The organism is Tardiphaga sp. 709, assembly GCF_032401055.1.
Taxonomy (GTDB): Bacteria; Pseudomonadota; Alphaproteobacteria; order Rhizobiales; family Xanthobacteraceae; genus Tardiphaga.
In genome coordinates this window covers 3,311,932-3,426,590 of sequence record NZ_CP135529.1, presented here as the reverse complement: position 1 = coordinate 3,426,590, position 114,659 = coordinate 3,311,932, and the positions used below count along the sequence as shown (strand labels likewise).

Here is a 114,659-nt window from a genome sequence, read left to right as displayed (position 1 = left end):
CGTTTTCGTGGTAGCTGTCGTTCCACCACATCGCGACTTCGACACTGATGCCGCTCTGTTCGGCGCGCATTACGATCGGCGTCGGCACCATCGCCTTCTTGTTGCGGTCGAGATATTTGACGAATTCCTCGACGCCGCCCTCATACATCATGTTCTCGGTCTTCTCGACCGGATGACGCAGATCCGACAATCTGATGTTGACGCCGGAATTCAGGAAGGCGAGTTCGCGCAGACGATGTTCGAGTGTCGCGAAATCATATTCGAGTGTCGTGAAGGTTTCCGCCGAGGCATAGAACGTCACTTCGGTGCCGCGCCTGCCATTGGCATCGCCGACCACCGAGAGCGGCGCCACCGCGTCGCCATGGGCGAATTCGATGCGGTGCTCTTTGTCGTTGCGCCAGACGCGAAGGATCAGCTTGCTCGACAGCGCGTTGACGACGGACACGCCGACGCCATGCAGACCGCCGGACACCTTGTAGGAGTTCTGGTCGAATTTTCCGCCGGCATGGAGCTGGGTCATGATGACCTCGGCTGCCGAGATGCCTTCGCCCTTGTGGATGTCGACGGGAATGCCGCGACCATCGTCGCGCACCGTCACCGAACCATCGGCATTCAGAATGACTTCGACGGCGCTGGCGTGACCGGCCAACGCTTCGTCGATCGCGTTGTCGACGACTTCGTAGACCATGTGATGCAGGCCGGAACCGTCATCCGTGTCGCCGATATACATGCCCGGGCGCTTGCGGACGGCGTCGAGTCCCTTCAGGACCCGGATCGATTCCGCACCGTATTCGATGGGAATGGCATGCTCAGTGTCGGCGATAGGTTGCCGGGCTGGTTCAGTCATGTAGGGGCCTTCGAAGGTGTGCCGAATCAGCGCGGAAAACGGCGCCTGAATCGCTCTATTTGTGCCATGAAAGGCGCATTGCGCCTAGCGCAAAGTAACGCGCAGCAAGTTATTGAATAAATAGGTTTTTTTGGCGCCGTTTCAAGCCGATTTGAGGCCGTTTTCGTAGCCTGATTTCGCGCCTGTTCCGGGCGTCGAAATGCCCGGCTTGCGTGCATCCGAGAGGCTATTTTTCGGCCAATCCCACAGCCGGTTTGGCGGGGGTCCCCTTCAGGCCGCGCCGGGCGATTAAATGCACGGCCAGCACGACCGGCTCCAGCAACACCATCCCGAACAGAATGCCAAACAGGCGGTCATAGCCGGGCTCCAGGGCGGCATTGGCGTAGTTGTCAGGCACCAGCACCACGAGGAAGGCCAAAGTGAATTGCAGACCCGCATAACTCATGGAGGGCGGGCCATTTTCGATGTGACGGCCGATCATGACGCCGAGCGCAAGTCCAATGGTCATCACGACGGGCGAATGTTGGCTGACCAGCAGGATTGCGCTGGCCAGCAGGCCGCCCGCGAGACAGCCGACCAGCCGGTTCATCATGCGCGAGGAAACCGGGCTGAGCATGCCGTCCGCTAACGATGCCGCCGGCACCAGCATGACCGCGAAGATCGTGATGCTGGATTGGCTGAGCGAGGGGATGCCGAGCCACTGCCAGGTCCACGGGATCAGCGCCAATGCAATGCCGCCGACCAAGGCGTGACGCGCCACCGTGGTGTGCCATTGCCGCGTCGGCTGGTCGACCGGCTTGGCGCGCAGATTGTTGTCCGGATTCGGTAGCGCGCGCCGCACTGTCCAGGTCGAGATCGCACTGACGATGACGCAGGCGGTGGTACCGGCCAGCACTTCGAGCACACGCGTCGAGGCAAAGCGCAGGATCGGCTCTCGCGCATGCTCCATGCCTTCGATCAGCACCATCAGGAAAGTGAGGCCGGTGAACAGCCAGGCATAGGCGCGGCGGCCGACGATGGCGAAATAAAGGGTGATGCCGCCACCGATCAGAAGACCGAGACTCAGCAGCACCGGCTGGCGCAGCAGCAAAGGCGCAGCGACAAGCGCGAGTCCTGCGCCAGCAAGCGTCCCAATCACGCGGAGGATGCCGCGCGTAAAACTTTCGGCGACATGCGAGCGCATTACCATGTATCCGGAGAACGCGGCCCAGCCGACATTCTCCGCGCCGATGGCGTGCGACAAGACGATTGCCAGCAGCACCGAACAGATGCATTCGGCCTCGTCGATCATGCGCGGTCCGGGAATCGGAAGCGAACGCATTTCGGTTCCGAACGCGCGCGCGATCCGCGACAGATGAATGGCCAAAAATACCAGCATGGCCAGATATTTATGCTGTCGAACGTGGTCTACAACAGACGATTCTTCATGGCCCAATGCAGTGGCGGACGCGCGCGCTGGCGCGCTTGCAAGCTTTGTCCTCAGTAGAGCTGCAGCGGGAGGATATCCCGACCGTCAGGGCCAACCATCAGGCCCCAGCTATCGTTGGCCACCACCTTGATCGTACTGTCATGTGCGGGCTTGCCCGCGGCCTTGATCGTGACCTTGTAGGCGCCGGGCGGCAGTTCCATCGTCGGCCCGTTCGGATTTTGCGGTCCGCCCACGCCGGGCGCGACCTTGATTGTCTTGTTATTGACGCTGACCGACACTTCCGCGTCACCCATATTGCCGAAGAGCAGCCGAACCTTGCCCAGTGCAGGCAGGATACCCGCCCTCGTCGCTTCTGCGGGATGGCGCACCACCAGACTAACCGTGGTCTCGTCGTTGCGACGTTCCAGCTTCAGCATGGCCGGCCCATCGGGGGCCTTGAAGGCGAGCGTGGCGCTGTCCGGCTTGATGACAGCGCTCTTCGTGTCTTCCTGCCACTGTCGCTGCGTGAGTTCGCGTCGGTAGAACGCCAGAACCGAGTCCAGTCCCGAAGGCACAGATGCACTCAACTCATGTCTGAACGGCGCGCCGCCTGGCAGCCCTGAAGTACCCAGCGATCGCAACGTCCGCTGCTTCGGTGTGGGATAATCGGTGTCGCCATCGGACTCGAGAACCTGTTCGGCGCTCTTGGCGTTGCCCGTGGTGGTGGTGTTGGCAACGGCCGCGACCGGCACGCCCTTCAGGCCCGAGCCTGTCGCCGTGACATTGACCTTCGGGCCCATCTGCATCGCCGTCATTGAGATGCTCTGCTTGGCCTTGCTGAAATTCAACACCACCATATTGGGATTGTTGATGACTGACGGCGTGCTCTTCCAGCCGAGCGTCTTCATTCCGCTGCGGTAAAAATCCGCCAGCGCGCTGACGCTTGATGAGCTGGTGAATGCGAGCCTGCCATCGGCGCCGTCGAAGTCGATCTCGCTGGCGGTGTCGGGGACGGGAATCGGTGTGCTCGAACCGTCCATCGCGCGCAACGCAGTTTCCGGCCCACGCGCGGCTTGTGCCGCGGCGCGCTTCGCATCCGCTTCGGCAATAGCTGCTTGCCCGAACGCGAGTGCATCCTTGATAAAGCGGTCGTCGGCATCCTTTTTGGCCTTCGCGCGCGCTGCGATCACAGATGGCAGAATTTGTACGTCGATCTGCACGGTGGTCAGATCGTATTTGCGACCGATCTGCAGCGTTGCCGTCTCTTCCGGCGAGGTGAATGCGAGCGAGGCGCGATCGGCGGTGACGACGGTGTCCTTGCTCTGTTCGATCCAGCCCTTCTTGCCGAGTTCGCGGCGATAGAAGGCGAGCACGGGGCCGAGCTCGGCCGGGATCAGCGCATGTGCTTCGCGCTTGACGGAATCTGCGCTGCCGGTGGTTCCGGCAGATTTGATGCGTTCCGGCCGCGGCAGACCTGCGGATTCAGGACCCGCAGCGAGATCTTGCGGAAGCGCGAAGGGCGCGACGCGAATTTCGACGCTGGTCCTGCTGTCGGTGCCTCGCTGCAATGTCAGCATCACCGGCAACTGTCGCGTGTTACCGTCGCGGGTAAAATAGACACGCACGCCATTCGTGCTCGTCTCGTCGATCTTCGCGTCCGGCCAGCGGGTCTCCGCAGCGCTCACGGCCAGCGGCGACCAGCCCAACGCAGCGAGTTCTTTCTGAAAGAAAGCCAGCGTTGCGTCGATCGTTTCGGTGGTCATGCATCCAAGATACGGTCGCCGCTCGTCATAGACGATGTCGGTTGCACGTTCAGGGAAGGGCAGGTTCACTTCCAGGCGCTGTGAGCTGTAGCTGACACCCGACCGGTCCGTTCGGCTGCCGTCGGTCATGAAGGATGCCAACACGCCCTGCGCGCCCTTCTTGTACCAGCGACTGCGATTCGAGGCTTCGAATGGCGGTGTGTAGGCGATCCAGCCGTCGGCGGCGAGTAGTCTGCCGGTACTCGCAATGGTGTCCGCGACAGTGCCCGCGCCAAAATAGCTGGCGCTGAGGTTGGGATATTTGGTGGCTTCCGGCCGGGCCGTAGCGCCTTCGATGTATGGCAGCGTTCTCACATCCACCAAGCCGTCTTCGGCGCGGCAGGCCAGCGAGCCGCCGGCGATGGCGGTGCTGACGAGCAGGGCCAACAGGCAGCGTCTGGCCGGGAGCTGCATCCCGCGTTTGCTTGAAAACATTACAGAAAGCCTCCGGCGTTTGCTTGCGTGCATGCAAAAGCGCTGCCCACAAGGGCAGCGACATTATTTGCGCGGGGCACTTAGAGTGAGTTGTAGGAGGTGTTGCTTTGGTTCAACCGGTCGGCTGGCGCCGCGCGATACGCCCATTGGCGACGTCGAAAATCTCGCCGGATGGGCCGATATCTGCGAAAGCAACAGGATCGGCGCCGGTCATCCAGACCTGGGCGCCCAATTTCGAGAGTTCGCCGAACAGCGACTTGCGTCGATCAGGGTCGAGATGGGCGACGACTTCGTCAAGTAACAGGAGCGGCGTGATGCCGGTCATCTCCGCGACCAGCGTGGCGTGGGCGAGGATGAGCCCGATCAACAGGGCCTTCTGTTCGCCGGTGGAGGCATCGCGCGCCGGCATGTTTTTCGGCGCATAGATCACCTGCAGATCGGTGAGATGCGGGCCGTCGAGCGTGCGGCCGGCGGCGGCATCACGCGGGCGACCATCGCGCAAGATCTGGCGATAGCGATCTTCGACCGCTGTGGCCGGTTCATTGACCAGCGCATTTTCCATCCAGCCGTCGAGCATGATGAGTGCGGATGGAAAGGCCGAGGCTTCGCCGCGCACGCGCAGCATCTCTGCGAGCCGCATCGCCGTCTGGCCGCGCGTCGCGGCGACGGCGACCGCGAGTTCGGCGGTCTCGCGCTCGATGGCATCGAGCCAGTGGGCGTCGCTGTTCCGGTCTTCGAGCAAGCGGTTGCGCGAACGCAGGCTTCGCTCGAGCGCGGAGACGCGACCGGAGTGATCCTTGTCGATGGCCAGCACGAGGCGGTCGAAGAAGCGCCGGCGTTCGGAGGCGGCGCCCATGAACAACTGGTCCATCGCGGGCGTCAGCCACACCATGCGCAGGTGATCGCCGAATGCCGCGGCAGAACCGACAGGCTCCCGGTCGATACGACAGCGACGGCTGGTGGACGCACCTTCTGCCGCGGGGGCATCGATGCCGGTGCCGAGTGTGGCGAGACCAACCTCACCCTCGACAGTCGCCGACACGGCCCAGGAGCCGTCGCCTTCGTTATTCGCAACGTCTTCGAGCGTCGCGCGGCGCAGGCCGCGGCCTGGCGACAGAAACGAGATCGCTTCGATGCAATTTGTTTTGCCGGCGCCGTTCGGGCCGACGAGGGCGACCATGTCCGCCGACGCCTCCAGCGACGCCGCGCGATAGCTGCGGAAATTGGTGAGCGACAGGCGATGGATGCGGGAGGCGGTCATTCGTGAATATGGGACTCAGCTAAAGTCGTCGCAACGGGCCGCGCCAATCTCCGTTGTCATCCCGCCTAGTGCGCCGAAGGCGCATGCGGGGCGGGGATCCATAACCACGGCCCGGCACAATCAAAACGGCAGAGTCGTGGCTACCTAGCTGCAACTAGTTCTTCGGCGGCTATGGGTCCCCGCTCCGCGCGCGCCTTTGGCGCGCTAGGCGGGGGCGATACCTGAAGGAACTCACACCCGCATCGGCATCAGCACATACAGGGCGCCCTTGGCGTCCTTGTCCTGCACCAGCGTCGGCGAGCCGGGATCGGCAAGGCGCAGCACGGCAACTTCGCCTTCGATCTGGGCGGCGATGTCGAGCAGATAGCGCGAGTTGAAGCCGATATCGAGCGCGTCGGAGGCGTATTCGACCTCGAGCTCTTCCGTCGCGCTGCCGGAATCCGGATTTGTCACCGACAGCACGAGCTTGCCCGCCGACAGCGCGAGTTTCACGGCGCGGCCGCGTTCGCTGGAAATCGTCGAGACGCGGTCGACTGCGTTCTCGAAATCCTTCTTGTCGATCACCAGTTCCTTGTCGTTGTTCTGCGGGATCACGCGGCCATAGTCGGGGAAGGTGCCGTCGATCAGTTTCGAGGTCAGAACCACATTGCCGAGCGTGAAGCGGATCTTGCCCTGCGACAGTTCGATGGTGATCTCGGCTTCGAGGTCCTCGATCAGACGCTGCACTTCACCGACCGTCTTGCGCGGCACGATGACGCCCGGCATGCCGTCGGCGCCCTTGGGCAGCTTGAGGTCAATCTGTGCCAGACGATGACCGTCGGTGGCGACGGCGCGCAAGGTTGCCGCAGTCGCAGTGCCGGCGGCGTGGAGATAGATGCCGTTGAGATAATAGCGGGTCTCTTCGGTGGAGATCGCAAACTGCGTGCGGTCGATCAGGCGCTTCACGTCGGAGGCGGGCAGCGCAAACGAGTGCGTCATTTCGCCGGCGGCGAGATCCGGGAAATCATTCTCCGGCAGCGTCTGCAGCGTGAAGCGCGACCGGCCGGCGCGGATCGCCATCACCGAGCGGTCGCCATCGGCTTCGAGCACGATCTGGGAGCCGTCCGGCAGTTTGCGGACGATGTCGTAGAACATATGGGCAGGCACGGTGGTGGAACCGGCGGTGCCGACTTCGGCGGCCAGGGTTTCCGTGACTTCAAGGTCCAGGTCGGTGGCCTTTAGCGACAGCCGGGCATTTTCGGCGCGGATCAGCACGTTGCCCAGGATCGGAATCGTGTTGCGGCGCTCGACCACGCGATGCACGTGGCTCAGCGACTTCAGGAGTTGCGCGCGTTCGACGGTGACCTTCATAACAAAACCCGCCCGATTCAATCCGGTGTCGTGTGGAAATGCCTGGCGGCCCGAACGGGCGCCGCGGCGATGACACCCGCGAGCTCGATCAGTGGATTTTGCTCAATCCCGCGGGGGACCGCAAGGTGGCGTGGATGGCCGGGAAGCGCAAGAGAGATGCGCTTCCGGCCCCCAATGTTTTGACGGTTAACACCCTCGTCCTGCCCCGGCGCACGCTTTGGCGCACCGGGGGTGGGGACGCTTTACTCCTGGAGTTGGCGCTTCAGCGTTTCGACCTCATCCTGCAGGGCCACGTCCTTGCCGACCAGCGCCTCGATCTTGCGTACGGCATGCAGAACCGTGGTGTGATCGCGGCCACCGAAGCGGCGGCCGATTTCCGGCAGCGAGCGTAGCGTCAGGGTCTTGGCCAGATACATCGCAACCTGACGGGGGCGCACGACATTGGCGGTGCGGCGCGACGACAGGAGGTCGGACCGGCTGACATTGTACTGACGCGCGACGACACGCTGGATGTCCTCGATCTTGATGCGCTTCGGCTCCTGCGGGCGGATCAGGTCGCGCACTTCGCGCTCGGCCATTTCCAGCGTGACCGGCGTGGCGTTCAGCTTCGAATGCGCCAGCAGGCGGTTGATTGCGCCTTCGAGGTCGCGGCCGTTATGGGTGATGGTGCGGGCCAGATAGTCCAGCACCGGCTCCGGCACCTCGAACGAGGCGTGATGTGCACGCGCGGCGGCAACGCGCGATTTCAGGATGCCCAGGCGCAGCTCTTCGCCGAGCGAGCTCATTTCGACGACGAGACCGCCGGCGAGGCGCGAACGCACGCGTTCGTCGAGGCTTTCCAGATCCGACGGCGGGCGATCGGCTGCGATCACCACCTGGCGGCCGGCATCGATCAGCGCATTCAGTGTGTGACAGAATTCAGCCTGCGTGGTCTTGCCCTGCAGGAACTGCATGTCGTCGATCACCAGCACGTCGATGCCGCGTAGCGCTTCCTTGAAGGCGAGCGCCGTCTGCGTCTTCAGCGCAGCGACGAAGCCGTACATGAACTTCTCGGCGGTGAGATACAGCACCTTGCGGTCGGGGCCGGAATTGCCGGCCCAGGTTACGGCCTGCAACAGATGGGTTTTGCCGAGGCCGACGCCGGCATGGATGTAAAGCGGGTTGAACATCACCGGATCGCCGCGGCGACCTTCGGCGACCTGACGCGCGGCAGCATGGGCCAGCGTGTTGGCGCGGCCGAGCACGAAGCTCGCAAAAGTCAGGCGCGGATCGAGCGGCGAGCCGCCGAGTGCTTCATGGCTGGCGGACACCGGCGCGGTGGCTGTGGCGCGGAGTTCGGGCGCGTGACGGTTGTTGGACGTCTCGGTGCGGCGCGCTTCGGCTGGTGCGGCGGCTTCCTTGTTGGCGGGCGCCACGTTGCGCATTGCCGAACGCACGGTGAGATCGACGCGATGAACTTGCGGCATCTCGGCCTGCCAGGCGTTCAGCACGCGCTCGGCATAGTGGGCCTGGATCCAGCTCTTCAGGAATCGGGTGGGTACCGAAAGATGGACGCTGTCGTCCTGCACGCTTTCGAGATCCATCCGCGCGAACCAGCTGGAGTAAACGTCTTCACCAACGGTCGACCGCAGCCGACCTTTCACGCGAGACCAGTGATCCTGTTCCATATTAGCCATTGTCAGAGAACTTTTCAGATAGAGTGAGTGTCCGGCACAACGCTGCCGATGAATGTCCGCGTATGGAGACGCGGTGCGACCTCGTGTGACGCGTCGTCTTCGGGCACAGCTCCGCCAACGGCCATCTGGCCGAGGTCAGATCAGTGATGTCGAAGAGGACCTCGTCGCGAGGTCAGCGCGTACTGGAGGGTCTGTCGGGAGCGTGGGCGGAGGTCCGGGTCGCCGCATGTGCTGCCATATCTGAATGAAACGCAGATCGCAGTCGCAGGAATGCTGTCGTGGTCGATTTGCGCATAAGTCCTCCCCGCTCGCCGCGGTCGCTCGCGGCAAGATGTCAGTTCACATGTGGTTCAAAGTTAGTCCGCAACGCTGAACATCGAAACTCGTTCAGTCGCATTCCCGTATCGTCGTCTTGCCCGCTCGCCTGCCCGCTTACTTCCGCACCGTCCGCTTTGCTGGTTGCGATTGGCCGGTGCGCATTTCTTTTCAAAGCATCCGAATGGATACCCGAGAAATTTCGACACAGAACAACCCTTCCCATATTGCTATGGGCTGCGATCCGATCAAAGCTTGGAAGGTGTCGCTAACCTGAAGACCGTCGCTGATCCTAAGGTCCGTCCTGGTTCTTAAATCGCTCTGATCTAAAGAACCGCGGGCGCCGCGAGTGATTAAAGAAATACAGCACGCCCGGTTTCTCGCAACGGAATCATTTTTCAGGTGCCCCGCAAAAGCCTCACTTGGGCAGCCCGGAACACGTCGTGATTTTTTTGACGATGCGTCAACGTTTTGAATCAACGCGCTGAATCGTAATGTGACAGTGCCGTTGCAGATTCGATCCAGCGAAAAAAGAAATTCATAATTCATTTACGAATGAAGGGGCGGAGTCCGCGTTTTCAAACTGGTCCGCTTCGCTATGCCGATAAGTGATTAGAGCCGCGCGTTTTTTTCTGTGCGTTGAGTCAGGGTAACCCTAGACATCGGACTCGCGCTGGCGGCGTGGCGCTGTTGCTTTTTCAGAATCACGCTGACGCAAGCGATAACGCGGATTGGCACTCGGTGTGATGTGTTGTGCGTTCCGGCTGTGCCGTTGAAGAGACATGACGAGACGCGCATCGCGCAAGCGCGCGGCGGTCTTTGCGCTTCATCAGAATTTGTGACGCGATAGCGCGAACGCATTGCGGCATAAAAAAGCCCGGCGTGAAGCCGGGCTTTTTGGAAAGAATGTTGTCGTCAGATTACTGCGCGAGCTTCGCGATCTGATGGACGAGACGCGAGACCTTGCGGCTTGCGAGATTCTTGTGAACGAGGTTGCGCTGAGCGGCCTTCATCAGTTCGGGCTCGGCGAGCTTCATCGCCTTTAGCGCCGCTTCGCGGTCGCCGCTCTTGATCGCCGCCTCGACGGTGCGGACGGCACCGCGCATCTGGGTGCGGCGGGACTTGTTGACGATGGTGCGGCGGGCAATCTTGCGCGTCGCCTTCTTGGCGGAGGTCGTATTGGCCATATCTCACTATCCTTCAGCAGCGTCCCGTCTCGGGCGCCGGGCTGATTGACGTCTGCCGCTCGACTGCGGCCAACGCTGATCTGTTTCCGGGGTGTTCCTGAAAATGCTATCCCCGGAGCGGCAAAGCTCACGCGTTTCGAAACTCACGGGGCGCGCCGCTCAAAGAACAGCGGCGGCGGGATTGCGCCCACCGCCATTGGCGCTCCTTATAGAGTGCCCGATTTCCACCGTCAACGCCTTCCGGCTGTGCCTTTAGACGAAAAACAGCCGCAGGCTGGCGGTTAAGTTGCTGATGAGGTTGAATTTCTCGGGTTTGCCCGGTATTGCCGGGGGGAGAGCGATGAGGGGATTCGGATGATCCGCGGGTTTTTCCGCCTGATAGGGCTGTTACTGCTGGCCGGTGGGTTCGTGTTCCTGGTCTATGATGGGGCGCGCTCGATTGCCGATCAGGCGCTGCGGCTGACCCGGCTCGGGGAGTTCTGGAACGACATCAACCAGGCCAGCCAGCGTTCCTTCCAGGCGATGGTCGATGCCAATGCGCCGTTCCTCAGCGGGCTTCTCAAACTGCTGCTCAACCAGCCGGCCTGGGCCGTCATGGGCGTGCTCGGCATCGTGCTGATGCTGTTGTTTCGGCCAAGCAAGCCGTTGATCGGCTATTCGCGGAATTGAACGGTGCTCGGCGACGTAACACACCTGCCGTTTCCCTCGTAGATACCTATATTGCCACCTGAGATACGCCGCGCGGCAGGAGTGAATCCGGTTCTGCCTCGCGGGTGCTGTTGGCCCCCAAATCTGCGCATTCGTCCAGCGAACCGGAGTCCACTTCGTTCGCGAGCGCGCCGGGAGATGACTCATGCTATTCATGCGCAAGACTGCTGCATTGCCGACCGCGGCCGAAGCGCTGCCCGGTCGCGATACGCCGATCCCAACTACCAAGCATCACTTCGTCAATGGCAGCAACATCCAGCCGCCCTATCCGGAAGGAGTTGAGCAGGCGGTGTTCGGGCTTGGCTGTTTCTGGGGCGCAGAGCGCAAGTTCTGGGAGCTCGGCGACGGCATCTATACGACCGCGGTCGGTTACGCCGGCGGCCTCACGCCGAACCCGACCTATGAAGAGACCTGCTCGGGCCGCACCGGTCACACCGAAGCGGTGCTGGTGGTGTTCGATCCGAAGAAGATTTCGTACGAGCAGTTGCTGAAGACGTTCTGGGAGAGCCACGATCCGACCCAGGGCATGCGTCAGGGCAACGACATCGGCTCGCAATATCGCTCGGCAATCTACACCTTCAGCGATGCACAGCGCGATGCCGTCGCAGCGTCGAAGGCGGCGTATCAGAAGGCACTGTCCGCGAAGGGCCTCGGCACCATCACCACCGAGATTGCGCCGGCCGGGAAGTTCTACTTCGCCGAGGACTATCACCAGCAGTATCTGGCAAAGAATCCCGGCGGCTATTGCGGTCTCGGCGGCACCGGTGTGTCGTGCCCGATCGGGGTCGGCGTCACGGCCTGAGCTGACTACGGCTAAGTGTAGATAAACAACGTCAAAAGCCCGCTTTCGGAGCTCCCGAAGGCGGGCTTTTTGCTGTCTGATGGAAGGCCATGACAACGGAATTTTAACCATAAGAGGCCAAAACCGAGGCTGCCTCTATGAGGGATATGTCCAGTGTCGTCTGCCCGCGCGTTTCGTCTGCCCATGATTGTCGCGGTTGCCGCGCTGGCTTTGTCCGGCTGCATGCGGAGACCGGGTCCTGTTGCAGTGGTTGCGCCGGCTGCTGATCTCGACACGCTAGCTTATGGTCGCCCGGGTTACGGCCCGGCAGCAATGCCGGTCGCTTATGCTCCCCCCGTCTCGACCTACGATGCGCAGTACAAGCTCGATGCCGGCGACAAGCTGCGCGTCGTGGTCTACGGCCAGGAAGGTCTCACCAATTCCTACGCCATCGATGCCGGTGGCGCGATCACCATGCCGCTGATCGGCCGCGTGCCCGCGCGTGGCATGACGCCCGCTGCCCTGGCTGCGAGCATCACCGGCCGCCTGCGCAATGGCTTCATTCGCGAGCCGTCGGTGGCTGTCGAAATCGAAGCCTACCGTCCGTTCTTCATTCTCGGTGAAGTTGCCGCTCCCGGACAGTATCCCTACGTGCCCAATATGAGCGTCGAAAGCGCGATCGCCATTGCCGGTGGTTTTTCGCCGCGCGCCAAGCGTGATGAAGTCACGCTGACCCACACCACCATCGAGGGCTCGTATCGCGCCGTAGTGCCGTTGGGTACGCCGATCAATCCCGGCGATACGGTGTTGGTCAGCGAACGCTGGTTCTGATCGCGCGCATCAAGCGCCGTCGTCGCCCCAAGCGTGATTTTCTCCGCTTTGCGGAAATAGAACGGCGTACTCCCGATAATTAAAGGCTGCGATGTATGGGCGCATCGGCGTCAGGACGCGCGTTGCGCTGTATCAGAATCGTCTTTCGCACTGTAAGCAATGGTCAAGCGAGGCCAACTCGTCGAAGCGCCGCTATGTCGGTGCAACCAGATTTCAGGGGGGAATAGATGAAGACGAGTCCGTCGATCAAGGCCATGCGCGGTGTCACTCTGGCAGTCATGGTGGCGTTGGGAGCGGTGTCGTCGCGAGCATCCGCGCAGACGGCGCAATCCTATCCCGATCGGCGCATCACCTTTGTCGTGCCCTATGCGCCCGGTGGTGCCACTGACGTCGCCGCGCGCCTGCTGGCGCAGAGGCTGCAGGAATCCTGGAAGCAGACCGTCACCGTGGAGAACAAGCCGGGCGCCGGTGGCGTGATCGGCAACGATTTCGCTGCCAAGGCTCCGGGCGATGGCTACACGGTGCTGATCGCAATCACGCAGATCATCCAGGCGCCGAGCCTGATGTCGAAATTGCCCTACGATGCGTTCAAGGATCTCACGCCCGTCACGCAGGTCGCGATCTCGCCGATCGTGCTCGTCGTGCCCGAAGCGCAGCCGATGAAGTCCGTGAAGGAACTGGTCGATCTTGCCAAATCCAGTCCCGGAAAATATCCGTACGGCACTTTCGGCAATGCCACCACGTCGCATCTTTATGGCGAGCTTCTGAAGAAGAACACCGGCATTGATATGACCCATGTGCCGTATCGTGGCGCCGCGCCGTTGCTGAACGATCTGCTCGGCAATCAGGTTACTGCGGCCTTCCTCGACTTCACCACCGCCGGTCCGCAGCTCGAAGCCGGCAAGATCCGTCCGCTCGCAGTGGGCGGCGAGAAACGCAAGCCCAAGCTGCCGAACGTGCAGACCATGGCTGAACTCGGCTATCCCGGTTTCGAGGCTGAAGGCTGGGTCGGCGTGTTCGTACCGGCGGCGACGCCGAAGGACATTGTGAACAAGCTGTCGGCCGAGCTCGGCCGCATCATCAATTCACCGGAAGGGACCGCCGGCCTGCAGGCGGTCAATCTCGTTCCGGTCGGTGATAGCCCCGAATCTTTCGAGAAAAGCCTGCGTCGCGACTTTGAGCGCTGGGCAACGGTGGCAAAGACAGCGGGCGTGAAGGGCGAGTGATGTTCCAATCTCTCCCGATTGGCAGGGAAAGATCGAGGCTGCTCCCTCTCAGTCGTCATACCCGGGCTTGACCCGGGTATCCAGCTTTGCCCAAGCGCTTGTTGGTGCCGCAAAGGTGGATTGCCGGGTCAAGCCCGGCAATGCGTGGAGAGGGCGGCGGCTTACTTCAGATGCTTCGCGAGGAACGCGAGGCTCCGTTCTCTCGCAACATCCGCGCTGGCCTTGTTATAGCTGGCGCGCTGATCGCAATTGAAACCGTGCTCGGCTCCGTCGTAGACGAAAATCTCCACATCCGGCCGCTTAGCGCGAATGGTCTCGACGTCCGAGAGCGGAATGCCGTGATCCTTTTCGCCAAAATGCAGCTGTGTCGGCACGGTCGGCTTGTCGTCGGCAAAGCGCACCACGGCGCCGCCGTAATAGCCGATGGCGGCGCTGAGGCCCGTCAATTTCGTGGCGGCGGCAAAGGCGACGCTGCCGCCAAGGCAAAAGCCGATGATGCCGACATTGCCGATATCCCCAACGGAATCGATCGCGGCCTGGGTATCGCGCAGCATCGCGGGCCAATCCGGACTAGTAACGAACTTGCGCGCGATGGCGATTTCCTCGGGCGAATAACCGGACTGGAAATTGGGCTCGGTGCGATCGAAGATCGACGGCGCCACCGCCACATAGCCTTGCACGGCGAAGCGATCGCAGACCGTGCGGATGTGGTCGTTTACGCCGAAGATCTCCTGGATCACAACCACGGCGCCCTTGGGCTTGCCCTCAGGCTGGGTGCGGTAGGCGCCGAGCTTGAAGCCGTCAGATGCGGTCAGCGTGATGTCTTGTCCCACGAGGTATTCCATATCGTTGTTGAAGGGTGAGGTCTGTTTGGCGCGGACGGCAGCAGTGGTCTACTCACAAAGCGGCTACTGCCACATCCAGTTTCGGCTCCAGTCGCCCTTCCAGCCGGTCAGGCGTCCCTTGCGAAACTGGAGATAGAGGCGGTCGCGGCGGTCGAAGAAGCCGCTCCCGCCGAAGGTGCGGATCGCCAGATAGATCTCATGCCCCGCCCGGCGGCTGATATAGGTCAGTGGCGTACCCAAAGCGCGGGCGGCATCATCCGTTGCCATGCCGAAGGCCAGCGGCGTGGCGTTCGAAAGGGTTGCCGTGAATGGCAGATCGGGCGTCGTTCCGGCGGGCTGCCCGTGGGCTGGAACCGTGATGGCGAGGGCGCTCGCGACGCCGAGGATGAACCTGATGGTCTTCATAGCGCGATTGTTTTCCGGATCGGATACCGGTGCAAGGCGGGATTGCTTAAAGTTTTCCCGAAGTCCCTAACCAGCCGATAGTGCTATCCGCCGGAATGAAACCTTCCGCGGGCCGATCAGGAAGCATTAACAATACCCATTAAGCTTCAGGAACCCTGTTCCAAGGTATGTATGTCCTGCTTGCGGCCCGTTCGCCGCAATAGATCGAGGGCATATGACCGCTTCAGTCAAACAATCGCCGGCGCGCCGCCGACTGCTTCTGGCATCGGACCGCAGCGATAGCAGCAGCGAACTCGTCGACATCCTGCAGAAGGTCGGCGAAGTGGATGTTGTCCCAACGTCAGACATTCCGGAGACGCCGCCCAGCGAGCTGTCGGGTATCGTGGTCGATATCAATCTGCGCTCGGCAGAGGCCGTGCAGCGCGTGCGCAACAAACTGCGCCACAAATCCTATGAAGCGATACCGCGCCTGTTCGTGCTAGCCGACTCGCTGCATCACGGATCCATGCAGGCCTGGGCGCTCGGCGCCACCGATACGATCGCGCGGCCGTTCGATGCACGTGGCATCATGCAGCGCATTCGCGCGGCATTTCCAAACCCGCATGACGAGGACTTCTCCGCGCGCGGCAAGGCGCTGAATCGCGGCGTCGAGGCGGCGCATGCGGTGATGGTCAAGATCTTCGAGAAGCTGCCCGCCGGCGTTCCGCTCACTTTCAACGACGTGATGCAGGCCGAGAACCAGATTCTGAAGGCCATCAAGCGCACGTCACTGCGCGAATGGCTGGCCGCCGTCGGCCGTCATCATAATCACAGCTATCGTCACTGCCTGTTCGTGACGGGGTTCGCGGTGGCCTTTGCGCAGCATCTGGGCATGCGCGACGAAGATCAGCGCCGCCTCACGCGCGCAGCCCTCGTCCATGATGTGGGCAAGGCCTTCATCCCGGTCTCGATCCTGGACAAGCCGGGCAAGCTCACCGAGGACGAGACGCTCGAGATGCGCAAACATCCACGTCTCGGCTTCGAAGCACTGGTGGCGCAGGGCAGTTTTCCGCGCGAGATGCTCGACGTGGTGCTGCATCACCACGAATTCCTAGATGGCAGCGGCTACCCCGATGCGCTGGCCGGCGACCAGATCAGCGACATCGTTCGCTTGATGACCATCGTCGACATCCACGCAGCTCTGGTGGAGCGGCGTGCCTATCGCATGGCCTTCACGCATGCCAAGGCGTTCGAAATCATGGAGCAGATGGGCGACAAGATCGACCAGCAACTGCTACAGGTGTTCCGCCCGGTGGCGCTCGGCGCGTAAGCGCCGTTCGCCTCAGGCCAGCAGCTTGCGCAATTCCGCCTTGGCCACTTTTTCAAGCGTCGAACGCGGCATCTCGTCCACGAAGTGGATTTCGTGCGGCACCTTGAAATCCGCCAGCCCGCTCTTGCAAGCCGCCATGACATTGTCATGCAGCGCCGGTGGCGTCTGCGCCACGCCGGCATGGGGGATAATGAAAACCACCGGCACTTCATCCAGCATCGGATGCTTCTTGCCGACGACGGCCGCCTCGCGAACGCCGGGCACGGTGATGACCACCTGCTCGATCTCGGACGCTGCCACGTTCTCGCCGCCGACCTTCAGCATGTCCTTGGCGCGATCACCGAACTTGATATGGCCGCGCTCCAGCAGCGTGACGCGGTCGCCGGTGATGAAGAAGCCGTTCGCGTCGAAGCTGTCTGAAGTCGCGGCCTCGTTGTGCAGATACTCCTTGAACAGCGACAGGCCGGGAATGCCCTTGATCGTGAGATTGCCAGTCTCACCCACGGCGGTCGGCGTGCCGTCGTCATTGGTGACGCGGATGCCATATTCGGTTGCGGCGCGGCCGATGGCCATCGGCGTGTTAGGCTGATCGACCTCGCCGATGATGCCGTGAGTAATGGTTTCGGTCATGCCCCACCAGCCGATGATCTTGACGCCGAATTTGGCGAAGGCCGGCGGATCGCAGAACGACGCACCCCACAGCCGGAAATGATGCTTCGGTACGTCGTGCTCGAGCAGCGCCTTCATGCAGAATGGGATCGTCGAAAGCCAGGTGGCGCGATGTTCGAGCGCCACGTCCCAGAACCGGCGCGCGGAAAAACGCGGCTGAAGCACTAGGGAGGCACCGACCCACAACGTCGCCAGCATCGAATAGGCCAGCGCATTGGTATGAAACAGCGGCAGATAAGTCATATGCGTATCGAACGCATGCAGGTCTTGATGCGCGGCGTTCACCTTGCCGCCCCATAAGGCATTGGCGTGGGTCCACAGTACGGCTTTGGGCCGCGACGTAGTGCCCGACGTATATTGCACGCTGCAATGTGCCCAAGGATCGACAGGGCGGCGCGGACGGTCGGCGCTGTCGGCGAACAGGGATTCGAACCGCTCAGCCTTGCCGATCGCATGGCCGTCGGCCGATGCGCCGGCATTGTGCGAGGTCACAGCGATCCAGCGCAGCTTCCGGCAATTGGCGGCGACGAGCTCGGCATAGGATGGTTGCGTGATCGCCGCGACCGCGCCGCAGTGATCCGCGAAATATTCGATCTCGCTGGCCGACGAACGGGTATTCGTGGTGACCGCGATGGCGCCGAGTTCGACACAGGCGAACCAGGCCAGCAGCATCTCGACGCAGTTATCGAGATGGATCAGCACATAGTCGCCCTGAACGATGCCGCGTCTGGCGAGGCCTGCGGAAAGTGCCCCGACGCGCTCGTGAAACTCGCCATAAGTCCATGGCCGCGCTGGCGCATCGAATGGCGACCAGATGATGAAAGGGTGATCGCGACGCGTCTCGGCGCGCATGCGCAGCAGCCACGGCACGTCCATGCCGTCGAACGGGCCGATCGAGCCGGGAATCATGGCGGGATTCGTCGCGGGGTAGGGCATGCATCCTCCGTCGAAAGCCGCCGGAGCGACCGCTTACGCGGGGGCGGCTTTCTTATTCTTGTTTTTAGGGAGGATGTTGTGCCATCGGCGACCGCGCGGTGCAAACCGCTCCGGCATGTAGGATCAGCCTATTTCGTAAGACGAAATTTCAATCAGGCTGCCATCGGGATCCCGACAATAGACTGAGCGCAAGGTGCCCCGCGCGCCCTGTTTGGCCACCGGGCCTTCCTCGATGGCGACGCCGCAAGCGCCGAGATGCGCGACCACGGCATCGGGCGGCGATGCCGTGAGAAAACAGAGGTCGTCGCTGCCGGCCATCTCATGATCCGCCGTGAACCACTCGATCTTATCGGCGCCGATCGGCCGCAGATTGATCTTTTGCGCGCCAAAACTCACCGATGTGCGCGGCAACTTGCCCGGACCGGGATCGAACACCTTCACCTCCATGCCCAGGACGCGTTGATACCAGGTGGCGGAGCGCTGGACGTCAGTGACATTCAGGACGAGATGATCAAGGGCCGTGACGGTGAGGGACATGAAATGGTCCTTGGCGTTTCTTTGGGCTGGTGCCGCAGTAGTGTCGCACTGGTCGATAGTTGAATTGTTTGGTAGATACGGCCGTTGTCAATTCAACACACGCTGACCGCGCGCAAAGTTGCGGCAGCCGGAGGGAATAAAATATGACGTCACGTCGTGCCGCGATCGGTCTGATTGCGCTTGGCTTTTCTGCTTTTACTGCAACCGCTCTCGTTCCCGTCAGCTCGGCGCTGGCCGTGGACTATCCGACGCGGCCGGTTCGCTTTGTCGTCGGCTATCCTGCTGGTGGTGCAACCGATATTCTGGCCCGCCTGATCGGGCAAAAGCTATCCGAGCGAACTGGTCAGCAATTCGTCGTCGAGAACAAGCCGGGCGCCGGCAACAATATCGGCACCGAATCTGTCGTGAATGCGGAACCCGATGGCTACACCATCCTGTTGGTCAATCCGGCGAACTACATCAACGCGACGCTTTATGGGAAGCTAAGCTTCAATTTCGTGCGTGATATCGCGCCTGTCGCCGCCTTCCATCGCACTGCCAATGTGATGACCGTCAACAAGGACATCACGGCGAAGACCGTCGGTGAATTCATCGCCTATGTGAAGGCTAATCCGGGCAAGGTGAACATGGCGTCGTCGGGCAACGGCACCTCGGTGCATCTGTCCGGCGAGATGTTCATGATGCTGTCAGGCGCCAAGATGCAGCATGTGCCCTATCGCGGTGCCGCGCCAGCGATCACTGATATGCTCGGCGGTCAGGTCCAGGTGATCTTCGACAACATGCCGTCAATCATCCAGCATATCCGCTCGGGCAGCCTTCGTGCGCTGGCGGTGACGACCACCGAGAAGTCGTCGCTGTTGCCCGATGTGCCGACCGTCGCGGAAACCGTGCCGGGTTATGAGGCCAGCGCCTTGTTCGGCATGGGCGCGCCGAAGAAGACGCCGCCGGAGATTATCGCCAAGCTCAACGCGGACGTAAATGCGGTGCTGGCCGATCCGGCCGTCAAGGCCAAGCTGATCGATCTCGGCGGCGAACCGCTGATCGGACCGCCGGAAGCCTTCGGCAAGATGATCGTCGCCGAGACCGAGAAGTGGGAGAAAGTGGTCAAGGCCGCAGGCCTTAAGGTCGAATGAACCCATGCGGCACTATGGTGTCTAATCCTCGTGATTGCGCCAGTGTTAACGCGTGATCACGAGACCGGGATGTACCGGAGCCTGCGGGAACGTTCATCCGCGGGCTCCGTTGCTTTTTGGGGAGTCACAGGACCGCTGCCGCGGAGGAGAAGACATGATGCGTAATCTGATGCTGGCCGTGCTGGCTGTTGGTGGTGTTTCGGCCATGGCTTCCAGCCCTGCAGCTGCCGCCCCGACCTATCCCTATTGTATCCAGTCGCAGGCTTTCGGGACCGATTGCTCCTATCCGAGCTATGAAGCGTGCCAAGCCACTGCGTCGGGTCGCGGCGTCGACTGCATCGTCAATCCGCGTCTGGCGTTCAGCCCGCAGCCCTATGCCGAACCGCGCCGCAGTCGGCGTTCGGTTGCCTATTAAGGCCCATCTTCATGGCGGCGACGGCTATGTTTTTGGCTTCGTCGCCAGCCAGATGACGTGACGGGCGCCGCCGCGTGTGCCGGTGGCGCGGATCTTGATTTCCTCGGCGTTGAAGCCTGCCTTGCCGAGGAGCGCCGTGAATTTGTCATATGGAAATGACGACCAGACGGCCAGTACGCCGCCCGGACTGAGCGCGGCCTGGGCCGCGCGCAACCCTTTCAGGTCATAGAGCGCATCATTCGATTTTCGCGTCAGGCCTTCGGGTCCGTTGTCGACATCGAGCAGGATCGCATCATATTTGCCGCGTGCACCAGCGATGGCTTTAACGACATCGCCTTCGACAATCTCCACACGCGGATCACTCAGGCTGTCGCCAGACAGCTCAGCCATTGGGCCACGCGCCCAGGCGACGATTGCGGGCACCAGTTCGACCACGGTGATCTTCGCCTTTGGGCCGAGCACCTTTAGCGCAGCGCGCAATGTAAAGCCCATGCCATAGCCGCCGATCAAAAGCCGCGGCGCCTTCATGTCCTTGAGGCGAAAGCAGGTGAGCGTCGCCAGCGCTTCCTCGGAGCCGAACAGCCGACTGCTCATCAATTCGTTCTGGCCGAGCTTGATGGTGAATTCGTGCCCGCGCTGCATCAGGCGCAGCGGCACGCCGCCGCCGGGGACTTCGGTCGTATCGATCAGTTTCCAGGGAAGCACGGGTGTCTTTCATCAAGCGATTGCACGGCGGCCGGTGGTAGCGCGAGAACCGAGCCCCACGCAACTCGGCTCATGCAAAGGCCTTACAGCAACTGAAGCCGCTCGTGTCGCAGCACTTCGATCGCAGCGGGATCAGATGCGGGGTTCCAGTCTCTGGAATAGCTCCAACACGTCGCTGCATCTTTGTTTAAGGGAACTACACTGATGAAGTACTTCGCGCGGCAGCTCCGTTCGCCGTCTTAACGGGCGGATAACTAACCGAACGGGTTGTGCCGGTGCATTGATAGAACGGAATTGCAAACGGTATCTGGTGCCTCTAAGCAGAATGGAGACCAACGCATCTTCGGGTTGCGCATCGCGCGGCAAGGCGAAGACGCTTTCGTCGGGGCCGAGTGATCTTCAACTCATCGAGAGGAATAGAATGACCAAAATTCTGCACCTGATGGCGGCATGTCTCGTCGCCATGTTTATCGTCTCGACGCAGGCAAGCGCTGCGCCGATGATGGGCCAGAGCATCGCTGTCGAAGCGCACGTGATCCCGGTTGCGGGTGGCTGCGGTCCGAACGGCTGGCGCGGTCCCTATGGTGGCTGCCGCTATACACCTTATTACGGCCCACTCCCGGGCGGCTACTATCAGGAAGCTCCCGTAATGGGGAACGGCTGCCCTCCCGGTTACTGGCGCGGTCCGTGGGGCCACTGCCGCAACACGCCCTATCACGGCAATCTGCCGGGCGGCGGCTGGAAGCCATAAGCCAAACGTGACGCTGCGTCGCAGCGCACGGTCTGACTGTCGATCAGCTGAAAGGCCAGCCGCAAGGCTGGCCTTTTTGTTGCACGCAAACATTGAAGCGCAGCGTTGGATGTGTTGCCTTGGGCCATCTACGGGATGGCTTGGAGTTACTTTTATGACGATGCGGTTCACACCGGGTGCGGTGACGCTGGCAGACTGGCGGTCGATCTATCGAGGGGCAGTACCCGTTCTCGATGAGAGCTGTATTCCCCGCATCAATGCCAGTGTTGCGGCAGTTGCCCGGATCGTCGCCAAGGGCGAACCTGTCTATGGCATCAATACAGGCTTCGGAAAGCTTGCTCATGTCGGCATAGAAGCCGAAAGCATCACGGCCCTGCAGAAAAACATCGTGCTGTCGCATTGTGTGGGCGTCGGCGACCCGGCGCCGGCGCCGGTGGTGCGGCTGATGATGTGTCTCAAGCTAGCGAGCCTGGCACAGGGTTTCTCCGGCGTCCGCATGGAGACGGTCCAGTTGCTCAGCGCCATGATTGCGCATGACATTACGCCCATCGTGCCCGCGCAGGGATCGGTCGGCGCTTCCGGCGATCTGGCCCCGCTCGCGCATATGGCGTCGGTCATGATCGGCGTCGGCGAGGCGCTGACGACGTCCGGGCAGTTGCCGGCGACGGAGGCGCTTGCCAGCGCGGGTCTGCAGCCGATCGAGCTGCAGGCCAAGGAAGGACTGGCGCTGCTGAACGGCACGCAGTTCTCGACGGCCTATGCACTTGCGGGATTGTTCGAGGTTGAAATTCTTTTCAAGACCGCACTCGTCAGTGGTGCCTTGTCCACCGATGCCGCGCGTGGCTCGGATACGCCGTTCGATCCGCGCATCCATCAACTGCGCAAGCATGAAGGGCAGATCGTATCGGCCCAGGCATTGAAGGAACTTCTCGCCGGCAGCGCGATTCGCGAGTCGCACCGCACTGGCGACGTCCGCGTTCAGGATCCTTATTGCCTCCGCTGTCAGCCTCAGGTGATGGGCGCTGCGCTGGACGTTTTGCGGCAGGCGGCCACCACACTTCTCACCGAAGCGAATGGCGTCTCTGACAATCCTCTGGTTTTTGCCGAGGACGATATCGCGATCTCCGGCGGCAATTTCCATGCGGCGCCGGTTGCCTTTGCGGCGGATATGATGGCGCTTGCGATCTGTGAGATCGGATCGATCTCTGAGCGCCGGATCGCCATGCTGGTGGATCCGGTGCTATCCGGTGTGCCCGCGTTCCTGACACCGAAGCCGGGGCTTAATTCCGGCTTCATGATCGCGCAAGTGACGGCCGCGGCGCTGGTATCTGAGAACAAGCAGCGGGCTTATCCGGCCAGCGTCGATTCGATTCCGACATCGGCCAATCAGGAAGATCATGTCTCGATGGCTGCCCATGCGGCGCGTCGGCTATTGCCGATGATCGAGAATGCGATGGCCGTCATTGCCATCGAGCTGCTGGCGGGCGCACAAGGCTGTGATTTCCATGCGCCGCTCAGGTCCAGCGATCATCTGGAAAGCGTTCGCCAACGTATTCGGGCCGAGGTGGCTCATCTCGACGACGATCGATATTTTCACGACGACATCCAGAAATCGCTTCGTCTCGTGCGTTCCGGCGCGATCGTCGCGGCAGCGAGTCTCGACGCGATCCCGGGTGTCTAGAGCGCGGGAGCGCAGTTACCCGATTGCCGTCTTGATCACGCTGAGCAACTCCTGGAACGGCTCGGCGCAGGACGGGTCGGTCGGGTGCTGTTGCAGCACGTCGTAGATCTTGGGCACGAGCTGGACGGCCTGATCGAGTTCGCTGTCGCGGCCGGGCTGATAGCCGCCCATCAGGCGAAGGTCGCGGGTGTCCTCGAAACGCGCGATCATGGCACGCAGCTTGCGCACCAGATTGGCTTCCTCCGGTGACCACACATGCTGGCCGAGGCGCGAGACCGATGACAGCACGTTGACGGCCGGATAGCGGCCCTGATCGGCAACGTCACGATCCAGCATGATGTGTCCGTCCAGCGTACCGCGTACCGTATCTGCCACGGGCTCGTTGTGGTCGTCGCCGTCCACGAGCACGGCAAAGACACCGGTGATGCAGCCCTGGCCTTCGAGGCCCGGTCCTGAACGCTCCAGCAGTCGTGGGAGTTCGCTAAAGACACTCGGCGCGTAGCCCCGTGCGATCGCCGGCTCGCCGGTGGCGAGCGCGACCTCGCGCGATGCATGGGCGAAGCGCGTCACCGAATCGACGATTAGCAGCACCGATTCGCCGCGATCACGGAAATATTCGGCGATGGTCATGGCCGTCTTCGGTGCCAGCCGCCGCATCATCGGGCTTTCGTCGCTGGTCGAGACGACCGTGATGGCGCGGGACTTGTGATGCACCAGCGCTTCTTCGAGGAATTCACGCACTTCGCGGCCGCGTTCGCCGACCAGCGCAGTGACAACCGTGTCGAAGCCGGAGCCGCGTGCCAGCATCGAAAGAAGGGTGGTCTTGCCCACGCCGGAACCGGCGAAAACACCGATGCGCTGGCCGATGCAGAGCGGTGTGAAGAGATCCACGACCCGGACACCGGTGCGGAGCGGCTTGCTGACGCGCGAGCGGCTCATCGCTGGCGGGGGATTTGCATCCGTCTGCATCTCGCGCTCGCCGACGGGCATGTCGCCGGCGCCATCCAGTGGTTCTCCGAGGGCATTGATGACGCGACCTTTCCAGGCCGGATGTGGGGACAGTGTCTTGGGAGGCATTCGGAAGGCGGGAACGCCGAGGCCGGCAGCAAAGTGGGAATCGAACGGCTTGGCCGTCACGCCGTCATTATCGATCCTCACGACCTCACCGAGATGAACCTGCTTGTCGATCTCCAGTCCGATCAATTCGCCGAGCCTGACATAGCGCGACAGGCCGGAGACGCGAAAAAGCGTTGGCGTCACCTCGGACACCATGCCGCCGACACGAACCGTGGGCACGTCACGGCGCAGGGTTGCGATGGTCGATTCGAGTTTTTCAAGCGCGTTCATCGAACTCTCCCGCCGGTCATATCAGGCATCAGGCTTTTGGATCGCCCAGCGTGCGAATGGCGCTCTGCATGGTGCTTTCGGAATTGTCTATCAAAGAGCTGACGCTCTGGAAGGTGCGCTGTGCGGTCATCATCTGTGTGAGTTCTGTCAGAGGATCGACATTCGATCCTTCCACATAGCCCTGCTGAAAGCCGACCGTGACAAAGTCGAGCGCCGTGGTCGCCGGCTTGCTCGGAATCACACCTGACGTTCCGAATCGTTCCAGCTTTGCGTCCGGGGCGATATCGAACAGGCCGAGCTGACCGACCTGGATTCGGCCCTGCGAAATGGTGCCGTCGCGCACGATCGTCAGCGGGCCAGCATCGGGATCGACGATGATCGGCGTGCCGCCTGAATCGAGAATTGGATAGCCGGTGAGGGTCTGAAGCTGCCCGTTGATGTCGATCTGCATGCGGCCATCGCGCGTATAGACGGGGCCGTTCGGGCCGGCAAACGCCATCCACGTCGTGTTGCCGGGATCGGGGCCGCCGGGATAGGCAGCCATGCTATTCCCGGTGACCGCCACGTCCAGGGTGTTGCCGGTTTGGGTGATAGCGCCTTCCTTGCGCGAGATGAAGTTCTCGCCGGGCGAGGAGAACGCGACCGCCTGCGTTGCTGCGCGCGACATTGCAGTCTCGAACTTCACCGCGTCGGCACGGAACGCGGCGGTTTTCATATTGGCCATGTTGTTGGCAATGGTTTCGAGTCGCTTCTCAAGCGAGACCTGGGCCGAGAGACTGACATAGAGCGCTGATTGCATTTTATCGTCCGATTTTCAGGTTCTGTAGGGTGGTCAGCACATCCGTGCTGAGGCCCATTTCGAGCGGCTGCGTGATGAGGGTGCTTGAAGCCGACTGGGCGGTGGACGTTCCGTTCTCCATCTCCCACATCACCGAAAAACGCTGCAGGAACTTCTGCAGTTTTTCGGGGGTCTGGAAATCCGCGATGTCGACTTTCGCGCTGAGCATATTCGCCTGTTTGTCGACATCCGCCATCGAGGTTATCGGTGAGATGCCAAGCGCGATCTGGGCGACCTTGATCAACGCCGGATCAGCGAGAATCTGATAGATGCTGGTGATCTTGGGCGCCTTGCGCTCGAAATAGAGTGCCAGACGAACGCCTTCATTTTGCGATCCGGCGTCTTCCTCGAGTTGCTGCCGGACGTATTTCTCGACGGTGCCGACCTGCGCGGCGGTCGTGCTCGTCGCCTGGTCACCCAGCTTCGCGAAGTCGAATGCGGTGGCGAATTCGCGGTAGCGGGCGTCGGAAAGCTTGTTGGCGAACGTGGTCGAGCTGGCAACGCCTTCCGTAAGAACCTTGCGCATGAACGCCTTGGCATAGGTCATGTCGCTCAACCCGTAAGCCTTCATGGCATAGCTGAACAACCGATAGTCGCCGATGAATTCGTCGATCGTCTTCACATCGCGGATGTGTGACAGGTAGTATTCCGTGTCCTTCGACACGTCCGGCTTCTCCATCGTCTGCTGCAACGATTTGACGATATTCTTGGAGATCCGCTGGTAGCTTGCGATTGTCGAGACCATCGGCAGTGGGTTCCCAGTCTGCGGGCGCATGCGGCGAGACTGGCCTCAAACTCCCCGCACAAGCTTGCGCGGGGCTGGCCGCCGCAGGCCGATGTCAGCCTCGTGCAAGCATCGTTGCCTAAGTGAATCGTATCCTCAATTTGGAGCGGTGCGCTTGAGCATTCTCTTTGGTGTCATTATCACACTCGCCAGTCTGATCGGCGGCTTCACCGCGATGGGTGGGCATCTCAGCGTGATATGGCAGCCCTGGGAGTTCGTCATCATCATGGGGATGTCGCTGGGCACCTATGTCATTGCGAATCCCTGGAAAACCGTGGTCGACACCGGCCGCGCCACCGTGCAGGCATTGACGGTCGCGGTGCCGAAGCAACGCCATTACCTCGATCTGCTCGGGCTTCTGCATTCGCTGATGCGCGAGGTACGAAACAAGGGTCGCAACGAGGTGGAAGCTCATATCGACGATCCATCATCGTCAGAAATATTCACTGCCTTCCCGACCGTTCTCGCCAATGAGCCGCTTCTGCACTTCATCTGCGACTACTTCCGCCTGATCATCATGGGCAGCGCGCGGCCGCATGAGATCGAAGCGCTGATGGACGAGGAAATCGAAACCATCATTCGCAGCAAGATGAAGCCATATGGCTCGTTGATGATGGTCGCCGAAGGACTGCCGGCGCTCGGTATCGTCGCCGCGGTACTCGGCGTCATCAAGGCGATGGGCGCTCTCGACCAATCCCCGAAATTGCTCGGCGGCTTCATCGGCGCGGCTTTGGTCGGCACATTCGCCGGCATCTTCTTGTCCTACGGTCTTGTCGCGCCGCTGGCCCACAAGATCAAGCTGGTGCGCGAGCAGCGCGCGCGGATGTATGTGATCGTCAAGCAGTCCCTGCTCGCCTTCATGAACGGGGCCCTGCCGCAGATCGCGATCGAACACGGCCGCAAGATGATCGGCCCGGGTGAACGCCCGTCGATCGATGTCGTCGAAAGCGAAACCATCTCCGGCGGGCCTGCAAAAGCAGCACCCGCTGAACCCTCGGCGAAAGCGGGAGCACGGGCCTGATGTCAGAAGTAAAGTCAGGCCGCGCAGATCAAGGATCAGATCAACTTCTAGGGGCTGCCGGAATCTCCGTCGAACGCATGCCGATGCTGCATGTGATTTTCGACCAGATGACGAATCTTTGCGCCGAAAGCCTGCGATCCATGTCGCCTTCGCAGTCGTATTTCTCGCTAAGCAGCGTGGGCAGTGATCGCCTCTCCGATATCCTCGATCGCTATGAGGGCGAAGCCATTGCCGCGGTCTTCTATGCGCAAGCATGGGACGCCCGTATCCTGATCGGGTTTGATCGCGATTTCGTCTATACGATGATCGAACTCCTGTTCGGTGCTGATGGTGCGGAGCCGCCGCTGGATATGCCGCGGGTATTCTCGAACGTGGAGCTGCACGTCGCGCAATCGCTGTTCGAGCGCTTCGGCAAGGCTTTGCAGGCGTCATTTGATCGCGCCTCGGACGTTACGTTCAACCTGGAACGCGTCGAGACGCGCATGGACTATCTTGCGATCGGCCGCCTCAACAACATGGCCGTGTGTGCGAAGATCCTGCTGCAGGGTCTCGATCGCGGCGGCGAGATGTTCATCGTCATTCCGCACGCAGCGCTCAATCCGATTCGGCAGGCGTTGTCGCAGATCGTATCCGGTGAGTCGGCATCCACCGATCCGAACTGGAGCCGTCAGTTGCACAGCGAGATCAAGCGGACCGAAGTCGTTCTGAAGGCGGTCCTCGAAGAGCGACAGTTTACCCTCGGCGAGGTCGCGAAATTTCACGTCGGCCAGGTGCTCAAGCTCAATGCCACGCCGGACACGATGGTTCGCCTCGAATGCAATGACCAACGCCTGTTCTGGTGTCAGCTCGGCCAGATGAACGGCGTCTATTCATTGCAGGTCAAGGAATCGGCCGACCAAAAACGGGAATTTATCGATGGTATCCTCGCTCGTTGACATCATCCTTTTTGCAGCCCTGCTCTTCACGAGCATCCGCGTCACCAAGATGCATCGTGAACTCGTCAAGTTGCGTGCGCATCAGGGGGAGTTCACTGCGGTGGTCGGCAAGACCAATGAGACGGTGGACGACATGGTATTGATGGTACGCGAGTTCAGTTCGGACGGACGGCAAATGGTTCAGGCGCTTGGCGACAAAATAGATGAGGCACGCAAGGCTATCGCGGAAATCGATACTCGCACTGCGGCACAAAATCCGGCTTAGGCCAAGATCTGAGTTTTCAAGAAGGCAGGGGATATGAAGCAACCATTCGATATCGATCCAGTAAGCGCAGCGACCGCTACAGCTAGCGACCCGCTCAAGGCTGACGGCGCGTCGTTCGGCAAACTGGCAGATCTCGCGGCTCGCGCTGCCGAGGAAACCAGCCGGCTGACAAATCTCGAGCCGATCCTGCGCATCCCGGTCACAGTGCAGGTGCTGCTTGGTTCAGCGACCATGCCGGTCGCCGATCTGATGAAGCTTGGCCGTGGCGCAGTGATCCCGCTCGATCACCGTGTGGGCGAACCTGTCGAAGTCGTCGTCAACGGACGCATCGTTGCACGCGGTGCAGTCGTGGTCGTGGAAGATGAGAATTCGCGTTTCGGTGTATCGCTGACGGAAATCGTCGGAGGAGCGGCCGGGGATCCGGACGCTTAAAGAGATTTTCCCATGGCCTTCAATGCACCTGCTAAGCGCGCCGGCACCAGCGTCAAACCGCTGGGTGGTACCGAGAAAGCGGCAGCTCTTCTGCTAGCCATGGGGCGTGAGCTCTCGGGCGGCCTGCTTCGGGAGTTCGATCCCGAAGAGATCAAACTGGTCACGCGCGCTGCGGCTGAGCTCAAGCCCATCTCGGGGCCTGAGCTCGAGGCAATCATCGAGGAATTCGCTCAGAATTTCTCGGAAGGTCCGAATATCTTCGGCACCGTCGGCGAGCTGGAGAAGCTGCTGAACGGCGTGCTGCCGCCGGACCAGATTACTGACATCATTTCCGAAGTTCTGGGCAACAAGACCAAGTCAGTTTGGGAGCGCATCTCTCTCGTCTCGGAAAGCCTGCTCGCCAACTATCTGCTCAAGGAGCATCCGCAAACCGCTGCACTCATTCTCTCGCGGGTGAAGCCGGCGTGTGCTGCCCGCGTGATGAGTCATCTTCCGCCGGATATCCGGCACGACCTGATGCGGCGCATGCTCAGCCTCAAGCCTGTTGTCGAGGATGCCATGGGCATTATCGAGAAAACGATGCACGAAGACTTCATGATCAATTTCGCTCGAAACCTGGCGTCCGACACCTATCCGCGCATGGCTGACATCATCAACAAGATGGAGCGGACGCAGATGGAGGAATCGCTGAAGAACCTCACCGAATCGCGACCGAAGTCCGCCGAAATTCTGAAGGGCATGCTGTTTACCTTCGACGATATCGTCAACCTCACGGCCAAGGCACGCATGCTGATCTTCGATCAGGTGCCGACCGACCGCGTGGTGATGGCGCTCAAGGGATCGGATACAACGTTCCGCGAGCTCATTCTGTCGTCGCTCGCCTCGCGGACCCGTCGTCTGGTGGACCACGAACTGGCAAACGGTATTCCTGCGAATCAGCGCGAGATCCTGGACGCGCGGCGCGCCATTACCGACCTTGCGCTCGATATGGCTGGACGCGGCGAAATCGAACTCAATCCCGATCAAGAAGATCAGCCAGTATTCACCTGAAGATAGAGCATTGTGTCTGACGAACCCGATAAGGACAGTAAAACCGAAGAGGCGACAGAGAAGAAGGTTCGTGATTCCGTAGAGAAGGGCCAAATCCCGGTCTCGCGCGAAGCGCCGATTTTCGCCTCTATGCTCGCGCTATTGATTATTCAGAGCTTTCTAACCACCGACAACGTGAGAAAGCTGACAATCACTTTAGCCCGATTGATCGACGATCCGTCGGGCATCCGCATCCGTAATGGAACGGATGCTATCGAGTTGCTCTCCGCGGTCGGTATGAGTGCGGCGGGACTGGTTATTCCGATTGTTATTGTCCTGATGCTGGCGGGGCTGGCGTCATCGTTCCTGCAGAACGCACCGCGAATTGTGTTCGATCGCATCCAGCCGGAAGCCTCGCGCATCTCAATAGCGAAAGGTTGGGGCAGAATCTTCGGTGCGCAGGGACGTGTGGAATTCGGAAAGTCGGTCTTCAAGTTCGCCGCTATCAGTCTGGTCGTGATGATCGTCCTGCGGGCTGAGGAGGCCGTGGCCGTGAATGCATTGTTTAGCGATCCGGCGGCCGTTCCGGAATTGGTGTTGACTACCGCAATGCGGCTCGTCTCCGCCATCAGCATTGCGACCATCGTCCTGGTATCGCTCGATCTCGTCTGGGCACGCTTCCATTGGCGCCGCGAACTGCGCATGACGAAGCAGGAGATCAAGGACGAGTTCAAGCAGGCCGAAGGCGATCCGATCGTCAAATCGCGGTTGCGTTCGTTGGCGCGCGATCGCGCCCGCAAGTCGATGCTGGCGGCCGTGCCGCGCGCCACGCTGGTGATCGCGAATCCCACGCATTACGCGATTGCGCTGAAGTACAAGCAGGGCGAAGACGCTGCGCCGACGGTGCTTGCAAAGGGGCAGGACCTGATCGCGCTGAAGATCAGGGAAATCGCCGAGAAGAATGGTGTTCCGGTGGTGGAAGACAAGATGCTGGCGCGCTCGATGTACGATGTCGCATACATCGACAAGATGATTCCGTCGGAGTTCTTCCGCCCTGTCGCAGAAATCATCTACTTCCTGCATTCGCGAAAGCAGAAGACGAACGTATAGGCGCTCGGCGCATGTCGTGATGCGCATCTCCAGCCTCGGACAAGTTTCCATTTGTAAACCATGATGAAGGAATCATGTTTGCCTGGGGGATAAGTGGGACCCGTCTATCTCTTCGACGTCGCCTCATCGCATGAGCGATGGCTGTCGCTGCGGCAGTCCGCAATCTCGGCGAATGTCGCCAACGCGAACACGCCGGGCTATCGCGCGCAGGATATCGAGCCGTTCAACAAGATCATTGAATCGAAGGTCGTGCCCGTGACGGTGACGTCACCGGCGCACATCACGACCGGTTCTTCAGTTGAAGCCCAGGGCATGCGCAAGGAGAAGAGCTGGGAAACCGTGCACTCCGGCAACTCTGTCAGCCTCGAGCAGGAAATGCTGAAGGCCGGCGATATCAATCGCGACTACTCACTGAATACGGCGATCGTCAAATCGTTTCATCGCATGTTCATGACAAGCATGAAGACCTGAGGGAGATGACGATGATTGATCCGTTGCAAGCATCTGTTCAGATCGCAAGTTCCGGCCTCGAAGCGCAGTCGACCCGCTTGCGGGTCGTGTCGGAGAACCTTGCTAACGCCAATTCGACGGGCCGCACGCCAGGCTCGGATCCGTATCGCCGCAAGACCACGACCTTCACGGCCGAGATGGACCGTGCCGCCGGCGTGCGCATGGTCAAGGTGAAGGATGTCGGAACCGATCAGGCGCCGTTCCGTGTGGACTATGAACCAGGCCATCCGGCTGCCGATTCAACCGGCTATGTAAAGCTGCCCAATGTGAACTCGTTGATTGAAATGGGCGACATGCGGGAAACCAACCGGTCCTTCGAGGCCAACCTACAGGTCATCAAACAGGTGAGATCCATGGTGTCGATGACCATCGATCTCTTGAGGAGCTAACCATGCTTGAAGCGGTATCCTCAGTCATCAGCAGTGCTGGTGAGCTCGCCAAAACCAGCGAAGTCATCAATTCCGCGACACCCGCGGTGCAGCCCGGTGCGGCCACCGTCGGTTTCAACAACGTCCTCGAACAGGTGGCAGCCGATGCCATCGGTTCGATCAAGGCCGGCGAAGCCGCGTCAATCCAGTCCATTCACGGCAAGCTCTCTGCACAGAAGGTGGTCGAGGCGGTCATGTCTGCCGAACGGTCATTGCAGATGGCTGTCGCCGTCCGCGACAAGGTCGTTCAGGCGTATCAAGAAGTCAGCCGAATGGCGATTTGAGGTTTAATCATGAGAGCTCTGGCCATTGCTGCCACCGGTATGGGCGCGCAGCAGCTTAATGTCGAAGTGATCGCGAATAATATCGCGAATATCAACACGACCTCGTACAAGCGATCCCGCGCGGAATTCACCGATCTGTTCTATCAGATCGACCGTGCGCAGGGTGTGCCCAATCGAAGCGGTGAGGGCGCGGTACCGGAAGGCGCCAAGCTCGGTCTCGGCGTGCGTTCGGCTGCCGTGCGCAAGCTGCATCTGCAGGGCGCAATGGCGCAGACTGGCAACACTTATGACATGGCCATCAATGGCCGCGGCTGGTTCCAGATTGCCGGTCCCAATGGTGAGACACTCTACACACGTGCCGGTGCATTCAACTTGAATGAAAACCGCCAGCTCGTGACGCCGGACGGCTATCTGGTGACGCCTGCGATCATCGTCCCGCAGAATGCTGTGGATGTCACTGTCAACGAGTCCGGTCAGGTCTTTGCGAAGGTCGACGGGACCGTTGCGCCAGTTCAGCTCGGGCAACTCTCGCTCGCGAACTTCTCAAATGAAGCTGGTTTGGACCCACTCGGCGGAAATCTCTATCGCGAGACGGTTTCATCCGGCGTGCCCGTTGTTGGCTTCGCAGGTGATATTGGCTACGGCAAGCTGCATCAACACTATCTTGAGAGTTCGAACGTCGATCCGGTGAAGGAAATCACCGAGCTGATCTCGGCGCAGCGTTCCTATGAAATGAATTCAAAAGTCATCCAGGCGGCTGACGAGATGGCCTCAACCATCTCGAAGGGTATGCGGTAAATCCACAGAACGGGATCTCGGCCTGATGCGCGCAGTCACCATTGTCACCCGCTGGGTCGCGAGCTTCGTGCTCGCGGCCGGCATCGCAGGCGTCGCGGATGCGGCGGAAGAGGCCGTTCGCTATCCCGTGCCAGCCACCGCGATCTATCCTGGTGACGTCATCAGAGATGAAATGATCATGGATCGCAACTTTGCGCCCAATATTCAGGGTGCAAGTGCCTTTATCAACGACCGTGCGTCGCTCGTTGGCCGCATCGCGCGTCGCACTCTGTTGGCAGGGCACCTGATTCCGATCAACGGGCTCGAGGATCTCAAGGCCGTCACCCGCGGCGCTGTGGTGAAGGTGCTCGTCGAGGATGACGGGCTCATTATCGTCACCTATGCAACGTCCCTGCAGTCGGGCAGCGCTGGCATGATGGTGCAGCTTCGCAACCTCGATACCGGGGTCACCATTCGGGGCATCGTCCAGCAAGACGGATCAGTGCGGATTCAAAACGGATGATGCTGCGTCTCCTTTGCGGTCTCCTGCTTTCGCTTTCGTTTTCGACAGCAGATGCCGCTGTGCGCGTGAAAGACATCGCCAATCTCAAGGGCGTGCGCGAGAATCAGATTCTCGGCTATGGCCTAGTGATCGGCCTCAAGGGCACCGGTGACACGTTGCGCAACGCGCCGTTCACCGAACAGTCGTTGCAATCGATGCTCGACAATATGGGCATCAATATCCGTGGCACTTCGTTGCGTACGCGCAACGTGGCAGCGGTCGTCGTAACGGCCGATCTGCCGCCGTTCGTCGCAGGTGGTTCGCGAATCGACGTCGCGATCTCGTCGCTGGGCGACGCATCATCCCTGCTTGGCGGAACGTTGGTGATGACGCAGTTACGCGGCGCCGACGGTGAAACCTATGCTGTCGCGCAAGGCGCTATCGCCGTAGGCGGTTACAACGTCGAAGGCGCTGCACAAACGCTCAGCCAGGGTGTGGCCACGGCTGGCCGCATCCCAAATGGCGCGCTGATCGAACGTGAGGTCAAGGGGCGTTTCAGCGAGATGGAATCGCTCATTCTTGAGCTAAAGAATCCGGATTTCGTCACCGCAACGCGCATCATGGATGCGATCAATGCGCATGGCAGTGGCCGTTACCAAAAGGCCGTAGCCTTCGAACGCGATTATCGTACTATCGTACTGTCCCGGCCGCGTGGCACCTCGCCGGTGCGTTTTATCGCCGAGATCGAGGAACTGCTGGTCGAGCCGGATACGCCGGCGCGGGTCGTGGTCGACGAACGTACGGGAACAGTGGTCATCGGCCGGAATGTACAGATTTCGACGGTGGCGGTGACCCATGGCAATCTGTCCGTGAGAATCACCGAGGCGCCTATCGTATCGCAGCCGTCACCGTTTGCGCGGCGCGGTGAGACCGTGGTGGTGCCGCAGACCTTCATCGAAGCGAATGAGCCCGGCGCCAAAATCGCCATTCTGCGCGGGGCAGATTTGCAGCGCCTGGTGCGTGGTCTCAATCAGATCGGGCTGAAGCCGCAGGGGATCATCGCGATCTTACAGGCGATCAAGGCGGCCGGTGCGCTTCAGGCGGAACTCGTCATCCAGTAAGGCGCGGGTCAGCGTCACGCAAGCCAAAGCGTGCAACGCTCGCTCAGCTGAATCACGAGAACACGAATGGCGCGCGTCGCAAATCGATCGATCAAATTCCTCATGCTGGTCGGTATGGTGCTGTCCACACAGGCATCGGCCGAACCCGAGCAGAAGCTCTCAAAGCCGCTGAACCTCGGTGAATTTGCAAAGACGCCGCAAGTCGCGCGCCCCCGTCCAGCTGCAAACAAGCAGGACCCGGTGGTGCGTCCGCCTGCCGATTCGGCGCTGATCACGGGCGCAATCGACAAAAAGGATAGCGCAGCCGCGAACTCCCAGGAATCCGACGTCGCGCGCTTTTGCAGCAACATTGCAGACCAGGCACTCGATGCCCGTGTGGCGTGGCAGCAGAAAGAGCTGGAAGCGACGGAATCCAAGCTGAAGCTGCGCATTGCGGAACTTGAGGCCAAGCGTGCCGAATATGAGGAATGGCTGAAGTTGCGCGAAGAATTCCTCAAAAAGGCAGAAGATAACGTCGTCGAAATCTACTCGCGCATGAATCCGGAAGCCGCGGCGCAGCAGATTGCCAGCATGGCTGATGACACGGCAGCTGCTGTTCTCGCCAAGCTGCGCGTTCGCGTGGCCAGCGCGATCCTCAATGAAATGGAGCCGGCACGTGGCGCACACCTCGCCGACACGCTTGCCGGGATGCGTCGCACCGACGACGGGAAAGCCAAGAAATGATGTGGTTAAGAGTGATTCTGATTCCGGTCGCACTGTCGTGCCTGACCGGTTGCGCCAGCAATCTCGCCGAGGTTGGCCAGGCACCCTACATGTCGCCGATTGGCAACGGCATGCAGGTCGATGCGCGCGCAATCCCGATCGAGAGGCGTGCCTATCGTAGCGCAGGCCCTCACTCGATCTGGAATGACCGCAAGGACCTCTACCGCGATTCGCGGGCCACGCGGGTCGGCGATCTTCTGACCGTGAATATTCTGATGAACGACAAGGCGATCCTCGACAACAAGACGGATCGGTCGCGTGACTCGCAGATCAAGGTTGAGTCCGACTATTCGGCCAATATTGCCAAATGGCTCTCGGCGGGAAATTTCGACACCAACGTCAAGTCCCAGTCGTCGAACAAGGGCGCTGGCAAGATTGACCGGAACGAAGAAGTACGTTTCTCGGTGGCTGCAGTCGTTGTCGACGTACTCCCGAACGGCAATCTCCTGGTCAGCGGTTCGCAGGAGATGCGCGTCAATTACGAAATGCGCATCGTCAATGTCGGCGGCATCGTGCGTCCGATCGATATCAGCCGCAACAACACGATCGCCTATGAGAAGATCGCCGAAGCCCGCATTTCGTATGGCGGGCGCGGCCGGTCCATGGAAGTGCAGCAGCCGAACTGGGGCCAGCAGGTCTACGACCAGGTCGCGCCGTTCTGATGGGGATCGCTCATGGCCGATGACACCGCGAATGAAGGCCAGCGCCCGGGGGTCATGCAGTGGTTTGGCGCCCTGCTGCTCGTCACTGCGCTCTCGGTGGGCGCAGGAGCGCTGGCAAGCCTGCATTTGATGTCGACGTTCCAACGCATCAGTGAAAGCCAGAAGGAAGTTCCGGAGAAGCCGATCTCCTCGGCCTTCAATCCCAATGATCGTCTGCGCAAGATCACACCGGTCGTGACCAATCTGGCGGCGCCGCCAAATGCCTGGATCCGCATGGAGGCGTCGATCGTGACCGACAAGTTGACCGAGGAGGAGGCGAGTATCGTGGTCGCCCGCATCGGCGAAGATGTTGCAGCCTATCTGCGCACGCTCACACCCGCGCAGATCGAGGGTGCCCGCGGCCTGCAATATTTGCGCGAAGACCTGAATGAGCGCGCGCTTACGCGTTCGAGCGGCAGGGTTCGTGAGTTGATTATCGAGACGCTGGTGGTGCAATGAAGCGTATCATTCCGATCCTGCTCCTGGCGCTTCTGCCGACAGCTGCCATGGCGCAGGTTCCGGATCTGTCGACCTTGCTTCCGCCGGGCGAGGGTAGTGCCAGCGGCCGAATCATCCAGATGGTCGCGCTGCTGACGGTGCTGTCACTGGCGCCGGGCTTGCTCATCATGGTGACGAGCTTCACGCGATTCGTCGTCGCGCTCTCATTCCTGCGCACAGGGCTTGGCCTGCAGACTACGCCAGCGAACATCGTGATGATCAGCCTCGCGTTGTTTCTCACATTCTATGTGATGGCGCCGACTTTCGATCGCGCTTGGGTAAACGGCCTTCAGCCCCTGATGAAGAATGAAATCACCGAACAGGAAGCCTATTCGCGGGTCACAGATCCGTTCCGGGATTTCATGTTGCAGCACGTGCGCGAAAAGGATCTGCAAACCTTCGAGAACCTCGCAGCCGAGAGTATGAAGGTCAAACTCGACGGGCAACGGGTCGATTTGCGAATTATCATCCCGGCTTTCATGGTGTCGGAACTTCGCCGCGCATTCGAGATCGGCTTTCTTGTCGTCATGCCGTTCCTGGTGATCGACATGATCGTCGCAACACTGACGATGTCGATGGGCATGATGATGATGCCGCCCACGGTATTCGCGCTACCATTCAAGGTACTATTCTTCGTGTTGATCGACGGCTGGAATTTGCTCGCAGTTGGTCTTGTGAAGTCGTTTCTCTAGATCATTTGATTCATCACAAGGTAAGTGACGAATCAAATGATCGCTGTTAACTATACGAGCCGCCGCTCCCTTCAGCTTTGGGTAAGGTTTGGCGGCTAGCTTGCAGTTCACGACAGGTTGGGTCGATCAGATATCGACATTCCAAAGGCATGATGCCGCCCTCTCGTACCGGTGAAAGTCCGGTATGTCCCCAGCAAATCAATCAAATTAAAGGGACATACGATGTCTAGCTTGATGACCAACTCCCAGGCAATGACCGCGCTGCAGACCCTGCGCTCGGTCGATGCCAACCTCTCCACCACGATGAACCGTATTTCGACCGGCTATCGCGTGGCGACCGCGTCGGACAACGCCGCTTACTGGTCGATCGCTACCACGATGCGTTCGGACGTTCAGGCTCTGGGCGCCGTGCAGGACGCTCTCGGTCTCGGCGCTGCGACCATCGACACGATGTATACTGGCCTCGAAGGCACGGTCGACGTCGTCTCGTCGATCAAGGAAAAACTGGTTGCTGCTCGTACCCCGGGTGTCGACCGCGCCAAGATCCAGAGCGAAATCACCGAACTTCAGAAGCAGCTGAAGAATACTGCCGACTCGGCCGTGTTCAACGGTGAAAACTGGATCTCGGTCGACTCACAGGACCCCACCTACAACTCGACGAAGTCGGTCGTGTCGTCCTTCTCCCGCGCCGGCGGTGTCGTTTCGGTGGACACGCTCACCATCGACCTCGACGCCATCAAGCTCTACGATACGACGCTCGACGCCGCCTACATCACGGCTCACGCTGCCGCCACGACGACGACCCTCGTTTTCGATCCGGCCACCGTCGGTGCGGCTGGTCCGCCCGCCACGACCACGGGCACGATTGCTTTCGCCGTCACGCCACTTGGTGGAACTGCCACGACGACCACGATCAACGTGTCGCAGAGCTCCACGGTTCAGGACATCGCCAAGGCACTTAACGGTCTGGGCATTCAGGGCCTTACTGTTGGTGTCAATGCCGATGGCAAGACGCTCGAGATCAAGAACGCCAGCACGACCGCGATCGCTACCACCAGCACCAATGGTGGCGCGACCGGCGGTACCGTTGCGTTGCAGCCAGCGGCTACCGCCAACGTGGCGACCCAAAAAGGCGTTCTCGACCAGACCTACGACGTCTACAAGAATGGTGGCTGGACCACCTTCAGCGTAGCTAATCTGGACATCTCGAAGTTCACCGATAGCGCCTCCGATCTGACTGCGCTCGAGACCTACATCTCGGGTACAGACAAAGCGCTGAGCAAGATCACCGATGCCGCCACCAACCTCGGCGCCATCAAGAACCGCATCGGTCTGCAGCAGGACTTCGTCAAGACCCTGACTGACTCGCTCGATCGCGGTATCGGCCAGCTCGTCGACGCAGACATGAACGCCGAATCGACCCGCCTCCAGGCTTTGCAGACGCAGCAGCAGCTGGGCATTCAGGCGCTGTCGATCGCCAATGCCGGCAGCCAGAGCATCCTGTCGCTGTTCCGCGGCTAATCGCTCTCACATCGTGAATGGGAATGGCCGCGACCGTCATAGGTCGCGGCCATTTCGCTTTCCAGCTCTCCGTAACCCTCGGACAAGCTTCACAATCGATGATCGATTCGGAAGTGGGCAGGGGTATTTATGGTCAATCGCGAGCACGCGCAGAAGCTCTGGAACAATCTGCTTGAGCTGGGTACGAAGCGTCTCATTCTGCTCGCGGTGGTTGGCCTCGCTGTGTTTGGCGGTGTTGGCGGCGGCGCGTACTACATAAGCCGGCCGGAATACAATGTTCTCTATTCGGGTCTTAGCCGCGAGGACGTGACGCGTGTCAGCTCGGTGCTGCGCGACGCGAATATCGCTTTCGATCTGAATACGGCGGGCGATACCGTCTATGTTCGTCCCGGACAGACCGCCCAGGCGCGTACACTACTCGCCGACAAGGGCCTGCCTAGCACCACCGGCGGCGGTTATGAGCTGTTCGACAAGATCGGCTCGCTCGGCCTGACCTCGTTCATGCAGGAAATCACGCGCGTGCGTGCGCTCGAGGGCGAGATTGCGCGAACGATCCAGGTTCTCAAAGGCGTCAAGGCAGCCCGCGTTCATATCGTGATGCCTGCGCGTGGTTCATTCCGGCGTGAGCAGTCGCCGCCATCGGCTTCGGTCGTACTGCGAACGGATGGCCCGGCGGATGCACGCACGGCGCGTTCGGTGCGCCATCTCGTAGCTGCGGCCGTGCCGGGAATGACCGCGGACAAGGTCACCGTGCTCGACAGTGACGGTTCGCTGCTTTCGGACGATGACGGCAGCGGCAGCCTCGGGGCAACGCCGACCACGATGGCCAATTTGCAGAAGGTCGTCAGCCGCTCGATCCAGGAGAATGTGAGCCGGGCACTGACACCCTATCTGGGGCTCGATAACTTCGAGGTCAGCGTTGCGACCCAGCTGTCGACCGATAAGAAACAGACCAACGAGACGGTCTACGATCCAGATTCGCGGGTGCAGCGCTCTGTGCGCGCTGTACGAGAGAAGGAAACATCGCAGAGCCTCGATCGACAGCAGCCGACAACCGTTCAGCAGAACCTGCCAGATCAGCAGGTCAATGCGACCGGTGCCAAGAATCAGAATGATGAGAAGCAGCGCCGCGAAGACATCACCAATTACGAAGTGTCGTCGAAGACGGTGACGACCACGAGCGATGGTTTTGTGGTGAACAAGATGTTCCTCGCCGTTCTGGTCAACCGGCCGCGTCTCATCGCGAGCCTCGGCGACAAGGTGAGCGATGCTGCGATCGAAGCCAAGGTCGCGGAGATCTCGCAGATTGCTGCGACCGCAGCTGGCATCGATCGCCCGCGTGGCGACCAGATTCAGGTTTCGGCAGTCGAATTCATGGAAGGTGCGCGCGATCTCACGCCGGTGCCGTCGATCACCTTCACAGAAGTGATGATGCGTCAGGCGGGCAGTCTCGTGAGTGCCATCACCATCCTGGCCGTGGCCGGCATGCTGATCTGGTTCGGTCTGCGCCCAGCGATCAATACGATCCTGGCCAGTGCGAAGACGGACGAGACAATGCAGTTCCAGGCGGAGACGAATGCGCTTCTCGGTGGCGGCAGCACGATGGCGACCGCGGCTCTGACAGGAGGCGAGGCTCCGCCCAATCTTATCCAGGATGTCTCGAGCAGTATGCAGAATACGCCGCAGAGGCGGTTGGAACAGATCATCCAGCTCGATGAGAAGCAGGCGGCGGCGATTCTGAAACAATGGATCAGACAAGAGGAAGCGGTATGAGCGCAGAGCAAGTCGCACGTCTGATCGCCGATTTCGATCGACCGGAGCCGCCAAAAACACGCAGCCGCGTCGTTCCGTTCGACCATCTGCATCACTCCAGCGTGCAGTCGCAGCATCAGCCACTTCTGCAGAAGGCAAAGCAGCAGCCGTCGTTTCAACCCCAGCCGCAGATGCAGCCAAAGCCGCCTGTCGTGCAGGAGGATGATGGCTATGAGCGTGGTCGCGCCGAAGGCTATGCGAGCGCACTCGCCGAGTTCGAACGGCGCTTGGAGCAGGAGAAGCAGGCACTTGCAGCGCAGGCCGCCGAAGAACGGCAGCAACTGCTCAACGAGACTGCGGCCAAGCTCGCCGGCGATATCGCCGAAATGGGCGACCAGTTGCAGGGAAGGATCGCCGGCGTAGTCGCTCGACTCCTCGAGCCGCTCATCAGTAACGCCGTGCAGAAACAGGCAGTTACGTCATTCATCGAGCATCTGTCGTCGATTACAACCGATAGCCGCCGCCCGGTCCTGCGTATCACAGGCCCATCGGAGCTGCTCGAACTGATCCGCAGCAAGCTCGGCGTCCGCGCCATCGCATCGGAATTGCGTGCCGGCCCCGAAGCGGAAGCGTCTATTGTCGTTGATCAGATCGTGCTCGAGACTCAGCTCAAGGTCTGGACCGAACGACTGAAGATGGCGGTCCAGAGCTGAGATGGCCGATCCGCTTCCGCCAGAAATAGTGATCATCCGCCGTCGCAGTTCGCTTGAGAGCGGCGAGACGAAGAACAGTGTCTGGAAAATCGCCTATGCCGACTTCATGACGGCGATGATGGCATTCTTTCTGGTGATGTGGCTGATCAATGCCACCAATCAGGAAACGCGTGAGAGCGTTGCCACCTATTTCAATCCGATCAAGCTGACCGACTCAACACCGGATCGCAAGGGCATCAACGACGCCCGGAGGGTTGACCCCGGCAAGGCCGTGGAAGGCGAGAGCAAGTGGCCGCATCCGGAGCCAGGTCAGCCGACCGATGCGCTTGCGCGTCCGCAGCCTCCACAACCGCGCTATGGCGAGGCGACGTTGTTTCGCGATCCTTATGCGGTGCTGTCGGAGATTGCCGGCGGTCCTCCGCGTCCGGGACAGACCAGCGCGGCGCTCGACCCGAATCGTAAGGAAGGGCTGAAGGGCGGAGAGGCCTATCGGGACCCCTTCGATCCGATCAACTGGCCGATGGCGTCGATCTCGTCGCTCGAGAAGAAGCTGTCGGGACGCAAGGACGCCGGCAGCCTTCCATTCGGCGAGGATGTTGCTGCTGCGGCGAGCGAGGGCCAGGAGCCGCGCCCGCTCGATGCCAAGCCTGATGCCACCGGCACCCCGGGTCAGGAGATGTCGGGATCGAATTCAACTCCCGCGAAATCCGACAAGCAGGAGGCACCGAAGCCCGCCGGGTTGTTTGCCGACGATGGCGACAAGTCCAATCCGGCAGCGGGTCGCCCGCAACCGGCTCAGGCTGACAAGACCGCAGCACCGGCTGATAAATCCCAGGCGCAGCCTGACAAGGCGCCCGCCCAGGCTGAAAAGGCCCAGCCGATGGACGCCGCCAAGCTCCAGGCCGCGATCTCGGCGGCATTGGTCACCATTGGACCGGCGCGTCCGGTTGCCGAAGTGAGGGAGACTCCCGAAGGACTGCTGATCAATCTGACGGACGACGTGAATTACGGAATGTTTGCCAACGGCTCGGCCGAGCCCACGCCCGGTCTCGTTCGCGCGCTCGACAAGATCACGCCGATGATCGCGCAGAACCGTGGCCAGGTCATCGTGCGCGGTCACACCGATAGCCGCGTCTATCGCACATCGGAATATGACAATTGGCGGCTTTCGACCGCGCGTGCGCATATGGCGTATCACATGCTGGTGCGCGGCGGCCTCGACGCCGCGCGGGTCGAGCGCATCGAGGGCTATGCAGACCGCCGGCCGAAAATTCAGAACGACCCGCTTGCCGCGCAGAACCGGCGGATCGAGCTTCTGATCCGTGCTCCCGTGCTATGACCAGCGCCAGGATCATTGCAGCAACGCTTCTAGCCTGTCTTGGCAGCGCACATGCGCAGCCGGCCGACGACCAAATGCGCGAACCGTATCAGATGGTTCGTTCATTGCAGATGCTGCAAGATCAGATCGCGCGCGGCGATCTCGATGCTCACAATTCCCAACCCGCCCTGCTGAAGCGCCTGGGTGAGAATTTCCTGAAAGCCGATGCCGCCGTCTGGAAGGAGCCGCGCAATTCGCGCGCAGCTGTCACCTTCCTCCTGAGTGGCGGGTCGCCGCAAGTGGTCGCGAGCCTCCGTTCCCGCAACGTGCTGAATATTGACGAGGCCATTGTCGATGGCGCTATCGCCTACGTCGAAGGGCGTACGGACGAAGCGAAGTCGAAGCTCGCGAATATCAAGCCACGTAGTCTGCCTGCGGCGCTCGGTGCGGAGATTGCGCTGGTGCAATCGGCACTGGTTGCGCAGGACGACCTGAAGGTCGCGATCGCATTGCTTGACGAGGTGCGGCTGATGATGCCGGGCACGCTGGTCGAGGAAGCGGCACTGCGTAGGGAGATTTTCATCGTCGGACAGGACGACGACTTCGACAAGTTCGAAGCCCTCGCGGTGCGTTACTTTCGCAGATATCGGCATTCCATCTATGCGGGGAATTTCCGCCAGCGCTTTGCGCTCTCTGTGGCACGCTTCAGCTTCGTGCAGCGACCTGATCGTTTCCCGCGTCTTGTCGCCGTGCTCGATCATCTCGATCGGGCGAGCCAGCGTGCGCTCTATCTTCTAATTGCAAGAACGGCATTGGTTCGCGGCAAGACTGAAATGACAGTGCTTGCCGCCGACCGTGTATTTGCATTGTCCGATGATGACAGCGCCGAGCGCGTGCGCGCGCGCCTGTACCGTGCCGCGGCACGCGTTGCCACATCGGCACACAGTACGGCAATCGCCGAGCTTGAGCAGATCGACAAGGCAAAACTGTCCGAACGTGATGTCGAACTGCAAACCGCGGCGCTTGCCATTGGATTGAATGTTCGAAAAGCGCTGCCGGAGGCAAAGGCCAAAAGCGACGGAAGCAGCGAAGTGAAGACGGCGATGCGGCCGCGCATTGATTTCAGCCGCTCTCTTGCCGCCGTTGATCGCGCGCAAAAGCTGCTCGATGCGTCGCAGGAGCAATTAAAGGAGAAAACCCGATGAACAATGCCGATCTCCTGATGGCAGCCCTTCGCCAGACAGCGGCCGGAAAGGCTGGAGCGAAAGGCGGATTCAACGGCGGTGCCCATGCCAAGGACGGCAAGGAGAAGGCCGATCATTTTCGCGAGCAGCTCCGGCTGGTCTCAAAAGAGAGCAAAACAGTCACGCCGCATGTTCCCAAGACAGCTGATGACGCGAAAATCGTTGATGCAAAGCCGGTGCTCGACGCGGCATCCGTTCTTGCGGAATTGACGGGTGAAGTCGCGCAAAAGCCAAACGTCAGCGATGATCAAGCCGATGATGACGATGCAAAGGCCACGGAGGGCGACGAGGGGGCGACAAAATCTGCCCCCTGGCGCGGACCGGACCCCGCGCTCAGCGCGGTAATGGCCAAGCTCGATCACGCACACTCACCTTTGCCAAGCGACGGCAAGGCGGCGTCTCGCATCTCGGTACCGGACGTGAAGACCGATGATGTTCCGCGCGATCCCGCGAAGCTCATTCAGGCCACAACGGCCGACGTGCCTGACGCCGATGCGGCTACTACGCAACGTTTCACGCTGACGGTCGAGACGACGGATACCAAGCCGCTTCCAGCCGCCAAGGCGGTCGTTCGTGAACAAGAGACGCATTTCGAACCGGTGCAACAGGTGACGACGTTGCAAAAGATCGTCGATCGGATGGCGACTGATCTGTCGGCCGTCGCATCGCCTGAAGGGGCTCGCGCGGCCGACGCGCCGGGGCTCGAAGCGCACAAAGCTGCGGATAGCCGGCCGGTGCGTATGATGACGCTCGAACTCGATCCGCCCAATCTCGGTTCTGTCACCGTGAAGATGCGGCTTGCCGGCGATTCCGTGGAGATTCATCTCACTGCGGATCGCTACGAAACCACCCAAATGCTGCGGCAGGAACGCGGCGCGCTCACCGACGCCATGCAGTCGGCTGGCTACACGTTCGACATCGCGGCGATCGATCATACCCGCACCCCCGACGCAAATCTGAACAACGGGCAGCAGCAACAGCAACAACAAGCGCCGTCCGATCAACGTTCTTCGCTGCCGTCGTCAGGCGGATCGCAGGCGGACGGTGGTTCTTCGGGGCGGTCGTCCGGTGATGCGCAGAGCGGCGCACGGCATAACAGGCAGGATCATGAGCAATCGCCAAGGCCGTCAGAACGGCAGCAGGACCAGAATAGCAATCGGGTTCGCAGCAGCACTGTTTATATCTAGCGCTGTAACGGACGCACGCGCCGAGGGGCCGTGCGAACGGGAGATGGCGCGCGCGGCACGCCGTCACAACGTGCCACTCGGCGTTCTCTTTGCGGTCGGTCTCAGCGAGACCGGGCGCAAGGGCGTGCTGAATCCCTATGCGCTCAATGTTGATGGCAGGACGGTGCTGGCCACCGATCTGCGCAATGCCGTTGCGCGCTTCGCCGAGGAGAAAAGCAAGGGCGCCAAATTAGTCGACCTCGGCTGCATGCAGATCAATCACCGCTATCACGGCGAGAAATTTCCCAGTGTGGAAGCGATGTTCGATCCGGCACGCAATGTCGACTACGCCGCACGATTTCTGAAAGATTTGCGTGAGCGCGAGGGCAACTGGACGATGGCCGTCGCGCGCTACAATGCCGGGCCGACCAATATTGTCGGCCAGAAACGCTACATCTGCAGCGTTATCGGCAGTCTTGTCGCGAGCGGATTCGGGTCATGGACAAGCAAGGCACGCGACTTCTGCGCGGAACGCACTGCGTCACGATGACCCTGTGGATAACCGCCAGCCTCACACAAGCAACTTCAATTCTAATACTTCACACGTGAAACGGAGGATAATCGATGAGTCTGTATGGGGTGATGCGCACAGGCGGCTCCGGCATGAACGCGCAATCGAACAAGCTGGCAACGGTCGCTGACAATATCGCGAACGTGAATACCACGGGCTACAAGCGCGCCTCGACGGAATTCTCCTCCCTTATCCTTCGCAGCGGAACCGGAAACTACAATTCCGGCAGCGTCGAGACGCAGGTTCGTTATGCGATCTCTGATCCCGGAACGATGAACTACACGACGTCCGCAACCGATTTGGCGATCCAGGGCAACGGATTTTTCGTCGTCAGCGACGCAGGAGGCACGCCTTACCTCACGCGCGCTGGCTCTTTCGTTCCGGATGGCCAGGGCAATCTCTACAATACCGGTGGCTACTATCTGATGGGCTACAACATCAAGAATGGCGCCCAGCCGAACGTCGTTGCCAACGGCCTCGGCAATCTCGAGGTCGTGAACATCGCGCAGCAGTCCTTGCTTGGAAATCCGACGACCCAGGCGGGCATCAGTAGCGCCAACCTGGATTCCAATGCTGCGATCAGCGCCGGACCGCCGAACTTTACGTCGAAAACGTCGGTCATCACCTACGATAATATTGGAAATGCGGTGAAACTTGACATGTACATGTTCAAGACAGCCGCCAATACATGGGATGTGCAGATCTACAACAGCGCAGGCGCGGCAGCAGGCGGCGGCTTCCCCTATGCAGCCGGGTCGCAGCTAGGCGCCACCACGACATTTACCTTCGACGTCAGCGCCACCGGCAAGGGTCGTCTCGCTGCCGCGAGCCCGACTTCTATGAACTTCACAATCCCGGGCGGCTCGCCGGTCACTTTCGATATGTCGAGTATGACGCAGGTCGCGGACGAATTCCAGTTCAAGGCCACGACCAACGGCAACGCGCCGAGCGCGCTCGACCGTGTCGAAGTCAGCTCGGACGGCACCATGTATTCGATCTTCGACGATGGCACGCGAATCGCGAGCTACAAGATCCCGCTGGCGACGGTGCCAAGCCCCGACAATCTCTCGCCCGAAGTCGGGAACGTCTATTCGATCAGCACCAATTCCGGCAACATCCAGGTCGATTTCGCGGGCAATAGCGGCCTCGGCACCATCAAGCCGGAGGCGCTCGAAGCATCCAACGTCGATCTGGCCAACGAGCTCACGGCGATGATCGAGTCGCAGCGTGGCTACACCGCGAATTCCAAGGTGTTCCAGACCGGCGCTGACCTGCTCGACGTACTCGTCAACCTGAAGCGCTAGCGCACAGCGCGGATCACTGACGGGAGTTCCCAATGTCACTTACGGTCGCACTCAATTCGGCCCGCTCGTCGCTTATGGCGTCGGGCGTCCAGTCTTCCGTCATCTCGCGCAACGTCGCCGGCCTGCATCAGGACGGCTACTCCCGCAAGAATGCTCTGATCGTTTCCCAGCCGGGCAGCGGTGTCTATGTCAGTGGTATTCAGCGGGCCGCCAGCGCCGGCTTGTTCAACAATGTCGTCAAGGCGGTATCAAACACCGCACAGCAGGATGCTCTTTATAACGGTCTGCAGAAGGTTGCGGCCGTCACCATCGACGACCCCGAGCTCGATCAGTCTGCCGCGGCGCAACTGGCCAAGCTGAAAAGCGCCCTGCAGCAATATGCATCGGCGCCGGATAACGTGACGTTCGCGAATTCCGCCGTCACGGCAGCCAAAAATGTTGCAGCATCGCTAAACGATTCGACCAACACCGTGCAGACTGTTCGCGCGGATGCCGACGCCGAAATGGCGACGTCGGTCGGGAATATCAATCAGCTTCTGGCACAATTCGAGACGGTCAATACGGCGATCATCAAGGGAACGATCTCCGGCTCCGACGTCACCGACTACCTCGATACGCGCGATAGTATTCTGTCGAAGCTGTCCCAGGAGGTCGGGATCACGTTTGCCACCCGCGCAAACAATGACATGGTTGTCTATACGGATTCGGGGGTCACGTTGTTCGAGCGTACCGCTCGCTCCGTAACCTTTGCTCCGACAAATTCCTACACGGCCGCCACAACGGGTAACGCTGTGGTCATCGATGGCGTTCCCGTTACCGGCGCTAACGCGATCATGCCGATCGGCTCCGGCAAGCTCGCTGGTCTCGCGACGCTTCGCGACGACAAGATGGTGACCTATCAGAATCAGCTCGACGAAGTTGCGCGCGCCGTGATCGAGATTTTTTCCGAGAAGGATCAGAGCGCTGCCGTTGGACCAGACCAAACCGGCCTCTTCACCTATGCCGGTGGACCCGGAATGCCAACCGCGGGCGTGATCAACGTCGGGCTCGCCGGCACGATCAAGGTCACCAATCTGGTCGATCAGGCGCTGGGTGGCAATCCGAGCCTGATTCGCGACGGTGGCATCAATGGCGCCAACTACGTTTACAATGCCGGAGGCCAAGCAGGCTTCTTCGCTCGCATTCAGGGCCTCGTCGATGGCATGGCGGCATCCCGAGCCTATGATCCGGCCGCGCTCGGCAAGCCTAGCGGCAGCCTCATCGACTTTGCCGGCTCCTCGGTGAGCTGGCTGGAATCGCAGCGCAAGAGCGTGGGCGACGACGCCACCTATAGCCAGACGCTCCTGGAGCGCAGCGCCGATGCGTTGTCGAACGTCAATGGCGTCAACATGGATGATGAGATGACCTTCATGTTGCAGGTCGAACGCACTTTCTCGGCATCGTCGAAGCTGATCTCAACGATTGACGACATGCTGAAAGAACTTCTGATGGCGGTGGGGTAATCGATATGGCTACAAATTTCATTTCATCGAACTCGATCTCGACCACCCTGCGCATCTCCGCGTCGAAAAGCCAGGTGGCGATCTCAAAGGCCACCAAGGAGGCGACGACAGGAAGGCTCGCTGACGTCGGGGGGAGCCTGGGTGCACTCACGGGTCGCGACGTGACCCTGCGTGCGGAGCTTCTCGATATGGAGAAGATCGTCGATACCAATGCGCTCGTGAGTGCCCGCCTGGACGTCACGCAGGAGCGTGTTTCGCAATTGATCGAGACGGCACAGTCCTTCCAGAAAGATCTGCTGGCGGCGCGCAATTCGGCAAATGGCGGCGTCATCATCGCGCAGCCAGCAGCGTCGAACCTCCAGTCGCTTCTCACGACGCTCAATGTGTCGATGGACGGACAGTATCTGTTCGCCGGCATCAATACGGCACAACAGCCGATGACGCCTTATCAGACCGGTTCGGCCAGCAAGACGGCGATCGATGCGGCTTTTACTGCCGCTTTTGGTTTTCCGCCCGGTGACGTGGCTGCCGTAAATATCACCCCCGCCGCCATGAATAACTTCCTCGACAATGCGTTTGCGACCGAATTCGACGATCCGGCCTGGGGAACGAACTGGTCTTCGGCATCCGATCAGGTCATGCGCAGTCGCATCTCTACGACACAAACCGTCGATTCCTCCGCCAGCGCCAATGACAAGGCATTCCGCAACCTGGCGATGGCCTACACGATGCTCAGCGGGCTTGGTCTGGAAACTCTGAATCAGAGCGCGTTCCAGGCCGTTACAGACAAGGCGCTGCTGCTCGTCGGCGGTTCGGTGTCCGACCTTGCGAGTGTCGGTGCACGCCTCGGCACCGCGCAGGAACAGACAACAAATGCAACCAGTCGTCTCAAGGTGCAGACCGACATCGTCAACAAGCAGATCAACGCGATGGAAGTGGTCGATCCGGAAGAGGCATCCGTCCGGGTCAACTCTCTGAAAAATCAGTTGGAGATGTCGCATGCGCTGACCGCGCAAATTCAGAACCTCAGCATCCTCAATTATCTCTGATAGGTGGGCTGATCTATGAAGCAACAGGTTATCGATTGAAATGACACTGGCAGGTTACGACGCGGAAATCGAGGATAGCGGCCGCGAGGCGCGATCCAGGGAACAACAAGCGCTGAATCACGGAATTAAACTACTTCAGAAAATCCAGAGCGGTGCGCTTGCTTCATCCGAAGAAACAGACGCCTTACTCTATATCCGTAATCTCTGGACTTTCTTCATACAGGATCTGTCGAATCCGCGAAACGGCCTGCCCGAGCAGTTGCGAGCGCAGCTGATTTCGATTGGTCTCTGGGTCATCAAGGAGGCCGAGCGCCTCCGGGAAGGGCAGTTGTCGGACGTGAGCGATCTCGTTGCGATCAATATCGTCATCCGGGATTCTGCTGGCATGAAGAAGCCAATGTGCATATCGCTGCGATCGGGCGAGAAAATCTACATTAACGGCGCAGTTTTGCGGGTCGACCGCAAGGTGACGCTGGAACTGATCAACGACGTGACTTTCCTGCTGGAAAGCCAGGTCATGCAGGTCGCCGATGCGACAACGCCGCTTCGGCAGCTCTATTTCGTTGTGCAACTGATGTTGATGAGCCCGGGCGATATCGAACAGGCGCGCGCGGTGTTTGGGCATCAGCGCTGCGCGATCTACGCGGCGGCCGACAACAAGGAATTGTTGCAGGGCCTCGATGCGATCGAGGAGCTCGTCGAGGCTAAACGTTACTACGAGGCGTTGCGGAAGATCCGGGCTCTGTTCGAAGTCGAACAGGCGATCCTGAGCGGCGCCGACATGCTGCTGCCGGTCGTGGCCTAACCCAGGGAGAGCGAGATGATCGTCAACGGCGTAGATACCGCGAAATCCACCACAAGCACGACGACGACGCCGACGTCGTCGACCAACATGATCGACTACAACGGCTTCCTGCAGCTTCTGATCGCGCAGATGCGCAACCAGGATCCCACCAATCCGACCGATTCAACCGAATATATGAGTCAGCTTGCGCAGCTGTCGTCCGTCGAGCAGGCGGTTCAGACCAATACAAAGCTCGATACGCTGCTGTCGACCAGCGCGATCACCCAAGCAGAAGGGTTGATCGGCCGCACCGCTTCGTTCACGGATGAAAGCGGAACGAGCACGACCGGCAAGATCAAGGAAGTCTATATCATCCAGGGCGGTGCGGTTGCCACGCTCGAAAACGGCACGAAGGTCCAGCTCGGGCCCGGCATTACCATTAGCTGAGCCATGAACGAGCGCGACGCCCTCGATATCGCCCAGCAGGCGATCTGGACCATCATCGTTGCCGCCGGCCCGGCGGTCGGCGCCGCGATGTTCGTTGGCATCGCTATTGCCCTCCTGCAAGCACTGACCCAGGTGCAGGAAATGACGTTGACCTTCATCCCCAAGATCGTGGTGATGTTGATCGTGGTCGCCGTGACCGGCTCTTTCATGGGAGCCCATATCTTCGCCTTCACCGAAGTGCTCTACGGCCGGATCGAACGCGGCTTCTAGCCGCCATCGTCTCCACCATCTTCACGCAAGGTCGGCGCTGCACAGTGCGGCCATGATATTCGTGCGAGAATTGCCATGGCCGACGTAATGATTTCAGCCCTGCCGGCCGAACGGCGGGCCGGTACGGACGTCGCCTTTGCATTCGGCATCGTCACCATTCTGGTGATGCTGGTTCTGCCGGTTCCGACGATCCTGATCGACCTCGGCCTGGCCTTCTCGATCGCGTTGTCCGCGTTGATCCTGATGGTGTCGCTGTGGATTCAGCGGCCACTGGATTTCTCGGCATTTCCCACCGTGCTGCTGATCGCCACCATCCTGCGATTGGCGCTGAACGTGGCGACCACGCGCGTGATCTTGTCGCATGGCGGTGAGGGAGAGCACGCCGCGGGCTACGTCGTCGCCGGTTTCGCCAAATTCGTGATGGGTGGCGACTTCGTCATCGGCCTCATCATCTTTGCGATTCTCGTCACCGTGAATTTCGTGGTGATCACCAAAGGTGCGACGCGTATCGCCGAAGTCGGCGCCCGATTTTCGCTTGACGCCATTCCCGGCAAGCAGATGGCGATCGACGCCGACCTGTCGGCTGGTCTGATCGATGACAAGGAAGCGCAGCGTCGGCGCCACGAGCTGGAGGAAGAGAGCTCGTTCTTCGGTGCCATGGACGGCGCCTCGAAATTCGTGCGCGGTGACGCCATCGCCGGCCTGATTATCACTGCCATCAACATCTTTGGCGGCATCATCATCGGCGTCACTCATCATGGCATGGAGCTGTCACGCGCCGCTGACGTCTTCACCAAGCTTTCGGTTGGTGACGGTCTGGTTTCGCAGATCCCCGCGCTGATCGTGTCGCTCTCGGCCGGCCTGCTCGTCTCCAAGGGCGGCACGCGCGGCTCTGCCGAGCAGATGGTGCTGAAACAGCTCGGCAAGTATCCGCGCGCCCAGTCAGTTGCCGCGATGATGATGTTCGCGCTCGGTCTGCTTCCCGGCCTGCCATTCCTGCCCTTCGCGCTGCTTGGCAGCGCCATGGCCTTCATGAGCTTTACGCTGCCGCGCCAGCAGGCTGCCCGCGCGAAGGTCGAGCAGGCGCGTATCGCGCAGGTTCAGGAAAAAGCGCAGATCGAGAACAGGGATTCCGTCAAGGAATTGCTCAAGACCTCCGATGTCGAGCTCTGCGTTGGCAGTCAGTTGGCGATCCAGATGCTGAATGCCCACGGTGAACTTGCGCATCGCGTCGCCAAGGTTCGGCGGCGTTTCGCTGCCCAATATGGCTTCGTCATTCCCGAGATCAAGCTGACCGACGACCTCTCCATCGGACCGAAGTCATATCGTATCAAGATCTACGGCACCGTCGTGGCCCATCACGAATTACGTATTGGCGAGTCCCTTGTGTTGTTTGACGGCGACCGGAAGCCCGATGTTCCGGGTGACGAGACGATCGAGCCCGCTTTCGGCATGAAGGCGATGTGGGTTCCCGAGACGTTTATCGACGAGGTCAAACAGGATGGCTTCAAGATCGCGGACAACATCTCGGTGCTGCTCACGCATCTCAGCGAGGTCGTCCGCAACAATCTGGCCCAGCTTCTTACCTATAAGGACACCCGCGCACTGATCGAACGGCTCGATCCCGAATACAAGCGGCTGATCGAGGATATGGTGCCATCGCAGATTTCCTATTCAGGACTGCAGGCGGTGTTCAAGCTTCTGCTGGCAGAGCGTATCTCGATCCGCAATCTGCATCTCATTCTGGAAGCCATCGCCGAGATCGCGCCGCATGTGCGTCGGTCCGAGCATGTGGCCGAGCATGTACGGATGCGCATTGCGCAGCAGATCTGCGGCGATTTCGCCGACAACGGCGTGCTCAAGGTGCTCCGCCTCGGCAATCGCTGGGATCTCGCCTTCCATCAGAGCATCAAGCGCGACGGTAAGGGCGAGATCGTGGAATTCGACGCCGATCCGCGGCTGGTCGAGCAATTCGCGGATGACGTGTCGGTTGCGGTCCGCAAGGCGGCTGCCAATGGCGACACTGCGGTGTTGGTGGCGCCGCCCGATGTCCGCCCCTATGTGCGCATGATCACCGAACGTATGTTCCCCACGCTGCCGGTGCTGTCGCATGTGGAGATCGCGCGGGGGGCCGAGGTGATGTCGCTCGGAGCTGTATCTTGATCGCAAGCAGCTCCGTCTCCATCCTGGCCACGTTCCTGATCTTTTGCCGCATCGGGACTTGCATGATGGTGGCGCCGGGTTATTCCCGCGTGAATATCCCGACGCAGATCCGGTTGTTTCTCGCCATCAGCGTCACCCTGATGCTCACACCTCTGCTCGAGTCCACGGTCCGGCCGGCCGTGGAGGTGGCGACAGCGCCGGATCTCCTCCGCCTGATCATGTCCGAACTGATGGTCGGCCTGGTCATTGGGCTCACCGCGCGGATGTTCTTCGCGGCTCTGGAAACGATGGCCACATTCGTCGCGTCGGGGATCGGTCTGACCCTCCCGGGTGTCGCCGACGACGGCGAGCATGTCCCGGCGCTGGTGCCGCTGATCACGCTGACTGCGACGGTGGTCTTCTTTGTAACCGACCAGCACTGGGAATTGTTGCGCGGTCTGGTCGGCTCCTACCATATCTGGCTGCCCGCGACCGGGATCAGCGCCGAGGGCGGGTTGACGCAGCTCGTCGATCACCTTTCCCAGGCTTTTACGCTGGCGCTTCGGGTCGCCAGTCCGTTCGTCATCTATGCCGTCATCGTCAATTTCGCGGTCGGCCTTGCCAACAAGCTGACGCCGAGCATTCCCGTCTACTTTATCTCGATGCCCTTTGTGCTCACCGGGGGGCTATTGCTGCTTTATTTCACGGGGCGCGAAATGGTGCTGCAATTCAGCATCGCCTTCTCGTCCTGGCTGTCGGGGTGACGAGCAGTGCAGAAGCGCGACCGCAAGATTCGTCGTATCGCCGCCGTGCAGGCCAGGCTGCATCGGATTGCCGAGTGGCAGCTGATGGAATGTCAGGCGCGGGAAAACCAGCTCGAGGAAAAGCAGCGCGTCATTCTCGAAGGTTTCAATGACGAGAGCAAGCTTCCGGACCTCGCCGTGCAGACGGCGAGCCAGAGTTTGCGCGCCGCCAGCATCGAGCAAGGCGTCGTAGCCAAGGCCAGGGAAAGACTGGCGGCGCATGCGCGCGACGAAGGCCGCAAGCTGAAACATGCGCTGAAAATGGTGAAGTCGGCGGTCGGACGCACGGTTCGGGCCGACGAAAAGCGGGTTCTGGACGACGAAATCGACAAGGCCGTACGGCGGTCGATCGAGGGAGCATAGGCCGATGGGAATTCTGACAGTTGCGCAGGGTGTGTCATGACAGTTGCCCCGGTATCGAACGATCTGATCGCGGATGTCATGAAGGCGGCGGATCCGGCCGCTCAACGTGTCGCGGCAACGAGGCTTGAGCGTATGGCGCCGGCGAGCGAGGCGAACTTCGCATCTGCGGTCGCCGACGAGTTTGCTGCAGGGCAGGCCGCCCAGAGCGCGAAGTCTGCCCCCGTCAGCGGCGGAGAGATCGCGTCAACGCCGATCATCCGGAAGGCTGAGGGAAGCAATCCGACTTATCGCAAGTTCGAAGCTTTCGTGCTGCAGATGTTCGTGGAAACGATGCTGCCGAAGGATGCGGAGGACGTATTCGGCAAGGGTACCGCGGGCAATATCTGGCGTTCGATGCTCGCCGAGCAGATCGGCAATGAAATGGCCAAGGGCAACGGCGTCGGCATCGCCAAGCAACTGGCAAAATCGCGCCCGACATCGGCTCCCACTTCCGAAGGCTAACGGCCGATTCCGGCCATGACAGTAGAGATCGACATGGAACAGATCGAACAGCAGACCTCAATCATCATCGTCGAGGCGCAGGCTCTGGCTTTGCCTGAGAATGACCTTCCGGAATCGGCTGCGCAGGAAACCCCGATTTTCGGCGAGGCGGACGATGTGCCTGGCCAATGGCTCGGCACCCAAAGCAGCGCGCTGACCGCGATCGATCGGCTGAAAGCGACCATCGACGAGGAGACGGAGAAGCTTGAGGTTCGCGCGGTAGTGGATTTCGACGGCTTCAGCCAGCGCAAGAACCGTGGTCTGCTCGAGCTGACTCGGGCAATGCGGCTGACTCAGGACATCAAGAATGATCCGCGCGTCACGCCGCAACTCACGCTGTTGCGCGCCAGCCTGATCCGTAATCAAGCTGCGTTGCAGATCCATCTCGATGCAGTGCGTGAGGTCTCGGCCATCATCGCGCGTTCGATCCAGGAGGTTGAATCGGACGGCACCTACTCACTGGCGATCGCAGGCAAGCGCAAATGATGAAGCTGCTGATCACGGGCATTTGGGCCTGCCTCGTCACTGTGGGTACCAGTTTCGGGATCTCCTACTGGAAGGAGACTGCGGCCGCATTGCCCGCGAAGCAGGACCAACCTGAAGGGCTGGTTTATGAAAAGGTCAAGGTGATCAATGTGCCGATGATCGCCGACGGTAGCGTTCAGGGCTATATTGTCACCCAGCTCGTCTTCACTGCTAACGCCAAAGTCCTGCGTCAGCTGCCGGTGCCGCCGGAGCCGTTCGTCGTCGATGAAGCATTCCGTATGATCTATGGCGACCAGAAGCTCGATTTCAAGAATCTTGGTCGTTACGACCTCACACAATTCGCGCAGACGGTGCGCGCACAGGTCAACAAGCGTCTGCAGACGGAGGCGCTGCAGGAAGTTCTGGTGCAGGATTTCAACTATGTGTCGAAGGATCAGATTCGCCGCTGAGACTACAGCGAGTGGTCATCGCTGTGGTACGGTGATACTCGATGATCTGGCGTGGTGGATGTGTGGTACTTCTTGTTGCGCGAGAAGCTCTGTGTCTTGCACAGCAATTCGAGGAGGCGGTGGACGCCAACGCCGTGGTCGGCGTCCTCTTGCGCGTAAGGCGTGAGCCTTAGTTCGCCTTTGAAACAGGCGCTTCGTTAGCGGGACGAGACTTCAGATCGTCCAACCGGTAACCCATGTAACGCTTCGATTCGATCGGGTCGAAGCCGAGATGATCACGTAGCTTCTTGCGCAGCTTGCTCACATGGCTTTCGATCACATTCTCATCGAAGCTGGCATCGAACAGACCGTAGATGGCGTTGAAGAGCTGGGTCTTCGTCAGCCATTTGCCTTGATGCCCGACCAGGTGTTCGAGAATGCGTAGTTCGCGTCGTGGCAGAATCAAAGTGCGACCGGCGACCTCCGGGTCGCGGCCATCGAGAAAGACACGAATCACGCTCGTTTGTGCCGGTTCATGCTGATCGATGGTACGGCGGCGAATAACTGCCGTTCGTGCCATGATCTCGCGGACGTGAACCGGTGCGTGAACGACGTCATCCACGCCAGCTTCGAATAACTCAATAGTCTGCTTGAGGTGCTTCAGGCTGTTGAGCGCAATGATCGGCGCCCGTGACCTGTTGCGGATACTGGATGGGATACTCGTCCGATCAGGACAATCGCCCAGCAGAAAGGCCCGAATGACAGTTAAATCATTACCAACGGCACATTCCAGCCAATCGCGAAAGTCTGTAGAAGTGAAGCCAATCGATACAACCCCTTCGCGATCAAACCCGGCCGCATAGCCTTGTGTGACGCCCTCTCGGTCATCGATTACAACAAACATTTTAATCCCCTGCGTGTTTCGCCTTGATATCGTTATGGGGTCGAATTAGGCGCACTCGCCCCATTTTTGTCTTGAAGACGCAACACAACAGTTACTTGAGCGGATGGATGGGCCTTTGAGCGGTGTGCTGACTTGCAATGGGGAGCCCGGTCGCTTTTACGGGATACCCAGTGCAGTGATGCGGTCAGCTCATGTTCTCCGGCTTGCATTCATCCGTAGTTTCAGAGAGCTCCCTCTCGCTATGTGAACACGACATGACATCTCATGGTCGTGCACGGTCGGTGGCAGAACCGAACCAGCGCTAGTGTCAAAACGGGGGAAGTGGCCGAGCGCGTGCCGTATCGTCGATATCTGGCGCTTTGATCGGCTGGACTTGCCCGAGTTGTCACACACGCGAATCGGCATACTGATCATCAAGATGATACCGCATCATCAAGTAGTCGAGGTGCACAAATTTGCAAAGAGTCGTGCTTGCAAACCATGCAGTTGAAGCAAACTAACAAGTGGATAATTCATAAGGTGCGACGATTTTGTCGGACCCTTTTTGCACCCAACTATCTCACAGCGTGCCGGCATAGATGCAATCGCGACTGCGCTGGTTTGAACCAGTGCAGTACCACACGGCAAAACGCGTTGATTGTCGTGCGCGGGCATATGGAGCGAAAGTCTTTTCGTCATGTGCGGGGCAGCAACATGCGATTACGTAGGCCCGATATCAGCCGGCATCGGCCAATACTGATATCCACTCTCAAGAGCGTGCCATATAGGGCACTCGGATCGCTCGATGCGAATCCGAAGCTGCCGATCTTGTCGGCGTCGTCCTGGGTAGTCATCCAGCGTGTCACGAGCATCCTGCCTGTGCGTGGCCGTTAGTATCAATCAGTCAGATCGAGGCATCAATTCAGCGACCTGAAAGGATGACGCCTCTGCTGGTCAGAACCTGCCAGCGGTTGTTTTCGTTCTTGATTTCCTGGATTCGCCCGAGAGCAGGGACATCCTGCCCCGGCACGACCTCAATCACACCGGTCTTTCCCTCAAGCACCGCGACGCCATCATAGGCGCGGCGCACGTGCCAACCGGGAATAACTTCGCGTGACGTACTTGCCGGCCGTTGCGCCTGAGACTGCACCGTGCCGGTGATATCGGGAGTATTCGCCAGAGTGGCCGCGACCTGTATCGCTTGCGTTTTCTCGTCAGCAATGCGTGCAAATTTCGCAGCCAGGGCCGCCTGTTCACGCTCGGCGCGATCTTGTGCGCGGCTTGCCTGTTCGGCGGCCTGCGTACGGGCAGCTTCAACGGCAGCGCGACTGCTAGCCACGTCGCCGGTAATCTCCGCAACTTGCCGTCGCAGCTGCGTGACGGAATCGCGAATGCTGCGAAGATCTGCATCAGATACGGCTGAAGATGTCATCGGCCGCAGGAACAGATAGGCAATCGCGCCAGCGGAAACGAGCGTTGACAGGCCGACGACCATTGCCAGGGAGAAGAACGGAGCTTTCCATGCCGGCGATTGTAACGGTCTTGCGACAATACGGGCCGGCGGCACAGTGAAGCGCACCTTTGCCTTGATTGGCTCTTCGCGGGTGGAAATGCGAGCGCGTTGCATATTTGCGCGCGCTTCGCTGGCGAGAAGCTCGTCGATCGCGGCGGCAGCAGCAATATGAGGTCTTGGCGTGGAGTGTGAATTCGGTGATTGCTCACGAAACAGGCTGCCGTTTTCCACAGCGCTTGACCGTGAATCCGACGGTATCTTGGACATCGTCATGCTGATCTTTGCATTGGTCATGACTGTCTGCAGTGGCAATCAAATCGTACGAGCGGCGTAACAAGCGAAGCTTGCGCGAAGCCGTCGAGATAGATGTGTGCGCTAACGATCAACCGACGGTCGATCTCCATCGCGCGACGATGCAGATCGTTTGAACGATGATCGGGTGCTGTCCGCGCCGATATATCGTGCACAAGAGCGCATAGTGGTTGTGTAGTTATTGGTGTGGTCTTCGTGTGGTCACCAACTGCTAGCCGGTCATCTCTCGACCGTCACGGGGCGGCGATTTGATCGAAGAATGGAAAATGGCGCAGGCACGATCAACGAGATGCGAGACAATCAAATCAAAGTCGACCCAAAGAATATTGAAATTGATTCGTAAAAATATAAATGATTCGAGCTGCCTCACTCCAAAGTCTATCAGATCAAATCGGTAAATCCGCGCATTGAGTTAAATGCCGTAAATCTTGATAATAGATCGATAGGGGCTATTCATCGGTTGATGAAGTGGCGTTTTAAGAAACCGACACTATTGCCGTGGCCATGGATATCGATCTCAAAAGCCTTCGCGATTACGTGAAATTGTTGAAAGCCGAGCGGCAGGATTCGCCGATCGGCAAGATCAAATCTGGCGCGACTGAAATTATTCGAAAGAACCTTCGGGAATTGGAACGGATGCACCGTGAAGACGGCGCGACGTGGACCGAGATTGCTGCGGGTCTTGCTGCGCAGGGCGTTACCCAGGGTGATGGCCAACCCATCACTGGCCGTCGCCTTACAGCTCTGATGCATAATATCAGGGTGCAGGAAGAACGGAGTCTCGCCCGGGGAAAGGCGCTTGGTGATGCGTCTGATCAGGAGCCGCCCGAGCCACAAGGCACTGCCGACTGAGTCACGTTGCGAATTGTCAAATTCGATCCATTCAAAATGAGTCCCTTGTTGACGACTTTCTGTCACCAAGGTCGTTGGGATCGATTTGAAAGAGGACCGGCATGGTGCTCCCGCCGCATTGCGGTATGGGCTCTGTTCTTTGGCATTCGCTCGACGTTGATTGTCTTGCCCGGCGCACGTCCTTCGGCGCCGACCGTTCGGTTATCTGACGTGCTGACGCTCGGCCTTGTCCACCTGATACGTGATCAGCTTCATGACCAGCCAGGTCTGGATCCAGTCCGCCGCGCGCTCAGGATGTTATGCTTCATCCTGTCCTGTAGAGGATGTGGCTACAGCGCGTGGTGCACCCGGTTGACGACATGGAATATGGGTGGTGGCGCGGGGGTCGCTCATCGACTGATCCTGCAGCGTCAACGGTCGCCGGGCGCGGAAAGTGAAAATTGGAATGCCCGGCGATCTTCAACAGGTTGAAGGGCGGTCCACGCCGAATGTCGTAGAAACTGCAGCCAGTGCAGCAAGCGGACAGCCGGTGTCTGATCGCAGACGGCTCTGGGAGAGGCTAAAAGGCGCCTTGGGCCAACTCGCCAGAAACGCTTATAAACGGGCATGTTGCAGCCCTCTTCGCCCTCGTCAGGCGCGCTTTTTTGTTGCATTCATGTCGTGTCGCGCATCAATCCATGATGGTGATATCCGTTCTACTGCAACTCCAGTGAGCTGGCCTCGTCTGTTAAGGAATTCCATCGGTGAGTGCGACGGCAGAAAGCCCAAATAGGACCAGACCGAGAATCCTCGAATTGGGCTCCTGGCACTATTGCAAGGATATCTATCCGGAAGAGACGGATGTGCTCTGGACGGGGGAACGTCCGATCCCTCGCGGGCGAGCGGCGAAAGGCTTCGCCGACTGCACGCCCTGGCGATTCATTAAGGCGATGCGTGAGGCGCGACGCGGGACATACGACCTGATCATCGTCTATATGCCACTACGCCCGGCATGGCATCCGCGCTACTGGCTGCGCGCTTTCTTCCGGCAGCCGCTTCGTCCGCTGTCCGCGATGACAAGAGTCTTCGGCGTCTCCTGGCTAAGATTCGTGAAGCTTCCCGTGCCGATCGCCGTTCTGGATATGAACGACGCCTTCATCGTCGGCTCGCATAATTTCTTTCTGCTCGACAAGGCTACCGCGGCTTTCAAACGCGAGCTTCCCGTCGATCGGTGGCATATTCTCTGCCACTCGGCCCATCCGGCACTTCCGACGCGACGCATAAGGCGCAATCGGCGCTGGAACGAACGTCTGGCGAAGATACGCCCCATTTCGCTTCCCGCAGCGAGGATCGATACCGATGGCGAATCTCCGGAAAAGACGTCTGACGTGTTTTTCGTGGGCGAAGTCGCGGAAAATTCGTGGGTGCGCCGTGTCGGTCTGTCAGAACTCGAGGCGTTGAGAAGCAAAGGCCTCAAGATCGATATTCCGCACGAAAGACTACCGCATGACGAATTCCTGCGGCGGCTTTCGAGCGCATGGCTGGCGTGGTCACCGTCGGGCTATAGCTGGGAGTGCTATCGAACTGCCGAGGCGGCGCAATGCCTGACCGTGCCGGTTCTCAACTATCCGACGGTCGAGCGTCACGCGCCCGTTCGAGAACACGAGCATGTCCTGTTGTACGACGTAACCCCGGGCAGTCTGTCGTCCGTGATTGAGCGCGGACTGAGCGACAAGCCGCTTCTACGCCAGATGGCATTGGATCTGCGCGAGCATGTTCGCAAATATCATCTGCAGGACGCGATGGTCGATTATGTCATCGACGAGACGCTGCGGGCCGCTGATCGAACGGCTTAACGGAAGGGGCTGCGACTATCACGACGGGGATTAGCCCCGCCACGATGACGAAGGCGCTATAAAGGTGCTCTTTTGACACGGCAGCTCCCCAAGATGTGGGAGCATTTATAGGCCCGCGTCCGGGAAAGTCCTGTGCACTTCGTGCCAAAAAACCAAATCAGGCCACTGCCGCCGGAAACAGGGTCAGTGCCCAATTTCCGCGCGGCGCACTCCGCCATCATTTAAATGGATGAAGACCTCGCCAAACGTCTTCCCGTAGCTCCTCCGATCTACAACTTTCCCGACGATGCCGGCAGCGTTCATGAAGCTGAGCGACGCTGCGCGTCAACCGGCTCGCTTCCAGGGCGCTCGCAGTCGACGTCAGAAGGCCAGCTCACGGCCGCCGATGCGGGAAACGTCGACGCTCCCGATGAAACCAGCGATTAAGCCGCTTCACAGTTCGCCTGCGATCGCGCACGGAGAAAGGTACTCGCTTATTCCAACCCTAACGGCCTTAGAGGAAACGCAGTCGCCGCTTGAGGTATGTCGACAACCGGACATAGCGAGCGTACACTTGCGCCATCACCGGCCGGACCTTGGCAGCTATCGGTGACTGAGAGTGTTGCGCTCCCGCCTTATACGCAGGAAAGGAGCGCGCCATGAGGCGCCCTTGCTCGCATTCCTATAGATACGACAGCAGACTGAACGCTGAGAAAGCTCGCATTCACGCGCGGCTGGAATGCGAGAACCGCGGACAACAGCGCGATGTCCTTGAGCGCGAGTTGCGTCAGGTCGAAATCGCGCTTCATATTGACAACTGGATTTCATCGCCGGGGTTGCAGCCGCCCAAATCGATTTCGGGCTAAGTCGCCATGGCCCGGCGAATAACCAGCGAGTCTGTGCTTCTGGCGGCATCGACCACATGGACCGCCGTGCTGGCATGTGCGCTGCTCTATATATTTTGCATTACCACTTTTTAGGACCGCATCAGAGGGGCGAGGATCGCAAGCGCTGGAGCGGCTGCGTATGGGGTGCTGGCAAAGGGGTGTGAAGTAAAACGGCCGGCTGTCGTGCGGACGAGTCCGGCCAGAGTAGTGAATTCAGTCATAGTGACGATGGTCGATGCCAGTATATCTAACTCCGCTCCGTCGCATGATCAGAGCTGGTCATAAGTTGAGCACGACCTTAGGCGCATCGTTCCAAGAAACGACCTGCTCGCGATCTTGAGGAGTACGATACTAAGATCCACCGCTTGGCAGAACGGCGGATTGATCGGACGAGCGTCAAAAGCTACGCAGCAAGTATCGTCTTCTTGATATCCGCTATCGAATGACCGGTCAGGTCCTTGGCGATTTCGCCGACCAGAGCCTCATCGAGCTTTTTGTGGTAATGTTTGCGCATCTCACCAAGCGTCTTCGGCGCAGCGATGATCACGAGATTGCTGAATTTATTCGTTAGCACCTGAGCATTCAGCATTTCGATGATCCCGGACGCAAAACCGTCCTCATCCGCCCGACTTTGATCGGGGTTGGCCGAGCTGCTGTTCTGTCCACCACTGCCGCTGACCGGCTCGACATCGTCACCGGGAGCAACGACCAAGCTCATTTCGGTTTCGGTGCCGACGTTGCGGAAAAGATTCAGCTTTTCACCGTCGGCAACAGCAACGATGGTATCCGTTGGGAGGATCATTTCATTTCCTGACATGTTGTGAGTGGCGCCGTTGCCCAAGCTGGCCGCAAGCCATAGAGCAACACATCCGCTTCCGCGAAGTTCCGCCTAACCAAATGCTCAATGATTCCTTGGGAGCGCGCGCCGGACTGCGAAGCGGCTGTTTCCAGTCTAAGCTCCTAAAGATCACGGTCTTGGGCATTAGCGATCCGGTTTATCTAGACAAATAACGGTTTAGCTCTCGCAAGTCGTTCTCGTCCGGAACAACCTGCAATCCTATCGCTTGAACCGGCAACAAAAGGACCAACATGCTCAGATTATTCACCGCGGCTCTGACAACCATTATTATCTTCTCAGGACAAGCTTTGGCGCAGCAGGGAGGAACCGAACAGGAGCGGCAAGCCTGTGCTCCTGACGTGAAGAAATACTGCGCTTCCGTTATCGATCAGGGCGACCTCGTGGTCCTCAGTTGCCTCCAACAGAACCGCTCGAAACTCTCACAGAGTTGCAACCGCGTCCTGGTTGATCACGGTCAATAGCATCTTCGCGCACTTCCTAAGGGGGCGCTGGTGAAATCAAAGATAAAATCACTTGGCGAACGACATCCGGTCAGCACTGTGCCAGTTTTGGTAAAGATGTCCTCTGCCGAAATGGCAGCGGTGGACCGTTGGACGCTATCCCGCCCGGATTCAAAGCCAACGAGACCGGAAGCTATTCGCCAACTCGTCGAGCTCGGCCTGAGTGTCAAAGGCGTCCGGAAGAACAGTGCGTCACAACGCACCCGTGCAAGTGAGATGGCTGCCACAGAACTTGATTTTCAAGCAGACGAGAATGCCACCTCTGATGATCAAGCGACCCGAAAGCGGCGACTGCTCAAAGGCCCCGAAGAGTTTCAACATGTCCGCGTCGACCGAAAAGCACGAAAATCTTAGGCTATTCTGCCCCGTTTTCATTTGTCGAACGGTTCTTCGCGGCTATCGCTGCATGTCCGCTAGTTCGTTCACCAAAACACGAACATTCTCGCTGTAGTCCACCGGCACCATCACGAGGTGGAGGCCACCGGCCGCGAAGGCTCTCTCCAGTGTCGGTGCCAGACCGCCCGCCTCGGTCACGCGATGACCCTGGGCACCGTAAGACTGCGCGTAGGCGACGAAATCCGGATTGCCGAAAGTCATCCCGGCGTCGGCGAAACCGTCGACGGCCTGCTTCCATCTGATCATCCCGTAGGCGTGATCCTCGATTACGAGCACGACGAGATTTAGCTTCAGACGCTGCGCGGTCTCCAGTTCCTGCGAATTCATCATAAAACCGCCGTCGCCGGCGACAACGAGCACACGGCGCGTCGGATTTAGCAGTGCCGCCATCATGCCCGACGGAAGCCCCGCTCCCATCGTTGCAAGTGCATTGTCGAGCAGCAGCGTGTTGGCGACGTCCGTGCGGTAGTTGCGCGCGAACCATATCTTGTACATCCCGTTGTCCAACGCGACGATGCCGTCGGGTGGCATGACCTGGCGGACGTCGTGGACGATCCGCTGCGGCGTCAGTGGAAAGCGGTCTTCGTTAGCGCGGTCGCCGATATGGCGCAGGATGTCCGCGCGCACGCCGTCCCACTGCGTGGTCTGCTTGAGCTTCCCTTCGAGCTCGGCCGCCAGCATGTCGAGACCTTTCGCGATATCGCCGATAAGTTCTGCTTGCGGGTAGTACACCTCCTCGACCGTCGCCGGCGTAAAGCCAATGTGGAGCACCTGATGGCGGCCACGCCCCATAATAAATGGCGGCTTTTCGATGGTGTCGTGGCCGATGGTGATGATCAGGTCGGCGCAATCGATCGCGCGATGGACGTAGTCGCGTTCGCTGAGCGCCGCCGTGCCGCAATAGTAGTCGGACGCCCCGCCGACGGCACCCTTCCCCATCTGCGTGTTGAAGAATGGGATCTTCACCCCGCGGACGAATTCGGAGAGCGCGGGTGCGAGCCTGGGCCTGCTGGCACCGGCACCGAACATGAGCAGCGGGTATTCCGCCGAAAGGATGAGCTCGGCGACCTTCCGGACGGCGTCCGCCGAAGGCGCCGGGAGATCGGTGGGGTGGACCGGGACGACCGAAACGCCGGAAACCTTCTCCGCCGCGACATCTTCCGGAAGCTCCAGGTGCACGGGTCCGGGACGCTCCTCCATCGCAATCCGGAAAGCGTTCCGGACGACGGTCGCGATGGAAGACGCACTTACGATCTGCTGCGACAGTTTCGTGAGCGGCTTCATGCTCGCGACGACATCCACGATCTGGAAGTGGGCCTGCCGGCTGGCGTGGATCGCCTTCTGGCCAGTGATCAGGACCATCGGCATACCGCCCAGGAGCCCATAGGCAGCCCCCGTAGAGAGATTCAGGGCTCCGGGTCCCAAAGTGCTGAGCGCGACACCTGGCCTCCCTGTGAGGCGCCCATGGGTCGCAGCCATGAAGGCGGCGGGCTGCTCGTGACGAGTGACGACCAGTTCGATGGAAGACTTGCGCAAGCTCTCGACGACGTCCAGGTTCTCCTCGCCAGGCACGCCAAAGATGCGGTCGACGCCCTCGTTTTCGAGAGCCGCCACTAGCAGATCGGAGCCTTTCATTTCACGGTCCTCGTTGTTCATCGTCGAGCTCCTCCGTTTGCCCAGTACCGTATCAGACAAACAGGTCCATTTAATGTAACGTTTGGTGGGCTAGGCGCCTCAGGCGCACCTTGAGGAAGCAGCCTCATCCTCTGTGGGGTGATGGCCCTGTTAGCAACCCGAGCGGGTCTATATCCGTCGGTCGTCAGTCTGCGTCCCGTTGCGTCGTTCCAAAAGGATAATAACGGAAGCGCTTGGCAACTCGCCGGATCGCCAAAACTCAACGGTGATAACCAGCCTATGGCTTAAGAATATTGTCTTTGCGATTGTCTATGGAGACTTGCGCGTTTCGCTCGGGCCGGCGACGTACGCTCTGACCAGCCAGAATTTCCCTCCCGGTCAAATCAAGACGGCTTTTGCGCCAGCCTCCGATCCATTGATCCAGACTCGCTGTGTCGATCGCGCACTATCTCGTGCCCGAGCCATTGCGATGGCACTATGACTGTCTGCTGGAAATAAAGCCTGGCGACGGTGCTCCGCTCGCATTGCGAGGAGGAATGCCAGTGAATCTTAGGCACCTGAAATCACTGGCGCACCCGACACGATTCGAACGTGTGACCTTTGCCTTCGGAGGGCAACGCTCTATCCAGCTGAGCTACGGGTGCTTAGGGTCCATTTAGCCGATTGGCCGGGCGGCGGCAACGGCTGGCCGGGGCGGGATTCGGCGAAAATGACCCGGCTGGAGGGCGCGGCGCCCTCTTTCAGGCGACGGTTACACGTTCGAAGCGTGCCGGGATGCGCAGAAGCGCTCGCGCCGCAGACGTGACGGGTATTTCGCGCGGGCAAGGGATCAGGTTGCGCCCGTGATTGTCCCGGAACCTCGCCCATTTGCTCAATCACGCTGTGTTTGGCAGCGAGACATCGTCCGATCGCGAATGCTGAACCTAGAACAGGAGCCGAGTGACATAACTCCGGCTACCCCGGCGCCGTTCTGCGAACCGACCCAGGCGCCGGCCGTTCCCATGTCGAACATTGGAGGATGTCCTATGAATCCCAACCAGGCTCTTTGGGAGAAAGGCGATTTCACCCGTATCGCGGAGACGATGCGCGCCAGCGGCGAGGCGCTCGTCGCGTCGATCGGGATCACCCGCGGAAGTGATGTGCTCGATCTTGGATGTGGGGACGGCACGACAGCGCTTCCAGCAGCAAGAGCCGGGGCAAACGTCACGGGTGTCGATATTGCACGCAATCTGGTGGAGGCCGGCAACAGGCGCGCGATGGCGGAAGGGCTTACGTGTCGTTTTCAGGAAGGCGACGCGTCAAATCTGAAAGATATCAAGGACGGCAGTTTCGATTTTGTCATCAGCATCTTCGGCGCGATGTTCGCGCCCAGGCCATCGGATGTTGCCAGGGAAATGGTTCGCGTCACGCGGCCAGGCGGCCGGATTGTGATGGGAAACTGGATCCCGAACGATCCCACTCTGGTGGCGCAGATCCTCAAGATCAGCTCGTCCTATTCGCCTCCTCCGCCGGAAGGGTTCGTAAGTCCCATGACCTGGGGTCTCGAGGACAATGTTGTCGAGCGCTTCACGTCGGCCGGCATTCCCAAGCCAAATATCTCATTCGCGCGTGACTCCTACGAATTCAACTTTGCTGGACCGCCGGCAAAGTTCGTCGATCAGTTCAGGGCCTATTACGGTCCGACCATGAATGCCTTCGATGCGGCTGAAAAAGACGGTCGCGCCGACACCTTGAAGGGCGAGCTTGTAAAGCTGTTCGAGAGTCAGAACAGAAGCTCTGACCCTTCGACAACATCGGTGAAGGCGACGTTCCTGCGCGTGACCGTTCGCAAACCGTGACGCGCGAGCGAGCTGCTGCACAGCCAATTTAAACAGCCAATTTAACGTGGGGCTGTGCAGCAGGCGGGCAATGCCCACCGTGTTTGCTTTGCAGCATGTGGAAGTACACTTGACATGCATCGCGAAACGATCACGTTGGCCTCAATCAAGTGAACGCCGGCCCAAAATGGCGTCGCGACATCAGGGAGGAACTAATGTTCACAAGACGCGGTGTTCTGCTCTCTTCAATCGCGGGAGCGGTGGTGCTCAGCAACAGATTTGCGGTTGGCAAGGCCGCGCAGCCGGCGACGCCGGTGAATTTCCAGGTGCCTGCAGACGCTTGCGACTGTCATACCCATATTCATGGCGATCCCGAAAAATTTCCGTTCTTTGCGGGCCGCGTCTACACGCCGGAACTGGCGTCGCCGGAGGAAATGGCGGTGCTGCACAAGGCACTCGGCGTCAAACGCGTGGTGATCGTCACGCCCAGCATCTACGGCACGGATAATTCGGCGACCCTGTTCGGCATGAAGGCGCGCGGCAACGATGCGCGCGGCGTTGCGGTCATCGATGACAAGACATCGGAGAGCGAGCTCGACGCCATGAAGACCGCCGGCATTCGCGGCATGCGGATCAATCTTGCGACCAGCGGCGTGCGCGATCCCGCCATCGGCAAGCAGCGTCTTCTGGGCGCGATCGAGCGCATGAAGATGCGTGGCTGGCACATCCAGATGTTCACCAATCTGCCATTGGTATCCGCGATCAAGGATGTCGTTGCCAGTGCGCCGATGCCGCTGGTATTCGATCATTTCGGCGGTGCGGAAGCCAGGCTCGGGCTGGATCAGCCAGGCTTTGCGGACCTGCTCGACCTCGTCAAATCCGGCAAGGCCTATGTGAAGATTTCCGGCGCCTATCGCGCTTCGACGCAAGGGCCGGATTTCCCCGACGTTGCACCTCTGGCGAAGGCGCTGATCGCAGCCAATCCGGAACGGATCATCTGGGGCACCGACTGGCCGCATCCGGATTCGGTGACACCGCCCGGCAGGAAGCCGACCGATGTCACGCCGCTCTATCAGATCGACGATGGCCGCCTGCTGAACCAGCTTGCGGTGTGGGCGCCCGACGCGGCACTTCGCAAGACAATCCTGGTCGACAATCCCGCGCGGCTCTACGGCTTCTGACCGCTGGCGTCACCTCGCCGCCTTCTTTGTCCCGCAAGAGTTCCGGATCGGCGGAACTCTCGTCTCTGCCAGAGGTTTGCCCTCGACCGCGACGGGCGGTCGAGGGACCCCCCATGCTGTCAAATCTGCAGGTGTTACGCGGCATAGCTGCCCTTGGCGTTGTGTTCTTCCACACCGGCTACAAGTTCGCGGGCGATTGGCACACCGAATTCTTCGGGGTCTCCACCTTCTTTGTCATCTCCGGCTTCATCATGTGTTTCATCACCCGGAAGGGGGATGACGATTTTCTCACCAAGCGCCTGGAGCGGATCGCACCGCTCTATTGGCTGTGCACAGCCGTGCTTCTTGTCGTGATGTTCGGGTCTGCGTTGCTTGAGGCAGCGACATGGGCAAAGCCGCTGGATGGCCGCTCGTCCGAGCCGCTCTGGGCCTATGTCGGCCGCAGCCTGATGTTCGCGCCGATCGGCGACAAGTATCCGATCCTGAATGTCGGGTGGTCGCTGAATTACGAGGTGTATTTTTATCTGATCTTCGCAGCAGCGCTTGCGATCAGCCGCCGTCTGGCGCCGCTGATCGTTGTCGGAGGCCTGGTGGCGTTGAACTATGCCGCGGCCATCGTCTGCACGGCGGCCGCCTGCCACTATCTGTCCTTCGACTATACAAAGTTCTTCATCGCCGGGATCGCGATCTTCTATGCACTGCAGGTTTTTGCTCCCGCTGCACCACAACGCTTCATTGTCTGGATCGGCGCCACGCTCGTCACACTCTGCTATGGGTCGCAATTCGTGGGGCCGCTATGGGCAAACAGCGTCACGCCGTCGGTTTATATGGCGCTCGCCGCAGCTGCGCCGGTCGTGATCGTGGCGAGTGCGCTGTTTGCTGAATATGCCGGCGGTGCCATAACCTGGCAGCCGCTGATTCTGATCGGCAATGCGTCCTACGCCATCTATCTCACGCATCCGATCGTTTTCGACGTCATGAAAACAGGTAATGAGCGATGGCTTCAGCTGCCGACGCCCGAAGCATCCACAATGATGATGCTGTGTTATGTCGCCATAGCCGGCGGCGCAGGCATCATCGTGCATCTCGCCATTGAAAACCCGCTGCTTCGCGTGATCAGGCGCAGGCGGCAGCCGGGCATCAAGACGCTCGCATCAGGCTGTGGGCTTGATGCCGTGGGTCGACAGCATCAAGCCGCATAGGTCCTGCGTCAGCTCCGGATCATATTGATCGAGACGTCGCGGATCTGACCCTTGGAGCTGATAGAGACCAGCTGCTTGTTGCCCTTGGTCGTCAGCGTCAGGTTGGCGGCGAAGCCGGCGGCCTCGACGAAGACATCGATCTGGCCACCGCCGGCGCTGCCCTGCAGATTGCCGAAGATATTGCGGCTGGCCTCGCCCCAGGTGCCGGTGACCTGATTGCCCTGGCTCTTCACGTCGCTGCTGAGCTCGAACTTGTAGCTGTCACTGGCGCAACGCAGGGATTGTTTCAGCGCGGTGCCGCCGACAACGTTGTAGGTGGCGCGGCAACGGATCTGCTCCGAGGAGCCATCCGACAGCGACACGGTGCCGCTGCCGCTCCACGATCCGTCAAAGCCGGCAAAAGGGCTCGCCGACTGGGCCTGGCTCGCTGTCGCCGACAGCATCAGGATGGCGCCGACAGTGGCGGCCTTGAGCGTGTGTCCGATCAGATTTGCGCTGAATGAGGTCATGGTGATGGCTTTCTGTGTCTGGGGATGTCGGAGGGGAGGGGTGCGATCAGGCACGACGCGTGAGCGTCAGATAGGCGAATTTCGCCGTCGCCGTATCAGAGGCGATCTGCGCGCCGTTGTAGGAAAAGGTGCCGATGCCCGGCAGGTCGTTCATCGCGGTGCCGGAGAATGACGGGCCGGCAAAGGCGAACGAGAAGGCGACGATGAAACCGATGATGCGCATGTGACTGTCCCTGTTGGGCGGCGCTGTGTGCCGCTTCGTTGGACAGATGGATAACCAAGCCCGGTTTCAGGCGGTCTGCGTCGAGGTGGATAATGGTTTCGTCGGGGGATCGTTTTGTTTCGCCGCGCGCCTTGCCACGAAACACAAAAAGGCCGGGGCAGCGGTGCCGCCCCGGCCTCGATTGGGTTCAACTCGAGTGAATCAGGCGCTAGTCGACCGTCTGGATCACGTTGGAAATCGGGCGGGCGTTGCTGGTTTTCACCGGCTGCAGCTCGGCGGCGATGGCGGCGTCGTAGCTTGCGATCGTCGGCAGGGTGTCCTTGGCGCGGATATGCACGACCTTGTAACCGCCGGCCTTGAGCTGGGCGAGCAGGTCCGGCACGGCAGCCGCAGACCACTTGTGCAGGTCATGCATCAGGATGATGCCTTTGCCCTTCTTCTTCAGCTTTTCCATCACCGAGGCGACCAGCTTGCCGGCATTGTGGATGCGGAAGTCCTCGGAATCGATGTCGATGGAGAAGGCGGCGATATTGCGCTCGGCGAGATAGGCCTTCAGTTCCGCATTCTGGCGCAATTGCGGGAAGCGGAAGAAGGGCGACAGCGGCTGGCCGGCCATCAGAGTGATGGCGCTGATGCCGCGCTCGATCTCGTCCTTGGCTTCCTGCGGGGTCTTGGTCGCCAGATTCTGGTGCGACCAGGTATGGGTGCCAACCGAATGACCGGCTGCAATCACCTGCTTCAACACCGCGGGATGCCAGGTGGCATGCTTGCCGATCGGGAAGAACACGGCCTGCACGCATTGCGCGCTGAGCGCAGCCAGCACGGCAGGCGTCGTCACCGGCCACGGGCCGTCATCGAAGGTCAGCACGACTTCACCGGGCTGCAGGAAGTCATAATCGCGATATTGCGACATGCCGAGGCCGGGGCCGCCGGTGGTGTCGATCTGTACGGTGCGGGACACGCCGAGCGCGTTCGGATTGTTGCAGACCGGCTTGGCGATGGTTGGGCGCTTCTCCACGGCCGGAGCGGCGGGCATCGGCGCGGCAGCCGGTGCGGCTGCGACAGCCTGCACGCGCGGCGGCGGTTCGGTCGGTGCGGTCGAATTCGATTTCGGCGCGCGCGTGTCGATCGAGGCGGTGGTGAGCTCGCTTTTATCCGCTTTCGCGCTGGTCTGAGCGCCGGCGGGCCCGAAGAAATGCCAGGCGCCAGCACCTGCAGCGACGACCGCCGTGAAAGAACCTGCAACGATCAAAAAAGGAAGTTTACGCATAATCACTCCGGCGCCCGAGGCCCACCTCGTTTCACCATTGAGCGAAATAGTTAATCACGCGTATGCGCGGCGCACTCTCAACGAGAAAATTTGAATTTGTTCAACGCAATGCGCGTTAGGCCGGTACGATGACCTTGCCGATCGGCCAGAGCGCGATGCCGGCGAGCTTCAGATGTGCCCAGGCAAAGGGAATGCCGACGATGGTGATGGCCAGTGCCAGTGCAGCGAGCAGATGGCCGATCGCCAGCCACCAGCCGGCCAGCACCAGCCAGATGATATTGCCGATCAGGCCGAACACGCCCGTGCCGATGTCGCCGCGGCCGGTGACAGCCTCGCGGTCAACGGCGCGCTGGCCGAAGGGCAGCAGCGTATAGGCGGCGATATTGAAGGCGGCGCGGGCCCAGGGCAGGCCGATGATGGTGATGGCCATGACAACGGCTGCGATCAGCCAGCCGACCGCCATTCCCAATCCGCCGAACACGATCCAGAGGATATTCAGAAACAGCGGGACGACGGGCATGGGGGCTCCCTGGTGATGCGTAGCTGCCACCGTCATATAGATAGCCTGCATAACAAGCGGAAGATGGCGGTCAGTTCGCCCAGCCGTGATGCCCTCGCTGGCGGTTGTATGAAAGCTCCGTCATGGCCGGGCTTGTCCCGGCCATCCACGCCTTCCTTCATTTACAGCCAAGACGTGGATGCCCGGGACAAGCCCGGGCATGACGAAAGTTGGGTGTCTAGGAGCCCCGTCCACCGGAGCGGGAATAGGCCGGGCGGGCATCTGCTGCCGGGCGAGCCGATGGTGCGCTGCGCACGTCGCTACTGGTGCGCGCCTGGGGCTGCAGTTCTTCCAGAAAAATCGGCTTGGAGAAATAATAGCCCTGCGCATAGCGGATCTTGGTTGCGGCCTGAAGATAGGCCAGTTCCTCGAAGGTCTCGACGCCTTCGGCGATCACCGTCATGCCCAGCGCTTCGCTGAGCGACTCGATGGCGCGGAGGATGCCCCGGCTGCGCGGGCGCTTGTGAATGTCCGTAATGAAGGAGCGGTCGATCTTGATTTCGTCGGCGGTGATATCCGCCAGCGCCGACAGCGACGAATAGCCGACGCCGAAATCGTCGATAGAGATGCCGACGCCGAGCGCGCGGAACATCGGCAGGATGTCGTCCTGGAAATGCGTCTTGGCGACGAATGCGTCTTCGGTCACTTCGACCATGAAGCGCGTCGGGCAGCCTGTCTCCTCGATCGCCCTCGCAAAGGCGCGCATGAATTCCGGATTGCCAGCCTGTTTGGCGGCAACATTGATGCTGATACTGGCCGTGGCGCCGAAGGTCTCGTCGATCAGGTCGATCGACTTCATGATCTCGGCGAGCACCAGATGGGTGAGCTCGTCAATCAGGCCGAGTTCGACGGCCAGATTGATGAAGGTGCTGGGCGCCTGGATCACGCCATCGTCGTTACGCAGCCGCACCAGGGCCTCGATACCCTTGATCTCCAGGCTGCGGATATCGACCTTCGGCTGAAACGCGCAGCAGAACCGCTTGTCGAGAATCGCCAGCCGCAATGACTGTTCGGTGGCCATGCGGGTCAGCGCCTCGCTCTCCATGCTGGAGTCGAAGAACACCGCAGCGCCCTTGGTCTCATTCTTCACGCGATACATCGCGATATCGGCGTTTTGATGCAGCGCGTCGTAGTTGCGGCCGTGTTCGGGATAGAGGCTGACACCGATCGAGGCGGAGGCGAATACTTCGGATCCGTCGATGAAGAACGGCGCGCGCAGCCGCTGTACTAGCAGTTCCAGATATTCGGCGACCTCCTGCTGGCTCTGGATCGGGTTCAGCAGCAGCAGGAATTCATCACCGGAGATGCGCGACAGCATGTCGGTGCCGCGCAGGTCGAGCGCCAGCCGCTTGGCGAACTGCACCAGCAGCGCATCACCGACGCTGTGACCGTAATAGTCGTTGATGTGCTTGAAATTGTCGATGTCGAGGAAGGCCAGCGCGAAATGTGATGTCTCGCCGGAATGGCCAATGATGTCGCCGACATGTTTCTCGATCACGCGCCGCGTCGGCAGATCGGTCAATTCGTCGTAATAAGCGCGGCGAAACAGCTCTTCTTCCATCTCCTTCTGCCGGCTCACGTCGGTGGCGCTGGACAGTATCACGCTGCGGTCACCGATTCGCGCCGGGCGATGTGTGGTCAGGAATACCCGCCTGTCGCGTTCGGAATTGACGCGTTCCTCGAACACCGCGGAGCGGCCGGATTGCAGCAGGTCGAGTGCAGTCGCGCGTCGATGCGCCAGTGCCTGCACCAGAAAATCCGATTGCGGATCGGGTCTGTTGAACTGGTCTGCCGATGCATTGAACTGGATTGCCGCGGCATCGTTCACCAGCAGAAAGTCGCCCTGATCGTCTTGCACAGTGACGGAGGCCGGTAGCATGCGTACGATCTCGCGCAACATCTCCAATTCGTGCGCGGCGTCGCTATCCGCGAATCCGGTAGCAGCCTCGGTGGAAGAGGTTGCGGTCGGGCGGTCACTGTCCATTGGAGAGGCCGACGAGCCTGGGGCGGATGCGTTCTGCATGGTGGCCGAGCCTCGCAAAACGCCTTGTCGATTTGGTTAAATCGGTTCGCAAAACGCGGGTAGTTGTGTAAATGCCGCACGATTTGGAGCGGTAGCGGTGCTGACGTCATTAACAAAGCGTCAACGACGGCGGCGAAAGCGCCAGATTGCTCAATGACGGCCTGCACGATCATTCTCATGATGAGCCTTTGAGCAAAACAATCTGAATGTCATACACCGCGATCTCAGCATAAAATTCTCCACTCGGTCGCACTGATCGCCGGTCGGGCCCTTGCATTCCGACCCACGCGGTTGTGATCGCTGCGGGATGCAAGATTGGCGGAGAAAAATGCGCTGCATATGCCCGGAAGTTTGAAAGGAACGCCTCGTCATTGACGTAAGTCACAGTGCGCGCGTCGCTATTTTCCCGGGCCACTCGACAGACTTATGTCATGACACCATCCTCTCGCGGTGCCGCAATGGTCGCCCGATGCGAGAGAGACGTCACCGATGAGCAATCCATCAAAAGCCAATGTTCTCTGGTTCCTGCCGACCCACGGCGATGGACGCTATTTGGCATCGACCCATGGTGCGCGCGAGATCGACTTCAAATATCTCCGTCAGATCGCGCAGGCCGCCGATCAGCTGGGCTATTTCGGCGTGCTGCTGCCGACCGGGCGAAGCTGCGAAGACTCCTGGGTCGTCGCATCCGCTGTGGCTCCGTGGACCGAACAGCTTCGCTATCTCGTCGCCGTCCGACCGGGCCTGCAATCGCCGAGCGTCGCCGCACGCATGACCGCAACCCTGGACCGCGTCACCAACGGTCGTCTCCTGATCAATGTCGTGACCGGCGGCGATCCCGTCGAGAACAAGGGCGACGGCATCTTCCTGCCGCATGACGAGCGCTATGCCGTCACCCGCGAATTCCTCAACGTCTATAACGACCTGTTGGCCGGCAAGACCGTCAATGTCCAGGGCAAGCACATCCAGATCGAGGACGGTCGCCTGATTTTCCCGCCGGTGCAGTCGCCGCGCCCGCCGCTGTATTTCGGCGGCTCGTCGGATGCCGGCATCGATGTCGCGGTGGACACCGTCGACAAATATCTCACCTGGGGCGAGCCGCCGGCGCTGGTCGCCGAGAAGGTTGCGCGCGTCAAGGCTGCTGCCGAGAAGCGCGGCCGCAAGCTGTCTTTCGGCATCCGTCTTCATGTGGTCGTGCGCGAGACCAATGAGGCGGCATGGAAGGCTGCCGACGAACTCATTCAATATGTCACCGACGACGTCATCGCCAACGCGCAGAAGACATTGGCGCGGCAGGACTCGGTCGGCCAGCAGCGCATGATGCAGCTGCATGGCGGACGTCGCGACAAGCTCGAGATCAGCCCGAATCTCTGGGCCGGCGTTGGCCTCGTGCGTGGCGGAGCCGGTACGGCGCTGGTCGGCGATGCGCAGACGGTGGCGGCGCGCATCAAGGAATATCAGGACGTCGGCGTCGATACCTTCATCATGTCCGGCTATCCGCATCTCGAGGAAGCCTATCGCTTCGCCGAGCTGGTCTTCCCGCTGCTGTCGCTGCAACAGCACGACAACGTCACATCGCTACGTTCGCGCACTGGCCCGATCGGCGAAATCGTCGCCAATGAGCATCGCGCGCAGAGCGCCTCGTAATTCCGACAGGCACCCATCATGAGCATCGTTGAAATCCTTCCCCGCGTTCGCAGCTTTCGTTTGCCGCGCATCGATGGCCTGACCCAATGGATCGTGCCACTGGTCATCTTGCTCGTCTGGCAGGCCGCGTGCGTCACCGGCTACGTGCCGGCGCGGGTGATGCCGGCACCGACCGATGTTGCCTTGGCCGGGTGGAAGCTGCTGGTCTCGGGCGAACTCGCCCAGAATATCTGGGTGTCGTTCTGGCGTGCATCCGTCGGCTTCCTGATCGGCGGCACCATCGGCTTTGCCTTCGGTCTGGCCAACGGTCTGTCCCAGCTCAGCAGCAAGCTCACCGACACGACGCTGCAGATGGTGCGCAACGTGCCGCATCTGGCGCTGATCCCGCTGGTGATCCTGTGGTTCGGCATCGATGAATCGGCCAAGCTGTTCCTAGTCGCGCTTGGCGTATTCTTCCCGATCTATCTCAACACGCTGCACGGCATTCGCACGGTTGATCCGCAGCTGATCGAGATGGGCCGCATCTATGGCATGCGCAACAGCGAACTGTTCCGCCGGGTGATCTTCCCGGGCGCGCTGCCGTCGATCTTCGTCGGCGTGCGCTTTGCGCTCGGCATTATGTGGCTGACGCTCATCGTGGCCGAAACCATCGCGGCCTCGTCGGGCCTTGGCTACATGGCGATGCAGGCGCGCGAATTCATGCAGATCGACGTCGTGGTGCTGAGCATCCTGATCTATGCCCTGCTGGGCAAGGTCGCCGACAGCGCCTCGCGCGCGCTGGAACGGCTGACATTGTCCTGGCATCCGGCCTTTCAGAAACACTGAGCGAAATTCGGAAGCGAGAATTTGAAATGACAGTGCAACAGTCTCTTCGCCTCAGCCATGCCGATGCTCAGGTCATCGATGCGCCCGTCGATTTCGAACAGGCCCTTGCCACGCAGGCGCGGCGTCCGTCCGAGCAGAAGTCGCGCGGTCTGTCGCTCACCATCCGCGGTCTCCGCAAATCCTTCGGCAGCAATGAAGTGCTGCGCGGCGTCGATCTGCATATTCCTGACGGCCAGTTCGTGGCCATCGTCGGGCAGAGTGGCTGCGGCAAGAGCACGCTGCTCCGCCTGATCGCAGGCCTCGACGCGCCGACCGCCGGCACGATCAGCTTTGGTGAGGAAACCCGCGCGGAGGACATCCGGGTGATGTTCCAGGAACCGCGCCTGTTGCCATGGGCCAGCGTGCTCTCGAATGTGGAAGTTGGCCTGGGTACCGACCGGACATCGGCCGATGCCAAGGCGCGCGCTGAAAGTGCATTGACGGAAGTCGGCCTCGCCGAGAAGCGCGATCAATGGCCGTCCGTTCTGTCTGGTGGCCAGAAGCAGCGTGTCGCGCTGGCTCGCGCACTTGTTAGTCATCCGCGCGTGCTGGCGCTCGACGAGCCGCTCGGTGCACTCGATGCGCTGACGCGTATTTCGATGCAGCAGTTGCTCGGCCGCGTGTGGCACGACCAGACCTTCACCTCGATTCTGGTGACGCATGACGTGTCCGAGGCCGTGGCGCTGGCGGATCGCGTGCTGGTGATTGAAGATGGCCGTATCGCACACGATATCAATGTCGATATCGCCCGGCCGCGGCAGCGCGGCTCGGCAGATCTTGCGGCGCTGGAAGGTTCGATCCTGCGCAATCTGCTCGGCCCGGGAGCCGACGCCACTGGCTTGTGAGACCATTGTGACCTGCGAGGCTGCCATGAATTCCGTCGTTCGTAACATCGTTGTCGATCGTGAGGTTTCCTCTGGTCGTGAGGTCTCTTCGCAGGAATTCCGCGGCGCCATGCGGGTGCTGGCTGGCGGCGTCAGCGTGATCACCGTAGGGCGCGGCAAGGATATCACCGGCATGACGGTGACGTCGGTCTCGTCGCTGTCGGTCGATCCGCCGACGCTGATTGTCAGCGTCAACCGGGAGTCGTCGTCCTGGCCGCTGCTACAGCGCTACGGCGCCTTCGGTGTCAATATTCTGTCGGCCGATCAGCTCGACGTGGCTGAGCGGTTTTCGGGCAAGGGCGGATTGAAGGGTGCAGAACGTTTCGTCGGCGCGCAGTGGGTGACCCGGGCAACCGGCGTGCCGCTGCTGACCGGCAGCCTTACGGCGATCGATTGCGACGTCGAGGAAGTCATCGAGCGCCACTCCCACGCCATCGTCATAGGCCGCGTCCGTGATGTCATCACCTCCGTCCCGCATACCGCGCTGACCTATTGGGACGGGCAATATGTGGCGATCGACCAGAACGAAGACAATCTGAAGCTGGCCGAAGTCAGCGTGCCCAGCATGCGGGCGCTCCGGGAGATCTGACGCGCCGCCGTTGTCCCGTTTCGTCGTTCTCAAACACTCTGAGTGGGGGAGCGGGGAAGCCTGACATGTTCATCCCCATCGTCATTCCGGGGCGCGTCGCCGGCGAAGCCGGCAGAGCGCGAACCCTGAGTTTCCACTGTCATTCCGGGGCACACGAAAGCGGCGAAGCCGCTGAAGTGTGAACCCGGAATCCGGGAGTGTTCAGCGCAAAACAGGTCGGGATTCCGGGTTCGCGATACGCCGCCTTCGGCGTCTCCTCGCGCCCCGGAATGACGGGTGTGGCCGAGGTTGCGTCAAACATTTTTTCCTATCCCCCGTTGACAGCATCTCCATCAGGTTTATATTCCCCTTTGTCCTGCCCCACCGAGAGGGGCGATCGCGATCGTCACGTTCGCGGGGCAGGGTGCGGTGGACGCCGGAGATGCGGCGTTACGCGGTTCATGGGTGACGTCTGTCTTCGGGCAGGACGGATCTGCGCCAGCACTGCCACTGGCAAGGAGACGGCCGACCTTGGGATGGAAAGACCCCTGGACAGTGTGACGGACGACCAAATTGAAATGCGTCCGGCTTTCTCGCTTGAGGCACCTTGTCCCTTCGCCTTGGGACTGTAATTTTGGTGATCGGATCGTTCGCCATGGCAACGCGCAAGCAACCGAAAAAACACCGTATGCGGAACGTCGGGCACTTGCTCGGCGCCTCCGAAAGTCCTGATGCATTACCCCTGCGGAAGACCGCATGGCATCAGGCCCAAGGGTGCAACGGGCACCCGGCGTTCCGCACGCCCTCTCAACAGGGGGTGGGAATGCAAGACACGACGGCGCCCCCGCGCCGCAAACAACAGGGGCGATGTCGCATGTCTGAAGCGCGTGGCTGCCTGAAGTTCAAACGATTACTGAGCCAGGGGTCGCGTTCCGAAATGACGGCTCACTTCGTCAGCAATGCAAACGAGCCGTTCCAGTCCGCTGGTGGCGGGGTCTCCTGATAGGCGCGGATGCGTTTCTCATAGAGCTCGTAGAGCTTCTCGAGCGCATTCGCGACATCGGAATTGCGACCGCGCTCGATGGCGTACAACGCGTCGTCCCAGTCGCGACTACGATAGCAGGCCAGCATCTCGATGGTCAGGTTGCGCAGCGTCTGGAAGCGTTCCGAATGCGTCACGTCCTCACGTCCGGCGATGGCGTAGATCACTTCCGGTTCTTTCTTCCCCTTCACCATGATGAAATCGAGTTCGAGAATGGCGAACCTGTCCCTGACGGCGAGTGCGGTCTTCGAGCCCACGATGATCGGAAAGCCGTATTCCTTTGACTGGCCTTCGAGACGCGAGGCCAGATTGACGCTGTCGCCGAGCACCGAATAGTCGAAACGAAGGTCCGATCCCATATTGCCGACGACGCAAATGCCGGTATTGAGGCCGATGCCGACATTGATCGGGATGTAGACATGGCCGCCATTCTCGGCCTCGGTCTGGCGCAGCTTGTTCAGCGCGTCGATGCGCTCCAGCATGTCGAGGGCGGCGTGGCAGGCATTGATCTGGTGCTGACCGTCGTCGAGCGGCGCATTCCAGAACGCCATGATGGCGTCGCCCATATATTTGTCGATGGTGCCCTTGCGATCGAGGATCGCATTGGTCAGCGGCGTGAGGAAGCGGTTCATCAGCGTGGTCAGGCCATGCGGATCGTGCTTGTAGGACTCGGAGATGGTCGTGAAGCCGCGTACGTCCGAGAACATGATGGTCATCTCGCGTTCCTCGCCGCCAAGCACCAGTTTCTCCGGCGACTGGGCGAGCTGAGCCACCAGCGCCGGCGACAGATACTGACTGAAAGCGGATCGGATGCGGCGGCGCTGCGCCTGCTCGCGCACGAAATTGCTGAAGATGAGCGTGAGATAGATCAGCGTGGTCGAGAACAGGGGATAGGTGAAGTCGATCAGCAGGCGATGTTTCGTGTAGAAGTACCAGGATGTGCCGGCGAGTAGTGCGGCAAAAACCGACCCCATGAGGACCAGCGTCACAGGACCGAACATGGGTGCCAGCGAGATCACCACGACACCAAGCAGCAACGCGACGCCGAGCTCGACGGCGATTGCATAGTTCGGCTGCGACAGCACCTGCCGTGTCAACGCGCTTTCCAGCACCTGCGCGTGCACTTCGACGCCCGGCAGCACCGGATCAATCGGGGTTGTCTTGACGTCCAGCAATCCCACCGACGATGTCCCGATCAACACCAGCTTGCCTGCAATGGCACCGGGCGGGAAGCTGCCGTCGAGTACGTCGGACGCCGGAATATATATCGACGGATCGTGCTTCGCGAAATGCACCCAGAACTGCCCGTTGCGATCGGTTGGAATTTGCAGGCCCTTGACCGCGATGCTGCGAATACCTGCCTCGTCCGATCTGGTCAGAATGGTATCTGTACCTGTGGCGACGCGCAGCATTTCGAAACTCAGCGATGGCAGCGTCATGCCCTGAGCTTGCATCAGCATCGGCACGCGCCGAACGATCGCGTCACGCTCGGTACGAATGGTCAGCAGACCGCGGCCGGCTGCAGCGGATTCCAGCGTCGATACGTTGCGGAGCAGCCCCGGAAAATTGATCATGTATGGGGCAGGATCGCCGCCCAGCATGGCGAGTCCCGTCAGCGGCAGCGAATTGTCCAGCGTCTTGACCGGGTTGGGCAGCCCCGATTCACCCAATACGACGCGCGACTGCTTTATCGCCTGTGCCAGTATCGCGTCATTGCTCGGAAGCGCGCGGAGCTTGGCCCGTGTCTCTTCATCCAGTCCCTGGAAGAAATCTGCAGCAATCGCAGGCGTCATTCGGTCCGGCTCGGGAAACACGATATCGAACGCGATCACCACCGCACCGGCGCGTGTCAGCTTGGTGACGAGTTCGGCAACGCGGGTGCGCGGCCACGGCCATTGACCGTCCTTTGCGAGACTCTTTTCGTCGATATCGACGATCACGACAGGTCTTGCCGTTTTCACCCGCGGCTCGATCACCTGATAGGTGTCGAAAGTCCGCATGCGCAATTCCTCGATCGCCGAAGGATCTGCGATGCGCAGCAATGCGAGGCCCAGGAGCAACACGACGCAAAACGCCCGCGCCCGTCCAAACTTCTGCGCCAGCCGTCTTACTCGCCGCATGCGCTTCATGGGTGCCGGGTCATTTCTCGCGGAAGGCGCGCATCAATTGATCGCTCAGCGGCTTGGCGAGATAGGACAGCATGGTGCGGTCGCCGGTTTGCACGAAGGCTTCGACAGGCATGCCGGGGATCAGCCGTACATCGCCGAGCTTGGCGACTTCCGATGCCGGCATCGAAATCCGGATCGTGTAATAGCTCTGCCCTGTGCGTTGATCCGTCGTCGTATCCGGCGAGACGCGGCTGACGGCGCCGTTGAGCTCCGGCGTGGTGCGCTGGTTGAAGGCGGAGAGGCGCAGCAGCGTCTTCTGGCCGATCTGCAGCTTGTCGATATCCTGCGGATTGACCCGGGCTTCCACCGACAGATTGTCGGTCTGCGGCACGATCAGCATGATGGCATCGCCTGCGGTGATGACGCCGCCGATCGTATGCACAGTGGACTGCAGCACCATGCCGTCCTGCGGCGCGCGAATGTCGATGCGGCGCAGCTGGTCCTCGGCTGTGACCTTGCGCTCGACGAATTCGCCGATCTTGTCATTGGTCTCGCGCAGATCCTTGGAGACTTCGCTGACGAGGTCCTTGTCGATCTGGAAAATCTGCAGCTCGATTTCGGTGATCTTGCCCTTGGCCTGGGCGCGGGCGGCGATGAACTGTGCGCGTTCGCCGGCGAGGCGCGCGGCGTCGCGTTCCAGAATGGTCAGGCGCGAGATCTGCACCAGCTGTTGATCGAACAATCCGCGGACGCCGACCAGCTCCTTTTCCACGAGCGCGATTTCGCGCGTCTTGGCAGTTTCCTGCGCGGTGAGGCCGGCGATCTCCTCGTTGAGCTGCGCGATGCGTTCGCGAAGCTGCTGCTTCTGGCCGACGCGGCCGGTCGAGCGCACATTGAACAGCTTCGTTTCGCTGGCGATGACATTCTTCACGTCGTCATCCGCGATCTGCTCGATAAGCTGCGGTGGAAACGTAATACGATCGACGCCGCGCTGCTCGGCTTCCAGCCGCGCTGCGCGCGCCCACAATCCGTTGAGGTTCTTGGTGACGATGGCGAGGCCGGCCTTGGTGACCGTGTCGTCGAGACGCACGACGACATCGCCGGCTTTCACCACGTCGCCGTCGCGGGCGCGCACTTCGCCGACGACGCCACCGGTCGGGTGCTGGACTTTCTTGACGTTGGAATCCACGACCACCGAACCGGGTGCGATCAGGGCGCCGGAGATCTGCGCCGTCGACGCCCAGCCGCCCAAACCGCCTGCGAGCACGAGCACAACGACGAGGCCGATAATGAGGTGGATTCGGATCGAGCGGCGCGATCCTGTCAGCGGCGTAGTCATGGCTTGGCTACTCCACCGTCGGCGACGATCTTGATCGGCTGTGCTGCCGGGCGCTGCAGCACCTGACCCAGCACGGTCTCCTTCGGCCCAAAGGCCTGCATGCGACCATCCTTTAGCACTAGCAGCATGTCGACGCCTTCGATGCCGATCGGCCGGTGTGCAACCACGATGACGATGGCGCCGCGCGTACGGGCTGCGCGCACGGCCTTGGTCAGCGCTTCATCGCCTTCGGTGTCGAGATTGGAATTCGGCTCGTCGAGGACGATCAGGAACGGATCGCCGTAAAGCGCGCGTGCTAGCGCGATGCGTTGCGCCTGGCCGGCGGATAGAACGCCGCCGTGATCGCCGACCTGCGTATCATAGCCCTCGCGCATGCCGACGATGAGGTCATGGACGCCGGCCTGCCTTGCCGCGGTGATGATGTCGTCATCCTTCGCATCGGGATCGAAACGGCAGATATTGTCGGCAATGGAGCCTGCGAACAATTCGACATCTTGAGGCAAATAGCCGATATGGCGGCCGAGATCGTCCGGTGCCCATTGGTCGAGCGCCGCGGCGTCGAGCCGGACATGACCGCGCACCGGCTTCCAGACGCCGACCAGCGCGCGCAGCAGCGATGACTTGCCGGAGCCCGACGGTCCGATGATGCCGAGGCCGTTGCCGGCCGCGAGTGCAAAAGTGATGTCGCTGACCGTGATCTTCTGCTCACCCGGCGGTGCGATGCTGACGCCTTCGATGGTCAGTTTCTGCGACGGGTTCTGCAGCTGAGTAACAGCTGCCTGATCCGGCAGAGCGTATAGCAGCCCGTTGAGCCGATGCCAGCTCTGCCGGGCGGTGACAAAGCCCTTCCAGTGCGCGATCGCCAGGTCGACCGGCGCCAGCGCGCGGGCGCTGAGGATCGAGCCGGCGATGATGATGCCGGCGGTGGCCTCCTGATTGATCACGAGATAGGCGCCGACGCCGAGCACTGCTGATTGCAGGATCATGCGCATGACCTTGGCGATGGCGCCGAGACCGCCGGCCACGTCGCTGGTGCGCTGGTTCCCGGCGAGATAGGTCTCGTTGGCCTCGCGCCAGCGCTGCGTCAGACGCCCCGCCATGCCCATCGCGACGACGACTTCGGCATTGCGCCGGCTGGCTGAGGCAATCCCGCTGCGGCGTGCCGCAAGACCGTTGGCCTCGCGCGCAGGTTCGCGGGTCATGATTTCCGTGAGGATCGTCAGGCCCACCAGCAGAACTGCGCCGACCAGCGCGGTAACGCCGATCATCGGATGGAAGGCAAAGCAGATCGCCAGATAGAGCGGCAGCCAGGGCAGGTCGAACAGTGCGCTCGGCCCCATGCCGGAGAGGAACGAGCGAACATTATCGAGGTCGCGCAGCGGCTGCAGGCCTTCGTTGTGTCCGCCGGCGAGGAGGGGCAGTCGCACCACGGTTTGGAACACGCGAGGGCTCAGCGCCTCGTCGAGCGAACTGCCGATCCGTACCAGAATGCGACCGCGCAGCAGGTCGAGAATACCTTGGGCCACGTAGAGTCCGCCGGCCAGTATGATGAGACCGACGAGGGTCGGCACGCTGCGGCTCGGCAGCACGCGGTCATAGACCTCGAGCATGAAGAACGAGCCGGTCAGATACAGGATATTGATCATGCAGCTCATCAGCCCGACGCCCAGAAAGGCGCCGCGGCAGGCCCGCAAGGCATCGCCGAGCTCGTTCCGCGCCGGCAGGCTGGAGGTTCGTGACAGTCCACGCTGCATCGTCAAACCTTTTGCGGATCGCATGGATCGATGGTCGTCAGGTGCTGCATACCACCCGAGCCCTGATCTAACGGTCATTATGCCATCATCGGGACGATTTGTGCAGGTGGTCCATTAGGGACAGTTAATGGACCAGTCGGCCAGTGCCGAAATCCCTCCGCACGGGATCAGGCATGCAGAATGAAGTCGTTTGCAGTGAGATGGCTTTTGACCACGTCCTGAAGCAAAATCGTGTTGGTCTGCACCACCGCGTCGGGCGCATCGAGATGGATCAGCGTATCATTACCGACCTGGGTGGCGTGCGCATCGAGCCAGGCCGTCAGAGTATTGCCAGTCGTCGGCGCATTCGGCATGTGGAGATCGATCCGGTCTTCGCCCTGCGTGAAGTCGGTGATCGAATGCTGACCTTGGTTGCTAGTGAAGACGAACTGGTCCTTGCCGGCGCCGCCGGTCATGGTGTCGCTCGCGTCGGTCGCGAGGATCACGTCCTTGCCGGCTGTTCCCTTGAGCGCGACCGGAGCTGTGTCCGACAGCGCAAAGATGAAATTCACTGAATCGGATGCGCCGGCATTATCGGTGACCATTACCGTCACCGTCTCGGTGGTTGGATGCGCCGAGTTGCCGGGCGCATAGGTGATGCCCTGTGTGAGGCCCGCGTTGATAGCGGCAAAGTCCTGTGCGCCGCCTCCTGCGGGCGTCGCATGGCCCCACCCGTCAGCGGTGGTCACCGTGAAATTGCCGCTCGTGGAATCGATATCCGTGACGGAAATCCCCTTGAGCGTGACCTGCCCGGACGGGCTTTCCGACACCGAAAGGTTTTCCGTCGAGATCGTTGGCGCGTCATTGACCGGTGCAACGTCGAAGCTGACGGTGCCGGTTGCGGTCGCAACGCCATCGAACAGCGTATAGGTGAAACTGTCGGCGCCGTTAAAATTCGCAGCCGGGTGATAGGTGATGATATTGCCGTCGAGCGTCACCGTTCCGCCGTGGGTGCTCGTCGCGCTGACCGCGGTTATCGAAAGCGAGCTTGGGTTCAGGGCAGTGTCGTTCTGCAGCAGCTGTCGCGTCGTCAACGTCGTCCCGGTATCTTCGCGGAATGCGACCTGTCCGGGCAACCCGCCAACTTCCTCGATAAAGACGCGTCCGTTGTCGAAGCCCGGTTCGTCGTTCCATCCCAGATTTTGGCGGTCGGCGACGCCCTCGATATGGATGTATTGCGTATTCGCACCGCCGCCGCCGTTTGGCTCGTGTGTGGCCCAGTGCGTGTAGCTAACAGGCTCGCCCGCCTCCGGACCGGTCACCCAGTAGAAATGTCCGGAGCCGTGCGCATCATCATTGCTCACGCCGCCAAGCCATGCGCGATAGCCGGCGGCGAGCGGTCCGACAAAATCCTGTTCGGATTGGCTGGTAATCGTTGCGAGATAGGCGCCGTCAGCCTGGGCCGCCATCTTTGCAACGCCCCAGCTCATCGCCGTCGTCACCAGCCGATAGTAATGGCCATTGTCGGTATCGAGATGCCAGCCGTCGCCGGCGGGCAGCGCCGCATTGACGATGTGATCCTCGTTCGCGACTGGCGCCGGATGCGTGAGCAGACTGCTGCCGCCGAATGGAGCGCTTGTGCTATTGAACGATGAGCCGTCGTCCGCCTTGATCGTAAAGCTCGGCGTCGTCGTGCTGCCGTCCTGCGCGAAACGAACATGGTTGGCGTTCAGCTCAGCCGTCGTGAAGCTCGTATCGGTCGTCCACGACCACCGTCCGTGGCTGTAATTGTAAGTCTCGAAATGGCCGCCTTTGACATTGGAGACGGTGAATTTGAAGCTGCTGCTGTCAGGATCGCAGATGCCGAAATTCGATACGTGGAGCAGGACGCTGCCGCCCTGATCCACGCTGAAGTACGCGCTTTCGATCTTCGGCGCGTCGTTGACCGGGATGAAGACCACGGTGCTGTCGACCGGATCGCTCAGGTGATTGGGTGTATCGGTGTGGTTGTCGTCGGCCGTGACGCTATATGACGGCGGAATTCCGCCGCCATCATGCGTGAAGATAACCCGGCCGGTCTTCAGGTCTGCGGTGGTGAAGTGATCGGTCTCGACCCAGCTGTTTCCCTGCTTGATCTTGAACACGCCGTGTTCGACGTCGGAGACCGTGAAGGTGAAGCTGTTGTCGTCGGGATCGCTGACGAGAAAATTCAGGACGGTCAGGACGACTGTGCCGCCTTCGGCAATCAGCAGCGGCGCTGCAAGCATCTTCGGCGCGTCATTGACGTGCTCGATCTCGATGGTGCTGCGGAACGTGTTGCTGACATTATGCTCGCTCTGGCCGTCATCGGCCTTGATCGAGAAGCTCGCATCGTACTCACTGCGGTCATGCACGAACCGGACGCGGCCCGAGTCGAGATCGTCCGAGGTGAATGTGGAAGTATCTCGCCAGCCGGTGCCGGTCAGGATCTGGAATTTACCGTGGCTGACCTGCGACACGCTGAAGGTGAAGTCTTGGCTGTCTGGATCGCTCACGCCGATGTTGCTGGCAGACAGGATCGTGATTCCACCTTCAGTCAGGGCAAAGGAAGCGGACTTGATCACCGGCCGGTCATTGGTGCCGGTGATGGTGATGGTTTCGGTCTGGGGGGTCTTGCCGCCCTGCCCATCTAAGATGTCGTAATTGACAGTCACCACCATCTTCTCGCCGGCGGCGAGATGATCGAAAGCCTTGTTGGCCGGATCGTAGGTCAGCGACGCGCCGTTGAGCGAAAATCCGACCGGAAGCGCCGTCGAATCGTTCTTGCCGACCGTGTAATGGACGTTGTCGATCGACAGCGTGCCACCGTCCGGGTCGCGGGCGCACTCCAGGAGATTAACCGTGACCGCGCAGTCACCCTCGTTTGCAGCAGAGGTCAGCGGACCTTTGACAACCGGTGCCAGATCGGAGAATGCGACAGTCTGGAGTTCAACAGGGCTCTGGCTATTCGACGTCCCGCTGCCGTCGTCAACCTGAAGGTTGAAGGATGGCGGACCGCTGCCGTCGCTGATGAAGTGGACGCGCCCGGCGATCAGGTCGGCCATGGTGAAGGTGATCGTCTGACCGCCGCCCTCATCGAAAGCCGCAACGCGGAACAGACGAAAATTATTCGAATCAACCACAAACGTGCCGCCGCTCACATTGCTGACGGTAAATGTGAAGTCTGAGCCGACATCCGGGTCACTGATGGTGAAGCTCGTTGCGCCGAGCGTGACTTCTCCGCCCTGAGGCACTGTGAAGTTCGTCGATACGATTGTCGGCTGGTCGTTCACGCCCGTAACCGTAATCGTCTCGGTTTGCGCGACGGTCGCCCCATGAGCGTCGATGACGTTGTAGGTGACAGTGATGGTCGCGATCTGGCCTTGGCCGAGATAGGCAAAGGCGCTCGGATCGACATGCAGCGTCGTGCCGGTCAACGTCACGCCGGTCGGCGCAGCGTTCTGTGCGGTGCCACCGTTGAGCGCGAACTTGACGTTGCCGACAGTCAGAGTCGCGGTTTCGCCGAGATCAGCGTCCGAGGCGCCGGCCAGCAGGTTGAAACTCTGGACACCATCATCCTGGCTCGCTGCAGCGGTCAGCGGCGACACCACGACCGGCACGTCGTTGGTGCCATCGACCGTGAAGGTCAGCGTCTCATGGGTCGTGTCCGGTCCCGACTGGCTGTCGAAGCCGATGGTGTAGACGGCCTGCTGTCCTGCGCCAAGGAACGCGAAAGCGGCGGGATCATAGGAGACATGGCCGGTTGCCGGATCGACTACGATGAGCGTCTTGAGATCGAGTGCGGCCGGCGTGCCGCTTGGCCCGCTCGCCGAAATGACGCGCGCGGTGCCCGGCACATAGGGCGTTGCCACGTCACCGATGTCTGGATCGTTGATCCGGACCTGGTCCCTGATATCGAAACTGTTCTGGTTGACCGGCAGCGTGACGACGACGGGCGTCACCGTGATGATCGGTGCGGTATTGAAGCGCGTGAAGGTGACGTCGATCGGCGACGTGTTGGAGCCGTCGCCCTGCAGCTTGATCGGGACGGTGTAGGGCTGGTTCGGCAGAAAATCCGGAATAATGAATTTCAAGGGATCCGGACTGGTGCCGGAATTGGGATCGCCCGGAGATGAACCGCCGCCGGGTCCGCTGCGCGGATTGGCATTCGGAACGTAGTTCGGAAAATAGGTCTGCAGCGTCTGCTCAATGATCGCCCGTGCGATCGGCGTCAGCGGATCGGCGACACCTGTGGACGTATCGCCATTGCCGAGCACGCTGGTGACCTGACCGGCCGCATTGACGGTGCCGATCGCCTGGCCGCCCGTCTTGCTATACAGCACATAAGAGCCGGTCACGCCGTTGGGCTCGACCAGAACCTGGAATTTCACCGGCGGTGCGCCGCCCTGTCCGGGCACTTCGAAACCGATCTCGACCAGCACCGCAGTGCCGCGGATGCCCATCGTGGCAACCGGCGTATCGACGCGCATGTTGCCATGCTTGGCAGTTTCACCGGCAACGAAGGTGATCGTGCCCTGCACGAGGCTGAGCAGAGATGAATTCGACGATCCCTGGGGATCGTAAACCATCTCGTTCAGCACCATGCGTGCGTTGGCCGAGAGGCCGAACACGGTGCCGTCAATGAAAGTCATGGTCAGCGATGAGTCCCCGCCGGCCTGGACAACGTCGCCCTTCTGCACCTGATCGCCGACATTGAGCATCACGGAGACGCCATTGCGGATCGCAGTTGCGCTGCCGGCTAGCTTGCTGACGGTGCCAATGACTTGCGCGGCAGCATTGGCGCCGCCGCCGAGCTGGGCGACCTGCACTTCGCCGACGAGGGCAGTAACGAGGTCGCCGGACAGCTGCGCGCCATCGGGCGACGACAGTGCTGCGCGCAGCGAACCCTTGAAATAGTCGGAGACGACGTGTTCGTGCCCGTCCTTGGACAGCACGAGATCGACGCCGGAGCGCTTGTAGTCGCCGGAGAACAGCAGGTTGGCATCCTGCACGACAATCGCGGAACCGGCCGTATGAGCGGAAAACGTATGGCCAATACTGCCGCCACCAGCCGTTGGTTCGGCCGGAGCATCGCCAGATTGCGAAAATTCGAATGGACCCGCGTAGTTCAATGTCTACCGCGCATGGTTATGGTTATTAATTAGCTAATTTGCGAGCCATGCATACCACCGCGGGGTGCAATGCGATAGTGGACGTCTGCGCATCATTTTTCAAGCTATCGGCTGCTTTGTGAAATCATCTGGATGCCCTTGATCCATATAGTAAATTTTCATTAACGATGTTCCGAGTTCAATCTGTGCTCCCGTTTAGGGAACTCAACGCGCGGGAACAAACGCATGAGGTAATATAATCCTCTAATTTGGCGATTTCGATAAAATTGTAGCCAAGCCGGTTAGTCCCCTTTCAGCCTGTCCGCGAACTTCGTCGACCCGGCTAACCCCTTTTAATCCCGTCGAAAATCCCCCGCCTCAAGATGGCCCCACAAATGATCCGGTCACGTGCGAGCAGCCCAGCTTGCCGATGCCCGGACAGACGGGGCGTCTATGATGTGGACTTCTGCTTTTGCGCGGGTGCGCTGCGCGTCTGTGCTGGCCTTGGGGCTGGCGATTTTCGCGGCACCCACGGATCTCACGGCCGGAACGGCCTTCCCTGACCAGGCGATCAGCGCTGTCGACCGGCCTGCGGAGCCGTTTGGCCTCTCCACATCGGCGCTGCCGGAAGGCGAGCTCAAAGCCAAGTGGCGCGGGGTGGAACGCGAGCAGGACGACGAGCAGCTTGCCCTCGAGCTTTGTGCCGAGACGCCCGTCCGCTGTTCGCCCGAGGCAGCAAAGTTTCTGGATATCGTTGGCGATGCCAGCGCGCGCGACGGTCGCGCCCGTATGGGTGAGGTCAATCGCGCGATCAATCTGGCGGTTCGGCCCGGCGATGATCTTGTGCTCTATGGCGCAACGGATGTCTGGCGTTCGCCGCTGGCACTGTTCGCCACGGGCGCCGGCGATTGCGAGGACTACGCCATCGCCAAATTCACCGCATTACGTGCCGCCGGCGTTGCGGCCGAGGATCTGCGGGTCGTGATCCTGCGCGACACGCTGCGCCAGGAGGATCACGCCGTTGCGGCCGCTCGTCTCGATGGCCGCTGGTTCATGCTCGACAACCGTCGCATGGCGATGGTCGAGGACGTCAACATGAAGAACACCCGGCCGCTCTTCGTGATGGATCAGAACGGTATCCGGCAATATGTCGATGCGCCGCTGCTGGCAGCTACGCAGCGTTCCGTTGCGGATGAAGCAGCTCTGACCACGCTGGCATCCAGCGCCAAAAAGACATCGGGCCGCCCCGCGCTGTAAGCGGAACGGCCCGTATCCGATCGAAGCATCGGTCCGTCGCCTGATTTAGGCCACGCGAACCTTGGTCAGGAAGTCCGTCACCGCCGATTGCAGCATGCTGGCCTGTCCGTCGAGCTCGCGCGCACCGTTGAGCACCTGGCCGGCCGCCTGTCCCGTGGCGGTGGCTGCCGCGTTGACGCTGCCGATATTGGAAGCGATTTCGCTGGAGCCGGTGGCTGCCGCCTGAATGTTGCGGGCGATTTCGCGGGTCGCGGCGCCTTGTTCCTCGACGGCCGATGAGATCGCCATCGAAATCTCGCTCATCTTCTCGATGGTCGCACTGATATTGCCGATCGCCGAGACGGCATCGCCGGTTGTCGACTGCATGCTGGCAACCTGCGCCGAGATTTCCTCCGTCGCCTTGGCTGTCTGGGTTGCCAGGGCCTTTACCTCCGAGGCGACGACCGCGAAACCGCGTCCCGCTTCGCCCGCACGGGCGGCCTCAATGGTGGCATTGAGCGCCAGGAGGTTGGTCTGCGCTGCAATCGTGTCGATCAACTGCACCACAACGCCGATCTTCTCGGCTGCGCCGGACAGGAGCTGAACCGTTGCGTTGGTTCGGTCTGCTTCGCCGACGGCCTGCCGCGCGATCTCGGTCGATTGCGCAACCTGCCGCGAGATTTCCTCGACGGAGGCGGTCAGTTCTTCCGCTGCGGCGGCAACGGTCTGCACGTTGTTCAGCGCCTTCTCGGACGCCATGCTGACGCTGGCAACGCGATCGGTGGTTTCGCTTGCGGTGTTGGTCATGGACGATGCGGTAGCCTGCATTCCAGCCGCGGACGTGGCAACCGATTTCACGACGCCGTTGACGCTTTGCTCGAAGCCATCGGCAAGGCTGTTCATCGCTGACTTGCGTTCGGCGGCGACGCGCTGCTGGACGGCGACCTCTTCCTGCTCGAGGCCATGCATGCGGATCGCATTATCCTTGAACACCTGCACCGTCGTAGCCATCGCACCGATCTCGTCGTGACGGCCGGCGCCGGGGATCTCGGCTTCCAGCTTACCGTCAGCGAGATCCCGCATGCGGGTGCCGAGCTGGCTCAGCGGCCTCGTGATGCTGCGGGCGATGAACCACGCGATCAGGCCGGCGACAACAGCGATACCGAGGATCGCTGTCGCCAGCGACCAGATGATCGGCGTCAGCTTCGCATCGAGATCGTCGAGATAGGCGCCGGTGCCGACGAACAGATTCCAGTCGGGCACGGCAACCGCATAGGAGAACTTGCGGATCAATTCGGTCGTACCCGGCTTCATGTATTCGTAATACAGCGTGACATCGCCCTTGGCGGCGACGCCGTCGCGCAACTCGCGAGTCAGCGCACGGCCATTGGTCGGGACGTCCAGCCGGTTGGTACCGAACTGTTTCGGATCCGGCGTCACCAGCGCGATGCCGTTCATGTCATAGGAGAAGACGTAACCGTTGCCCTTGTCATAAGTCATCGTGCGGGCGCGCTTGACGAATTCCTGGATCGCGGCATCCTTCGTCAACTCGCCGGCTGTCACCTGCTTCTGCAGACCGAGCGCCATGTTGCGCGCCGTTTCGACGATGGCGAGAACCTGCTCCATGCGAGAGCTGCGCATCTCGGCGCTGACGAGGCGTGTCGCCTGCACGCCGGCGAGGCAGAGACCGATCAGAGTGACGGTGACGAGAAGCCCAAGCTTGGCGGAAATCGGCAGGTTATTGAGCAGCTTCACGGAAAAGATCTCCAGCAATCGCGAGCCATGCTTGGATGGCGGTACAATGCTGCACGATACGCAGATGCGTCTTAGAACTTCCTTAATCGTAATTCTCAGGAGTCTCCGACGATTGTGGCTTGGAAAGTTCGCCGCTTCACCTGCAAATTCAGCGGGCTGCGTGTCGAGCTGACTCAAAATACGCCTTGCGCGGGCGCGGATTCGGAGCGTCAAATGCCGGCCATAAAAACAAACGGGGAAACGATATGGGGCGTCTCGACAACAAGGTCGCAGTCATCACCGGTGCAACGAGCGGCATCGGATACCGTACGGCGGAAATCTTCATCGCGCAGGGTGCGAAAGTCGTGATTGCGGGGCGTCGTGCGTCGGAAGGCAATGCGCTCGCTTTGAAGCTCGGCGCAAATTGCAGTTTCCGTCAGACCGACGTTACCGATGAAGCGCAGATGAGTGCACTGATCGGTCACGCGGTCGAGAAATTCGGCCGCATCGATTGCCTGTTCAACAATGCCGGTGGTCCGGCGCCGACCGGTGGTATCGAGGGCCTCGACGTCGATCGTTTCGATGCAGCGATGGCGACACTCGTACGCAGCGTCATGCTCGGCATGAAACATGCCGCCCCGCATATGAAGAAGCAGGGCTCGGGCAGTATCATCAACAATGGCAGTATTGCCGGCCGGCTCGCCGGCTATTCGTCCTCGGTGGTCTATGGCGCCGCCAAGGCGGCGGTTATCCATCTGACCAAATGCGTGGCGATGGAACTCGGCGAGAGCGGCGTGCGCGTCAACAGCATCTCGCCGGGCGCCATCGCGACCGGAATCTTCGGCAAGGCGCTGGGACTATCGGTGGAAGCAGCCGAGCAGACGCCGGCGCTGATGCGCGAGGCGTTCAAGGCTGCGCAGCCGATCCCGCGCGCTGGTCTGCCGGACGACATCGCTCATGCCGCCGTCTTCCTCGCCAGCGACGAGTCGTCTTTCGTCAATGGCAACGATCTGGTGGTCGATGGCGGTGTCACCGGCGGTCGCAATTGGAGCCAGCAGCAGCAGGGTTATGTCGCGATGCGCAAGGCGTTCGGCCAGGACAATGGCTGACGGGCAGGGGAGCGAAGAATGTCCATCACATGCGATGTGATCGCACCGAGGCTGCCCGAAGCCCGCTGTGTGTCTGTTGCCGTTGCCGCGGGACTGATGTGTGCGATTGCCCTTGGCAAGGCACTCCCGACGACAATGGACGCCTTATCGACGGTTCTGGCGCCGCTCTGCGCCGTCAGTAGTAATGGCTCCAGCGCCAATCCCGGCGATGCGGTGGAGCTGATCACGTCGCATGCGCTGCCGAATGTGCCGGGCAAGCGCGTGACCATTGTGCGCGTGTCCTATGGACCCGGCGGCTTCAGCGCGCCGCATCGTCATTCGGGCACGGTGACAGCCTATATCACCAAGGGCGAGATCCGCTCGCAGCTCGGCGGCGGCCCGGTCGAAACCTTCAAGGTGGGGCAGTCATTCTTCGAGCCGCCGGGCTCGACGCATCTCGTTTCGGCCAATGCGAGCAATACGGAGCCGGCCGAGCTGATCGCGGTGTTTGTGGCCGATGAAGGCGCGCAGCTTACGATGCCGCTGGACTAGTTGCGGTGATCGAGGCTGGCGTCTTTGGCATGACGCGTCCATGCCGTTGCAGAAAGGACAAACCTGCGGCCGTCACCTGAACGACGGAGCCATGTCCGGCGATGTGCATGCGCGTGGCAAATCCACGATCGATGCAGTCTTCCCACACCGTCAGTCGTGGGCACGACGTCCGCCATGCATCGAGCACGTCGGCATAGGATCTGGGTTCACGCGCGATCCATTCCAGAAGATCAAGGATCAGGGGATCGAGGTCACGGGGTGCGAGCTCATGGGGCATGGCGTTGTCTGCCTCCCGCGATCAGGGCCGGCGCAATCCGCACCGCCCCATGCTATCGATACGCATATAATAAGAACCGGGAGACATTCCATGTCCAGAACTTTGCGAGCCATGCTTGTCGCTGTGGCGACCCTTGCTGCCACGGCCAGTGCACCCGTTGCGGTGCAAGCGCAGACCAAACCCAAGGTCACGTCGCTGGGGCCCGATTTTCCGAAGACCGAGATATTCATCGGAAACAGCTTCTTCTATTTCAACAACAGCATGCACAGCCACGTGCTGGCGCTGGTGCGTGCCGCCGATCCCGCCAACAGGACGAGCTATCAGGCGACTTCGGTGACCATCGGCGGTTCCGGCTTCGAATGGCACGATGTCGAGAGCTATTTCCGACCCAACGCCATCGCGTCCTATTCCTTCGACGACAATAACAACATCATCTTCAACACGCGCGAGCGGCTGTTCGACGCTGCGATCATGATGGATTGCAGCCAGTGCCCGATCCATCCCAAGCTGAAGTCGGTCTTTACTGAATATGCGAAAAAGGATGCGGATATCGTCCGTGCCCATGGCGCGAAACCGGTCTTCTTCATGTCCTGGGCCTATGAAGACAAGCCGGAGATGACGCAGCAACTGGCCGAAGCCTATACGGTCGCCGGCAATGACAACAACGCCTTGGTGATTCCGGCAGGGCTGGCATTTGCCAGGATGCGCGCGAAGCAGCCCGAGCTCAATCTCTACCAGCCCGACAGGCGTCATCCGAGCATGGCAGGCACATACCTTGCGTCCTGCGTGGTCTTCAGCGCGCTGACGGGTCGCTCACCGGTGGGCAATCCGTATCTCGCGGGTCTCGACGAAGCGACTGCGAAGATACTGCAGATGGCGGCGTGGGAAACGGTGCAGGACTATTACGGGAAGTGAGCGGCAGCCTCTCCCCGTCATTGCGAGCGCAGCGAAGCAATCCAGTCTTTCTTCGCCGAAGTGAAGAGCTGGATTGCCGCGTCGCTTCGCTCCTCGCAATGACGGAGCAAAGGCCTGAGCCGGGCTTACCCTTTCTTCTGCAGATTCGGTGCATTGACCAGTGGAATCGCCACGCGTCCCGGCCCGGTGAGCGGCAGCGCTGCCGCCGCTTTCTCGTTCGCCATGATCTTGGCCATCACGGCCTGTCCAGCGCGTTCGAACACCTCGCGGTTCTCGATCACGAATTGCTGCGACTTGCGCAGTGATGCGATGTAGCCGTTGATCTCCGGCACCACGTAGCGCGCCACCATGTCCCAGCTGCGCCTCGCGTTTTCCGGATTGGCCCAGTCATGCACGAAGCCGATGATGGTGCCGACACCGCCTGAAACCTGCATCAGGTTCTTGATGGTCTTGATGAGGTCATCCGGCGTGCCGATGGTCGAGGCCGCATTCTCGCCGCCCGCCGTCTTTTCCACTGCGTCCTCGGGTGAGGTGAAGGGCTCCAGGCCCGGCCGCTGCAGCGTACCGACATTATATTCGTTGTGCCAGCGCATCAGGCCGGGGCCGGCCTCGCGCGCGGCCTGTTCGCGGGTCTCGGCGATATGCCAGGACAGCAGCACGCGCCAGTTGGCGCGATCGACCGTGGTGCCGTGTTTCTTGGCGGCGTCTTCCGCAAAGCCCCATTGCGTCGGCAGTGCCATCAATCCCTGCGTCGACATCGAGCCCAGCGAGATGATGCCGATGCCGTATTTGCCGGCCAGTGTCATGCCAGACGGGGAGATCTGCGACGCCACCACGAACGGCATCTCCTCCTGCAGCGGCAGGATCTGCAGCGCAGCGTCGTTCATGGTGAACCAGTCGCTCTTTGCGGTGACGCGCTCACCGTTGAACAGACGGCGGATGATGGCGATGGCTTCGTCCTGGCGGTCGCGCTGGGTCATCGGGTCGATGCCGAGCGTATGCGCGTCGGAGGCGAGGGCACCCGGGCCGGAGCCGAAGATCGCGCGGCCGCCGGTCATGTGATCCAGCTGCACCATGCGCTGCGCGACATTGTAGGGATGATGATAGGGCAGCGAAATTACGCCGGTCCCCAGGCGAATGCGCTTGGTGCGTTCGCCTGCCGCGGCGAGGAACATCTCCGGCGAGGCGATCATCTCCCAGCCCGACGAATGATGCTCGCCGCACCAGAATTCGTCGTAGCCGAGCGCATCGAGCTGCTCGACGAGATCGAGGTCCCTGCGGAACTGTAGCATCGGGTGCTCCCCGATCGGATGATGCGGTGCGAGAAAGGCGCCGAACTTCACGCGAGCCATAGTGTTTCCTCTTTGTAATGTTTTTCGTTACGCGCAGCCTATGGCCGTATGTCGCGGCATTCAATGCAGTCCGCTGCATGGCCGCGACGCGCTGCCGCACAATGCCGTCTTGCGGAACGATTGGGCGGATCACCATTTAATGCCGGCACCGCTGCGTTTCCCGCAGGCGGGCAGGAGGACAAATGAGCTACTTCAAGACCGCGATTCTGCTGGCCGGCATGACCGCCCTGTTCATGGGCGTCGGCTATCTCATGGGCGGCGCGTCGGGTGCGATGATCGCGCTGGTGGTTGCCGCCGGCATGAATATGCTCGCCTACTGGAATTCGGACCGCGCGGTGCTGTCGATGCACGGCGCCCAGCCGGTTGATGCACGTAACGCGCCGGACTTGTATCGCATGGTCGGCGAGCTCGCCCACAATGCCGGCCTGCCGATGCCCAAGATCTACATCATGGACAATCCGCAGCCGAACGCATTCGCCACCGGCCGGAATCCGGAGAACGCCGCTGTCGCCGTGACCACCGGCCTGATGCAGCAGCTCACGCGCGAAGAACTCGCCGGCGTGGTGGCGCATGAGCTTGCGCATATCAAGCATCACGACACGCTGCTGATGACCATCACCGCCACCATCGCCGGTGCGATCTCGATGATCGCCCAGTTCGGCATGTTCTTCGGCGGCAACCGCAACAGTAATGGCCCGGGCATGATCGGTCAGATCGCGCTGATGATCCTGGCGCCGCTTGCGGCCATGTTGGTGCAGATGGCGATCAGCCGGACGCGTGAATATGCCGCCGACGAGATGGGCGCACGGATCTGCGGCCAGCCCATGTGGCTCGCTTCGGCGCTGGCTAAGATCGACAACGCCGCGCATCAGATTCCGAACGAGGATGCTGAGCGCGCGCCGGCGACCGCGCATATGTTCATCATCAATCCGTTGTCGGGTCGTGCCATGGACAATCTGTTCACCACGCATCCGGCGACGCAGAACCGAATCGCGGCGCTGCAGCAGCTCGCGGGTCAGATGGGTTCACAGTCGCAGGCACCAGCGCGCAGCGCGCCTGCAGCAAGTGGTACGTGGAACGGCGGTCAGTCGCGTCCGCGCGGTCCGTGGGGCTAGAAAGCGGCTTCGACTTAACGAGATTGGTCGCCGCGCAGCACCATTCGGTTCAATGAAAACCGGACATGGCTGCGCGGCTATTCGCTGCGCTTTAGTCCGCTTGTTTCCATATCCTAAATCGTCATCGTGTGCGCTCCTGAAACGAGGACGCATGACTCATGCTCGGACGCATTCTGACAGTTGGCTTGTTTGTTTTGTTCGGTGCATGTGCGGCAAAGGCCGATGCGACGATTCCCAACAAGGATATCCCCGGTGCCCGAGATAGTGCGCTGCTGAAGCGTTACGACGGCTCCTTCATCATCAGCTACGAGCGCCTCGCCTTCACTGACTTCACCATCCCGCTGTCGAAGCTCGAAAAGACGGGCGATAGCGACCGCGATCGCATGAACAATCAGGTCTACAAGCCCGGCAAGGTTCTCGAGGTCGAGGGCGCACGCACGCGCATCACCTATCTGCTGCCGGCCAATCGTTCGCCGCTCGAAGTGCTGCGGAACTATCAGGATGTGGTCAAGGCAGCCGGCGGCGAGGTGCTCTATAGCTGTAAGACCGATGACTGCGGCGGCGATCCAACGCGCTCGGCCGCGGGCGGCGGCGGCGATATGAGCCTGCTGATGTATTTCGTCGCTGAGGCGCAGTTAAAAGACGGTGATTTCTCCAATGGCAAATGCGCCATGGCGTCTCATCTCGACGATCAGCGTTTCTTCGCTGCCAAGATCCCGCAAGCTGGCGACGATGCCTATGTCACCGTGCAGACTTACCTCGTGAAGGACGACCTCTACTGCAAGGCCTTCAACGAGCGTACGGTCGCTGTCGTGCATATCGTCGAGCCGAAGCCGCGCGAGCAGAAGATGGTGGTCGTGAAAGCCGACGAGATGGCGAAGACCATCGGCTCTACCGGCCGCGTTGCGCTCTACGGAATATTCTTCGACACCGGCAAGGCTGACCTGAAGCCGGAATCATCGCCGACCCTGCAGGAGATTGCGGGTCTGCTGTCGTCGGATCCGAAGCTTGCCGTGTTGATCGTCGGTCACACCGACAATCAGGGCGCCTATGACTACAATCTCGATCTGTCGCGCCGCCGTGCGGAGTCGGTTGTGGCGGCGCTCACCACGAGCTTCCGCGCCGATGGCAAGCGCCTGCGCGCAGCCGGTGTCGGCATGCTCGCACCCGCAGCATCGAATGACGCGGATGACGGCCGCGCCAAGAACCGGCGTGTGGAGGTCGTGAAGCTGAACTGATAGCAACGGATGTTCGGCTGGGTGGGCTCGCCCGTGTCAGCTTCTTCGGATAGGCGCAGTTCTGTTGGAGAAGGCATATCTCTCCGGATTCGACCAAAGCCCAATAGTGTCGAAGAGGCAGACGGGGATATTGGTATCTGAAGTTGATGGAAAGGTTGTTGCCCGGACAGATAGAAGGGTAATCGCATGACGCCCGATGCCGTCGCCTTGGCCTCTATGGTCCTTCTGATTTTCTCGATGGGCTTCTTTCTGCTGTCGTCACCGGCCTTTCTGCTGGTGAGGCTGGATATTCCGGAAGTGACTCAGTTACTGCGGGGCCTGTTCCGCTCTTATTTTCTGATGGTCGCTATCGCCGGTGTCATCGCAACAACGGCCTTTGCACTGGCTGGTCGACTGGTTTTCACTATCGGCATCGGCTTGATCGCGGCTTTTGCGATCTGGGCGCGGGGCTGGTTCTTGCGGCGGATGGATAGTCAGATGAGCGCACGAGACGCCGGTGATGCCGAGGCCGTGCGCCGGCTCCGACGGATGCATTGGGGCGGCATGCTGTCGAACGCATTCCAGCTTGCCGCCATTATCGGCAGCATCCCCTACGTCATGTCGGCCTGATCAGCCTCGCGGCACAGCGATGTGCTGACGATAAAGCGCGATGGAGAATGCAGATGAGCAAGTTCTCATGGCGATGGTTGTCACGTCAGAAGCCTAAGCCTTCGAATGCCGGGTCTCTGGATGCCGCGCAGGGTACCGAACGATTTGCAGGCAGCGATCGGCGCCAACTGCTTCAGGCGCTTTCGGTCATCGTCGGTGGCGGCGCTTTGGCCGCGCTGCCACAAAGCTCGGATGCGAAAGATGCGAGCGACCTGCCACCTCCGAAACGGGCACTCACCGGCCGCAATGAAGCCGGCAAGTCGGTGTTCAAGTCCTTCGACGTCACGTCCAAGGTCGTGGAGATCGATGCCAGTCCTGGTCTGACCTTCTACGAACTCTACATGACCGAGGGAGTGCCCGGACTTACCGGCCTGGAGCCGGACCCGATGCTGAAAGGGACGAAAGCGTTTCCCGGTCCGGGCGGGACGATGTTTCGTCTGATTTCTTATCCACCGAAGCGCCCCGAAGGTTGGAAGCCGCCGCCCGGCGTCACGATGGAGAGCGGGCTGCGCGAGTTGTCGGAGTAGGTCCGCGGCATGGGTGACCATTTCGAGCGCGACGCGCCAGGCATGCACACATCGGACACTATTGATTATGGCGTCGTGGTTCGCGGCGAGATGACGCTGGAATTGGACGACGGGGCGAAAGTCCATTTACGCCAAGGCGATTGCATCGTGCAGAACGGAACGCGCCATCGTTGGCGCAATCCGTTGTCGGAGCCGTGTCTCATGGCGTTCATCTCGATCGGCGGGCAACGCAGCTAGCACCTGGGCATGCCACGCGTGACGTCAGGCTATGAATCGATGTGGCCATGGCGCTCTTGCGCTACCGTGCTGTCATCCTGTTCCACGCATCCAGCCCGGCGATCTTGTAGGCCTCCGCCAGCGTCGGATAGTTGAAGGTGTTCTGGATGAAGTAGTCGATCGTGCCTTTGAGATTGAGCACGGCCTGGCCGATATGGATCAGCTCGGTGGCGCCTTCGCCGAGGATATGCACGCCGAGCAGGCGGCGGGTCTTGGTCGAGAAGATCATCTTCATCATGCCGCTATCCAGACCCATGATGTGGCCGCGCGAGGTCTCGCGAAACCGCGCGACGCCTACCTCATAGGGGATGCCCTTCTGGCGGACTTCCTCTTCGGTGAGCCCAGTCGTGGAAATCTCCGGCACCGAATAGATGCCGTAGGGGAAGAACTCCGGCGGCGCCAGCGGATCCATGCCGAGGGCGTGGCAGGCGGCGACGCGGCCCTGCTCCATGGACGTGGAGGCCAGCGAGGGAAAGCCGATCACATCGCCGGCGGCATAGATATGCGGCACGCTGGTCTGTAGCGTGACGGGATCGACAGTGATGCGGCCGCGGTGATCGACCGCGATACCGGCGGCTTCGAGATTGAGCCGGTCGGTGGCGCCGACGCGACCGGCGGCGAACAGCAGCATTTCCGAGGTGACGTTGCGGCCGTCTGCGAGTTTGGTCACGATGTGCCCGCTTGGTGCGTGCTCGATCGCATTGACCTTGGAGCCGAGCCGCAGCGCGACATTGCGATCGCGCAGCTCATGCATGAATTCGTCGATCAGCTCCTTGTCGATGAAATCGAGAAAGGTCGGCCGCGGCTCGATCAGCGTCACGGCGACATCGAGTGCGCTGAAGATGGTGGCATATTCGACACCGATCACGCCCGCGCCGATCACTGCGAGGCTGCGCGGCAGTTTCGGCAGGTCGATGATCTCGTCGCTGTCGAATACTGTCTTGTTGTCGAACGGCACGTAATCGGGCCGGAATGGGCGGGTGCCGCAGGCGATCAGGATATGACCGGCGGTGACATTCTTGATCTCGTTCTTCTCGTTGGCGATCTCGATCTGGTGCGGTCCGGTGAAACGCGCCTCGCCGAGTGCCGTCTTTACGGCATTGCGGCTGAACTGATGCTCCAGCACCTCGACTTCGTGGTCGAGTGTCTTCTGCAGCCGCATGATCAGGTCGCGGGCGTCGATGTCCTGTTTCACCCGATAGGAACGGCCGTAGAAGCCGCGCTCGCGCCAGCCGGACAGGTTGAGCACGGTCTCGCGCAGGGTCTTCGATGGAATGGTGCCGGTATGGACGGAGACGCCGCCGACCCGCCGCCCCTTCTCCACCACCAGCACCGATTTACCGAGCTTGGCGAATTGGACGGCTGCGCGCCGGCCAGAGGGGCCGGAGCCGATCACGATCATATCGTAGTCATACATCGAAGAGGCCTCGAAACCGGAAGGGCCGGTATATGCAATCGCTTCGCCATGCAGCAATCGGGCCACAGGCGGTATCTTCCTGCACGAGGAATGCAAATTCGGTGTGACTTGGACGGGGAGATCGACCTGCGAAGCCGGGCCTGCGGCGCCAATTCCGACGGAAGAGTTCAATTGAATAAAGCTACCTCCGAGGTAATCGACCTGATGACTGGAAGCTGGGATCAAGATGGACGGCCGCTTCAGGCCGAACCGTTGAGCGAGGCGCTCCCATGCACCAGATCGTTGCCAATCCTGTCGACTCCGCGCGCCGCTGGTGGGTGCTAGCGATCGTCGTTGCGGCGCAGTTCATGTTTGGGGTCGATGCCTTCATCGTCAATGTCGCTATCCCAACCATCGCGGTCGAGCTTCGTGCCAGCGCGGCGCAGATCGAGGCCGTGATTGCGGTCTATCTGATCGGATATGCGACGCTGGTGATCACCGGCGGGCGGCTCGGTGACATCTACGGTACCAGGAACACCTTTCTCGCCGGCGTGCTCGGCTTCACCCTGACGTCGCTGTGGTGCGGGCTCGCCCAATCCGGACCGGAGCTGATTCTGGCACGGCTGGCCCAGGGCGCCACTGCGGCGCTGATGGTGCCGCAGGTGCTGGCCACCATCCATATGCTGTTTGTGGATGAAACCCGCGCCCGCGCCTTTGCCGTGTACGGCATCGTGCTGGGCCTTGCCGGCGCTGCGGGCTTTCTGCTCGGTGGCCTGCTGGTGACGATGGACCTTGCAGGCCTCGGCTGGCGTGCGGTGTTCTTCGTCAACGTACCGATGGGGCTCGTCATCATCGCGGCTGCGTGGCGGCTGATGCCGTCCGTTCCCCGCCGCCCAGGCACGCGGCTGGATATACCGGGGGCGCTGGTGCTGTTCGCCGGATTGCTCGGTCTGATCGGCCCATTGCTGTTCGGGCACGAATTACACTGGGCGCCGTCGGTGTGGCTGGCGATGGCTGCGGGTGCGGCAGTGATCGCCGGCTTCGTCAGGCTCGAGCGCCGCGTCGCGTTGCGCGGTGGCATGCCGCTGATCGATCTGGCGTTGCTGGCGGATGCTGCTTTCATGCGCGGGCTGTGCGCGGTGTTCTTTTTCTTCTTCGCCAATCTGTCATTTTACTTGGTGATGACGTTGTTCATGCAGAACACGCTGCACATTCCGCCGCTGCGGGCCGGTCTCATTTTCATACCGCTGGCGCTGGCCTTCATCGTCGCATCGCGTCACAGCGGCATGCGGTCGCGCCATCGTGGCACGCTGGTGCTGATCGAGGGTTGCGTGGTGCAGGTCATCGGTCTCGCCGCGCTGGCTGTAACGGTGCTGGCCGTGAACGCGTCGTCTGCGTCGCTGCTAGCGGTACCGCTTGCCGTATTCGGTTACGGCCAGGGTCTGGTCATGGCGCCGCTGTCCAGTGCCGTACTGTCGACCGTGCGGACGTCGAGCGCGGGAGCCGGCTCGGGCATGTACGGCACCACGACGCAAATCGCCAACGCAGCCGGCGTTGCTGCGATCGGCGCGGTCTATTTCGCGGTGCAATCCGCCGCATCTGCAGTCATCGCGCTGCTCGCAAGCTTCGCATTGTGCGTGTTGTCGGTCGCCGCCTGTGCGGGCTTTCTGCTCTGGATGCGCCGCGCGGGCAACGCGTAGAATTCCAGCACGGCGTTTGACCGCCCAGCACGCGCCTTGACAGGTCAATCGCGATGGCTTGATACTGGGGCATGGGGACAAAGCGATCTCCCCACGAGGCGACATGCCCAAGTATCGCGTCCCGCATTCCTGCAAGGACGCGCCATGTCATCGATCAACAGCATTTCCGTTGAAAAACTCGTTCGCCTGATCGGGACGCCGAAATGTCCCGCGCTCGTCGATGTCCGCACCGATGAGGATTTCGCCCGGTCGCCGTTTCTCCTGCCAGGTTCGGTCCGGCGGCCATTCGGCGACGTGAATGGCTGGGCCGCGGCACTGCGCGGTCGGTCCGCCATGGTGATCTGCCAGAAAGGTCTCAAGCTCAGTCACGGCGTTGCCGCGCTGCTGCGCGAGGCCGGTATCCCGGCAGAGGTTCTGGAAGGCGGATATCTCGCATGGGAGAGTGCGGGCCTGCCGCGCGTTCCCACCGGCAAGTTGCCGCCACAAAACCCGCAGGGCCGCACTTTGTGGGTGACGCGCGAACGCCCAAAGATCGACCGCATTGCCTGTCCCTGGCTGATCCGGCGTTTCATCGATCCGGCGGCGCTGTTCATGTTCGTTGCGCCGTCGGAAGTGTCGGCCGTCGGCGAGAAATTTGATGCTGCGCCCTTCGATATCGAAGGCGTGTTCTGGAGCCATCGCGGCGAGCTCTGTACCTTCGATGTGATGATCGAGGAATTCGGCCTCGCCACGCCGCCGTTGCTGCGGCTGGCTACCATTGTCCGCGCGGCGGATACAGCGCGGCTCGATCTCGCCCCGGAAGCGCCGGGCCTGCTGGCGGCGTCACTCGGCCTGTCGCGGATGTATGCCGACGATCTCGAGCAGCTCGAGGCTGGACTGAATCTGTATGATGCGTTCTATCGCTGGTGCCGCGATGCCAGCACCGAAACCCACAACTGGCCGACAGCAAAGACGAAAGCTTGAGATGACGGAAGCAACTTCGGTCACGCCACCGGCCATTTCCGAGCCGCAGACCCACGGCGTTTCCTTCTCGGAGGCGTTCTCGGTGTGGCTGCGGATCGCGTTGCTTTCCTTCGGCGGTCCGGCCGGGCAGATCGCGGTGATGCATCGCATCCTCGTCGACGAGAAGCGCTGGGTGTCGGAAAGCCGGTTTCTGCATGCGCTGAACTACTGCATGCTGCTGCCGGGCCCGGAGGCGCAGCAGCTTGCGACCTATATCGGCTGGCTGATGCACCGGACAGCTGGCGGGCTGATGGCCGGCGGGCTGTTCATCCTTCCCGGTGCGATCTGCATCATGGTGCTGAGCTGGATCTACGCTGCATTCGGTAATGTCGGCATCGTCGCGGCGCTGTTCTTCGGCCTGAAGGCCGCAGTGCTCGCGATCGTGCTGCAGGCGGTGGCGCGGGTCGGTAGCCGTGCACTGAAGAACGACGTGATGCGCGCGCTGGCAGCCATCGCTTTCCTCGCGATCTTCTTTCTCGATGTGCCGTTCCCGGTGATCGTTTTCGGTGCGGCAGCAATTGGCTTCCTCGGCGGTCGGGCCAGTCTGTCGGCCTTCACGATGGGTGCGGGCCACGGGTCATCAGGCGGCGGCGACGCTGATAGCTTGCTCGGAGATCAACTTCCTCTCCATGCCCGGCCGAGCGTCCGGCAGTCGCTCATCGTTGCGGCCGTCTGGCTTGTGCTGTGGCTCACGCCCGTCGCTGTGCTGCTCGTGGCGTTCGGCAGCGATGACGTGTTCAGCCAGATTGCCGTTTTCTTCTCCAAGATGGCGATGGTCACCTTTGGCGGTGCCTATGCGGTTCTTGCCTATGTCGCGCAGCAGGCCGTCGATCACTATGCATGGCTGAAGCCGGGCGAGATGCTCGATGGCCTTGGCATGGCCGAAACCACGCCTGGTCCGTTGATCATGGTTCTGCAATTCGTGGGCTTCATGGCCGCCTTCCGCGCACCCGGGATGTTGCCGCCGCTGCTGGCGGGCACGCTTGGTGGGTTGCTCGCGACCTGGGTGACCTTTGCGCCGTGCTTTCTCTGGATTTTCCTCGGGGCGCCGTTCGTCGAGACCCTTCGTGGCAATCGCGCGCTGAGCGCCGCGCTGGCGGCGATTACCGCCGCAGTGGTCGGCGTCATCCTCAACCTCGCGATATGGTTCGCCATCCACACGATGTTTCGCGAGGTGAAACCTGTTCGTACGCTCGGACTGAGCTTCGACATGCCGGTTTTGCACAGCGTCAATGGATGGGCTGTCGCGCTGTCGGTCGCGGCTCTGCTTGGGGTCTTCTATCTGAGGATTGGTCTGCTGCAGATACTGTCGGCCTGTGCAGGCGCGGGTGTGCTTTTGCACATTGCCGGCCTGGTATGACCTCGCGAAACCGTGTGCGGAAGAGGTAATTGACGGCCGACGGAACAGGAACGTTTCGAGTGACGTGGCGTTGAAGGCCGTTCACTCAACAGGAGCTGACCATGCGGAAAACCATTCTTTTTGCGATCTGCGCCACGGCCATCGGCGCCACTCCGTTCGCAGCCTTTGCCCAGGCGACCGGGCCCTCCGGTCAGGATTCGACCAAGATGGGCACGGGTACGACGGCCAGGGACGGCGAGGCCAGGACCACGGGTACCCAGGGAATGTCGAAAGACAGTGCGAAGAAGGATTCCATGCACAAAGACAGCATGAAGAAAGACAAGATGATGAAGAACGAAATGAAGCAATAAAGCGTCATTTTCTCCCCGACTCGCCCCGTACGGCGTGGCCATGTTTATGGCCGGCCCTGCGGGGCTTCCTTTGCAATATAGGTAATTTCTGAAGCGTCTGTGGCGCCTCTCGTTTCGTTGATAGGTATATTGAAACCGTATTTGTTTTATTTTGCAGTGCAGCAACCATATGCCGTCGGTACTGTTGTATAAGCCTGACGACCTAGGAGCTGCCGTGTCCCTCGCCGATAATATCGATTTCCTCCGCAATCTCCCGAAACCGCCCGGAATCAATACGTTGGAAGGGCTGGCGCGTGGCCGTGCGTCGGCAGGTTTGAGCCCGATCAGCGAATCAACGGGTTTCGGCAGCAATCCCGGCGACCTCCGTATGTTCAGTTACGTGCCCGCCACGCTGGCAGCGAATCCGGCATTGGTCGTCGTGCTGCACGGATGCACCCAGAACGCTGCGGGCTATGACAACGGCACCGGCTGGTCTGCTCTCGCAGAGCGCTATGGTTTCGCGCTGCTGATGCCCGAGCAGAAGTCATCCAATAACGGCAACACCTGCTTCAACTGGTTTAACGCCGATGATATCGCGCGCGATAGCGGCGAAGCGCTCTCGATCCGAGAGATGATCGAGCAGATCGCCGTGGACCACGATGTGGATCGCAAGCGTATCTTCGTTACGGGTCTGTCGGCCGGCGGCGCGATGACCTCGGTGATGCTCGCGACCTATCCTGATGTCTTTGCTGCTGGTGCCATCATCGCAGGCCTGCCTTACGGTATCGCCACCACCATGCAGGAAGCGCTGAGCGGTATGTATCGCGCGGCGCCGCGCGCCGCGAACGATCTCGGCAATCTCGTGCGCAAGGCATCGCCGCATACCGGTGAGTGGCCGAAAGTATCCGTTTGGCATGGCAGTGCCGATCGCACCGTCAATCCCGCCAATGCCGGCGAAATCGTCAAGCAGTGGCTCGACCTTCACGGCCTGCCGCCCGCACCGATGTCCGCCGTCGATGTCGACGGCTATCCGCGTGAGGTGTGGTGGAACAAGGACGGGGAAACCGTCGTGGAATCCTACACGATCACCGACATGGCGCATGGCGCGCCGCTGGCGATTGCCGGGCAGGACGAGCCCTATGGTGCCGCCGGTGCCTTCCTGCTCGAAGCCGGCATCTCATCCTCCTATCATATCGCGCAGTTCTTCGGCCTTACCCGGCAGCTTGCACCCCGCAATGTCGAAGCTGCAGCCGTGGAACCCGCGGCGCCGGCGGATGCTGTTGTCTCATTGGTGACGCAGCAAAAGCCGCGCACGTCAGGCGATCGAGGCGCCGCGCGCCGCGATCCCGCAGGACGGCGGCCTATCGATATCAACAGTGTCATTACCCGGGCTCTCACGGCTGCCGGCCTCATCAAGTCACCCTGACAAGTAACAGGCCGTGATTTGCGCCGATTTGCGCCGGGTCTGACAGGGCGCTAAGTTCTCAAGATACGTCAGACTGGTCTTGCGTACCGATTGCCCGCGCATGTTGGATGCCCATCGACCGAATTCGCCCGACTTTCTCGCCGGTGGAGGCGAGATGGGAGCGTTGATGCGTGCTTACGATTGGGCGTCGCATCCGATCGGAGCACCGGACACCTGGCCGCAGAGTCTGCGCACCGCGATCCGGATCGTGCTGAATACGAACCACCCGATGTTCATCTGGTGGGGACCGGACCTCATCCAGTTCTATAATGACGCCTATGGGCTGACCATGGATGCACAACAGCATCACGCAGGGCTGGGCGCGCGCGGCCGTGAATTCTGGCACGAGATCTGGCCCATCATCGGCCCGCAGATCGCGCAGGTGATGAGTGGCGGCGGTGCCACCTGGCACGAAAACCAGCTGATCCCCATGACGCGCAATGGCAAGCTCGAACACAGCTATTGGACCTACAGCTACAGTCCGCTCGATCTGGATGACGGCGTCGGCGGCGTGCTGGTGGTTTGCCGCGATGTCACCCGGGATCATGAAGCGACCATTGTCTTGCGTGAGCGAGAAGCAGAGCTCGCGCGCGTGCAGCAGATTGGCCAGATCGGCGGTCTCGAAGTCGATCTACGTACCGGCTTCCGCAATCGTCGATCGCCCGAATATCTGATTGTTCATGGTTTACCGCCGGAAGCGGCCAACGAGTCGCACGAAGATTGGGTGCGTCGCATCCACCCCGAGGATCGCGAGGCGACGGAGCAGAAATTTCGCGATGCGGTGAAAAGCGGCGTGCGCGACTACACTGTACAGTATCGCATCATTCGCCCGAGCGATGGCGAGACTCGCTGGATTTCAGTCCGGTCCTATATCGAGCGCGACGACGCGGGAAAGCCGCTGCGGCTGGTCGGTGCGCATACCGACGTCACCGATCAGGTGCTGGCCGAGAAGGCGCTGCGCAAGAGCGAGGATCAGGCGCGTCAGCTCGCGGCAAAACTTGCAGACCTCAATGAGACGCTGGAACAGCGCGTGCGTGACAAGACGCGTGAGCGCGACCGGATCTGGAGCGTGTCGCAGGATCTCCTGATGGTCTCCGACTATGATGGCGTCTGGCGCACCGTCAATCCGGCCTGGACGCGCACGCTCGGCTGGAGCGAGGCCGAGCTGCTCAACAAGACCTCGCGCTGGCTCGAGCATCCCGAGGACCAGGCCAGGACAATGACCGAGGTCGATAAGCTTGTTGCCGGCGAGCCAACGATCCGCTTCGAGAATCGCCTTCGCCACAAGGATGGCTCCTATCGCTGGCTGTCCTGGACGGCGGTGCCGGATCAGAACCAGATCTATTGTGTGGCGCGCGATGTCACTGCCGAGAAGGCTGCCGCCGAGCGCCTTAGAAATACTGAAGAGGCGCTGCGGCAGTCGCAGAAGATGGAGGCTGTCGGTCAGCTCACCGGCGGCATCGCGCACGACTTCAACAACCTGCTCACAGGCATCGTCGGCTCGCTCGACCTGATGCAGACACGGCTCGGTCAGGGTCGCACCGACAATATCGCGCGCTATATCGACGCTGCGATGACCTCGGCAAATCGTGCGGCGGCGCTGACGCACCGGTTGCTGGCCTTCGCGCGGCGGCAACCGCTAATTCCGAAAAGCGTCGATGCCAATGTGCTGATCGTCTCGCTGGAGGATCTGTTGCGCCGGACCATTGGCGAGACGCTGGATCTCGATATCGCGGCGGCGCCTGATCTGTGGTGCACGCTGTGCGATCCGAACCAGTTGGAAAGCGCGTTGCTCAATCTGGCGATCAATGCGCGCGACGCGATGCCTGATGGTGGGCACCTGAAGATCGCGACACAGAATGTGCGTGTCGATGCCATCAATGCCAATGCGCCGGCTCTGACGCCGGGCGACTATATCTGTATCAGTGTCAGCGACAGCGGAACCGGCATGAGCCCGGAGGTCGTGGCGCGCGCTTTCGATCCGTTCTTCACGACAAAGCCGATCGGGCAGGGCACGGGCCTCGGCCTGTCGATGATCTACGGCTTCGCGCGTCAGTCCAACGGACATGTCAGCATCGACAGCAGGCTCGGTATCGGGACGGCTGTGAAACTGTATCTGCCGCGTCACGAGGGAGACGCTGCTACACAGGATGCCGACCCGCTGAAGGACGATCAGCGCGTAGCCGCAGGCGAAACCCTGCTGGTGGTCGAGGATGAGCCGGTGGTGCGCTCTGTCATCGTCGATATGTTGCAGGACGAAGGCTATCGCGTGCTCGAGGCAGTTGATGGTCCGTCGGGCTTACGGGTCCTGCGCGAGACGCCGAATATCGATCTGCTGGTCACCGATATTGGGCTGCCCGGCATGAACGGCCGTCAGCTTGCCGATCAGGCGCGCGAGGCGCGGCCGGACTTGAAGATCCTGTTCATCACCGGTTATTCTGAAAGCGTCGTTATGGCGAAGGGCTTCCTGCTGCCTGGGATGGAAATGATCACCAAGCCGTTCGACCTCGATCATTTCTTGCAACGCATCCGTGCGATGATCACGAACTGACTATTCGGTTCCATTTCTCTCAAGCTATTTCAGCCGCTGTGCGCAGGTTCTAACGGTTCAATTTCCCGGAACCATTGTGCGACCGCGCACTTGTATCGGCGCAACACCAATCAATCGAAACTGGAGATCATCATGATCCGCCGTCTTCTCGGAACCGCCGCCATTGTCGCCACAATGGCTCTTCCCGCTGTTGCTCAGGCTCAGGGTGTCCCCGGAGGCATCGAGCGTGGTGCGCGCGATGGCGAGCGCGCAGCTGGTCCTGTTGGCGCTATCGTAGGCGGCACCATTGGTGGTGTTGTCGGCGGCGTAGCCGGCGTGCTCGGCGTCGACGATCGTCCGCGGTTCCGCAGCTATGTCGTGGAACAGCGTCGCCCATCCTACACCTATAGCAACGAAGTTCGCGTCGGTGCCGTGTTGCCTGAGAGCGGAGTAACCTATTACGAGGTTCCGGCAGAATACAATTCCGCCCGTGAATACCGCTACACCGTGGTCAATGGTCGCACGGTTCTCGTCGAGCCGCGTACCCATCGCATCGTCGAAGTGATCGATTAAGCCGATCAATAAATGACTTTTCGAACAGGCCGCCTTCAGGCGGCCTGTTTTGTTCCATCTATGGCCTACGGCGTATCTGTAGTCAGCGCCGATGTTCTCGCGTAGAGAAGTGCCGGGGAATCACACGAGCACCACGCGGCGATCAATCGCCCGGATGCGGAGAACGATGGCCACCAGCAATCGCGATCAGATCGCCCCTGCCATCGCACTGGACATCCCCCTTGCCGATCGTACCGAGACAGGTCTCGCTTTGCCGGACGGCGTGCAGCCCTACCGCATCGACTGGTTCAACACGCTCACCATCGTTACCTTTCACGCACTCGCATTGCTCGCGCTGATGCCGCTGTTCTTCAACTGGACAGCGGTGATCGTGGCGGTCATCGCAGCGCGGTTGTTCGGCCTCATCGGCATCAATATCGGCTATCACCGGCTGCTGACGCATCGCGGTTTCAGGTGCCCGAAATGGCTGGAGCACGCCTTCGTTGTCGTGGCGATCTGCTGTGCCGAGGATACGCCGGCGCGCTGGGTTGCCATCCATCGCCGTCATCACGAGAAGTCTGATGAACAGCCGGATCCCCACAGCCCACTTGCCGGCTTCTTCTGGGGCCATATCGGCTGGCTGCTGGTGAAGAACCCGGATCTGTCCCGCCTCGGTATTTATGACCGGTATGCGAAAGACGTCCTGCGCGATCCGTTCTATGTCGCGCTGGAACGTAATTTCTGGCAGCTGAAGATCCTGCTCATCCAGGTCAACGTCTTCTTCTTTGCGGGCCTGGCCGGAAAATTGCTGTGGGGTGGGTCATGGGCCGAGGCCGTGCAGTTCGCACTAAGCATCGTCATCTGGGCAGTGTTCGTACGAACGGTCTTCGTCTGGCATCAGACCTGGGCAGTCAATTCGGTCACCCACATCTGGGGTTATCGCAACTACGCGACCGATGAGGACAGCCGCAACAATCTGTTCATTGGCTACCTCGCCCATGGCGAGGGCTGGCATAACAACCATCACGCCGATCAGCGCTCAGCACGCCATGGCCATCGCTGGTGGGAATTCGACACCACCTATCTGACGATCCGCCTTTTGGAAAAGCTCGGGCTGGTATCGGATATCGTCCAGCCGCGGCATGTAACCAAGCGCTAAGCAAAATTGGCGCCGCATATGCCACACCAGGTGCAACTTTTCGTCACAATTCGCGTTACTACACCATGATGACGAAGCCCGATATCTGGTACGTGGCGTTTGGCCCCGACAAATCAGTGAAGTCCGACACCCGCGCTGGGGGCGGGGTACGTACGACCAGGACCTTCAAATCCGAAATCGATGCAAAACTGTTCGCCCGGGAAATTCTGGCCAAAGGCTGGACCGCAACAGCTGGCACGCTCAATCCGCATCAGCCCAAACGTACCATTGCGGCGTCGCAGATCGAGGATTGGGCCGATCCGGGTCAAGCTGTCCGATCCTGCTAGATGACTTCGTAAGCGAAAAACAGGATGATCACCGTGATCGCGACGAGGCCTCCCAGAAAGCACTGATCGGCAATCGACTCGCAGCGCTCGCTGAGTTGGCGGTTTTGCGACTTCCGCATCGACGTATAAGACGCGACCGCGCTGGCGAGGAAGAACAGCGAGGCGATGGCCGAATATTCATCGACCCGGCTGGGGCCGATCTGCGGCTCCATGATCTTGACCAGTCCGATCAGCGTCGCGCAGACGCCGATCATCGTTCCGGAGCTCGGCAGGATGTGCTTGGACAGCGCTCCTTGCTCCCCGGAGGCCCTGTCATCGCTCATCGCGAGATTATGCCTGGCCGGTGAGGAACGGGTTGGTCATCCGCTCCTGGCCGATGCTGGAGCCGGGGCCATGACCGCAGATGAACCCGACATCGTCGCCGAGCGGGATCAGCTTGGTCGTAATCGAATTGATTAATGTCTCATGGCTACCGCCGGGGAAGTCGGTCCGCCCGATGGAGCCTGCGAACAGCACGTCGCCGACATGGGCGAATTTCATCGCCTTGCTGTAATACACAACGCTGCCGGGCGAATGACCGGGGCAGTGCAAGATGTCGAAGCTTAGCCCGCCGACACTGACGGTGTCACCTTCATTGAGCCAGCGATCGGGCATGAAGTTGCGGGTGCCCGTCATGCCGTATTTCGCACCGCTGTCCTCGACATGTTCGAGCAGGAACGTATCGGCGACATGCGGGCCGATGATCTCGACTTTCAGCGTTTCGCGCAGCTCGTCGGCACCGCCGACATGGTCGATATGGCCGTGAGTCAGCCAGATCTGTTCGACCTTCACATTGGCCTTGGCAATGGCGTCCAGGATCAGCGGCACATCGCCGCCGGGATCGATCACTACGGCCTGCCGCGTGGCCTCATCCCACAGCAACATGCAGTTCTGCTGAAACAGGGTCACCGGGATGATGGTGCCGCCGGCCTGGGCTTTATGTTCGGTTTCATCTGTCATCGCGCCACAATGCTGATTTTTGCGGGCGAGAAAAGGGGGATCTGGGCGTTTCTTTCTTGCCCTCTCCCCCCGGGGCGCGGCGCAGCCGCGACGGGTGGGAGAGGGTGGATCGAACCGCAGAGCGGTTCGAGACGGGAGAGGGGGCGCTCGCTCAAGGCCCTCTCCCGCCTTCGCTTCGCTCAGGCACCCTCTCCCGCGGCGCGCAGCTTCGCTGCGCTGGGGGAGAGGGGAAAAGATCACTTCTTCAATTGCACCTTCAACGTCGCCTCGACCTCGCGGTCGAAGGACGACGCCTTGGCCGGCGCCTTGTCGCGCTGGGTCATGAGGTATGCATCGCGCTTGGCCACCAGCGCTGTGAGCTTGTCGTTCAGCGCTTTGCGATCCTTCATCTGCTTGCCGAGTTCATCGGCGCGCTGCTGCGGAGACAATTTGCGAATGGCCTCAGGCAATTCTTCCTCCTTCACGCTGTCGAGCTTCTGCTTGCCGGCGGACACGTCGCTGACGAGGTCGCCGCCGCCGGTGACGGCTTCCGACGAGACTTTCGCGCGCTTGTTGATGTAGCTCGCCATATCCGTTGCCGAGGCGGGCGCCGCCGCTGCGACTTCCGAGAGCTGTCGTGTCTTGTTCTCGGTGTGCTTCTGTAGTGCGCGGGGGCCGTAAGGGATCACCGTCTTGTTGATGTCATTCTGCAGGATGATGATCTCTTCGTCATAGGGTGTCTCGATGATCACGACCTGGCCGCCATCCTGCGGGATTGCGATGAAACGGCCGTCGCCGCGCTGGGCAACGTCGCGCCAGACCTTCTCCGTATCGCGGGCGGCGCCTGCGAGAACAGCGTTGACGATGATGTCCTTCTGCTTCGCGACTTCGAGCGTGATCGTGTATTTCGTGTCCTGCTGATAATCCATATGCGGCGGTGCGTCACCGACCAGGAAGACGATACGCCGGACATCGTTGCCCTTGGTCCATTGCAGCTTGTTGACGGCGACATCGAGCGCCTCGTTGACGCTTTCCGGCCAGTCGCCGCCGCCCTGAGCCCGGACCTGTAGCAGGTTGCCATAGAGATCCTGGATGTCGGTGGTGAGGTCGAAGGTCTTGGTCACGTAGTCGTCGCCGATGTCGCGATAGGCGACGAGGCCCATGCGGATGTCGGCGTCGGGATTACTGTCGAGGATGGTGGTCGCGATCGACCAGATCTTGCGCTTGGCGCCCTCGATCAGCCCACTCATGGAACCGGTGGTGTCGAGCACGAAGGCGACTTCGACGGTCGGCTTGGCCTGCGCGGAACCGGCGAAAATCGCTTGCGGCAGACTTGCGGCAGCCGCGAGCAGAACGACGCGACCGAGATGGGCTAAGCTCATGGGATGTCTCCGTAATCCGGGCTGCAGCGATGGCTTTCGGCGCATGTCGTCGCTTGCGGAATCCTGTGGCCGGCTTGCGACATTCATGCGGCCGACCGGCGGGAGACGTGATGTGCGGCCC

General features: G+C 60.7%; 108 protein-coding genes, 1 tRNA gene and 2 pseudogenes (1 of these 111 running past the window's edge). 75 read left to right on the top strand and 36 right to left on the bottom strand.

What is annotated here, in order from left to right; all coding sequences use genetic code 11:
- The 7 genes from gyrB to rpsT form a co-directional block, all read right to left on the bottom strand.
- Positions 1-847, bottom strand: partial view of a DNA topoisomerase (ATP-hydrolyzing) subunit B gene (gyrB, locus tag RSO67_RS16745; protein ID WP_089263407.1) — the start only. It extends 1,595 nt beyond the left edge of the window; 847 of the gene's 2,442 nt are visible here — the first part of the coding sequence; it begins with the start codon at positions 845-847; its stop codon lies beyond the left edge, outside the window.
- Positions 848-1,073: 226 nt separating this feature from the next.
- Complete coding sequence (locus tag RSO67_RS16740) at positions 1,074-2,168, bottom strand: FUSC family protein (RefSeq protein WP_315839786.1); 1,095 nt, start codon at positions 2,166-2,168, stop codon at positions 1,074-1,076.
- A gap of 158 nt (positions 2,169-2,326) precedes the next feature.
- On the bottom strand, positions 2,327-4,492 hold the full coding sequence (locus tag RSO67_RS16735) for a hypothetical protein (RefSeq protein WP_315839785.1): 2,166 nt from the start codon (positions 4,490-4,492) through the stop codon (positions 2,327-2,329).
- 112 nt (positions 4,493-4,604) lie between these two features.
- Positions 4,605-5,753 carry a DNA replication/repair protein RecF gene (gene recF, locus RSO67_RS16730; RefSeq protein ID WP_315839784.1) on the bottom strand — a complete coding sequence of 383 codons (1,149 nt, stop codon included), beginning with the start codon at positions 5,751-5,753 and terminating at the stop codon, positions 4,605-4,607.
- 231 nt (positions 5,754-5,984) lie between these two features.
- A complete protein-coding gene (dnaN, locus tag RSO67_RS16725; protein WP_089263411.1) occupies positions 5,985-7,103 on the bottom strand; it encodes a DNA polymerase III subunit beta in 1,119 nt (372 codons plus the stop codon).
- 242 nt (positions 7,104-7,345) lie between these two features.
- On the bottom strand, positions 7,346-8,779 hold the full coding sequence (gene dnaA / locus RSO67_RS16720) for a chromosomal replication initiator protein DnaA (protein ID WP_068729936.1): 1,434 nt from the start codon (positions 8,777-8,779) through the stop codon (positions 7,346-7,348).
- A 1,235-nt stretch (positions 8,780-10,014) separates the two neighbouring features.
- Positions 10,015-10,281 carry a 30S ribosomal protein S20 gene (gene rpsT, locus RSO67_RS16715; protein ID WP_068729934.1) on the bottom strand — a complete coding sequence of 89 codons (267 nt, stop codon included), beginning with the start codon at positions 10,279-10,281 and terminating at the stop codon, positions 10,015-10,017.
- Positions 10,282-10,635: 354 nt separating this feature from the next.
- Between rpsT and RSO67_RS16710 the strand changes: the two genes are divergently transcribed.
- From RSO67_RS16710 to RSO67_RS16695, 4 genes are all read left to right on the top strand, one after another.
- Entirely contained in the window at positions 10,636-10,950 is a 315-nt protein-coding gene (locus RSO67_RS16710; protein WP_068729932.1) for a hypothetical protein, read from the top strand.
- 184 nt (positions 10,951-11,134) lie between these two features.
- The gene (gene msrA / locus RSO67_RS16705) at positions 11,135-11,791 is read left to right on the top strand and encodes a peptide-methionine (S)-S-oxide reductase MsrA (protein ID WP_315839783.1); all 657 of its coding nucleotides are present in this window, start codon (positions 11,135-11,137) and stop codon (positions 11,789-11,791) included.
- A 183-nt stretch (positions 11,792-11,974) separates the two neighbouring features.
- Entirely contained in the window at positions 11,975-12,601 is a 627-nt protein-coding gene (locus RSO67_RS16700; protein ID WP_410001896.1) for a polysaccharide biosynthesis/export family protein, read from the top strand.
- Positions 12,602-12,828: 227 nt separating this feature from the next.
- Entirely contained in the window at positions 12,829-13,827 is a 999-nt protein-coding gene (locus RSO67_RS16695) for a tripartite tricarboxylate transporter substrate binding protein (RefSeq protein ID WP_315839781.1), read from the top strand.
- Between the two features lie 161 nt (positions 13,828-13,988).
- Here the strand turns inward: RSO67_RS16695 and RSO67_RS16690 are convergent, their stop codons facing one another.
- Positions 13,989-14,660, bottom strand: coding sequence for a dienelactone hydrolase family protein (locus RSO67_RS16690; protein WP_315839780.1), 672 nt, complete (start codon positions 14,658-14,660; stop codon positions 13,989-13,991).
- Between the two features lie 75 nt (positions 14,661-14,735).
- Complete coding sequence (locus RSO67_RS16685) at positions 14,736-15,077, bottom strand: hypothetical protein (protein ID WP_315839779.1); 342 nt, start codon at positions 15,075-15,077, stop codon at positions 14,736-14,738.
- 214 nt (positions 15,078-15,291) lie between these two features.
- Between RSO67_RS16685 and RSO67_RS16680 the strand changes: the two genes are divergently transcribed.
- Entirely contained in the window at positions 15,292-16,386 is a 1,095-nt protein-coding gene (locus RSO67_RS16680; protein ID WP_315839778.1) for an HD-GYP domain-containing protein, read from the top strand.
- 12 nt (positions 16,387-16,398) lie between these two features.
- On the opposite strand, the gene RSO67_RS16675 is transcribed toward RSO67_RS16680, so the two are convergent.
- Positions 16,399-17,991 carry an AMP-binding protein gene (locus tag RSO67_RS16675; RefSeq protein WP_315839777.1) on the bottom strand — a complete coding sequence of 531 codons (1,593 nt, stop codon included), beginning with the start codon at positions 17,989-17,991 and terminating at the stop codon, positions 16,399-16,401.
- Positions 17,992-18,114: 123 nt separating this feature from the next.
- Positions 18,115-18,528, bottom strand: a complete 414-nt coding sequence (locus RSO67_RS16670) for a VOC family protein (protein ID WP_315839776.1) — start codon at positions 18,526-18,528, stop codon at positions 18,115-18,117.
- Between the two features lie 143 nt (positions 18,529-18,671).
- Here RSO67_RS16670 and RSO67_RS16665 point away from each other — a divergent pair, with 143 nt between their 5' ends.
- Positions 18,672-19,661: a Bug family tripartite tricarboxylate transporter substrate binding protein gene (locus RSO67_RS16665; protein ID WP_089263420.1), complete on the top strand. Its 990-nt coding sequence runs from the start codon at positions 18,672-18,674 to the stop codon at positions 19,659-19,661.
- Positions 19,662-19,815: 154 nt separating this feature from the next.
- The gene (locus RSO67_RS16660; RefSeq protein ID WP_315839775.1) at positions 19,816-20,076 is read left to right on the top strand and encodes a DUF3551 domain-containing protein; all 261 of its coding nucleotides are present in this window, start codon (positions 19,816-19,818) and stop codon (positions 20,074-20,076) included.
- Positions 20,077-20,100: 24 nt separating this feature from the next.
- Here the strand turns inward: RSO67_RS16660 and RSO67_RS16655 are convergent, their stop codons facing one another.
- Positions 20,101-20,781, bottom strand: coding sequence for a spermidine synthase (locus RSO67_RS16655; RefSeq protein ID WP_120287549.1), 681 nt, complete (start codon positions 20,779-20,781; stop codon positions 20,101-20,103).
- A gap of 421 nt (positions 20,782-21,202) precedes the next feature.
- Between RSO67_RS16655 and RSO67_RS16650 the strand changes: the two genes are divergently transcribed.
- Entirely contained in the window at positions 21,203-21,532 is a 330-nt protein-coding gene (locus tag RSO67_RS16650) for a GCG_CRPN prefix-to-repeats domain-containing protein (protein ID WP_315839774.1), read from the top strand.
- Positions 21,533-21,686: 154 nt separating this feature from the next.
- The gene (gene hutH, locus RSO67_RS16645) at positions 21,687-23,213 is read left to right on the top strand and encodes a histidine ammonia-lyase (protein WP_315839773.1); all 1,527 of its coding nucleotides are present in this window, start codon (positions 21,687-21,689) and stop codon (positions 23,211-23,213) included.
- Between the two features lie 15 nt (positions 23,214-23,228).
- On the opposite strand, the gene fliI is transcribed toward hutH, so the two are convergent.
- Genes fliI through RSO67_RS16630 form a run of 3 tightly spaced genes read right to left on the bottom strand, consistent with a single transcriptional unit; the run spans position 23,229 to position 26,143 of the window.
- A complete protein-coding gene (gene fliI / locus RSO67_RS16640; RefSeq protein ID WP_315839772.1) occupies positions 23,229-24,560 on the bottom strand; it encodes a flagellar protein export ATPase FliI in 1,332 nt (443 codons plus the stop codon).
- Positions 24,561-24,588: 28 nt separating this feature from the next.
- Positions 24,589-25,359, bottom strand: coding sequence for a flagellar basal-body rod protein FlgF (gene flgF, locus RSO67_RS16635; protein ID WP_315839771.1), 771 nt, complete (start codon positions 25,357-25,359; stop codon positions 24,589-24,591).
- Position 25,360: 1 nt separating this feature from the next.
- Complete coding sequence (locus RSO67_RS16630; protein WP_315839770.1) at positions 25,361-26,143, bottom strand: DUF1217 domain-containing protein; 783 nt, start codon at positions 26,141-26,143, stop codon at positions 25,361-25,363.
- Between the two features lie 214 nt (positions 26,144-26,357).
- Here RSO67_RS16630 and motA point away from each other — a divergent pair, with 214 nt between their 5' ends.
- From motA to RSO67_RS16450, 36 genes and pseudogenes are all read left to right on the top strand, one after another.
- A complete protein-coding gene (motA, locus tag RSO67_RS16625; protein WP_315844277.1) occupies positions 26,358-27,203 on the top strand; it encodes a flagellar motor stator protein MotA in 846 nt (281 codons plus the stop codon).
- Positions 27,203-28,138 (top strand): FliM/FliN family flagellar motor switch protein, encoded by a 936-nt coding sequence (locus tag RSO67_RS16620; RefSeq protein ID WP_315839769.1) that lies wholly within the window; start codon positions 27,203-27,205, stop codon positions 28,136-28,138. Before motA ends, RSO67_RS16620 begins: the two co-directional genes overlap by 1 nt.
- Positions 28,119-28,403: a hypothetical protein gene (locus RSO67_RS16615; protein WP_093757678.1), complete on the top strand. Its 285-nt coding sequence runs from the start codon at positions 28,119-28,121 to the stop codon at positions 28,401-28,403. The genes RSO67_RS16620 and RSO67_RS16615 overlap by 20 nt, the downstream gene beginning before the upstream one ends.
- 33 nt (positions 28,404-28,436) lie before the next feature.
- Positions 28,437-28,835 carry a flagellar motor switch protein FliN gene (gene fliN / locus RSO67_RS16610; RefSeq protein WP_175369216.1) on the top strand — a complete coding sequence of 133 codons (399 nt, stop codon included), beginning with the start codon at positions 28,437-28,439 and terminating at the stop codon, positions 28,833-28,835.
- Between the two features lie 12 nt (positions 28,836-28,847).
- Positions 28,848-29,885 carry a flagellar motor switch protein FliG gene (locus RSO67_RS16605; RefSeq protein ID WP_315839768.1) on the top strand — a complete coding sequence of 346 codons (1,038 nt, stop codon included), beginning with the start codon at positions 28,848-28,850 and terminating at the stop codon, positions 29,883-29,885.
- A gap of 12 nt (positions 29,886-29,897) precedes the next feature.
- Positions 29,898-30,974 (top strand): flagellar biosynthesis protein FlhB, encoded by a 1,077-nt coding sequence (flhB, locus tag RSO67_RS16600; protein ID WP_315839767.1) that lies wholly within the window; start codon positions 29,898-29,900, stop codon positions 30,972-30,974.
- Between the two features lie 93 nt (positions 30,975-31,067).
- Complete coding sequence (gene flgB, locus RSO67_RS16595; RefSeq protein ID WP_092141368.1) at positions 31,068-31,445, top strand: flagellar basal body rod protein FlgB; 378 nt, start codon at positions 31,068-31,070, stop codon at positions 31,443-31,445.
- Positions 31,446-31,456: 11 nt separating this feature from the next.
- Entirely contained in the window at positions 31,457-31,873 is a 417-nt protein-coding gene (gene flgC, locus RSO67_RS16590) for a flagellar basal body rod protein FlgC (protein ID WP_315839766.1), read from the top strand.
- A 2-nt stretch (positions 31,874-31,875) separates the two neighbouring features.
- Positions 31,876-32,196 carry a flagellar hook-basal body complex protein FliE gene (locus tag RSO67_RS16585; RefSeq protein ID WP_068729891.1) on the top strand — a complete coding sequence of 107 codons (321 nt, stop codon included), beginning with the start codon at positions 31,876-31,878 and terminating at the stop codon, positions 32,194-32,196.
- 9 nt (positions 32,197-32,205) lie between these two features.
- Positions 32,206-32,994, top strand: a complete 789-nt coding sequence (flgG, locus tag RSO67_RS16580; RefSeq protein ID WP_089263432.1) for a flagellar basal-body rod protein FlgG — start codon at positions 32,206-32,208, stop codon at positions 32,992-32,994.
- Positions 32,995-33,019: 25 nt separating this feature from the next.
- Entirely contained in the window at positions 33,020-33,496 is a 477-nt protein-coding gene (gene flgA, locus RSO67_RS16575; RefSeq protein ID WP_315839765.1) for a flagellar basal body P-ring formation chaperone FlgA, read from the top strand.
- Positions 33,496-34,596, top strand: coding sequence for a flagellar basal body P-ring protein FlgI (flgI, locus tag RSO67_RS16570; RefSeq protein ID WP_315844276.1), 1,101 nt, complete (start codon positions 33,496-33,498; stop codon positions 34,594-34,596). Before flgA ends, flgI begins: the two co-directional genes overlap by 1 nt.
- A gap of 66 nt (positions 34,597-34,662) precedes the next feature.
- Positions 34,663-35,319 carry a MotE family protein gene (locus RSO67_RS16565; protein ID WP_244558224.1) on the top strand — a complete coding sequence of 219 codons (657 nt, stop codon included), beginning with the start codon at positions 34,663-34,665 and terminating at the stop codon, positions 35,317-35,319.
- On the top strand, positions 35,316-36,020 hold the full coding sequence (gene flgH, locus RSO67_RS16560) for a flagellar basal body L-ring protein FlgH (protein ID WP_410001750.1): 705 nt from the start codon (positions 35,316-35,318) through the stop codon (positions 36,018-36,020). The genes RSO67_RS16565 and flgH overlap by 4 nt, the downstream gene beginning before the upstream one ends.
- Before the next feature lie 12 nt (positions 36,021-36,032).
- Positions 36,033-36,518, top strand: a complete 486-nt coding sequence (locus RSO67_RS16555; RefSeq protein WP_315839764.1) for a flagellar basal body-associated FliL family protein — start codon at positions 36,033-36,035, stop codon at positions 36,516-36,518.
- Positions 36,515-37,249, top strand: coding sequence for a flagellar type III secretion system pore protein FliP (gene fliP, locus RSO67_RS16550; RefSeq protein ID WP_315839763.1), 735 nt, complete (start codon positions 36,515-36,517; stop codon positions 37,247-37,249). Before RSO67_RS16555 ends, fliP begins: the two co-directional genes overlap by 4 nt.
- A gap of 222 nt (positions 37,250-37,471) precedes the next feature.
- Positions 37,472-38,770: a flagellin gene (locus RSO67_RS16545; RefSeq protein WP_315839762.1), complete on the top strand. Its 1,299-nt coding sequence runs from the start codon at positions 37,472-37,474 to the stop codon at positions 38,768-38,770.
- Positions 38,771-38,899: 129 nt separating this feature from the next.
- Positions 38,900-40,543, top strand: coding sequence for a flagellar basal-body MS-ring/collar protein FliF (gene fliF / locus RSO67_RS16540; RefSeq protein WP_315839761.1), 1,644 nt, complete (start codon positions 38,900-38,902; stop codon positions 40,541-40,543).
- Entirely contained in the window at positions 40,540-41,235 is a 696-nt protein-coding gene (locus RSO67_RS16535; protein ID WP_315839760.1) for a hypothetical protein, read from the top strand. The genes fliF and RSO67_RS16535 overlap by 4 nt, the downstream gene beginning before the upstream one ends.
- Before the next feature lies 1 nt (position 41,236).
- A complete protein-coding gene (locus RSO67_RS16530) occupies positions 41,237-42,574 on the top strand; it encodes a MotB family protein (protein WP_315839759.1) in 1,338 nt (445 codons plus the stop codon).
- On the top strand, positions 42,571-43,758 hold the full coding sequence (locus RSO67_RS16525) for a chemotaxis protein (RefSeq protein ID WP_089263441.1): 1,188 nt from the start codon (positions 42,571-42,573) through the stop codon (positions 43,756-43,758). Before RSO67_RS16530 ends, RSO67_RS16525 begins: the two co-directional genes overlap by 4 nt.
- Entirely contained in the window at positions 43,755-44,984 is a 1,230-nt protein-coding gene (locus tag RSO67_RS16520; protein WP_315839758.1) for a flagellar hook-length control protein FliK, read from the top strand. Before RSO67_RS16525 ends, RSO67_RS16520 begins: the two co-directional genes overlap by 4 nt.
- A 43-nt stretch (positions 44,985-45,027) precedes the next feature.
- Positions 45,028-45,513, top strand: coding sequence for a transglycosylase SLT domain-containing protein (locus RSO67_RS16515; protein WP_315839757.1), 486 nt, complete (start codon positions 45,028-45,030; stop codon positions 45,511-45,513).
- A gap of 74 nt (positions 45,514-45,587) precedes the next feature.
- A complete protein-coding gene (locus RSO67_RS16510) occupies positions 45,588-46,838 on the top strand; it encodes a flagellar hook protein FlgE (protein WP_315839756.1) in 1,251 nt (416 codons plus the stop codon).
- Positions 46,839-46,870: 32 nt separating this feature from the next.
- Positions 46,871-48,340 carry a flagellar hook-associated protein FlgK gene (gene flgK, locus RSO67_RS16505; RefSeq protein ID WP_315839755.1) on the top strand — a complete coding sequence of 490 codons (1,470 nt, stop codon included), beginning with the start codon at positions 46,871-46,873 and terminating at the stop codon, positions 48,338-48,340.
- A gap of 5 nt (positions 48,341-48,345) precedes the next feature.
- Positions 48,346-49,389, top strand: coding sequence for a flagellar hook-associated family protein (locus tag RSO67_RS16500; protein WP_089263446.1), 1,044 nt, complete (start codon positions 48,346-48,348; stop codon positions 49,387-49,389).
- Positions 49,390-49,429: 40 nt separating this feature from the next.
- Positions 49,430-49,708: pseudogene (gene flaF, locus RSO67_RS16495) on the top strand (flagellar biosynthesis regulator FlaF); the annotation flags it as partial.
- Positions 49,709-49,786: 78 nt separating this feature from the next.
- Entirely contained in the window at positions 49,787-50,194 is a 408-nt protein-coding gene (gene flbT, locus RSO67_RS16490; RefSeq protein WP_315844274.1) for a flagellar biosynthesis repressor FlbT, read from the top strand.
- 15 nt (positions 50,195-50,209) lie between these two features.
- Complete coding sequence (gene flgD, locus RSO67_RS16485; RefSeq protein WP_315839754.1) at positions 50,210-50,620, top strand: flagellar hook assembly protein FlgD; 411 nt, start codon at positions 50,210-50,212, stop codon at positions 50,618-50,620.
- Between the two features lie 3 nt (positions 50,621-50,623).
- Complete coding sequence (gene fliQ / locus RSO67_RS16480; RefSeq protein WP_116659873.1) at positions 50,624-50,890, top strand: flagellar biosynthesis protein FliQ; 267 nt, start codon at positions 50,624-50,626, stop codon at positions 50,888-50,890.
- Positions 50,891-50,965: 75 nt separating this feature from the next.
- On the top strand, positions 50,966-53,053 hold the full coding sequence (flhA, locus tag RSO67_RS16475; protein WP_315839753.1) for a flagellar biosynthesis protein FlhA: 2,088 nt from the start codon (positions 50,966-50,968) through the stop codon (positions 53,051-53,053).
- Positions 53,050-53,796, top strand: a complete 747-nt coding sequence (gene fliR / locus RSO67_RS16470) for a flagellar biosynthesis protein FliR (RefSeq protein ID WP_315839752.1) — start codon at positions 53,050-53,052, stop codon at positions 53,794-53,796. Before flhA ends, fliR begins: the two co-directional genes overlap by 4 nt.
- Before the next feature lie 6 nt (positions 53,797-53,802).
- Positions 53,803-54,198: a hypothetical protein gene (locus tag RSO67_RS16465; protein ID WP_315839751.1), complete on the top strand. Its 396-nt coding sequence runs from the start codon at positions 53,803-53,805 to the stop codon at positions 54,196-54,198.
- Positions 54,199-54,234: 36 nt separating this feature from the next.
- Complete coding sequence (locus RSO67_RS16460) at positions 54,235-54,699, top strand: rod-binding protein (protein WP_315839750.1); 465 nt, start codon at positions 54,235-54,237, stop codon at positions 54,697-54,699.
- 15 nt (positions 54,700-54,714) lie between these two features.
- Positions 54,715-55,224 (top strand): hypothetical protein, encoded by a 510-nt coding sequence (locus tag RSO67_RS16455; protein ID WP_315839749.1) that lies wholly within the window; start codon positions 54,715-54,717, stop codon positions 55,222-55,224.
- Positions 55,221-55,673 (top strand): hypothetical protein, encoded by a 453-nt coding sequence (locus tag RSO67_RS16450; RefSeq protein WP_089263453.1) that lies wholly within the window; start codon positions 55,221-55,223, stop codon positions 55,671-55,673. Before RSO67_RS16455 ends, RSO67_RS16450 begins: the two co-directional genes overlap by 4 nt.
- Before the next feature lie 169 nt (positions 55,674-55,842).
- On the opposite strand, the gene RSO67_RS16445 is transcribed toward RSO67_RS16450, so the two are convergent.
- Positions 55,843-56,556, bottom strand: a complete 714-nt coding sequence (locus RSO67_RS16445; RefSeq protein ID WP_089263454.1) for a response regulator transcription factor — start codon at positions 56,554-56,556, stop codon at positions 55,843-55,845.
- A gap of 901 nt (positions 56,557-57,457) precedes the next feature.
- A complete protein-coding gene (locus RSO67_RS16440; protein WP_315839748.1) occupies positions 57,458-58,342 on the bottom strand; it encodes a hypothetical protein in 885 nt (294 codons plus the stop codon).
- A 522-nt stretch (positions 58,343-58,864) separates the two neighbouring features.
- Here RSO67_RS16440 and RSO67_RS16435 point away from each other — a divergent pair.
- From RSO67_RS16435 to RSO67_RS16425, 3 genes are all read left to right on the top strand, one after another.
- The gene (locus RSO67_RS16435; RefSeq protein WP_315839747.1) at positions 58,865-59,212 is read left to right on the top strand and encodes a hypothetical protein; all 348 of its coding nucleotides are present in this window, start codon (positions 58,865-58,867) and stop codon (positions 59,210-59,212) included.
- A 929-nt stretch (positions 59,213-60,141) separates the two neighbouring features.
- Positions 60,142-61,047 carry a glycosyltransferase family 1 protein gene (locus RSO67_RS16430; protein ID WP_315839746.1) on the top strand — a complete coding sequence of 302 codons (906 nt, stop codon included), beginning with the start codon at positions 60,142-60,144 and terminating at the stop codon, positions 61,045-61,047.
- A 225-nt stretch (positions 61,048-61,272) separates the two neighbouring features.
- Entirely contained in the window at positions 61,273-61,473 is a 201-nt protein-coding gene (locus RSO67_RS16425) for a hypothetical protein (RefSeq protein ID WP_315839745.1), read from the top strand.
- 843 nt (positions 61,474-62,316) lie between these two features.
- Here the strand turns inward: RSO67_RS16425 and RSO67_RS16420 are convergent.
- Positions 62,317-62,715, bottom strand: a complete 399-nt coding sequence (locus tag RSO67_RS16420; RefSeq protein ID WP_315839744.1) for a host attachment family protein — start codon at positions 62,713-62,715, stop codon at positions 62,317-62,319.
- Positions 62,716-63,002: 287 nt separating this feature from the next.
- Here RSO67_RS16420 and RSO67_RS16415 point away from each other — a divergent pair, with 287 nt between their 5' ends.
- Together RSO67_RS16415 and RSO67_RS16410 are read left to right on the top strand one after the other, a co-directional pair.
- Positions 63,003-63,233, top strand: a complete 231-nt coding sequence (locus RSO67_RS16415; RefSeq protein WP_315839743.1) for a hypothetical protein — start codon at positions 63,003-63,005, stop codon at positions 63,231-63,233.
- A gap of 30 nt (positions 63,234-63,263) precedes the next feature.
- Positions 63,264-63,626 carry a hypothetical protein gene (locus RSO67_RS16410; RefSeq protein WP_315839742.1) on the top strand — a complete coding sequence of 121 codons (363 nt, stop codon included), beginning with the start codon at positions 63,264-63,266 and terminating at the stop codon, positions 63,624-63,626.
- Between the two features lie 42 nt (positions 63,627-63,668).
- On the opposite strand, the gene RSO67_RS16405 is transcribed toward RSO67_RS16410, so the two are convergent.
- Entirely contained in the window at positions 63,669-65,324 is a 1,656-nt protein-coding gene (locus RSO67_RS16405) for an acetolactate synthase large subunit (RefSeq protein WP_315839741.1), read from the bottom strand.
- A 546-nt stretch (positions 65,325-65,870) separates the two neighbouring features.
- A tRNA-Arg gene (locus RSO67_RS16400) sits at positions 65,871-65,947 on the bottom strand.
- A gap of 198 nt (positions 65,948-66,145) precedes the next feature.
- Here RSO67_RS16400 and RSO67_RS16395 point away from each other — a divergent pair.
- The 3 genes from RSO67_RS16395 (at position 66,146) to RSO67_RS16385 (ending at position 69,503) form a co-directional block, all read left to right on the top strand.
- A complete protein-coding gene (locus RSO67_RS16395) occupies positions 66,146-67,141 on the top strand; it encodes a class I SAM-dependent methyltransferase (protein WP_315839740.1) in 996 nt (331 codons plus the stop codon).
- Between the two features lie 194 nt (positions 67,142-67,335).
- Entirely contained in the window at positions 67,336-68,301 is a 966-nt protein-coding gene (locus RSO67_RS16390) for an amidohydrolase family protein (protein ID WP_315839739.1), read from the top strand.
- 113 nt (positions 68,302-68,414) lie between these two features.
- Positions 68,415-69,503, top strand: coding sequence for an acyltransferase (locus RSO67_RS16385; RefSeq protein WP_315839738.1), 1,089 nt, complete (start codon positions 68,415-68,417; stop codon positions 69,501-69,503).
- 8 nt (positions 69,504-69,511) lie between these two features.
- On the opposite strand, the gene RSO67_RS16380 is transcribed toward RSO67_RS16385, so the two are convergent.
- The 5 genes from RSO67_RS16380 to RSO67_RS16360 form a co-directional block, all read right to left on the bottom strand.
- Complete coding sequence (locus RSO67_RS16380; RefSeq protein ID WP_120287524.1) at positions 69,512-70,012, bottom strand: hypothetical protein; 501 nt, start codon at positions 70,010-70,012, stop codon at positions 69,512-69,514.
- A 46-nt stretch (positions 70,013-70,058) separates the two neighbouring features.
- Positions 70,059-70,235 carry a hypothetical protein gene (locus RSO67_RS16375; protein WP_315839737.1) on the bottom strand — a complete coding sequence of 59 codons (177 nt, stop codon included), beginning with the start codon at positions 70,233-70,235 and terminating at the stop codon, positions 70,059-70,061.
- Between the two features lie 208 nt (positions 70,236-70,443).
- The gene (locus RSO67_RS16370; protein WP_315839736.1) at positions 70,444-71,505 is read right to left on the bottom strand and encodes a polysaccharide deacetylase family protein; all 1,062 of its coding nucleotides are present in this window, start codon (positions 71,503-71,505) and stop codon (positions 70,444-70,446) included.
- Positions 71,506-71,620: 115 nt separating this feature from the next.
- Positions 71,621-72,025, bottom strand: coding sequence for a YccF domain-containing protein (locus RSO67_RS16365; RefSeq protein ID WP_315839735.1), 405 nt, complete (start codon positions 72,023-72,025; stop codon positions 71,621-71,623).
- 217 nt (positions 72,026-72,242) lie between these two features.
- On the bottom strand, positions 72,243-73,964 hold the full coding sequence (locus RSO67_RS16360) for a putative bifunctional diguanylate cyclase/phosphodiesterase (protein WP_315839734.1): 1,722 nt from the start codon (positions 73,962-73,964) through the stop codon (positions 72,243-72,245).
- A 612-nt stretch (positions 73,965-74,576) separates the two neighbouring features.
- Between RSO67_RS16360 and ssuD the strand changes: the two genes are divergently transcribed.
- The 4 genes and pseudogenes from ssuD to RSO67_RS16340 all read left to right on the top strand — a co-directional run bounded on the left by ssuD (position 74,577) and on the right by RSO67_RS16340 (position 78,071).
- Positions 74,577-75,734, top strand: a complete 1,158-nt coding sequence (ssuD, locus tag RSO67_RS16355) for an FMNH2-dependent alkanesulfonate monooxygenase (protein WP_315839733.1) — start codon at positions 74,577-74,579, stop codon at positions 75,732-75,734.
- Between the two features lie 18 nt (positions 75,735-75,752).
- Complete coding sequence (locus tag RSO67_RS16350; RefSeq protein WP_315839732.1) at positions 75,753-76,559, top strand: ABC transporter permease subunit; 807 nt, start codon at positions 75,753-75,755, stop codon at positions 76,557-76,559.
- Positions 76,560-76,798: 239 nt separating this feature from the next.
- Positions 76,799-77,443, top strand: a pseudogene (locus RSO67_RS16345) (ATP-binding cassette domain-containing protein); the annotation flags it as partial.
- Positions 77,444-77,468: 25 nt separating this feature from the next.
- A complete protein-coding gene (locus tag RSO67_RS16340; RefSeq protein WP_315839731.1) occupies positions 77,469-78,071 on the top strand; it encodes a flavin reductase family protein in 603 nt (200 codons plus the stop codon).
- A 924-nt stretch (positions 78,072-78,995) separates the two neighbouring features.
- Here the strand turns inward: RSO67_RS16340 and RSO67_RS16335 are convergent.
- The 4 genes from RSO67_RS16335 to RSO67_RS16320 form a co-directional block, all read right to left on the bottom strand.
- Positions 78,996-81,221: an adenylate/guanylate cyclase domain-containing protein gene (locus RSO67_RS16335; RefSeq protein WP_315839730.1), complete on the bottom strand. Its 2,226-nt coding sequence runs from the start codon at positions 81,219-81,221 to the stop codon at positions 78,996-78,998.
- A gap of 10 nt (positions 81,222-81,231) precedes the next feature.
- On the bottom strand, positions 81,232-82,539 hold the full coding sequence (locus tag RSO67_RS16330; RefSeq protein WP_315839729.1) for an HlyD family type I secretion periplasmic adaptor subunit: 1,308 nt from the start codon (positions 82,537-82,539) through the stop codon (positions 81,232-81,234).
- Positions 82,536-84,293 carry a type I secretion system permease/ATPase gene (locus RSO67_RS16325; protein ID WP_315844272.1) on the bottom strand — a complete coding sequence of 586 codons (1,758 nt, stop codon included), beginning with the start codon at positions 84,291-84,293 and terminating at the stop codon, positions 82,536-82,538. Before RSO67_RS16325 ends, RSO67_RS16330 begins: the two co-directional genes overlap by 4 nt.
- A 167-nt stretch (positions 84,294-84,460) precedes the next feature.
- A complete protein-coding gene (locus RSO67_RS16320; RefSeq protein ID WP_315839728.1) occupies positions 84,461-89,302 on the bottom strand; it encodes a cadherin-like domain-containing protein in 4,842 nt (1,613 codons plus the stop codon).
- A 555-nt stretch (positions 89,303-89,857) separates the two neighbouring features.
- Here RSO67_RS16320 and RSO67_RS16315 point away from each other — a divergent pair.
- On the top strand, positions 89,858-90,658 hold the full coding sequence (locus RSO67_RS16315) for a transglutaminase-like cysteine peptidase (protein WP_410001895.1): 801 nt from the start codon (positions 89,858-89,860) through the stop codon (positions 90,656-90,658).
- 45 nt (positions 90,659-90,703) lie between these two features.
- Here the strand turns inward: RSO67_RS16315 and RSO67_RS16310 are convergent, their stop codons facing one another.
- Positions 90,704-92,392 (bottom strand): methyl-accepting chemotaxis protein, encoded by a 1,689-nt coding sequence (locus tag RSO67_RS16310; protein WP_315839726.1) that lies wholly within the window; start codon positions 92,390-92,392, stop codon positions 90,704-90,706.
- A gap of 245 nt (positions 92,393-92,637) precedes the next feature.
- Here RSO67_RS16310 and RSO67_RS16305 point away from each other — a divergent pair, with 245 nt between their 5' ends.
- Together RSO67_RS16305 and RSO67_RS16300 are read left to right on the top strand one after the other, a co-directional pair.
- Complete coding sequence (locus tag RSO67_RS16305) at positions 92,638-93,480, top strand: glucose 1-dehydrogenase (protein WP_315839725.1); 843 nt, start codon at positions 92,638-92,640, stop codon at positions 93,478-93,480.
- 18 nt (positions 93,481-93,498) lie between these two features.
- A complete protein-coding gene (locus tag RSO67_RS16300; RefSeq protein ID WP_315839724.1) occupies positions 93,499-94,011 on the top strand; it encodes a cupin domain-containing protein in 513 nt (170 codons plus the stop codon).
- On the opposite strand, the gene RSO67_RS16295 is transcribed toward RSO67_RS16300, so the two are convergent.
- Positions 93,992-94,288, bottom strand: a complete 297-nt coding sequence (locus RSO67_RS16295) for a hypothetical protein (RefSeq protein WP_315839723.1) — start codon at positions 94,286-94,288, stop codon at positions 93,992-93,994. The genes RSO67_RS16300 and RSO67_RS16295 overlap by 20 nt on opposite strands.
- 111 nt (positions 94,289-94,399) lie before the next feature.
- Here RSO67_RS16295 and RSO67_RS16290 point away from each other — a divergent pair, with 111 nt between their 5' ends.
- Positions 94,400-95,203, top strand: a complete 804-nt coding sequence (locus RSO67_RS16290; RefSeq protein WP_315844271.1) for a DUF4886 domain-containing protein — start codon at positions 94,400-94,402, stop codon at positions 95,201-95,203.
- A 125-nt stretch (positions 95,204-95,328) separates the two neighbouring features.
- Here RSO67_RS16290 and RSO67_RS16285 read toward each other — a convergent pair whose 3' ends face one another.
- On the bottom strand, positions 95,329-96,555 hold the full coding sequence (locus RSO67_RS16285) for an LLM class flavin-dependent oxidoreductase (protein WP_315839722.1): 1,227 nt from the start codon (positions 96,553-96,555) through the stop codon (positions 95,329-95,331).
- 182 nt (positions 96,556-96,737) lie between these two features.
- Between RSO67_RS16285 and htpX the strand changes: the two genes are divergently transcribed.
- From htpX to RSO67_RS16260, 5 genes are all read left to right on the top strand, one after another.
- A complete protein-coding gene (gene htpX, locus RSO67_RS16280; RefSeq protein ID WP_315839721.1) occupies positions 96,738-97,670 on the top strand; it encodes a zinc metalloprotease HtpX in 933 nt (310 codons plus the stop codon).
- 158 nt (positions 97,671-97,828) lie between these two features.
- Positions 97,829-98,908: a DUF4892 domain-containing protein gene (locus RSO67_RS16275; protein WP_315839720.1), complete on the top strand. Its 1,080-nt coding sequence runs from the start codon at positions 97,829-97,831 to the stop codon at positions 98,906-98,908.
- A 186-nt stretch (positions 98,909-99,094) separates the two neighbouring features.
- A complete protein-coding gene (locus RSO67_RS16270; RefSeq protein ID WP_089263479.1) occupies positions 99,095-99,517 on the top strand; it encodes a hypothetical protein in 423 nt (140 codons plus the stop codon).
- 53 nt (positions 99,518-99,570) lie between these two features.
- The gene (locus RSO67_RS16265; RefSeq protein WP_315839719.1) at positions 99,571-100,083 is read left to right on the top strand and encodes a hypothetical protein; all 513 of its coding nucleotides are present in this window, start codon (positions 99,571-99,573) and stop codon (positions 100,081-100,083) included.
- 9 nt (positions 100,084-100,092) lie between these two features.
- Positions 100,093-100,320, top strand: a complete 228-nt coding sequence (locus RSO67_RS16260; RefSeq protein WP_315839718.1) for a cupin domain-containing protein — start codon at positions 100,093-100,095, stop codon at positions 100,318-100,320.
- A gap of 61 nt (positions 100,321-100,381) precedes the next feature.
- Here RSO67_RS16260 and sthA read toward each other — a convergent pair whose 3' ends face one another.
- Positions 100,382-101,776 carry a Si-specific NAD(P)(+) transhydrogenase gene (gene sthA, locus RSO67_RS16255; protein WP_315844270.1) on the bottom strand — a complete coding sequence of 465 codons (1,395 nt, stop codon included), beginning with the start codon at positions 101,774-101,776 and terminating at the stop codon, positions 100,382-100,384.
- Between the two features lie 269 nt (positions 101,777-102,045).
- Here sthA and RSO67_RS16250 point away from each other — a divergent pair, with 269 nt between their 5' ends.
- The 9 genes from RSO67_RS16250 (at position 102,046) to RSO67_RS16210 (ending at position 112,178) form a co-directional block, all read left to right on the top strand.
- Positions 102,046-103,455 (top strand): MFS transporter, encoded by a 1,410-nt coding sequence (locus RSO67_RS16250; RefSeq protein WP_315839717.1) that lies wholly within the window; start codon positions 102,046-102,048, stop codon positions 103,453-103,455.
- A gap of 144 nt (positions 103,456-103,599) precedes the next feature.
- On the top strand, positions 103,600-104,418 hold the full coding sequence (locus tag RSO67_RS16245) for a sulfurtransferase/chromate resistance protein (RefSeq protein ID WP_315839716.1): 819 nt from the start codon (positions 103,600-103,602) through the stop codon (positions 104,416-104,418).
- Between the two features lies 1 nt (position 104,419).
- On the top strand, positions 104,420-105,817 hold the full coding sequence (gene chrA, locus RSO67_RS16240; protein ID WP_315839715.1) for a chromate efflux transporter: 1,398 nt from the start codon (positions 104,420-104,422) through the stop codon (positions 105,815-105,817).
- Between the two features lie 101 nt (positions 105,818-105,918).
- Positions 105,919-106,167, top strand: a complete 249-nt coding sequence (locus RSO67_RS16235; protein ID WP_315839714.1) for a hypothetical protein — start codon at positions 105,919-105,921, stop codon at positions 106,165-106,167.
- A 214-nt stretch (positions 106,168-106,381) separates the two neighbouring features.
- Entirely contained in the window at positions 106,382-107,572 is a 1,191-nt protein-coding gene (locus RSO67_RS16230) for a PHB depolymerase family esterase (protein WP_315839713.1), read from the top strand.
- A gap of 100 nt (positions 107,573-107,672) precedes the next feature.
- A complete protein-coding gene (locus tag RSO67_RS16225) occupies positions 107,673-110,162 on the top strand; it encodes a PAS domain-containing protein (protein ID WP_315839712.1) in 2,490 nt (829 codons plus the stop codon).
- A 132-nt stretch (positions 110,163-110,294) separates the two neighbouring features.
- The gene (locus tag RSO67_RS16220; RefSeq protein ID WP_089263705.1) at positions 110,295-110,714 is read left to right on the top strand and encodes a DUF1236 domain-containing protein; all 420 of its coding nucleotides are present in this window, start codon (positions 110,295-110,297) and stop codon (positions 110,712-110,714) included.
- A 166-nt stretch (positions 110,715-110,880) separates the two neighbouring features.
- On the top strand, positions 110,881-111,852 hold the full coding sequence (locus RSO67_RS16215; RefSeq protein WP_315839711.1) for an acyl-CoA desaturase: 972 nt from the start codon (positions 110,881-110,883) through the stop codon (positions 111,850-111,852).
- Positions 111,853-111,917: 65 nt separating this feature from the next.
- Positions 111,918-112,178, top strand: coding sequence for a hypothetical protein (locus RSO67_RS16210; RefSeq protein ID WP_315839710.1), 261 nt, complete (start codon positions 111,918-111,920; stop codon positions 112,176-112,178).
- On the opposite strand, the gene RSO67_RS16205 is transcribed toward RSO67_RS16210, so the two are convergent.
- From RSO67_RS16205 to RSO67_RS16195, 3 genes are all read right to left on the bottom strand, one after another.
- Entirely contained in the window at positions 112,175-112,501 is a 327-nt protein-coding gene (locus tag RSO67_RS16205; protein WP_089263487.1) for a hypothetical protein, read from the bottom strand. The two genes, RSO67_RS16210 and RSO67_RS16205, sit on opposite strands and share 4 nt — an antisense overlap.
- A 7-nt stretch (positions 112,502-112,508) precedes the next feature.
- Entirely contained in the window at positions 112,509-113,177 is a 669-nt protein-coding gene (locus RSO67_RS16200) for an MBL fold metallo-hydrolase (RefSeq protein ID WP_315839709.1), read from the bottom strand.
- A gap of 236 nt (positions 113,178-113,413) precedes the next feature.
- Complete coding sequence (locus RSO67_RS16195) at positions 113,414-114,538, bottom strand: vWA domain-containing protein (RefSeq protein ID WP_315839708.1); 1,125 nt, start codon at positions 114,536-114,538, stop codon at positions 113,414-113,416.
- Positions 114,539-114,659: the final 121 nt, after the last annotated feature.

Bases quoted from the DNA above. Each gene is read 5' to 3' on its own strand.
- RSO67_RS16615 (WP_093757678.1), top strand. From the start codon at position 28,119: ATGGTATCCTCGCTCGTTGACATCATCCTTTTTGCAGCCCTGCTCTTC.
- rpsT (WP_068729934.1), bottom strand. From the start codon at position 10,281: ATGGCCAATACGACCTCCGCCAAGAAGGCGACGCGCAAGATTGCCCGC.
- RSO67_RS16370 (WP_315839736.1), bottom strand. From the start codon at position 71,505: ATGCGTAAACTTCCTTTTTTGATCGTTGCAGGTTCTTTCACGGCGGTC.
- fliF (WP_315839761.1), top strand. From the start codon at position 38,900: ATGGTCAATCGCGAGCACGCGCAGAAGCTCTGGAACAATCTGCTTGAG.
- RSO67_RS16405 (WP_315839741.1), bottom strand. From the start codon at position 65,324: ATGAACAACGAGGACCGTGAAATGAAAGGCTCCGATCTGCTAGTGGCG.
- RSO67_RS16650 (WP_315839774.1), top strand. From the start codon at position 21,203: ATGACCAAAATTCTGCACCTGATGGCGGCATGTCTCGTCGCCATGTTT.
- flgG (WP_089263432.1), top strand. From the start codon at position 32,206: ATGAGAGCTCTGGCCATTGCTGCCACCGGTATGGGCGCGCAGCAGCTT.
- RSO67_RS16285 (WP_315839722.1), bottom strand. From the start codon at position 96,555: ATGGCTCGCGTGAAGTTCGGCGCCTTTCTCGCACCGCATCATCCGATC.
- RSO67_RS16275 (WP_315839720.1), top strand. From the start codon at position 97,829: ATGCTCGGACGCATTCTGACAGTTGGCTTGTTTGTTTTGTTCGGTGCA.
- RSO67_RS16545 (WP_315839762.1), top strand. From the start codon at position 37,472: ATGTCTAGCTTGATGACCAACTCCCAGGCAATGACCGCGCTGCAGACC.
- RSO67_RS16530 (WP_315839759.1), top strand. From the start codon at position 41,237: ATGGCCGATCCGCTTCCGCCAGAAATAGTGATCATCCGCCGTCGCAGT.
- RSO67_RS16350 (WP_315839732.1), top strand. From the start codon at position 75,753: ATGAGCATCGTTGAAATCCTTCCCCGCGTTCGCAGCTTTCGTTTGCCG.
- RSO67_RS16300 (WP_315839724.1), top strand. From the start codon at position 93,499: ATGTCCATCACATGCGATGTGATCGCACCGAGGCTGCCCGAAGCCCGC.
- RSO67_RS16525 (WP_089263441.1), top strand. From the start codon at position 42,571: ATGACCAGCGCCAGGATCATTGCAGCAACGCTTCTAGCCTGTCTTGGC.
- RSO67_RS16385 (WP_315839738.1), top strand. From the start codon at position 68,415: ATGCTGTCAAATCTGCAGGTGTTACGCGGCATAGCTGCCCTTGGCGTT.
- RSO67_RS16365 (WP_315839735.1), bottom strand. From the start codon at position 72,025: ATGCCCGTCGTCCCGCTGTTTCTGAATATCCTCTGGATCGTGTTCGGC.
- RSO67_RS16335 (WP_315839730.1), bottom strand. From the start codon at position 81,221: ATGAAGCGCATGCGGCGAGTAAGACGGCTGGCGCAGAAGTTTGGACGG.
- RSO67_RS16305 (WP_315839725.1), top strand. From the start codon at position 92,638: ATGGGGCGTCTCGACAACAAGGTCGCAGTCATCACCGGTGCAACGAGC.
- RSO67_RS16270 (WP_089263479.1), top strand. From the start codon at position 99,095: ATGACGCCCGATGCCGTCGCCTTGGCCTCTATGGTCCTTCTGATTTTC.
- RSO67_RS16455 (WP_315839749.1), top strand. From the start codon at position 54,715: ATGACAGTAGAGATCGACATGGAACAGATCGAACAGCAGACCTCAATC.
- RSO67_RS16620 (WP_315839769.1), top strand. From the start codon at position 27,203: ATGTCAGAAGTAAAGTCAGGCCGCGCAGATCAAGGATCAGATCAACTT.
- RSO67_RS16220 (WP_089263705.1), top strand. From the start codon at position 110,295: ATGATCCGCCGTCTTCTCGGAACCGCCGCCATTGTCGCCACAATGGCT.
- RSO67_RS16435 (WP_315839747.1), top strand. From the start codon at position 58,865: ATGGATATCGATCTCAAAAGCCTTCGCGATTACGTGAAATTGTTGAAA.
- RSO67_RS16210 (WP_315839710.1), top strand. From the start codon at position 111,918: ATGATGACGAAGCCCGATATCTGGTACGTGGCGTTTGGCCCCGACAAA.
- flgD (WP_315839754.1), top strand. From the start codon at position 50,210: ATGATCGTCAACGGCGTAGATACCGCGAAATCCACCACAAGCACGACG.
- RSO67_RS16700 (WP_410001896.1), top strand. From the start codon at position 11,975: ATGATTGTCGCGGTTGCCGCGCTGGCTTTGTCCGGCTGCATGCGGAGA.
- RSO67_RS16670 (WP_315839776.1), bottom strand. From the start codon at position 18,528: ATGTCCCTCACCGTCACGGCCCTTGATCATCTCGTCCTGAATGTCACT.
- RSO67_RS16450 (WP_089263453.1), top strand. From the start codon at position 55,221: ATGATGAAGCTGCTGATCACGGGCATTTGGGCCTGCCTCGTCACTGTG.
- RSO67_RS16535 (WP_315839760.1), top strand. From the start codon at position 40,540: ATGAGCGCAGAGCAAGTCGCACGTCTGATCGCCGATTTCGATCGACCG.
- RSO67_RS16430 (WP_315839746.1), top strand. From the start codon at position 60,142: ATGCGTGAGGCGCGACGCGGGACATACGACCTGATCATCGTCTATATG.
- RSO67_RS16375 (WP_315839737.1), bottom strand. From the start codon at position 70,235: ATGCGCATCATCGGTTTCATCGTCGCCTTCTCGTTCGCCTTTGCCGGC.
- RSO67_RS16695 (WP_315839781.1), top strand. From the start codon at position 12,829: ATGAAGACGAGTCCGTCGATCAAGGCCATGCGCGGTGTCACTCTGGCA.
- RSO67_RS16510 (WP_315839756.1), top strand. From the start codon at position 45,588: ATGAGTCTGTATGGGGTGATGCGCACAGGCGGCTCCGGCATGAACGCG.
- flgF (WP_315839771.1), bottom strand. From the start codon at position 25,359: ATGCAATCAGCGCTCTATGTCAGTCTCTCGGCCCAGGTCTCGCTTGAG.
- RSO67_RS16225 (WP_315839712.1), top strand. From the start codon at position 107,673: ATGTTGGATGCCCATCGACCGAATTCGCCCGACTTTCTCGCCGGTGGA.
- RSO67_RS16380 (WP_120287524.1), bottom strand. From the start codon at position 70,012: ATGACCTCATTCAGCGCAAATCTGATCGGACACACGCTCAAGGCCGCC.
- RSO67_RS16685 (WP_315839779.1), bottom strand. From the start codon at position 15,077: ATGAAGACCATCAGGTTCATCCTCGGCGTCGCGAGCGCCCTCGCCATC.
- RSO67_RS16710 (WP_068729932.1), top strand. From the start codon at position 10,636: ATGATCCGCGGGTTTTTCCGCCTGATAGGGCTGTTACTGCTGGCCGGT.
- flgH (WP_410001750.1), top strand. From the start codon at position 35,316: ATGATGTGGTTAAGAGTGATTCTGATTCCGGTCGCACTGTCGTGCCTG.
- RSO67_RS16315 (WP_410001895.1), top strand. From the start codon at position 89,858: ATGTGGACTTCTGCTTTTGCGCGGGTGCGCTGCGCGTCTGTGCTGGCC.
- fliQ (WP_116659873.1), top strand. From the start codon at position 50,624: ATGAACGAGCGCGACGCCCTCGATATCGCCCAGCAGGCGATCTGGACC.
- RSO67_RS16565 (WP_244558224.1), top strand. From the start codon at position 34,663: ATGGCGCGCGTCGCAAATCGATCGATCAAATTCCTCATGCTGGTCGGT.
- fliI (WP_315839772.1), bottom strand. From the start codon at position 24,560: ATGAACGCGCTTGAAAAACTCGAATCGACCATCGCAACCCTGCGCCGT.
- RSO67_RS16680 (WP_315839778.1), top strand. From the start codon at position 15,292: ATGACCGCTTCAGTCAAACAATCGCCGGCGCGCCGCCGACTGCTTCTG.
- RSO67_RS16585 (WP_068729891.1), top strand. From the start codon at position 31,876: ATGCTTGAAGCGGTATCCTCAGTCATCAGCAGTGCTGGTGAGCTCGCC.
- RSO67_RS16665 (WP_089263420.1), top strand. From the start codon at position 18,672: ATGACGTCACGTCGTGCCGCGATCGGTCTGATTGCGCTTGGCTTTTCT.
- RSO67_RS16195 (WP_315839708.1), bottom strand. From the start codon at position 114,538: ATGAGCTTAGCCCATCTCGGTCGCGTCGTTCTGCTCGCGGCTGCCGCA.
- ssuD (WP_315839733.1), top strand. From the start codon at position 74,577: ATGAGCAATCCATCAAAAGCCAATGTTCTCTGGTTCCTGCCGACCCAC.
- RSO67_RS16500 (WP_089263446.1), top strand. From the start codon at position 48,346: ATGGCTACAAATTTCATTTCATCGAACTCGATCTCGACCACCCTGCGC.
- RSO67_RS16260 (WP_315839718.1), top strand. From the start codon at position 100,093: ATGGGTGACCATTTCGAGCGCGACGCGCCAGGCATGCACACATCGGAC.
- RSO67_RS16250 (WP_315839717.1), top strand. From the start codon at position 102,046: ATGCACCAGATCGTTGCCAATCCTGTCGACTCCGCGCGCCGCTGGTGG.
- RSO67_RS16205 (WP_089263487.1), bottom strand. From the start codon at position 112,501: ATGAGCGATGACAGGGCCTCCGGGGAGCAAGGAGCGCTGTCCAAGCAC.
- chrA (WP_315839715.1), top strand. From the start codon at position 104,420: ATGACGGAAGCAACTTCGGTCACGCCACCGGCCATTTCCGAGCCGCAG.
- hutH (WP_315839773.1), top strand. From the start codon at position 21,687: ATGACGATGCGGTTCACACCGGGTGCGGTGACGCTGGCAGACTGGCGG.
- flbT (WP_315844274.1), top strand. From the start codon at position 49,787: ATGTGCATATCGCTGCGATCGGGCGAGAAAATCTACATTAACGGCGCA.
- RSO67_RS16200 (WP_315839709.1), bottom strand. From the start codon at position 113,177: ATGACAGATGAAACCGAACATAAAGCCCAGGCCGGCGGCACCATCATC.
- fliP (WP_315839763.1), top strand. From the start codon at position 36,515: ATGAAGCGTATCATTCCGATCCTGCTCCTGGCGCTTCTGCCGACAGCT.
- RSO67_RS16735 (WP_315839785.1), bottom strand. From the start codon at position 4,492: ATGTTTTCAAGCAAACGCGGGATGCAGCTCCCGGCCAGACGCTGCCTG.
- RSO67_RS16390 (WP_315839739.1), top strand. From the start codon at position 67,336: ATGTTCACAAGACGCGGTGTTCTGCTCTCTTCAATCGCGGGAGCGGTG.
- fliN (WP_175369216.1), top strand. From the start codon at position 28,437: ATGAAGCAACCATTCGATATCGATCCAGTAAGCGCAGCGACCGCTACA.
- RSO67_RS16325 (WP_315844272.1), bottom strand. From the start codon at position 84,293: ATGCAGCGTGGACTGTCACGAACCTCCAGCCTGCCGGCGCGGAACGAG.
- RSO67_RS16290 (WP_315844271.1), top strand. From the start codon at position 94,400: ATGCTTGTCGCTGTGGCGACCCTTGCTGCCACGGCCAGTGCACCCGTT.
- recF (WP_315839784.1), bottom strand. From the start codon at position 5,753: ATGACCGCCTCCCGCATCCATCGCCTGTCGCTCACCAATTTCCGCAGC.
- dnaN (WP_089263411.1), bottom strand. From the start codon at position 7,103: ATGAAGGTCACCGTCGAACGCGCGCAACTCCTGAAGTCGCTGAGCCAC.
- RSO67_RS16330 (WP_315839729.1), bottom strand. From the start codon at position 82,539: ATGACTACGCCGCTGACAGGATCGCGCCGCTCGATCCGAATCCACCTC.
- RSO67_RS16420 (WP_315839744.1), bottom strand. From the start codon at position 62,715: ATGATCCTCCCAACGGATACCATCGTTGCTGTTGCCGACGGTGAAAAG.
- RSO67_RS16515 (WP_315839757.1), top strand. From the start codon at position 45,028: ATGGCGCGCGCGGCACGCCGTCACAACGTGCCACTCGGCGTTCTCTTT.
- RSO67_RS16675 (WP_315839777.1), bottom strand. From the start codon at position 17,991: ATGCCCTACCCCGCGACGAATCCCGCCATGATTCCCGGCTCGATCGGC.
- htpX (WP_315839721.1), top strand. From the start codon at position 96,738: ATGAGCTACTTCAAGACCGCGATTCTGCTGGCCGGCATGACCGCCCTG.
- flgK (WP_315839755.1), top strand. From the start codon at position 46,871: ATGTCACTTACGGTCGCACTCAATTCGGCCCGCTCGTCGCTTATGGCG.
- RSO67_RS16415 (WP_315839743.1), top strand. From the start codon at position 63,003: ATGCTCAGATTATTCACCGCGGCTCTGACAACCATTATTATCTTCTCA.
- RSO67_RS16630 (WP_315839770.1), bottom strand. From the start codon at position 26,143: ATGGTCTCGACAATCGCAAGCTACCAGCGGATCTCCAAGAATATCGTC.
- RSO67_RS16215 (WP_315839711.1), top strand. From the start codon at position 110,881: ATGGCCACCAGCAATCGCGATCAGATCGCCCCTGCCATCGCACTGGAC.
- msrA (WP_315839783.1), top strand. From the start codon at position 11,135: ATGCTATTCATGCGCAAGACTGCTGCATTGCCGACCGCGGCCGAAGCG.
- RSO67_RS16440 (WP_315839748.1), bottom strand. From the start codon at position 58,342: ATGACCAATGCAAAGATCAGCATGACGATGTCCAAGATACCGTCGGAT.
- RSO67_RS16295 (WP_315839723.1), bottom strand. From the start codon at position 94,288: ATGCCCCATGAGCTCGCACCCCGTGACCTCGATCCCCTGATCCTTGAT.
- RSO67_RS16520 (WP_315839758.1), top strand. From the start codon at position 43,755: ATGAACAATGCCGATCTCCTGATGGCAGCCCTTCGCCAGACAGCGGCC.
- flgC (WP_315839766.1), top strand. From the start codon at position 31,457: ATGATTGATCCGTTGCAAGCATCTGTTCAGATCGCAAGTTCCGGCCTC.
- RSO67_RS16660 (WP_315839775.1), top strand. From the start codon at position 19,816: ATGATGCGTAATCTGATGCTGGCCGTGCTGGCTGTTGGTGGTGTTTCG.
- RSO67_RS16340 (WP_315839731.1), top strand. From the start codon at position 77,469: ATGAATTCCGTCGTTCGTAACATCGTTGTCGATCGTGAGGTTTCCTCT.
- RSO67_RS16445 (WP_089263454.1), bottom strand. From the start codon at position 56,556: ATGTTTGTTGTAATCGATGACCGAGAGGGCGTCACACAAGGCTATGCG.
- RSO67_RS16235 (WP_315839714.1), top strand. From the start codon at position 105,919: ATGCGGAAAACCATTCTTTTTGCGATCTGCGCCACGGCCATCGGCGCC.
- sthA (WP_315844270.1), bottom strand. From the start codon at position 101,776: ATGTATGACTACGATATGATCGTGATCGGCTCCGGCCCCTCTGGCCGG.
- flhA (WP_315839753.1), top strand. From the start codon at position 50,966: ATGGCCGACGTAATGATTTCAGCCCTGCCGGCCGAACGGCGGGCCGGT.
- RSO67_RS16460 (WP_315839750.1), top strand. From the start codon at position 54,235: ATGACAGTTGCCCCGGTATCGAACGATCTGATCGCGGATGTCATGAAG.
- RSO67_RS16425 (WP_315839745.1), top strand. From the start codon at position 61,273: ATGGATGAAGACCTCGCCAAACGTCTTCCCGTAGCTCCTCCGATCTAC.
- motA (WP_315844277.1), top strand. From the start codon at position 26,358: ATGGGTGGGCATCTCAGCGTGATATGGCAGCCCTGGGAGTTCGTCATC.
- RSO67_RS16740 (WP_315839786.1), bottom strand. From the start codon at position 2,168: ATGCGTTCGCTTCCGATTCCCGGACCGCGCATGATCGACGAGGCCGAA.
- dnaA (WP_068729936.1), bottom strand. From the start codon at position 8,779: ATGGCTAATATGGAACAGGATCACTGGTCTCGCGTGAAAGGTCGGCTG.
- RSO67_RS16245 (WP_315839716.1), top strand. From the start codon at position 103,600: ATGTCATCGATCAACAGCATTTCCGTTGAAAAACTCGTTCGCCTGATC.
- flgI (WP_315844276.1), top strand. From the start codon at position 33,496: ATGCTGCGTCTCCTTTGCGGTCTCCTGCTTTCGCTTTCGTTTTCGACA.
- RSO67_RS16265 (WP_315839719.1), top strand. From the start codon at position 99,571: ATGAGCAAGTTCTCATGGCGATGGTTGTCACGTCAGAAGCCTAAGCCT.
- RSO67_RS16605 (WP_315839768.1), top strand. From the start codon at position 28,848: ATGGCCTTCAATGCACCTGCTAAGCGCGCCGGCACCAGCGTCAAACCG.
- RSO67_RS16555 (WP_315839764.1), top strand. From the start codon at position 36,033: ATGGCCGATGACACCGCGAATGAAGGCCAGCGCCCGGGGGTCATGCAG.
- flgA (WP_315839765.1), top strand. From the start codon at position 33,020: ATGCGCGCAGTCACCATTGTCACCCGCTGGGTCGCGAGCTTCGTGCTC.
- RSO67_RS16360 (WP_315839734.1), bottom strand. From the start codon at position 73,964: ATGTTGCGCGAGATCGTACGCATGCTACCGGCCTCCGTCACTGTGCAA.